This window comes from Caballeronia glathei (genome assembly GCF_000698595.1).
Lineage (GTDB): Bacteria > Pseudomonadota > Gammaproteobacteria > Burkholderiales > Burkholderiaceae > Caballeronia > Caballeronia glathei.
The window spans coordinates 170171-283094 of the sequence record NZ_JFHC01000003.1 but is presented as its reverse complement, the minus strand read 5'-3'; the positions used below and the strand labels follow the sequence as shown (position 1 = coordinate 283094).

108 protein-coding genes, 1 pseudogene and 2 riboswitches (2 of these 111 cut by a window edge) are annotated in these 112924 nt (G+C 65.4%); of the genes and pseudogenes, 50 read left to right on the top strand and 59 right to left on the bottom strand.

What is annotated here, in order from left to right; genetic code table 11:
* The 8 genes from kdpC to BG61_RS04410 all read left to right on the top strand — a co-directional run.
* On the top strand, positions 1-453 hold the 3' portion of the coding sequence (kdpC, locus tag BG61_RS04445) for a potassium-transporting ATPase subunit KdpC (RefSeq protein WP_035935384.1). Its footprint begins 129 nt before the window's first position; the window shows 453 of its 582 coding nt (coding positions 130-582); its start codon lies off the left edge, out of view; it ends in the stop codon at positions 451-453.
* Between the two features lie 181 nt (positions 454-634).
* Positions 635-1333 (top strand): response regulator, encoded by a 699-nt coding sequence (locus tag BG61_RS04440; protein ID WP_035935531.1) that lies wholly within the window; start codon positions 635-637, stop codon positions 1331-1333.
* A gap of 678 nt (positions 1334-2011) precedes the next feature.
* Positions 2012-2647, top strand: coding sequence for a LysE family translocator (locus tag BG61_RS04435; protein ID WP_035935381.1), 636 nt, complete (start codon positions 2012-2014; stop codon positions 2645-2647).
* A gap of 475 nt (positions 2648-3122) precedes the next feature.
* Positions 3123-3560, top strand: coding sequence for a MarR family winged helix-turn-helix transcriptional regulator (locus BG61_RS04430; protein WP_035935528.1), 438 nt, complete (start codon positions 3123-3125; stop codon positions 3558-3560).
* Between the two features lie 57 nt (positions 3561-3617).
* Entirely contained in the window at positions 3618-5099 is a 1482-nt protein-coding gene (locus BG61_RS04425; RefSeq protein ID WP_035935378.1) for an efflux transporter outer membrane subunit, read from the top strand.
* 36 nt (positions 5100-5135) lie between these two features.
* Positions 5136-6383 carry an HlyD/EmrA/EmrK family protein gene (locus BG61_RS04420; protein ID WP_035935375.1) on the top strand — a complete coding sequence of 416 codons (1248 nt, stop codon included), beginning with the start codon at positions 5136-5138 and terminating at the stop codon, positions 6381-6383.
* A gap of 53 nt (positions 6384-6436) precedes the next feature.
* Positions 6437-7990 (top strand): DHA2 family efflux MFS transporter permease subunit, encoded by a 1554-nt coding sequence (locus BG61_RS04415; protein ID WP_035935371.1) that lies wholly within the window; start codon positions 6437-6439, stop codon positions 7988-7990.
* Positions 7991-8328: 338 nt separating this feature from the next.
* On the top strand, positions 8329-9441 hold the full coding sequence (locus tag BG61_RS04410) for an alpha/beta fold hydrolase (RefSeq protein ID WP_035935369.1): 1113 nt from the start codon (positions 8329-8331) through the stop codon (positions 9439-9441).
* Between the two features lie 79 nt (positions 9442-9520).
* Here the strand turns inward: BG61_RS04410 and mctP are convergent, their stop codons facing one another.
* The 3 genes from mctP to BG61_RS04395 all read right to left on the bottom strand — a co-directional run bounded on the left by mctP (position 9521) and on the right by BG61_RS04395 (position 13515).
* On the bottom strand, positions 9521-11014 hold the full coding sequence (gene mctP, locus BG61_RS04405) for a monocarboxylate uptake permease MctP (RefSeq protein WP_035935366.1): 1494 nt from the start codon (positions 11012-11014) through the stop codon (positions 9521-9523).
* Positions 11011-11205, bottom strand: coding sequence for a DUF3311 domain-containing protein (locus tag BG61_RS04400; RefSeq protein ID WP_035935365.1), 195 nt, complete (start codon positions 11203-11205; stop codon positions 11011-11013). Before BG61_RS04400 ends, mctP begins: the two co-directional genes overlap by 4 nt.
* Positions 11206-11598: 393 nt before the next feature.
* Positions 11599-13515, bottom strand: a complete 1917-nt coding sequence (locus tag BG61_RS04395) for an SMP-30/gluconolactonase/LRE family protein (protein WP_035935363.1) — start codon at positions 13513-13515, stop codon at positions 11599-11601.
* A gap of 765 nt (positions 13516-14280) precedes the next feature.
* On the opposite strand from BG61_RS04395, the gene gudD reads away from it, so the two are divergent.
* Complete coding sequence (gudD, locus tag BG61_RS04390) at positions 14281-15630, top strand: glucarate dehydratase (RefSeq protein WP_035935361.1); 1350 nt, start codon at positions 14281-14283, stop codon at positions 15628-15630.
* A gap of 165 nt (positions 15631-15795) precedes the next feature.
* Here the strand turns inward: gudD and BG61_RS39140 are convergent, their stop codons facing one another.
* The 4 genes and pseudogenes from BG61_RS39140 to BG61_RS04370 form a co-directional block, all read right to left on the bottom strand.
* The gene (locus BG61_RS39140; RefSeq protein ID WP_051672258.1) at positions 15796-16365 is read right to left on the bottom strand and encodes a PAAR domain-containing protein; all 570 of its coding nucleotides are present in this window, start codon (positions 16363-16365) and stop codon (positions 15796-15798) included.
* A gap of 3 nt (positions 16366-16368) precedes the next feature.
* Positions 16369-16686: pseudogene (locus BG61_RS44950) on the bottom strand (DUF7079 family protein); the annotation flags it as partial.
* 51 nt (positions 16687-16737) lie between these two features.
* Positions 16738-17535: a hypothetical protein gene (locus BG61_RS04375; RefSeq protein ID WP_035935356.1), complete on the bottom strand. Its 798-nt coding sequence runs from the start codon at positions 17533-17535 to the stop codon at positions 16738-16740.
* A 450-nt stretch (positions 17536-17985) separates the two neighbouring features.
* Complete coding sequence (locus BG61_RS04370; protein ID WP_051672256.1) at positions 17986-19083, bottom strand: AI-2E family transporter; 1098 nt, start codon at positions 19081-19083, stop codon at positions 17986-17988.
* A 227-nt stretch (positions 19084-19310) separates the two neighbouring features.
* On the opposite strand from BG61_RS04370, the gene BG61_RS04365 reads away from it, so the two are divergent.
* The 4 genes from BG61_RS04365 (at position 19311) to BG61_RS04350 (ending at position 23282) form a co-directional block, all read left to right on the top strand.
* The gene (locus BG61_RS04365) at positions 19311-20243 is read left to right on the top strand and encodes a LysR substrate-binding domain-containing protein (RefSeq protein ID WP_035935353.1); all 933 of its coding nucleotides are present in this window, start codon (positions 19311-19313) and stop codon (positions 20241-20243) included.
* 119 nt (positions 20244-20362) lie between these two features.
* A complete protein-coding gene (locus BG61_RS04360; RefSeq protein ID WP_035935350.1) occupies positions 20363-21694 on the top strand; it encodes an MFS transporter in 1332 nt (443 codons plus the stop codon).
* On the top strand, positions 21691-22929 hold the full coding sequence (locus BG61_RS04355; protein WP_035935347.1) for a metal-dependent hydrolase family protein: 1239 nt from the start codon (positions 21691-21693) through the stop codon (positions 22927-22929). The genes BG61_RS04360 and BG61_RS04355 overlap by 4 nt, the downstream gene beginning before the upstream one ends.
* Positions 22930-23069: 140 nt before the next feature.
* The gene (locus BG61_RS04350; RefSeq protein ID WP_035935345.1) at positions 23070-23282 is read left to right on the top strand and encodes a glycine zipper 2TM domain-containing protein; all 213 of its coding nucleotides are present in this window, start codon (positions 23070-23072) and stop codon (positions 23280-23282) included.
* Positions 23283-23352: 70 nt separating this feature from the next.
* On the opposite strand, the gene BG61_RS04345 is transcribed toward BG61_RS04350, so the two are convergent.
* From BG61_RS04345 to nikR, 15 genes are all read right to left on the bottom strand, one after another.
* Positions 23353-24084, bottom strand: coding sequence for a GntR family transcriptional regulator (locus BG61_RS04345; protein ID WP_035935343.1), 732 nt, complete (start codon positions 24082-24084; stop codon positions 23353-23355).
* A 33-nt stretch (positions 24085-24117) separates the two neighbouring features.
* The gene (hpxZ, locus tag BG61_RS04340; protein ID WP_035935340.1) at positions 24118-24504 is read right to left on the bottom strand and encodes an oxalurate catabolism protein HpxZ; all 387 of its coding nucleotides are present in this window, start codon (positions 24502-24504) and stop codon (positions 24118-24120) included.
* Positions 24495-25175: a cysteine hydrolase family protein gene (locus BG61_RS04335; protein WP_035935337.1), complete on the bottom strand. Its 681-nt coding sequence runs from the start codon at positions 25173-25175 to the stop codon at positions 24495-24497. Before BG61_RS04335 ends, hpxZ begins: the two co-directional genes overlap by 10 nt.
* Positions 25176-25181: 6 nt before the next feature.
* Positions 25182-26180 carry a formamidase gene (locus BG61_RS04330; RefSeq protein WP_035935335.1) on the bottom strand — a complete coding sequence of 333 codons (999 nt, stop codon included), beginning with the start codon at positions 26178-26180 and terminating at the stop codon, positions 25182-25184.
* Positions 26177-27787, bottom strand: coding sequence for an ABC transporter ATP-binding protein (locus BG61_RS04325; RefSeq protein WP_035935524.1), 1611 nt, complete (start codon positions 27785-27787; stop codon positions 26177-26179). Before BG61_RS04325 ends, BG61_RS04330 begins: the two co-directional genes overlap by 4 nt.
* 2 nt (positions 27788-27789) lie before the next feature.
* Positions 27790-28482 carry a biuret amidohydrolase gene (gene biuH, locus BG61_RS04320; RefSeq protein WP_035935333.1) on the bottom strand — a complete coding sequence of 231 codons (693 nt, stop codon included), beginning with the start codon at positions 28480-28482 and terminating at the stop codon, positions 27790-27792.
* Positions 28483-28504: 22 nt separating this feature from the next.
* Complete coding sequence (locus tag BG61_RS04315; protein WP_051672255.1) at positions 28505-29431, bottom strand: ABC transporter permease; 927 nt, start codon at positions 29429-29431, stop codon at positions 28505-28507.
* Positions 29424-30539, bottom strand: coding sequence for an ABC transporter permease (locus BG61_RS04310; protein WP_035935327.1), 1116 nt, complete (start codon positions 30537-30539; stop codon positions 29424-29426). The genes BG61_RS04315 and BG61_RS04310 overlap by 8 nt, the downstream gene beginning before the upstream one ends.
* Positions 30540-30572: 33 nt before the next feature.
* Complete coding sequence (locus BG61_RS04305; RefSeq protein ID WP_035935325.1) at positions 30573-31670, bottom strand: BMP family ABC transporter substrate-binding protein; 1098 nt, start codon at positions 31668-31670, stop codon at positions 30573-30575.
* A gap of 475 nt (positions 31671-32145) precedes the next feature.
* Positions 32146-33078: an acetamidase/formamidase family protein gene (locus BG61_RS04300; RefSeq protein WP_035935323.1), complete on the bottom strand. Its 933-nt coding sequence runs from the start codon at positions 33076-33078 to the stop codon at positions 32146-32148.
* Between the two features lie 72 nt (positions 33079-33150).
* The gene (locus tag BG61_RS04295; RefSeq protein ID WP_035935321.1) at positions 33151-33987 is read right to left on the bottom strand and encodes an ABC transporter permease; all 837 of its coding nucleotides are present in this window, start codon (positions 33985-33987) and stop codon (positions 33151-33153) included.
* A gap of 13 nt (positions 33988-34000) precedes the next feature.
* Positions 34001-34846: an ABC transporter ATP-binding protein gene (locus BG61_RS04290; protein WP_035935314.1), complete on the bottom strand. Its 846-nt coding sequence runs from the start codon at positions 34844-34846 to the stop codon at positions 34001-34003.
* Positions 34843-35919: an ABC transporter substrate-binding protein gene (locus tag BG61_RS04285; protein ID WP_052040563.1), complete on the bottom strand. Its 1077-nt coding sequence runs from the start codon at positions 35917-35919 to the stop codon at positions 34843-34845. Before BG61_RS04285 ends, BG61_RS04290 begins: the two co-directional genes overlap by 4 nt.
* Positions 35920-36229: 310 nt before the next feature.
* Positions 36230-36385: a hypothetical protein gene (locus BG61_RS42695; protein ID WP_161783659.1), complete on the bottom strand. Its 156-nt coding sequence runs from the start codon at positions 36383-36385 to the stop codon at positions 36230-36232.
* Between the two features lie 52 nt (positions 36386-36437).
* A complete protein-coding gene (nikR, locus tag BG61_RS04280; RefSeq protein ID WP_035935311.1) occupies positions 36438-36896 on the bottom strand; it encodes a nickel-responsive transcriptional regulator NikR in 459 nt (152 codons plus the stop codon).
* A 107-nt stretch (positions 36897-37003) separates the two neighbouring features.
* Between nikR and BG61_RS04275 the strand changes: the two genes are divergently transcribed.
* A complete protein-coding gene (locus BG61_RS04275; protein ID WP_035935309.1) occupies positions 37004-38068 on the top strand; it encodes a HoxN/HupN/NixA family nickel/cobalt transporter in 1065 nt (354 codons plus the stop codon).
* A 41-nt stretch (positions 38069-38109) separates the two neighbouring features.
* Here BG61_RS04275 and BG61_RS04270 read toward each other — a convergent pair whose 3' ends face one another.
* A complete protein-coding gene (locus BG61_RS04270; RefSeq protein WP_035935306.1) occupies positions 38110-39027 on the bottom strand; it encodes an aromatic alcohol reductase in 918 nt (305 codons plus the stop codon).
* 397 nt (positions 39028-39424) lie between these two features.
* On the opposite strand from BG61_RS04270, the gene BG61_RS04265 reads away from it, so the two are divergent.
* Positions 39425-40453, top strand: a complete 1029-nt coding sequence (locus tag BG61_RS04265) for a LysR family transcriptional regulator (protein ID WP_063740955.1) — start codon at positions 39425-39427, stop codon at positions 40451-40453.
* On the opposite strand, the gene BG61_RS04260 is transcribed toward BG61_RS04265, so the two are convergent.
* On the bottom strand, positions 40381-40788 hold the full coding sequence (locus BG61_RS04260; RefSeq protein WP_129572199.1) for a hypothetical protein: 408 nt from the start codon (positions 40786-40788) through the stop codon (positions 40381-40383). The genes BG61_RS04265 and BG61_RS04260 overlap by 73 nt on opposite strands.
* A 704-nt stretch (positions 40789-41492) precedes the next feature.
* Here BG61_RS04260 and BG61_RS04255 point away from each other — a divergent pair.
* Positions 41493-43310 carry an ATP-binding protein gene (locus tag BG61_RS04255; RefSeq protein WP_161783658.1) on the top strand — a complete coding sequence of 606 codons (1818 nt, stop codon included), beginning with the start codon at positions 41493-41495 and terminating at the stop codon, positions 43308-43310.
* A 10-nt stretch (positions 43311-43320) separates the two neighbouring features.
* On the opposite strand, the gene BG61_RS04250 is transcribed toward BG61_RS04255, so the two are convergent.
* The 3 genes from BG61_RS04250 to BG61_RS04240 form a co-directional block, all read right to left on the bottom strand.
* Positions 43321-44235 (bottom strand): LysR family transcriptional regulator, encoded by a 915-nt coding sequence (locus BG61_RS04250; RefSeq protein ID WP_035935302.1) that lies wholly within the window; start codon positions 44233-44235, stop codon positions 43321-43323.
* Positions 44236-44513: 278 nt separating this feature from the next.
* Complete coding sequence (locus BG61_RS04245) at positions 44514-45155, bottom strand: glutathione S-transferase family protein (RefSeq protein ID WP_035935300.1); 642 nt, start codon at positions 45153-45155, stop codon at positions 44514-44516.
* 120 nt (positions 45156-45275) lie between these two features.
* Entirely contained in the window at positions 45276-47090 is a 1815-nt protein-coding gene (locus tag BG61_RS04240) for an L-lactate permease (RefSeq protein WP_035935299.1), read from the bottom strand.
* Positions 47091-47352: 262 nt separating this feature from the next.
* Here BG61_RS04240 and BG61_RS04235 point away from each other — a divergent pair, with 262 nt between their 5' ends.
* From BG61_RS04235 to BG61_RS04225, 3 genes are all read left to right on the top strand, one after another.
* Entirely contained in the window at positions 47353-47541 is a 189-nt protein-coding gene (locus tag BG61_RS04235; RefSeq protein WP_035935297.1) for a hypothetical protein, read from the top strand.
* 180 nt (positions 47542-47721) lie between these two features.
* Complete coding sequence (locus BG61_RS04230) at positions 47722-48516, top strand: DeoR/GlpR family DNA-binding transcription regulator (RefSeq protein WP_035935295.1); 795 nt, start codon at positions 47722-47724, stop codon at positions 48514-48516.
* Positions 48517-48524: 8 nt separating this feature from the next.
* A complete protein-coding gene (locus BG61_RS04225) occupies positions 48525-49679 on the top strand; it encodes an MFS transporter (protein WP_051672266.1) in 1155 nt (384 codons plus the stop codon).
* Between the two features lie 34 nt (positions 49680-49713).
* On the opposite strand, the gene BG61_RS04220 is transcribed toward BG61_RS04225, so the two are convergent.
* Positions 49714-50352 (bottom strand): ProQ/FinO family protein, encoded by a 639-nt coding sequence (locus tag BG61_RS04220; RefSeq protein WP_035935291.1) that lies wholly within the window; start codon positions 50350-50352, stop codon positions 49714-49716.
* Positions 50353-50704: 352 nt separating this feature from the next.
* Here BG61_RS04220 and BG61_RS04215 point away from each other — a divergent pair, with 352 nt between their 5' ends.
* The 4 genes from BG61_RS04215 to BG61_RS04200 all read left to right on the top strand — a co-directional run bounded on the left by BG61_RS04215 (position 50705) and on the right by BG61_RS04200 (position 54311).
* The gene (locus BG61_RS04215; protein WP_035935289.1) at positions 50705-51907 is read left to right on the top strand and encodes a cytochrome P450; all 1203 of its coding nucleotides are present in this window, start codon (positions 50705-50707) and stop codon (positions 51905-51907) included.
* A 251-nt stretch (positions 51908-52158) separates the two neighbouring features.
* Entirely contained in the window at positions 52159-52485 is a 327-nt protein-coding gene (locus tag BG61_RS04210; RefSeq protein ID WP_035935287.1) for an HdeA/HdeB family chaperone, read from the top strand.
* 141 nt (positions 52486-52626) lie between these two features.
* Entirely contained in the window at positions 52627-53253 is a 627-nt protein-coding gene (locus tag BG61_RS04205; RefSeq protein ID WP_035935284.1) for an MlaC/ttg2D family ABC transporter substrate-binding protein, read from the top strand.
* Between the two features lie 68 nt (positions 53254-53321).
* Complete coding sequence (locus BG61_RS04200) at positions 53322-54311, top strand: transporter (protein WP_232256321.1); 990 nt, start codon at positions 53322-53324, stop codon at positions 54309-54311.
* Positions 54312-54369: 58 nt separating this feature from the next.
* On the opposite strand, the gene BG61_RS43200 is transcribed toward BG61_RS04200, so the two are convergent.
* Entirely contained in the window at positions 54370-54753 is a 384-nt protein-coding gene (locus tag BG61_RS43200) for a hypothetical protein (RefSeq protein ID WP_129572198.1), read from the bottom strand.
* A gap of 310 nt (positions 54754-55063) precedes the next feature.
* On the opposite strand from BG61_RS43200, the gene BG61_RS04195 reads away from it, so the two are divergent.
* Positions 55064-55741 carry an H-NS histone family protein gene (locus BG61_RS04195; RefSeq protein WP_035935511.1) on the top strand — a complete coding sequence of 226 codons (678 nt, stop codon included), beginning with the start codon at positions 55064-55066 and terminating at the stop codon, positions 55739-55741.
* 160 nt (positions 55742-55901) lie between these two features.
* On the opposite strand, the gene BG61_RS04190 is transcribed toward BG61_RS04195, so the two are convergent.
* Positions 55902-56423: a hypothetical protein gene (locus tag BG61_RS04190; RefSeq protein WP_232256320.1), complete on the bottom strand. Its 522-nt coding sequence runs from the start codon at positions 56421-56423 to the stop codon at positions 55902-55904.
* A 50-nt stretch (positions 56424-56473) separates the two neighbouring features.
* Here BG61_RS04190 and BG61_RS04185 point away from each other — a divergent pair, with 50 nt between their 5' ends.
* Positions 56474-56875: an FKBP-type peptidyl-prolyl cis-trans isomerase gene (locus BG61_RS04185; RefSeq protein WP_035935281.1), complete on the top strand. Its 402-nt coding sequence runs from the start codon at positions 56474-56476 to the stop codon at positions 56873-56875.
* A gap of 260 nt (positions 56876-57135) precedes the next feature.
* On the opposite strand, the gene BG61_RS04180 is transcribed toward BG61_RS04185, so the two are convergent.
* Positions 57136-57513, bottom strand: coding sequence for a hypothetical protein (locus BG61_RS04180; RefSeq protein WP_035935278.1), 378 nt, complete (start codon positions 57511-57513; stop codon positions 57136-57138).
* Between the two features lie 230 nt (positions 57514-57743).
* On the opposite strand from BG61_RS04180, the gene BG61_RS45215 reads away from it, so the two are divergent.
* The 5 genes from BG61_RS45215 (at position 57744) to BG61_RS04160 (ending at position 61974) form a co-directional block, all read left to right on the top strand.
* Entirely contained in the window at positions 57744-58052 is a 309-nt protein-coding gene (locus BG61_RS45215; protein ID WP_075584112.1) for a CppA family protein, read from the top strand.
* Positions 58053-58292: 240 nt separating this feature from the next.
* Entirely contained in the window at positions 58293-59867 is a 1575-nt protein-coding gene (locus BG61_RS04175) for a class I adenylate-forming enzyme family protein (protein WP_081867971.1), read from the top strand.
* A gap of 140 nt (positions 59868-60007) precedes the next feature.
* Complete coding sequence (locus BG61_RS04170; RefSeq protein ID WP_051672252.1) at positions 60008-61045, top strand: LysR family transcriptional regulator; 1038 nt, start codon at positions 60008-60010, stop codon at positions 61043-61045.
* Between the two features lie 28 nt (positions 61046-61073).
* On the top strand, positions 61074-61298 hold the full coding sequence (locus BG61_RS04165; protein WP_035935268.1) for a DUF2798 domain-containing protein: 225 nt from the start codon (positions 61074-61076) through the stop codon (positions 61296-61298).
* A gap of 157 nt (positions 61299-61455) precedes the next feature.
* The gene (locus tag BG61_RS04160; protein WP_051672251.1) at positions 61456-61974 is read left to right on the top strand and encodes a MarR family winged helix-turn-helix transcriptional regulator; all 519 of its coding nucleotides are present in this window, start codon (positions 61456-61458) and stop codon (positions 61972-61974) included.
* A gap of 83 nt (positions 61975-62057) precedes the next feature.
* Here BG61_RS04160 and BG61_RS04155 read toward each other — a convergent pair whose 3' ends face one another.
* Positions 62058-62483 (bottom strand): ester cyclase, encoded by a 426-nt coding sequence (locus BG61_RS04155; protein ID WP_035935266.1) that lies wholly within the window; start codon positions 62481-62483, stop codon positions 62058-62060.
* A 166-nt stretch (positions 62484-62649) separates the two neighbouring features.
* On the opposite strand from BG61_RS04155, the gene BG61_RS04150 reads away from it, so the two are divergent.
* Together BG61_RS04150 and BG61_RS04145 are read left to right on the top strand one after the other, a co-directional pair.
* A complete protein-coding gene (locus BG61_RS04150; RefSeq protein WP_035935263.1) occupies positions 62650-63552 on the top strand; it encodes a LysR family transcriptional regulator in 903 nt (300 codons plus the stop codon).
* Positions 63553-63555: 3 nt separating this feature from the next.
* Complete coding sequence (locus BG61_RS04145) at positions 63556-64749, top strand: MFS transporter (RefSeq protein ID WP_035935261.1); 1194 nt, start codon at positions 63556-63558, stop codon at positions 64747-64749.
* Positions 64750-64805: 56 nt separating this feature from the next.
* On the opposite strand, the gene BG61_RS04140 is transcribed toward BG61_RS04145, so the two are convergent.
* Together BG61_RS04140 and bla are read right to left on the bottom strand one after the other, a co-directional pair.
* A complete protein-coding gene (locus BG61_RS04140) occupies positions 64806-66260 on the bottom strand; it encodes an NAD-dependent succinate-semialdehyde dehydrogenase (protein ID WP_035935259.1) in 1455 nt (484 codons plus the stop codon).
* A 164-nt stretch (positions 66261-66424) separates the two neighbouring features.
* Entirely contained in the window at positions 66425-67333 is a 909-nt protein-coding gene (gene bla / locus BG61_RS04135; RefSeq protein WP_035935257.1) for a class A beta-lactamase, read from the bottom strand.
* 128 nt (positions 67334-67461) lie between these two features.
* Here bla and BG61_RS04130 point away from each other — a divergent pair, with 128 nt between their 5' ends.
* A complete protein-coding gene (locus BG61_RS04130) occupies positions 67462-68355 on the top strand; it encodes a LysR family transcriptional regulator (RefSeq protein WP_035935255.1) in 894 nt (297 codons plus the stop codon).
* Between the two features lie 249 nt (positions 68356-68604).
* Here the strand turns inward: BG61_RS04130 and BG61_RS04125 are convergent, their stop codons facing one another.
* Entirely contained in the window at positions 68605-69531 is a 927-nt protein-coding gene (locus BG61_RS04125) for a LysR family transcriptional regulator (RefSeq protein ID WP_035935254.1), read from the bottom strand.
* Positions 69532-69773: 242 nt separating this feature from the next.
* Positions 69774-69867, top strand: a riboswitch (glycine riboswitch).
* Positions 69868-69870: 3 nt separating this feature from the next.
* A riboswitch (glycine riboswitch) is annotated at positions 69871-69969 on the top strand.
* 73 nt (positions 69970-70042) lie between these two features.
* On the opposite strand from BG61_RS04125, the gene BG61_RS04120 reads away from it, so the two are divergent.
* Both BG61_RS04120 and BG61_RS04115 read left to right on the top strand, forming a co-directional pair.
* Positions 70043-71314, top strand: coding sequence for a D-amino acid dehydrogenase (locus BG61_RS04120; protein WP_051672250.1), 1272 nt, complete (start codon positions 70043-70045; stop codon positions 71312-71314).
* Positions 71315-71585: 271 nt separating this feature from the next.
* A complete protein-coding gene (locus tag BG61_RS04115) occupies positions 71586-72098 on the top strand; it encodes a c-type cytochrome (RefSeq protein ID WP_129572197.1) in 513 nt (170 codons plus the stop codon).
* Positions 72099-72227: 129 nt separating this feature from the next.
* Here BG61_RS04115 and BG61_RS04110 read toward each other — a convergent pair whose 3' ends face one another.
* A complete protein-coding gene (locus BG61_RS04110; protein WP_035935249.1) occupies positions 72228-73151 on the bottom strand; it encodes a LysR family transcriptional regulator in 924 nt (307 codons plus the stop codon).
* Between the two features lie 100 nt (positions 73152-73251).
* On the opposite strand from BG61_RS04110, the gene BG61_RS04105 reads away from it, so the two are divergent.
* The 3 genes from BG61_RS04105 to BG61_RS41735 are packed head-to-tail and all read left to right on the top strand — an operon-like array spanning position 73252 to position 74905.
* On the top strand, positions 73252-74277 hold the full coding sequence (locus BG61_RS04105; RefSeq protein ID WP_035935248.1) for an aldo/keto reductase: 1026 nt from the start codon (positions 73252-73254) through the stop codon (positions 74275-74277).
* A 1-nt stretch (position 74278) separates the two neighbouring features.
* A complete protein-coding gene (locus tag BG61_RS04100; protein ID WP_035935247.1) occupies positions 74279-74695 on the top strand; it encodes an SRPBCC family protein in 417 nt (138 codons plus the stop codon).
* Positions 74696-74725: 30 nt separating this feature from the next.
* Complete coding sequence (locus tag BG61_RS41735) at positions 74726-74905, top strand: DUF6632 domain-containing protein (protein ID WP_129572196.1); 180 nt, start codon at positions 74726-74728, stop codon at positions 74903-74905.
* A gap of 33 nt (positions 74906-74938) precedes the next feature.
* On the opposite strand, the gene BG61_RS04090 is transcribed toward BG61_RS41735, so the two are convergent.
* Genes BG61_RS04090 through BG61_RS04080 form a run of 3 tightly spaced genes read right to left on the bottom strand, consistent with a single transcriptional unit; the run spans position 74939 to position 78870 of the window.
* Positions 74939-77167, bottom strand: coding sequence for a xanthine dehydrogenase family protein molybdopterin-binding subunit (locus BG61_RS04090; RefSeq protein WP_035935245.1), 2229 nt, complete (start codon positions 77165-77167; stop codon positions 74939-74941).
* A gap of 39 nt (positions 77168-77206) precedes the next feature.
* Positions 77207-78190, bottom strand: coding sequence for an FAD binding domain-containing protein (locus BG61_RS04085; RefSeq protein ID WP_035935243.1), 984 nt, complete (start codon positions 78188-78190; stop codon positions 77207-77209).
* Positions 78190-78870 (bottom strand): (2Fe-2S)-binding protein, encoded by a 681-nt coding sequence (locus tag BG61_RS04080; RefSeq protein ID WP_063177182.1) that lies wholly within the window; start codon positions 78868-78870, stop codon positions 78190-78192. Before BG61_RS04080 ends, BG61_RS04085 begins: the two co-directional genes overlap by 1 nt.
* A 409-nt stretch (positions 78871-79279) precedes the next feature.
* Here BG61_RS04080 and BG61_RS42690 point away from each other — a divergent pair, with 409 nt between their 5' ends.
* Positions 79280-79483 carry a hypothetical protein gene (locus BG61_RS42690; protein WP_035935241.1) on the top strand — a complete coding sequence of 68 codons (204 nt, stop codon included), beginning with the start codon at positions 79280-79282 and terminating at the stop codon, positions 79481-79483.
* 10 nt (positions 79484-79493) lie between these two features.
* On the top strand, positions 79494-80888 hold the full coding sequence (locus BG61_RS04070) for an FAD-binding protein (protein ID WP_051672248.1): 1395 nt from the start codon (positions 79494-79496) through the stop codon (positions 80886-80888).
* A gap of 36 nt (positions 80889-80924) precedes the next feature.
* Here BG61_RS04070 and BG61_RS04065 read toward each other — a convergent pair whose 3' ends face one another.
* The 4 genes from BG61_RS04065 to BG61_RS04050 form a co-directional block, all read right to left on the bottom strand.
* Positions 80925-81308, bottom strand: coding sequence for a DUF488 domain-containing protein (locus BG61_RS04065; RefSeq protein ID WP_035935239.1), 384 nt, complete (start codon positions 81306-81308; stop codon positions 80925-80927).
* 169 nt (positions 81309-81477) lie between these two features.
* Entirely contained in the window at positions 81478-82254 is a 777-nt protein-coding gene (locus tag BG61_RS04060) for an alpha/beta hydrolase family protein (RefSeq protein ID WP_035935237.1), read from the bottom strand.
* Entirely contained in the window at positions 82241-83365 is a 1125-nt protein-coding gene (locus tag BG61_RS04055; RefSeq protein ID WP_035935235.1) for a DUF3182 family protein, read from the bottom strand. Before BG61_RS04055 ends, BG61_RS04060 begins: the two co-directional genes overlap by 14 nt.
* 259 nt (positions 83366-83624) lie before the next feature.
* Positions 83625-84668 (bottom strand): sulfonate ABC transporter substrate-binding protein, encoded by a 1044-nt coding sequence (locus BG61_RS04050; RefSeq protein ID WP_035935233.1) that lies wholly within the window; start codon positions 84666-84668, stop codon positions 83625-83627.
* A gap of 202 nt (positions 84669-84870) precedes the next feature.
* Here BG61_RS04050 and BG61_RS04045 point away from each other — a divergent pair, with 202 nt between their 5' ends.
* Entirely contained in the window at positions 84871-85743 is an 873-nt protein-coding gene (locus tag BG61_RS04045) for an endonuclease/exonuclease/phosphatase family protein (RefSeq protein ID WP_035935488.1), read from the top strand.
* A 47-nt stretch (positions 85744-85790) separates the two neighbouring features.
* Here BG61_RS04045 and BG61_RS04040 read toward each other — a convergent pair whose 3' ends face one another.
* Together BG61_RS04040 and BG61_RS04035 are read right to left on the bottom strand one after the other, a co-directional pair.
* A complete protein-coding gene (locus BG61_RS04040) occupies positions 85791-86180 on the bottom strand; it encodes a PaaI family thioesterase (RefSeq protein WP_035935231.1) in 390 nt (129 codons plus the stop codon).
* A 31-nt stretch (positions 86181-86211) separates the two neighbouring features.
* Complete coding sequence (locus BG61_RS04035) at positions 86212-88254, bottom strand: CaiB/BaiF CoA-transferase family protein (protein ID WP_063740954.1); 2043 nt, start codon at positions 88252-88254, stop codon at positions 86212-86214.
* A gap of 235 nt (positions 88255-88489) precedes the next feature.
* On the opposite strand from BG61_RS04035, the gene gcvA reads away from it, so the two are divergent.
* Positions 88490-89389, top strand: coding sequence for a transcriptional regulator GcvA (gene gcvA / locus BG61_RS04030; protein ID WP_035935228.1), 900 nt, complete (start codon positions 88490-88492; stop codon positions 89387-89389).
* A gap of 39 nt (positions 89390-89428) precedes the next feature.
* Here gcvA and BG61_RS04025 read toward each other — a convergent pair whose 3' ends face one another.
* From BG61_RS04025 to BG61_RS04000, 6 genes are all read right to left on the bottom strand, one after another.
* Positions 89429-90232, bottom strand: a complete 804-nt coding sequence (locus tag BG61_RS04025) for an enoyl-CoA hydratase/isomerase family protein (protein ID WP_035935225.1) — start codon at positions 90230-90232, stop codon at positions 89429-89431.
* A gap of 9 nt (positions 90233-90241) precedes the next feature.
* Positions 90242-91009 carry an SDR family oxidoreductase gene (locus BG61_RS04020; protein WP_035935482.1) on the bottom strand — a complete coding sequence of 256 codons (768 nt, stop codon included), beginning with the start codon at positions 91007-91009 and terminating at the stop codon, positions 90242-90244.
* Between the two features lie 8 nt (positions 91010-91017).
* A complete protein-coding gene (locus tag BG61_RS04015) occupies positions 91018-92169 on the bottom strand; it encodes a thiolase family protein (RefSeq protein WP_035935480.1) in 1152 nt (383 codons plus the stop codon).
* A 31-nt stretch (positions 92170-92200) separates the two neighbouring features.
* Positions 92201-92581 (bottom strand): Zn-ribbon domain-containing OB-fold protein, encoded by a 381-nt coding sequence (locus BG61_RS04010; RefSeq protein ID WP_063740953.1) that lies wholly within the window; start codon positions 92579-92581, stop codon positions 92201-92203.
* A gap of 54 nt (positions 92582-92635) precedes the next feature.
* Positions 92636-93940, bottom strand: a complete 1305-nt coding sequence (locus tag BG61_RS04005; protein ID WP_035935222.1) for an MFS transporter — start codon at positions 93938-93940, stop codon at positions 92636-92638.
* Between the two features lie 314 nt (positions 93941-94254).
* The gene (locus BG61_RS04000; protein ID WP_035935219.1) at positions 94255-95112 is read right to left on the bottom strand and encodes an oxidoreductase; all 858 of its coding nucleotides are present in this window, start codon (positions 95110-95112) and stop codon (positions 94255-94257) included.
* Between the two features lie 122 nt (positions 95113-95234).
* On the opposite strand from BG61_RS04000, the gene BG61_RS03995 reads away from it, so the two are divergent.
* Positions 95235-96215, top strand: a complete 981-nt coding sequence (locus BG61_RS03995) for a LysR family transcriptional regulator (RefSeq protein WP_035935216.1) — start codon at positions 95235-95237, stop codon at positions 96213-96215.
* 59 nt (positions 96216-96274) lie between these two features.
* On the opposite strand, the gene BG61_RS03990 is transcribed toward BG61_RS03995, so the two are convergent.
* Both BG61_RS03990 and BG61_RS03985 read right to left on the bottom strand, forming a co-directional pair.
* A complete protein-coding gene (locus tag BG61_RS03990; protein WP_035935213.1) occupies positions 96275-97864 on the bottom strand; it encodes an esterase/lipase family protein in 1590 nt (529 codons plus the stop codon).
* Positions 97865-98145: 281 nt separating this feature from the next.
* Positions 98146-100896 carry an MGH1-like glycoside hydrolase domain-containing protein gene (locus BG61_RS03985; protein WP_035935211.1) on the bottom strand — a complete coding sequence of 917 codons (2751 nt, stop codon included), beginning with the start codon at positions 100894-100896 and terminating at the stop codon, positions 98146-98148.
* 212 nt (positions 100897-101108) lie between these two features.
* On the opposite strand from BG61_RS03985, the gene BG61_RS03980 reads away from it, so the two are divergent.
* From BG61_RS03980 to BG61_RS43195, 3 genes are all read left to right on the top strand, one after another.
* A complete protein-coding gene (locus BG61_RS03980) occupies positions 101109-101414 on the top strand; it encodes a hypothetical protein (protein WP_035935209.1) in 306 nt (101 codons plus the stop codon).
* Positions 101415-101665: 251 nt separating this feature from the next.
* Positions 101666-101980 (top strand): hypothetical protein, encoded by a 315-nt coding sequence (locus tag BG61_RS03975; RefSeq protein WP_035935207.1) that lies wholly within the window; start codon positions 101666-101668, stop codon positions 101978-101980.
* 104 nt (positions 101981-102084) lie between these two features.
* Complete coding sequence (locus BG61_RS43195) at positions 102085-102255, top strand: hypothetical protein (protein WP_169743290.1); 171 nt, start codon at positions 102085-102087, stop codon at positions 102253-102255.
* A gap of 32 nt (positions 102256-102287) precedes the next feature.
* On the opposite strand, the gene BG61_RS03970 is transcribed toward BG61_RS43195, so the two are convergent.
* Positions 102288-102533 (bottom strand): hypothetical protein, encoded by a 246-nt coding sequence (locus tag BG61_RS03970; RefSeq protein ID WP_035935205.1) that lies wholly within the window; start codon positions 102531-102533, stop codon positions 102288-102290.
* Between the two features lie 457 nt (positions 102534-102990).
* On the opposite strand from BG61_RS03970, the gene hpnD reads away from it, so the two are divergent.
* Together hpnD and BG61_RS03960 are read left to right on the top strand one after the other, a co-directional pair.
* On the top strand, positions 102991-103839 hold the full coding sequence (gene hpnD, locus BG61_RS03965; protein ID WP_035935203.1) for a presqualene diphosphate synthase HpnD: 849 nt from the start codon (positions 102991-102993) through the stop codon (positions 103837-103839).
* Between the two features lie 231 nt (positions 103840-104070).
* Positions 104071-104658 carry a cation diffusion facilitator family transporter gene (locus BG61_RS03960; protein ID WP_232256319.1) on the top strand — a complete coding sequence of 196 codons (588 nt, stop codon included), beginning with the start codon at positions 104071-104073 and terminating at the stop codon, positions 104656-104658.
* Positions 104659-104697: 39 nt separating this feature from the next.
* On the opposite strand, the gene BG61_RS03955 is transcribed toward BG61_RS03960, so the two are convergent.
* The 5 genes from BG61_RS03955 to xylA form a co-directional block, all read right to left on the bottom strand.
* Entirely contained in the window at positions 104698-105450 is a 753-nt protein-coding gene (locus tag BG61_RS03955; protein WP_051672246.1) for an SDR family oxidoreductase, read from the bottom strand.
* A gap of 125 nt (positions 105451-105575) precedes the next feature.
* Positions 105576-106772, bottom strand: a complete 1197-nt coding sequence (locus tag BG61_RS03950; protein WP_035935202.1) for a sugar ABC transporter permease — start codon at positions 106770-106772, stop codon at positions 105576-105578.
* Positions 106769-108325 carry a D-xylose ABC transporter ATP-binding protein gene (gene xylG / locus BG61_RS03945; protein WP_035935200.1) on the bottom strand — a complete coding sequence of 519 codons (1557 nt, stop codon included), beginning with the start codon at positions 108323-108325 and terminating at the stop codon, positions 106769-106771. Before xylG ends, BG61_RS03950 begins: the two co-directional genes overlap by 4 nt.
* An 83-nt stretch (positions 108326-108408) precedes the next feature.
* Positions 108409-109437, bottom strand: a complete 1029-nt coding sequence (gene xylF / locus BG61_RS03940) for a D-xylose ABC transporter substrate-binding protein (protein ID WP_035935198.1) — start codon at positions 109435-109437, stop codon at positions 108409-108411.
* Positions 109438-109675: 238 nt separating this feature from the next.
* Positions 109676-110992 (bottom strand): xylose isomerase, encoded by a 1317-nt coding sequence (gene xylA, locus BG61_RS03935; RefSeq protein WP_035935196.1) that lies wholly within the window; start codon positions 110990-110992, stop codon positions 109676-109678.
* Positions 110993-111285: 293 nt separating this feature from the next.
* On the opposite strand from xylA, the gene BG61_RS03930 reads away from it, so the two are divergent.
* Positions 111286-112494, top strand: a complete 1209-nt coding sequence (locus tag BG61_RS03930) for a XylR family transcriptional regulator (protein WP_035935195.1) — start codon at positions 111286-111288, stop codon at positions 112492-112494.
* Between the two features lie 23 nt (positions 112495-112517).
* Positions 112518-112924 carry the 5' portion of an aldose epimerase family protein gene (locus BG61_RS03925; RefSeq protein WP_035935192.1) on the top strand. Its footprint extends 685 nt past the window's final position, so only the first 407 of its 1092 coding nucleotides appear in the window; it begins with the start codon at positions 112518-112520; its stop codon lies beyond the right edge, outside the window.

Sequence of the window (112924 nt, the reverse complement as noted above, 5' to 3'; positions counted from 1 at the left end):
ATTGAAAGGAACGGAAAGCTGGTCGGCTCGGAACTGATTGGCCAGCAATTCGATGCTCCTCAGTATTTCTGGGGCCGGCTGTCCGCCACTTCGCCAAACCCGTACAACGCGCAAAGTTCGAGCGGGTCGAATCTCGGCCCGACCAACCCCGCGCTCGCCGATGAGGTGAAGGGACGGATCAGCGCGCTCCACGATGCAGATCCTGCGAACACCATGCCGATCCCCGTCGACCTGGTGACGTCCTCGGGTAGCGGTCTGGATCCGGAAATCAGCCCGGCTGCCGCTGCGTATCAAGCGGCGCGTGTGGCGAAGGCGCGTGGAATTCCGGTGGACCAGGTGAACGAACTCATCGCGCAGAACACGACTGGCCGCCAGTTCGGGGTCTTCGGCGAAGCGCGCGTCAACGTGCTGACCATGAACATCGCCCTTGACGATCTGAAGCCCGCCAAGTGATTGAGGACCGGCCCGTGCGCATCGAATGGGCCGGGACGTGCCAGTGCAACGAGGTTGGGCGACGCGGTCGCGGGAGAGGCTCGTTCGACGCGTCGCCCGGTGGCAGCGTGCCATCGCAACGGATCAGGCCGAGTATCGTCGCCCAAGTGAGGTGCATGTTGCCAGGTCGCGGGGAGACATTTTGATTGAACCGACCACCACCATCATTCTGATCGAGGACGACAAGCAAATCCGCCGCTTCGTCCGTGCAAAGCTTCGGGATCAAGGCATGACGGTCTTCGAAGCGGAGACCGGACAGCAAGGCTTGATCGAGACGACCAACCGGAAGCCGGATCTCCTGGTTGTCGACCTGGGCTTGCCTGACCGGGATGGACTCGATGTCATTCGCGATGTCCGGCGCTGGAGCGAGATGCCGATCATCGTCTTGACGGCGAGGACTGGAGAGCCCGACAAGATTGCCGCGTTCGACGCGGGCGCAGACGATTACCTGACGAAGCCATTCGGCATCCCGGAGCTGCTTGCACGAATCAAGGTGCAATTCAAACGCCGAAACCGCGGCGGCATCGATGATTCGTCAGTTGTTCGCTTCGGCCCGACGACAGTCAATCTTGCTACCCGGATAGTGACCAAAGACGGAAAAAGCGTTCACCTGACGCCGATTGAATATCGGATGCTGGACGTGCTCGTACGACATGCGGGACGAGTGCTGACGCGACGACAGTTGCTAACCGAGGTTTGGGGACCCAAACACTTGAACGACACGCACTATCTCCGAATCTACATGGGAAGCCTCCGACAGAAGCTCGAACGTAACGCGGCTCAACCCGAACACCTCATAACAGAAACCGGTATTGGCTACCGCCTTATCGGAGTGCAGTAGGCAGCGGACGGGCTCGTCATTATGTGTCGAGTCCCGCACGGATATACGGGGCGAGAGGTCGTAGCCATGTGTCCGCGGCAGACGTTCACTCTCCCATCCGCGTCGCAATGACGCGTATCGCGTGGAAGAGTTCTCGCAAAATCACGGGCTGTCGACTGCGGCGTTCGGTGCATGAAAATATCGCGGTCACATGCAAAGCTTCCGCGCGCACTGATCTTTTCGGATCCAGACAAGCGGCGCCAGCACCTCGTTTGCGGTCCACGTCGGACGTCGTGTTCGGCGTGACGCTCGGGCCTTCGAAACACCACGTGATCCGCCCGACGCGTGACACACGCCGCGTGGCCGATGCAGCACGACGCCCAACGGCACTACCCTCTCCTTCCGCAGCCACAAGTCACTGCCACCCGGCGAATTCGGAATGCGGACTAAAGCACCGATAACGCATACGAACCCGGATAGCTCGTAACTATTCATACGGTTCACCACCGACTCGTCAAAAAAATACCTGGAATACGCAACGAAACTCATGTGTTTTGGTTGCGTGATCTCCATTTCGATGCACACGGAAGGCCGATAGTGAGGATGTCAAGGCGCTGACCCCGCTCACGCATGCTCTTAACCTTATTCGGCTCTCATCCATGAGGTTTGATCGGCGCGCGATCTTTTGGAATTAGAAAAATGCATCACGTCTACATCGAACGACTGCTGGCGCTGTCCATCACGTATTCCGTAACGTGTGTCGTTCCTGGTCCCGATTTCGTGAACGTGACGTCTCACGCGCTTGCCGCGCGAAAGAGCGGCATGCTCGCTGCGGCCGGAGTTGCGCTAGGCTGCAGTATCTGGTCCACGGCGGCCGCGTTTGCACTCGACTTTTTGACGACCGGACTGGCTCCGTTCAATCACATCATCAAGATCTGCGGCGCATCGTATCTGGCCTATCTCGGATTGCGAGCAGCGCTCAGGGCCCTCGGGCCCAATGCGGCGCGCCTGAAAACGACTGCGACTGAGGCGGGCCACTGGGCTTCCTTCCGTCGGGGTTTCACCACTGACATGACCAATCCGACGTTGATCGTTTTCTTTGGAAGTCTCTTCGCGACCATTCTGCCGTCCGATGCTCCAGCATGGGTTCGATGCGCGGCCATTTGCATCGTGACCTTGATCGCCGGCATCTGGCACCTCGCCGTTGCCATGCTCTTTTCGGCACAACGGACTCTGAGCGTCTACATGAAAATCAGACGCCCGACGGACATCGCGCTTGGCATAGTCCTCATCGGTCTGGGTCTTCGGCTATCCGGATGCCTGGAAGGTGTTTGAACGTGACTTGCCGGTCGTTCGCTGCGGCCGACTGGGACCGTGCGCGTCCTTGATATCCCGCCTTATCGATGCGGCGGGACATGACGGCGTCGATGCACGTCGCCGCGCACAGGCCGCGTTCAAGTGGCGTCGAGGCGCCGCTTCGATTCTTGTACGTGCGGCCACGGCGGCTTTCCGATCAGACGGAGAGAGCGCGTTCAGAAGCGAGCTTTCATCGAACGGCTTCTGGCAGCGCGGGCAATTGCGGTACCTCTCTCGTCCATCCGCACCGTAACCAGTCGCGGATACGAAGTGTCGGCCGGATCACGCCATTGCGGCGATCCGTCATTCGCATTGAAATCACGGATTTCATCCGACAAGAGCAGACCACTTCCGCTTGCACACCACATCGTCACGGGCAGCTCCGGTGCCGTGAAATCGGCCTTGACAATATCTGACTATGCAGATATTATTCAGCGCATCAATGGAGGCGCACATGGACCACTACACGCGCGACAATTTCAGTCTCACCCAGAGCGTCGGCTTTGCCATCAACAAGGCGCGCAACCTGCTCGTCGCGGAAGTGGATACCGCCCTCAAAGACCTGGGCATCACCAGCCAGCAAATGGGCATTCTGCTATCGATGCGCGGGGGCGTCACGGCAACGCCGTTCGAATTGTCCAAGCTGCTGGGGATCGACACGGGCCTGATGACGCGCATGCTCGACAAGCTGGAAGACAAGGGCTTGCTCGAACGGTCGCGCAGCCTCGAGGATCGACGCGTGGTGAATCTGAATCTGACCGTGCAAGGCGAAGAGCTGGCAGCGCGCCTGCCGGATATCGTGCCGGTCGTGCTCAACGCCCGCCTGAAGAAGTTCACGAAGAGCGAGTTCAAGGAACTGCGCCGCCTGCTGTACAAGTTTCTGGAAGACTGAGCGGAATCGGCATCACGACCGCTCGTTTTTTTATCTAATTATCTGACAGGTCAGAAAATGCAATCACAATTAAACCGACGCGTTTCCGGTTTGCGCATCGCGAAGGCGGGCGTCACGGTGATCTTCGCGGCAGTGTTGTCGGCGTGCGTGAACTATGCCGGCATTCATAGCGACAAGGAAATGGCGCAGCCGCAGTCGTATGCGGCAGAACGGAGCCTGCCGTCCGAAGCGGGCCACTGGCCCGCCGCCGGCTGGGCCAGCCAGTTCGGCGACGCGCAACTCAAGGCGCTGCTCGACGAAGCGCTGGCGGGCAGCCCGACCCTCGAACAGGCGCGCTCGCGCGTCGCCGCGGCGGCGGCCTACAGCGAGACCGCCCGCGCGAACACGTTGCCGCAAGTCGGGGCATCGTATTCGTACTCGCGCCAGCAGTATTCGTCGAATGCGCTCGTGCCGCCGCCTTACGCCGGATCGTGGCAGTCGGAGAACAAGGCGCTCCTGTCGGCTTCCTACGATCTCGACCTGTGGGGAAAGAACCGCGCGGCGCTCGACGCCGCGGTGTCGCAATTGCAGGCGAGCCGGGCCGATGCCGAAGTCGTCAGGCTCACGCTCAACGAAACCATCGCGCGCGCCTACAACCAGCTCGCGCGGCTCTACGCGCTGCGCGACATCGCGCAGCAGGAGATTGCCCAGCGCGAGAAGATCGAACGCATCACGACCGGCCGCATCGCGACCGGACTCGACACCGAAGTCGAACTCAAGACCGCGCAGGCGAATCTCGCGACGAGCCGTGCCACGCTCTCCTCGCTCGACGGCAACATCCTCTCGACGCGCTACCAGATCGCCGCCCTGCTCGGTGCGGGGCCGGACCGGGGGTTGTCGATCGCGCGTCCGGCGCTCGGCATCGGCGACGAAGTGCGTCTACCCGACAACCTCCCCGCCGACCTCGTGAGCCGCCGGCCGGACATCGTTGCCGCCCGCTGGCGAGTCGATTCCATGACACACGGCGTGAAGGAAGCGAAGGCCGAGTTCTATCCGGACATCAACCTGAGCGCATCCCTCGGACTCGATGCGTTCGGCTTCGGCCGATTCCTCACGGCAGGGAGCCGCACGATGTCGGCAGGCCCGGCGATCCATCTCCCGATCTTCGACGGCGGCGCATTGCGCGCGCAATTGAAAGGCCGCTACGCGGATTTCGACTACGCGGTCGCGACGTATAACCAGACGCTCGTCACCGCCCTGTCCGAAGTCGCGACGCAACTCGCGCAAATCCGCTCGACCGATGCGCAGCTCGTCGACGCCGAAGCCGCGCAGGCCGCAGCCCGCCGCGCTAACGAGCTCGCGCTCACGCAGTACAAGGCAGGTCTCACGAACCAGTTGACGGTGCTCAACGCGGAAACGAACGCGCTTGCGACCGATCAGGCAGTCTCGAATCTGAAGATGTACCGCCGCGACCAGCAGATCGCGCTCGCCGCGGCGCTCGGCGGCGGTTACACCGATTCCGCTGACGATCATGCCGAGCCCGTCGTTGCGTCGCGCTGAAGCGGACACATCCACGAATTCATCAGGAGCATTGAAATGAGCGACACGATCACCTCCGCCCGGACGACGGCGGAAAAACCCGAAAACGAGCAGGAGGCCGCATCGAAGAACCCGGCCAGGCGCAAGCTGCTGCTTTCGCTGCTCGCCGTGGCCGTCGTGATAGGGAGCGCAGGCTACGGCACGTACTACTACGCCACCGGCCGCTTTCACCAGGAGACCGACGACGCCTATGTCAGCGGCAATCTCGTTCAGCTGACGCCGCAAGTGAGCGGCACGGTGATTGCGGTGAACGCCGACGACACCCAGATCGTGAAGCAAGGCACACCGCTCGTGACGCTCGACGCCGCCGACGCGAAAGTGGCGCTCTCGAGTGCCGAAGCCACGCTCGGCCAGACGGTGCGTCAGGTGAGCAGCCTGTATGTGAACAACGAGTTCTACGCGGCGACCGTCGCGCAGCGGCAATCCGACCTTGCCCGCGCCATCGACGACCTGAAGCGCCGTCAGGCTGTCGCCGGCACGGGCGCGGTGTCGGGCGAAGACATCGCCCATGCGCGCGACGCCGTGAGTTCCGCGCAAGCCGCGCTCGACGCCGTGCGCCAGCAGTCCGAAGCCAATCACGCGCTCACCGACCGCACCTCGATCGAAGCGCATCCGAACGTGCAGGCGGCATCGTCGAAGGTGCGCGACGCCTATCTCAACTACGCGCGCAACACCCTGCCCGCGCCGGTGACCGGCTACGTGGCGCGCCGTTCGGTGCAGGTCGGCCAGCGCGTCGCGCCCGGCACGCCGCTGATGGCGATCGTGCCGCTCGACGGCGTCTGGGTCGACGCCAACTTCAAGGAAGTGCAGCTCGCGCGCATGCGCATCGGCCAGCCGGTGACGCTCACCGCCGACGTCTACGGTTCGAAGGTCAAGTATCACGGACATGTCGAAGGATTCTCCGCCGGCACCGGCGCCGCGTTCGCCGTCCTGCCCGCGCAGAACGCGACCGGCAACTGGATCAAGGTCGTTCAGCGCCTGCCCGTGCGCATCCGGCTCGACCAGCGTGAGCTCGACGCGCATCCGCTGCGCATCGGCCTCTCGATGCTGGCGGAAGTGGACACGCGCGACGAGTCCGGCACGCAACTCGGCGCCGCGACGACGACGTCCTATCGCACCGACGTATTCAGCCGATACGGCGAAGAAGCCGACGCCGAGATCGCAAGGATCATCGAACAGAACATGCCGGCGCGTGCCGTTGCGTCAGAACCGTCCAGGGCGCCTGCCAGGCGCCGCGCAGGCTGATTTTTTTGGCCCATATATCTGACTCGTCAGACTTAGACAACTCAGGTGATTCGATGAATCAGTCCAATACTCCCGCGCCGCTCACTGGCGGCAAGCTCGTGCTCGGGACCCTCGCGGTGGCGCTCGCCACGTTCATGAACGTGCTGGACTCGTCGATCGCGAATGTCGCGATTCCGACGATCGCCGGCAACCTGGGCGTATCCATCGACGAAGGCACGTGGGTCATCACGCTGTTCGCCGCCGCGAACGCGATCGCGATTCCGCTGACCGGCTGGCTCACGCAACGCGTCGGGCAGGTCAAGTTGTTCGTCTGGGCGATCCTGCTCTTCGTGCTTTCGTCGTGGCTGTGCGGCATCGCGCCGAACCTGCCGGTGCTGCTTGCCGCGCGGATTCTTCAGGGCGCCGTCGCGGGACCGCTGATTCCGCTTTCGCAGGCGCTCCTGCTCGGCTCGTATCCGAAGGAAAAGAGTTCGCACGCGCTCGCGCTGTGGGCGATGACGGCCACCGTCGGTCCGATCGCGGGACCGGCGCTCGGCGGATGGATCACCGACAGCTACTCGTGGTCGTGGATCTTTTACATCAACATCCCGGTGGGACTGTTCGCCGCAGCCGTCACATGGGCCATCTACCGCGACCGCGAAACGCCGGTCAAGCGCATTCCCATCGACAAGGTCGGCCTCGTTTCGCTGATCGCCTGGGTCGGCTCGCTGCAGATCATGCTCGACAAGGGCAAGGACCTCGACTGGTTCAACTCGCCCGTCATCGTAGGGCTCGGCCTGTTTGCGCTCGTGAGCTTCCTTTTTTTCCTGATCTGGGAGCTGACCGAGAAGAACCCGGTGATCGACATCAAGCTCTTCAACGGGCGCAACTTTCTCGCCGGGACGGTGGCGATTTCCGTCGCGTATGCGGTGTTCTTCTCCAATCTCGTTCTGCTGCCGCAATGGATGCAGGGCTATCTCAACTACCGGTCCGTCGATGCGGGGCTCGTCACCGCGCCGCTCGGCATCTTCGCCGTGATCCTCGCGCCGGTGATGGGCAAGATCATGCCGAAGTCGGATGCCCGCGTGCTCGCGACGCTCGCGTTTCTCGGCTTCGCCGCCGTGTTCTTCATGCGCTCGCACTACACCACGGGCGTCGATACCTGGACGCTCGTCGTCCCCACGCTGTTGCAGGGCATTCCGATGGCGCTCTTCTTCGTGCCGCTCACCGCGATCATCCTTTCGGGCTTGCCGTCCGCGAAGATTCCCGCGGCGGCGGGGCTGTCGAACTTTGTGCGCGTGTTCGCAGGCGCGGTGGGAACCTCGCTCGCGAACACGGGATGGAACGACCGGACGATCCTGCATCACTCGCAACTCGCCGATCAGGCGAGCCTGCACAACCCGGCCTTCGTCGATGCGATCGGCTCGCTGCAAGGGGCGCTCGGCGGGGGCACGCCGCAGGCGCTTGCGTTTTTCGAACGCTCGCTCACCACGCAGGCCGCGATGCTCGGGCTCAACGACATCTTCTGGCTGTCGGCGGTGATCTTTATCGCGATCATTCCGCTCATCTGGCTCACGAAGCCGGACAAGGGCACGGGAGCCGGAGCGGCGGGCGCGGGCGGGCATTGACCGGATGGTGCACAGCTGCAACGCGCGACGCTTGATTTCCCTTTGTGCGCACAGGACTGGCAGCGGTGCTCACGAGGCTCAGGCACGGGAAGCCAGCCGAAGCGATTCGTTCTTGCCGCCGTCACGTCGTCCATGAAGTCTGTTTCGACGAGCCCGCATTCATCCGGGCCGCGACGACCCCGGGATGAATGCTCGCCAATCGTGTGCGATTACTACGGCCAAGGATCGAACCCGGCATGCAAATGCGGTTGATGGGACAATCGTCCAGGCGTTGATGCCACGGCTTTCGACTGCCTGACTCCTGCTCAAATCAACCGTTGGTAAGTGGAGATTCACGAATGCATTTTGTCAGCAAGCTGCTTGCCGTCGCCACGGCAATGGGCTTCGTCGTTGCCGCGTATGCGCAGGTACCGGAACCGGCCGGCGGCCGCGTCGGTGCCTATCCCGAAGGCGACCTGCCGCTCGAAAGCGGCCAGGTGATCAAGGACTTTTCCCTCTCCTACGAAACCTACGGAACGCTAAACGCCGCGAAATCGAATGCGATCCTGATGGTGACTGCGATCGGCGGCAATCATCACCGGCTCGACTATTTGATCGGACCGGGCAAGGCGCTCGATACCAACCGCTACTTCATCATCACGACCGATGCGATCGGCAACGGTCTCAGCACGTCGCCGTCGAACAGCACCGCGCAGCCGGGCATGGCGTTTCCGCGCTTCGTTATCCGCGACATGGTCGAATCGCAATATCGGCTCGTCACGGCCAAGTTCGGCATCGAGCACCTGTTTGCGGTGGTGGGCGCGTCGATGGGCGGCATGCAGACCCTGCAATGGGGTGTGAGCCATCCGGGCATGATGGACGCGCTCGTTCCCATCGTGCCGCTTGGCCGCACGCCCCCGTGGACGAAGACGGTGCTCGAACTCACGCGCCAGGAAATCATGGGCGACCCGGCGTGGGACGGCGGGAACTACCGGCAGCCACCGGAGAAGGGAATGCGCATGTGGGCCGGGACGATGGCGCTGATCACGCGCACGCCCGAGCTCATGAAGAACACGGTGACGAACAGCGACGACGCGGCGCCGTGGCTGCGCAAGACCGAGGACAGCGCATGGAAGAATTTCGACGCGCGCAACTGGATCTATCAGACCTGGGCCTACGACGCGCACGATCTCGGCACGACCCCGGGCTTCGGCGGCGACTACTACAAGGCGCTGCGCTCGATCCGCGCGCGCATGCTGGTGCTCGCGGGTGTGGGTGACCTGCTCAATCCGGAGCCGGAAGCGCTCGAGGTGGCGAGCTACGTGCACGGCGCGCAGTTCGAATCGATCGAACCGCGCTGGCCGTCGGGACACTTTTCGGCCGCGGGCACGACGCAGCCGGAAGTCGACTTCCAGAACCGCGAGATCGGTACGTTCCTGACGAAGATCGCGGCCGAAAAGCACATCGAGTGACCGGTCAGCGCCGCGACATGCGGTAAGCAAAGGCATGCCGCGACTCGCGAGCGAGTCGCGGCTCGTATTACCGCAAGGATCAGCCGCGCGTCGGCTCGATCGCCCTGTTGCCCACCGGCATGAACGCCGACAGCACAAAGGTAACGACGATATTCGCCGCAAGCGCGATCAGCCCGATATAGACGGGATACGTCGCGTCGCCCAGATGCAGTGCGACCACGGGCTTCAGACCCTCCGCGGCGGCAAGTGCCGTACCGGTCACGATGCCGACCAGCCAGCCGCAGAAGAGACCCTGCCGCGAAAGCCGCCGGGTATAGAGCGTGAAGACGATCGACGGAAAGACCTGCAGTATCCACACGCCGCCGAGCAGTTGCAGATCGATCGCGTATTGGGTCGGCAGGAACACGATGAACAGCAGCGCGCCGAACTTGACGATCAGCGAAATGAACTTCGCGGTCGACGCTTCGCCCGCCGGCGTGATGTTCGGATTGACCAGAGGACGCCACAGATTGCGCGTGAACAGGTTCGCCGCGCCAATCGACATGATCGCCGCAGGCACCAGCGCGCTGATCGCAATCGCAGCCGCCGCGAACCCGACGAACCACGACGGGAACAACCTGCCGAAGAGCGCAGGCACCACATCGGACGCGGACTGAACCCTGATGCCCGCCGCGATCGCCATGTAGCCCAGCAACGCGATCAGGCCGAGGAGCAGCGTATAGGCGGGCAGGAAGATCGCGTTCTTCCTGACCGTCTTGGCCGACGACGAGGACAGCACGGCCGTCATCGTGTGCGGATACATGAACGCGGCCAGCGCGGAGCCGAGCGCGAGCGATGCGTAGGCCGTGAATTGCGACGGCTTCAGGATGATGCCGGTCGCCCCGCCCTTCGCAGTGAAGAACTTGTCTGCCGCGTCGAATACCGTTGCATAGCCGCCGAGCTTCGTGGGAATCAGCCAGACCGCGGCGATCACCACGATGTAGATCATGATGTCCTTGACGAACGCGATCATGGCCGGCGCGCGCAGGCCGCTTGCATAGGTGTACAGCGCGAGGATCACGAATGCGGCGACGAGCGGCAGCTCGCCCGTCACGCCGAGCCCCTTGATGACGACCTGCATCCCGACGAGCTGCAAGGCGATATACGGCATCGTCGCGACGATACCCGTCAGCGCGATGGCAGCGGGCAGGAGCTTGCCGCCATATTCGCCGTGCACGTAGTCCGCGGCGGTGATGTGATTCTTCGCATGCGCGATTTGCCAGAGCTTGGGCATCACCGCGAATACGAACGGGTAGACGATGATCGTATAAGGCAGCGCGAAGAAGCCGTACGCGCCGACCGAATAGACGAGCGCCGGTACCGCGATCACCGTATAGGCCGTATAGAAATCGCCGCCAACGAGGAACCACGAGATCACCGTGCCGAACTGCCGTCCGCCGAGACCCCATTCATGCAGTTGCGTCAGGTCGCCACGCTTCCATCGTGCGGCGACGAATCCGAGGACCGTGACCAGCGCGAAGAATCCGATGAAGACTGCCATCGCCGTGCTGTCGATCGAATGCGCGCCGTTCATTTGAAACTCCTGTAAGCAATGCAGAGCAGGAGCGAAGTGAGCGGCACCCACAGCAGTTGATACCAGTAGAAGAACGGAAACCCGAGAAGTGCAGGCTTGAGGTCGTTGTAGAACGGCAGCCAGAGCAGCCCGATGTAGGGAAGAAGCAGCAGGACCCGGAACCAGGGACGCCGCGCGTGGTTGGTTGTCATGTCGTTTGTAATCTATTTGAAAAACTCCCGGCTTCAAGGCATAACGACTGCGCCGTGGCGCGGTGTTGCGCACGCTGCCAGGAAACGTAAACGGAAAGTCCGCGAGCCGTCGAACGTCTTCCAATTCGGCGGCGTTCGGGATTATCGGCAAATTTCAGAATGGCTGCAGAGACAAGGCATCCGCACATCGCCAAGTGCCGTTGCAGCGTCCGTCAAGTCGATGCGGAGAGGCCTCTCGCAGACGTGCGAGCCATGCTGGAAGCATTCCGAAAGGACAGCGTCCCTTGTCGTTCGGTTCTGTTCGAAAGGCTTTCCCAAGGGTCAAGCTCGCATGTGCGCACGAGCGCTTGCTTGCAAGTTGATATCGGCTGCCTGACACGCTGCAATGCCCGATCACGGCGTCCATCGGTAAACCACGATGCTGGAGCCGTTGTAGTTGTCTTTGGTGATCACGTACTCGCCGGTCGATCTGAGGAACGCTCTCAGGCCGTACATCGAATCTACGTCGTTGCCGACGTCCACGGTACCGGGACTCGAGTTGATCAGCGTGGTGTCGAGGTTGCCCGTGGTGAGATTGAAGACGTCGATGTTGGGCACGGTGTGCACGTAGCCGAGGAAGAGATAGTTGCCGGCCGCCGTCATCGACTTGGGGTTGGCGCTCGTGATGTTGATCACCGGGTCGGGCCTGCTGATGTTGCCCGCGCTCCAGCCGTGATACACCTCGATCCTCGTTTGTATCGCCGTCCAGTCCCAGCTTCCCGCGATGCCCTGCGCGAGGATCATGGTGTCGCTTTCCGGAAGGTAGATGATGCGCGTCAATGGCCGGATGCTCTCCGGCGTGGAGATCGTGACCGCGGGTCCCCATGTCGGTTTGCCGTTGCCGTCGAACCCGGTCAGCGGGTAATGGTAGATGTGGTTCGTCCGGTCCAGGCCGGCCCACACGTCTCCCCTGCTGTCGATGCAGAATCCGCCCGTGACCTGCAGGTTCGTATTGAACACGGGGCCCGGAATCGATGCGTCCGGTATGGCGATGTAGCCATTCGCTGCGTTGAAGTGGTAGAAGTAGAAGATGCCGGGGTTCTGGCCCGACGCCACGAGAATCCGGTTGCCGCCGACCGTGACGAGCTGACCGAAGTGCTCGTCGCGCTGGGTGTCGTTCATGTTGAGGCGCGGGTCGGACGGGTAGGTAAACGGATCGACGGTGTTCGCGACGAAAGTCCCTCCCGCGGTGCCGGTGTAGATGTTGGTGCCGCCATAGAAGTACGCGCCGTCCGTGGCCGGGTCCGGGGCGGCGACGCCCTCGAAGTTCAGGGACTGGAGTTTCCATCGCAGGTTGCCGGCACTGTCGTACGCGTGAAGGTCGGTGGCGCCGTTGCGGCCCAGGTCCCAGCCGCCGCCCCACGGATTGTTGAGCACATACAGGTTGCCGGCGGCATCCCTGCCGATGCCGGCAACGCGCGTGAAGCGCTTGTCGCCGACCTGGCCTTTGATACCGGTAGTCGTGTCGAGATAGCCGCCCTGAACGCCGAACGTGCCGGTCTGCGCCGGCGTACCCGAGATGTTGTACAGCTTGATGTTCATGTCGGGGCCTTCGTCGCCGACCATGAGCTGCCCGGACCACGCGTCGAAATAGAGCGCGGACGGCCGCGAAGCCGCGGGCATCTGAATGGTATTCAGCAGGGCGCCGGCCGGGCTGAATTCGAGGATTGCGCCCGCGCTCTTGCGGGCCACCCAGAGATTGCCTGTACCATCCACGGCGAGCGCGCCGGGACTCGCGACGCTGATGTCCCGCTGCCAGGCGCCGTCGGTGGTGAAGACCCGGACGCGGTTGCTGAAAGTATCGCTTGCATAGAGGAGCGAGCCCGAGGTTGCGAGACCGGTGATGACATCGCCGCGGCTGACGGCATTCCACACGCTGACGTTGATGACGAGATCGCGCTTGCCGGTGACGCGGTCGTATCGCCCCACCGCCCCAGTGCCGGCCGGTGTGCCGAACTGCAGCGCCGCGAAGATCGAAGTGGCATTGCCCGTGATGGCACCACCCTGGAACTCGCTGTTGATTCCGATGGAGCCGATGCTCTTGCCGTCCTGGTATATCGCGACTCCGCCCTCGTTTTCGTCCCACAGGGACGCCGTGTAGATGACCCCTTCCGGCGCGACCCACATCGAGCGCGCGGTGTTGCCCACGTGAGCGGCAAGCGTTCCGTATGTGTTCGCCAGCCAGTCGGTGGTGTATTGCGCCTGACAGCCCGGCGCAATCATCGCGATCAATACACAGAACAATACGGCACGAATTCGTTTCTTCACCATGGGTGATGCGGTCCTGACGGTGGCGCCTCGATAACCTGAATCGCAGGGCGGAGCAACGAGTATCGAAGAAAAATAACCAATCGTCAGACAATAAATAATCAATGCCTCGGGGGACTTCGGACGCGGATGGGATTCGAAAAGCCTTCGTTACTGCGGGATAGGCGCGACCGGCCGCACCATTTTTTTTATGTATTTTTCCGGCGGCGCGACTGAAAGGGTCCGGTGCTGGTGGCCGCTGCGCGTGGCTGTTAATGGAAGCCGTGGGCGATCCGTGCTCGGGAAGATCGCCAATGCTCCGGCCGGACAGGCGCACATGATCGGCGCGTTGCAGCAGGAGACCGCAACGCCGGCGAGCCCGACGTGTTATACGATGTCTTATAATTGACACCTCCACAAGCCACATAGGCAATGGTGCGATAAGGAGCTGAAGCGATGGGCCTCTCGGCCGTATTTAGGGGTAAACTCCATTGGCCTGCGCCGAACACCTATGTAGACTGTCATCGTACAACATATCCGTCGCATTGGAGAAATGGCAACTGGCCCTGCGCGGTCCTGCCCGAACCAACAGGAGACATCCTTGAGAGCCGGTATCGCCAGGCGACGCGCGCATTTTGATCGCGTTCACCTCGAACGACTCGACAGCGTGAACACCGGCTCCGTCAGTTCGCGCATTCGACCTCTTCGGCCCTTCCCTCTGAATCACCTCGACACTTAAGATCACGACACCGCCCGCCCTCGACCCATCCACACATCGAAACGACCGCCATGTCCACCAACACGAGCCAGTCTCACGCCACTCCCACCGTCACCGAACTGCGGGTGATCCCGGTCGCCGGCCGCGACAGCATGCTGCTCAACCTGAGCGGCGCGCACGGCCCCTTCTTCACGCGCAACATCGTGCTGCTGCGCGACAGCGCGGGCAACACGGGCGTGGGCGAAGTGCCGGGCGGCGAGAGCATCCGCAAGACCATCGATGACGCGCGCCCGTTCGTCGTCGGCCAGTCGATCGGCAACCTGCAGGCGATTCTCAACAAGGCGCGCACGCAGTTCGCCGACCGCGACGCAGGCGGGCGCGGCCTGCAGACCTTCGACCTGCGCACGGCGATCCACGCCGTCACCGCGCTCGAAGCCGCCCTGCTCGATCTGCTCGGCCAGCACCTCGGCGTGCCCGTCGCGGCGCTGCTCGGTGAAGGCCAGCAGCGCGACGAAGTCGAGATGCTCGGGTATCTGTTCTACATCGGCGACCGCAACAAGACCGACCTGCCGTATGCGAGCGGCGCGGACGGCACCGACGACTGGTCGCGCCTGCGCACCGAACAGGCGCTGACCCCGGAGGCAGTCGTGCGCCTGGCGGAAGCCGCGCAGGCGCGCTACGGCTTCAACGACTTCAAGCTGAAGGGCGGCGTGCTGCCCGGCGATGCGGAAATCGAGGCGGTTACCGCGCTCGCCGAGCGCTTTCCCGACGCACGCATCACGCTCGATCCGAACGGCGCGTGGTCGCTTGCGGAGGCCATTCGTCTCTGCCGCGACCAGCACGACGTGCTCGCCTACGCAGAAGACCCGTGCGGCGCGGAGAACGGCTACTCCGGCCGCGAGGTCATGGCCGAATTCCGCCGAGCGACGGGCCTGCCCACCGCGACCAACATGATCGCCACGGACTGGCGTCAGATGGGTCACGCCATACAGCTGCAATCGGTCGATATCCCGCTCGCGGACCCGCACTTCTGGACGATGCAGGGTTCGGTGCGCGTCGCGCAGATGTGCAACGACTGGGGCCTCACGTGGGGTTCGCACTCGAACAACCACTTCGACATCTCGCTTGCAATGTTCACGCAGGTTGCCGCGGCTGCGCCCGGGAAGATCACCGCCATCGATACGCACTGGATCTGGCAAGACGGCCAGCGCCTCACGCGCGAGCCGCTGCAGATCGTGGGCGGCAAGGTGAAGGTGCCGCAAAAGGCGGGGCTCGGTGTCGAGCTCGACATGGATGAACTGGAGAAGGCGCACGCGCTCTATCAACAGCACGGCCTCGGCGCACGCGACGACGGCATCGCCATGCAGTATCTGATCCCCAACTGGAAGTTCGACAACAAGCGGCCCTGTCTCGTGCGCTGAGCCCGGGGCAGCGCGGCGAACCCTCGGCGGACGATTCGTGAAGGCGCGGCGGAGTCCGGTGTGTTGCCGGGGCTCGCGGCACCATCCGCCGGCGGGCGACGCCAAGACGATTTGGGCATACGTTCGTGACGCAGGGCGCGCACGGCGGTCGCGTGAAACTCGGTGCTAATAACGCAGTGCGGCCAGAAGCGCATCAGATACCGCGGCGCGGGACGTCACTTCTTTGTTCAACACGAACTCGACGTGCCGACATACGCTGTTTCTCGATCTTGCAAAGCGGACGCGGTTCCTGCTGTCGACAACGCCGCGCTCGCTCGAACCGTCCGCGAAATGAGCGACGCACGACAGTCCTTCACAGCTTCCGCGTTCGCTCAAGGTGAAGCTGATCCAGTGCGCCTTCTCACTCGAGGAGGCCGCTTGTCCGCTCACGAGCGTTGAAGGAGGTCTCGCGCCCACATTGACTTCGAGGAAGATTCCGGAGTTCACGCCCACGATTACGTGATTCTTTCCGCAAGGACAAAGTACGCGATCGCCGTCTACGACGACCGACCTGTTCTTCTCTGTCATTCCCTCGCCCGTTCCGAGAATCTTGTATGTGCCTTTGCATTCGCCGCATGTCGCTTCGTCGCCGCTAAGGGCGACCTGTTGGCCGTTATCGAAAATCGTCGATGAACAGGCCAACACGAAGCCGCGGGTCGTGGTGGGATCTCCGTGCCGTACTGCCACCTTACGCATTGCTCAATCTTCCTTTCCTGGATGCCTCTGACGCTTGATTGCTTGCTCAACGTTCGACCACACGTGCCTCAGAGTGGCGCGATAGTACAGAACCTTGAGTTCGTGACCGACCTTGTATAAAGCGGATTCTCTGTGCATCTGAAGGTTTCCGATCTCGCTGACAACCCATTCAGCATCGAAGGAGAGCCATACAGGAGGCATCGGCGTCAGCATATTGGGACCGCATACCGGGGCGACCTCACGAAAGAATATTTCCTTCAGTGCTTGTATCGGATATGCGGATACCTTTGCGGCGTGACGGTCATAGTCGATCTCGTTGTCGACAAAAAAATTCTGCTAGCGCTAGCCATACATAGTCCTTTTCTTTCTCGGCTATCTGATTCCCCATGTGCGAAATTCCTCCAGTTCATCGAGATAGGCATCGTAGGCCATCTGTGTCACGGTCGCGCCAACCGACGAGCCTATCAATAGCACTCCGATTGCGCAGATCGGTGCACCTGGTCCGCAGATAGACGAGGCAACCATGCCAGCAAGGGTACCGCCCAACATGCCGCCTTCGATTCCGGCGACTTGTCGTTCCGCTTCGCGCATCTTGTCATTTGCCTCCACGATTTCGTATCCCGCGATCGCTCCGGTTATCAACAGGCCGACCTTCCCCTGCACTCTCAGTCGGGCGGTTTTGGCGCTAACTTCCGCGTTGCTTCTCCCCGAGGACTCGATAATGGCGTAGCAAGCACGGTCCCTTTCGGCTTCGGTCAAGGCTCGAAAGGGCTTAGAGAAGTTCTTGGTCGAATATCTATCGAGAAGATATCCCAGGGAGGGCGGTTCAGCTTTTTGCGCTTGCGCCCTCGCCAAGCTTACCGGCGAAGTAATCTTTCTGGCTTCTTCCATGATCCGATTGCGCATGTCATGACAAAAGGCTGCACCCTCGACAGCCGACATGCGGCCAGCGTCGACTTCGGTCGGCACGCTTTCGCTCATTCGCTTGATTCCGAAAGCGTAGCGCGTTCTGACATTTGCATCACTGATCGCGTTTCGAGAGAAATAGGCTGCGGCCCCTTCCAGAGCGGCTCGTGCTTCCGCCAGAATCCGCGTGTCGATCTGATGTTCCGCGTCCGCTTCAAATGGTCCGCGAACAGAGTTCTTAACTGGTGCTTCGGTAGGCGGCATTACTGTGAGTGACCGCTAAGAGTACTTGAGAAACGGACGCGCCATCTCCGGCAATATCGTTCGATACGAATTCGAGCCACGAACCGACACTAACGTTGATCCCTGGAAAGCGAACGTGGTTATACCAATCGATGATTCCGCGCTCGCTCGAATCGCCAGCGAGGTGAGCAATGCACGACAGACGCTCGCAGCTTCCGCGCTCGTTCAGTGACGCGAATGATTCGCCTGATGGATTAAGACCGTGACACGAACTCGATTCGTGGCACCGCTACAGGATCGAGCACATGAGGTGGAGCAGCATGGAGCGGCGTAAGAGTTCTAACACGCCGCGCGGCAGCACGATGAAAAATAGTGTCAAATCTTGTTTGACTCGTCGACCAATTGCCAATCGGCAATCATGCGTCCTGTGGAGCGGCCTGCATTGCGTGCGTGTGCGATCTCGATGCGACCTTAGAGCCGCGTGGGGTCCCGTGTGGCGGCCGGAACCGCTACCTGTTCCGCCTGCCATTCGCGCCAGAGCGCCATCAGCACGGCCACGATGACGGGCCCGAGAAAAAGCCCGATGAGGCCGAACGCCGCGAGGCCGCCCAGCACGCCGAACATCACGAGCAGAAACGGGATGCGGGCCGCGCTGCTGATGACGAGCGGGCGAATCAGGTTGTCCACCCAGCTCACGACGAGCGTCCCCCAGAGCAGCAGGCCGACCCCGGCGACGGTATTGCCCATGACGAGCAGCCACGCACCGACTGATCCCCAGACGAATGGTGTGCCGAACGGAATCAGCGCGACCAGCGCAGTAACGGCCGCCAGGAGGAGTGGCGCATCGACGCCCGCGGCCCAGTAGCCGAGCCCGGCGAGCGCGCCCTGCGCGAGGGCGGTCAGCACGAGCCCGTACACGACCGAGCGGGTCATGCCGCCGATCGCCAGCAGATAGATGTCCAGCCGGTCGCCCAGAAAAGGCCATAGCGCCGCACGCAACTGGTTCAGCATCATTTCGCCGTCGCGGTATATGAAGAACAGCGTGACGAGGGCGAAGCCGAGCTTCGTCGCGTTTCGCCCCACCCCGCCCACAAACTGGCCGACCTCGCTCTTCCACTGTTCCGCCCAATCCGCCACCTGCACGCGCACGGACGCGGGATCGCTCGCCATCTGGTTCAGGAGGTCCTGCAGCCATGTCCCAACCCAGGGAATCTTCGCGACGAACTCAGGCAATTGATGATGGCTGTTCGCGAGGTAATTGGCGACGCCCTGATAGAGGCCCGTCAGTTCGCGCGTCATCGGCACGATGAGTGAAAGCATCGGGACCACGAAGGCGCCCGTCAGGAGCACCGTCATCAGGAGCGCGCTCGCGACCGCGCTGCCGCGCAGCATCGCGCGCAGCCGCCGGTAGGTCGGCCACGTCACATAGGCGACGATGACCGCCCACGCGACGGGAACCAGAAAGAGATGCAGTACCGCATACCCGAGCGCGGCGAGGCCCGCCAGCAGCAGCAGGAGCACGATCCGCCGCGCGGATGGGGCGAAGCCGTTTCCATCCTTCAGATTCATGTTCGTGTACCCGCAGTGATGCCCCCGCCGCGAACGCAAACCGCCCGCAGCCTTTGTGTGCGGTGCGGCAACGCGCCGACGACCCGTTGGTTTGCGCGTCGATTGCTCTTGCGATTGCCCGCTGAAAACAGAAGATACCGGAAAATGCCCTGTCGACGGGAACGCTGCAACGCGCCGCGAGGCAGCGTTTATGATAGTTGCGATCCGATCGAATGCGAGCACCCGTCATGCGCATCACGCCCCTTCCGCCCCTGCAGTGCCTCGTCGCCTTCGAGGCGGCCGTGAGGCACGCGAGCTTCACGAAAGCCGCGAACGAACTTCATCTGACGCAAAGCGCGATCAGCCGGCAGATCCAGCAGCTGGAAGAATTTCTCGGCCGTTCGCTGTTCGTTCGCGAGCACCGGTCGCTGCGCCTCACGATCGCGGGAGAGCGCTATGCGGTCGACGTGCAGCGCCTGCTTGCGAACTGCGCCGAATCGACGCTCGAAGTCATGAAACGCTACGGCGATCTCGAACTGACGGTCGCGTGTTCCTCGGGCGTCGCCGTGTTGTGGCTCACGCCGCGCCTGCCGCACTTTCGTGCGGCGTACCCGAACATCAAGCTGCGCATGATCGTGCGCGACGGGCTCGCGTCGCTTTCGCCGGCCGAGTTCGATGTCGGCTTCTACTATGCGCGGCAGCGCGTCGCGGCGCACTTCACCGCGCGCCGCATCTTCGACGAGGAAGTCTTTCCGGTCTGCTCGCCGGCGTATCTGCGCGGCCGCGTGCTGAGCCCCGCCGATCTCGCGAACGAAACGCTGCTGATGCAGGAGGACGGCCAGCGTCAGTGGATGTCGTGGCCCGAATGGCTCGCGCTCAATCACGTGCAGATGCTCAAGACGCCGCAGGCCGTGACGATCAACCACTATCCTCAGCTCGTGCAGATGGCGATCCTCGGGCAGGGGGTCGTGCTCGGCTGGCGGCACATGATCGATGCATGCCTGGACGAAGGCCTCCTCGTGCGTGCGACACACGAATCGGCGAGCCACGGCGGCGGCTACTACATCGTGTCGCCGAACGACCGCGCGCAAAATCAGGCTGCGCGCCTCTTCACGCGCTGGGCGTTCGAGCAGGCCGACCAGGCCGGGCATGCGGAACAGGCGGGACAACAGGCAGCCTGAAGCATTTCGCATGCGCGTAGCGCATGCAGGCATGCGAATCTTTCGTTTCAGAAAAAAGCCGCTACCCCTCTAGTATGGGAGTCACACGCACAAGCCATCTTCTGACAAGGAAAGAGACCATGCAAGGAACGCTATCGCCGCACGTCGCCCTGTCCGTCGACGCGCTCGCGCAGCAACGCCGGCGCGCCATCATTGCCACGGTGCTCGGCAACGGGCTCGAATGGTTCGACTTCACCGTCTACAGCTTTTTCGCGGTGATCATCGCGAAGCTGTTCTTCCCGACGGGCAACGACTTGAGCTCGCTTCTGCTCGCGGTCGCCACCTTCGGCGTGGGCTTTTTCATGCGGCCGGTGGGCGGCATCGTGCTCGGCATCTACTCTGACCGGGTCGGCCGCAAGGCGGCGCTCTCGCTCACCATCCTGCTGATGGCGCTGGGCACCGCGATGATCGGCCTGGCACCCACCTACGACCAGATCGGCATCGCGGCACCCTTGCTGATCGTCGTCGCGCGGCTCTTGCAGGGCTTTTCCGCTGGCGGTGAAATGGGCGGGGCCACGGCGTTCCTCACTGAGTACGCGCCGCCCGAAAGGCGCGCGTATTACTCCAGCTGGATTCAGGCGAGCATCGGCTTCGCGGTGCTGCTCGGCGCGGCCGTCGGCACGTTCGTGACCTCGTCGCTCGATACGCAATCGCTCAACAGCTGGGGCTGGAGACTGCCGTTCCTGCTCGGCATCCTGATCGGACCGGTCGGCTACTACATCCGCAGCCGCATGGACGAAACCCCGGCGTTCAGCGCCGTCGCCGAAGAAGCGAAGGCCAGGTCGCCCCTGAAGGAAGTGCTCTCCACGTTTCCGCGCGAAACGTTCGCGAGCTTCTCGATGGTCATTCTCTGGACGGTCTGCACCTACGTGCTGCTCTTCTACATGCCGACGTATTCCGTGCGCACGCTGCACCTGCCGCAGTCGACGGGCTTCATCGCCGGCATGATGGGCGGGCTCATGATCATGTGCGTCTCGCCCTGCGTCGGCAAGCTCGCGGACGCGTACGGCCGCCGCATCTTCCTCTCTGGCGCGGCGCTCGCCATCCTGCTCCTCGCCTACCCGATGTTCGCGTGGATCAACCATGCGCCGGGACTCGTCTCGCTGCTCGTGTTCCAGGCCGTGTTCGGCGTGCTGATCGCAGCCTACACCGGCCCCATTCTCGCCGCGTTCGCCGAACTCTTCCCGACCCGGGTGCTCTCCACCGGCCTGTCCGTCGCATACAACTTCGCGGTGACGATCTTCGGCGGCTTCGCGCCCTTCTTCATCACCTGGCTCATCGCGAAAACAGGCAGCAACATGGCGCCCGCCATCTACGTGATGATCGCCGCCGCCATCAGTCTGACCGGCACGTTCTACATACGGGACGCGCGACGCACGGCTACTTCGCTTCGACAAGGAAACATGCAATGACCATTACCGTGATTCAGGGCGGCAACGTACTCGACCTCGGGCAAGGCGTCCTGCTCGATCATCATCATGTCGTCATCGAAGACGGCAGTATCGTGGAAGTGACGGAGCGCGGCGTGGACTTTCCCGGCGCGCGCGTGATCGACGCGCGCGGCAAGACCGTGATGCCGGGCTTCATCGACTGCCACGTGCACGTGCTCGCGTCGAACGCGAACCTGGGCACGAACGCGACGCAGCCGAATATCCTCGCGGCGATCCGCGCGCTGCCGATTCTCGACGCCATGCTTTCGCGCGGCTTCACGAGCGTGCGCGACGCGGGCGGCGCCGACTGGGGCCTGATGCAGGCCGTCGAAACCGGCCTCGTGCCGGGGCCGCGTATCTTCCCTTCGGGCAAGGCACTGTCGCAGACGGGCGGCCACGGCGACTTTCGTCCGCGCGGCGACGTGCTTGAGCCGTGCTCGTGCTGCTTCCGGGCGGGTGCGATCGCGCGCGTGGTCGATGGCGTGGATGCCGTGCGGCTCGCCGTGCGCGAGGAAATCCAGAAGGGCGCGACGCAGATCAAGATCATGGCCTCGGGCGGCGTCGCCTCGCCCACCGACCCGATCTCCAACACGCAATACTCGGAGGACGAGATTCGCGCGATCGTCGCCGAAGCCGAAGCGGCCAATACCTACGTGATGGCGCATGCGTACACGGGACGCTCGATCGCGCGCGCGGTGCGCTGCGGCGTGCGCACGATCGAGCACGGCAATCTCGTCGACGAGGCGGCGGCGCAAGTCATGCGCGAGTACGGCGCGTTCGTGGTGCCGACGCTCGTCACCTACGACGCGCTCGCGAAGCACGGTGCGCAATACGGCATGCCCGCGGACTCGATCGCAAAGGTCGCATCCGTGCAGCAGGCGGGCCGCGAGTCGCTCGAAATCTACGCGCGCGCCGGCGTGCCGATGGGCTTCGGCTCGGACCTGCTCGGCGAGATGCACGCATTCCAGAGCGGCGAGTTCCGCATTCGCGCGGAAGTGCTCGGCAACCTCGAAGCGCTGCGCAGCGCGACGACGGTCGCCGCCGACATCCTCGACATGCGTGGCAAGCTTGGCACCGTCGCCGCAGGGGCCATCGCAGACCTGATCGTGGTAGACGGCAATCCCCTTGCCGATATCGGTGTGGTGTCGGGCCAGGGCGAGCGGATCCAATACGTGCTTCAGCGTGGCGAAATCGTCAAGTCGCAAAGCCGCGCATAGCCCGTGCGACAGCATTGGCAACAACCGAAACATCTGATTACATAAGTGACGATCTCACGCCAAATGTGCAAGGTTTTGATACCGGGTCTTCGCGTAGGATTCTTGTACCCGGAAAGACCCTTCGCATACAGGAGCGTGATATGAATACATTCAAACGAGCGGGCGTAATCGCCATCATTGCGGGCATATTGGCCGGTCTCACCGCATGCGACGGCATGACGCGCCGTCAGCGCGATACCGCGATCGGCGCCGGAGTCGGCGGCGTCGCGGGCGCGGCGATCGGCGGCAATGCGCTGTCCACACTGGGCGGCGCGGCCGTCGGAGGCATCATCGGCAATCAGGTGGGCAAGTAAGCCATGCGTGAATGAGCTACGCGGCGCGGCGTTTCATCGCCGCGCCGCGTAGCTGTAATCCCCCTCTTCCTCACGAAACAAACGGCAGCTTGCTGTCGCGCGCTTCCGCAAGCATCGAAAGCGTGATCTTGCGCACCTCGAGCTTGCTTTGCGTCACGTGCGCGCGCAACAGGATGTTCGCTTCGGTGAGCCGGCCGCGCTCGATCAGGTGAAGCATCGTTGCGTGTTCGTCGTAGGTCGCGTCCGTGCGATGCGGCTTGAGAAAATCCAGCCGACGCACGATGCGGATGCGCTCCGTCACTTCGTTATGCACGCGCAGCATCTCTGCGTTGCTCGTCGCCGCGACGAGCTGGCGATGAAAGTCCTCGTCCATGCCGAACATCGCCACCGGATCGCACTCGCGCAATGCCGGCGGCACACACCATGTCGCCTTGAGCGCCTCGAGCACGGCATGCGACCTGTCGCCGCCCGTCGCGAGCCGTTCGACCGCCGCTGCTTCGAGCACGATGCGCAGGTCGTACAGCTGGTCGAGCTGGTCGAAGTTGATCTGCGCGACTTTCCAGCCGCGGCGAAAGCCGACTTCGAGATAGCCCTCGCGTTGCAGGCGAAAGAGCCCGTCGCGCATCGGGGTGCGCGACACGCCATAGTGATGCGCGATGCCGCTCTCCGAAAAGCGGTCGCCCGGAAAGAGGCGAAAGCTGAAAATGTCGCTCTTGAGCTTCTGGTAGACCTGCTCGGCGAGCGGATTGGCGACGCCCGGTGACGCCGGTGCAACAACGGGATCGGTCAGCGTGTCATTCATGTTGCCAGCCCCTGTATTCTCGTTGTCGGCGTATCAGGGCATCGCGATCAGGCTGACGTGTGCGGCGACCACCTTCCACCCCTGCGTGGGCCCGAGTCTCGCCCACGTCTGCATCTGGCGTCCGCGCAACGGGGTCTCGTCGCTGGTGAACTCCGTGCTCACCGTGGCGAAATCCGTGCCGAAGGTCGTCACGACCGTGCGATGCAGCTTCCGCGATGCCGGCACGGGCACGCACGTCTCGCGCCATGCGCTGATCGCCTCGCCCCCGTGCTGGATCTCCGCGATGCCGTAGCGCACCGTCTGCGGCGCATGCCAGAAGAACGCGTTCATTGCCGCGACATCGTGATCGACCAGCGCGCGCTCGTAGGCGTCAAATGCGGCCGATACTTCCGCCACGACTTCGGGCCGGTTCAGTTCCATCCTCGTTTCTCCCCGTGTGATTGAGCGAGCGAAGCGAACGGCGCCGTCCATCCGACGATGCCGCCCTGCGAACGCACCATCTCGAGTGTCGCCTGCCTGAAGGCGGGGATATAGCTGGCCGTCGCATCCTCGACGAGAAGGCACTCGTAGCCGCGATCGTTCGCTTCGCGCATCGACGTCTGCACGCACACTTCCGTCGTCACGCCGGCAAACACCAGATGCGTGATGCCGCGCGCGGCGAGTTCGCCGCCAAGCGGCGTGGCATAGAACGCGCCCTTGCCGGGCTTGTCGATGACGAGTTCCGAGCCGAGCGGCGCAAGTTCGTCGACGATCGCATTGCCCGGCTCGCCGCGAATCAGGATGCGCCCCATCCTGCCGGGGTCGCCGATCCGCGCGTTCGGTGCGCCCCGTGCGCGTTTCGCGGGCGGGCAGTCGGACAGATCCGCCGCATGCGACTCGCGCGTGTGCACGACGAGCCACCCCTCGCGCCGCGCGAGCGCGAGCAGGGACGCGACGGTCGGCACGATCGCCGCAAGCAGCGACACGTCGTTGCCGAGCGATTCGCCGAAGCCGCCCGGCTCGATGAAATCGCGCTGCATGTCGATCACGACGAGCGCCGTCTTCGAGGGCTCGAAGGTGAAGGGTCCGGGTTGCGCGTCGATAGTGAGCATCGCCGGTCAGCCCTTGTAGCGGCGCTCGGGCGCGGGAAAGCCGCAGGACGTGCCGTCGGTTACGCGCACCTCGCGCTCCCACGGCAGGCGATACTCGCCACGCACCATGTCCTGCATGAACGTGTACGGGCAATCCTGCGCGCCGCCCTTCACCGCCACATAGCCGCGATGCCCGAACTGGTAGATGTTGTTCTCCACGCCCCAGTGGACGCGCGCTTCGCGCACCAGATCCGGACGCATCTCGCAGGCGATGATCTCGTCCGGCCGGTGGCTGCCTTCCACCATCACGGTGCCGTCGAAATCGCAGAACATGCCTTCGCCCATCGAATCGAACGTGCCGTCGCTGCCGCACAGGCAGACGCTCGCCGTCTGCGCGAGATTCTGGAACGCATTGGACTGGTTCGTGATCTTCCACGCATGACGAATCGGCGCCGTGTAACCGGCGGTGCGCAGGATCACTTCGGCGCCCTTGTAGGCGGCCTCGCGTGCCATCTCCGGAAACATGCCGTCATGACAGATGATGAGCGAGAGCATCGCGCCCTTCGGCCCGACGCACACCGGCACGCCGAGATTGCCGGGCTCCCACGGCTCGACGGGCACCCACGGATGCAGCTTGCGATAGTAGAGGCGAATCTCGCCGGTATCGTCGATGATGAGGCCCGTGTTGTACGGATTGCCCTGCGGATTGAGCTCCATGATGGAGAAGCAGCCCCAGATCGCATGCTCGATGCATGCTGCCTTGAATGCGGCGACCTCGGGGCCGTCGAGGGTGCACATGATCGCGTCGTCGGTCCTCATCGACAGGCCGTGCAGCGCGTATTCCGGGAACACGACGAGGTCCATCGCCGGGTTGCCGCGCCGCGCCTTGGCGACCATGTCGACGATCTTCCCGGTTTGCGCCGCCAGTTCCGCAGGCGTCGATACATCGGGGTTCTGCAACTGCACGAGTCCGATCACGATACCGTTCGGTGACTTGTTCAAGCCGCCAAGCCCGCTCGAGCTCATTGGACAACCTCCTTCATGGGATTGGATTGGGGAATGGCGTGCGCGGGCGTATCGCCGTGTCCGGCCATGTGCCGGCCGAGCACCGTGCGCTCCGCGTTCGCCGCATCTGTTTCGTAGACAAGCTCGCCCTGCGCGATCACCGCGATGCGGTCGGCGAGTTCGAGCAGCTCGTCGAGATCCTCGCTCACCAGCAGCACCGCCGCGCCCGCTTCGCGCGCGGCCATGAGGCGCGCATGGATATCCGCGACCGACGCGAAATCGAGCCCGAACACCGGGTTCGCGACGATCAGCACGTTCACCGGCTGCCCGAGTTCGCGGGCAAGCACCGCGCGCTGCACGTTGCCGCCGGAGAGCGTGCCGATCGCGCGCTCCGGCACGGGCGGCCGCACGTTGAACTCCTGAATCAGATGTCCGGCGCGTTCGCGCATCGCGCGGCGGCCGAGCCGCCAGCCGCCGCGCCGCAGCGGCGCGCGGTCGAAATCGCGCAACGCGAGATTCTGCGCGACGCTCATGCTCGCGACGCATGCGTTCTTCAGCGGCTCCTCGGGAATCGCGAAGACCCGGCGGCTCGTCATTTCCTCGCGGGTCGCGTGGTAGGCAGAACCGGCAACACGCATCTCGCCGGTCCTGATGCTCCGCTGTCCCACGAGCGCTTCCACGAGTTCCTTCTGCCCGTTGCCCGAAACGCCCGCGAGCCCGAAGATCTCGCCCGAGCGCACGGCAAGCGATGCACTTCTCACCGCCATGTGCCCGCGATCGTCGGCCACCGACACGTCGCGCAACTCGAGCCCGACCTGCGCCGCTTCGGGAACCGGCGTGCGCGCCGCGCGCTCGACCTTGACGGCGGCCATCAGCGGCGCGTCGCTGGTATCGGCGGTGCCCATCATCCAGGCGGCGAGCCTGTCGCGGCTCGTCTCGCGCACCGCGCACGTGCCGACCAGCCTGCCCTTGCGCAGGACGGTGACGTTGTCGGCGTACGCCATCACTTCGCGGAACTTGTGCGTGATCATCAGCACGGTGAGCTCGCCGCGCGAGGTCAGCTCGCGCATCAGGCCGAGCACTTCGTCCGCTTCCTGCGGCGTGAGCACCGAAGTCGGTTCGTCGAGAATCAGGAAACGCTGGCGCAAATACAGCTGCTTGAGGATTTCGAGCTTCTGCTTCTCGCCCGCCGCGAGCGTCGAGACGGGCGCGTCGAGCGGCAGCCGAAACGGCATGCCTTGCATGAACGCCGTCAGCGCAGCCCGCTCGCGCTTCCAGTCGATCTTCCATGGCAATGCGCCGCGCGCGAGCAGCAGGTTCTCCTCCACGGAAAGGCCGGCCGCGAGCGTGAAGTGCTGATAGACCATGCCGATGCCGAGCGCCTGCGCGTCGCGCGGCGAGGCGATCAGCACTTCGCGGTCATCGGCGACGATCTGCCCGTCGTCGAGCAGCCCGTATCCCACCAGTCCCTTCACCAGCGTGCTCTTGCCCGCGCCGTTCTCGCCGAGCAGCGCGTGGATCGTGCCGGGCTGCACCTTCATCGACACGGCGTCGAGCGCGCGAAACGCGCCGAACGACTTGGTCGCGTTCAGCACCTCAACGCCGAGAGCCTTCGAGACGGCGGGCATGATCATGCCTCGAGCGTCGCGAGGAGCGATCGCGAATCGGACACCGCGCCGAACACCCCGCCCTGCATCGTGATCATGTGCAGCGCCGCGTCGTGATTGCCCTTGTCGGTCGCGCCGCAGCAGTCCGCGAGCACCGTGCATTCGAAACCGCGGTCGTTTGCCTCGCGCATCGTCGTGTGGACGCATACGTCTGTGGTGATGCCGGTCAGCACCAGATTGACGATGCCGCGCGTGCGCAGGATCAGTTCGAGATCGGTGGAGCAGAACGAGCCCTTGCCCGGCTTGTCGATCACGACTTCCCCCGGCAGCGGCGCGAGTTCGTCGATGATCTCCCAGCCCGGCTCGCCGCGCACGAGAATCCGGCCGCACGGGCCCGCGTCACCGATGCCCACGCCGTCCGTGCCCGCGCGACGGCTGCGCCAGCGCTTGTTGGCCGGCAGGTCCGACAGATCGGGCCGGTGCCCTTCGCGCGTGTGGATGATCGTGAAGCCCTGTTCGCGCATCGTCGCGAGCACGCGCCTGATCGGCTCGATCGGCGCCCGCGTGAGCGACAGGTCGTAGCCCATCTTGTCGACATAGCCGCCATAGCCGCAGAAGTCCGTCTGCATGTCGATGATGACGAGCGCCGTATTGTCCGGGCGGAGATTGCCGTCGTACGGCCACGGATAGGGCCTGGCTTCGATGAATCGGTTCATGGTTTTCTGGTCCTTCTAGTCATCAGCGTGTGAGGCTCAGTTCGCCGGGTGCGCCCGCGAGCGTGCGGTCGGGGCGGCAGTTGATGATCATGATGACGAGGGTCAGCACGTACGGTGCCGCGTTGTACAGGTAATAGCCGCTCGTCACGCCGATCGCCTGAAGCGCCGGCCCCAGCGCGCCGGCAGCGCCGAAGAGGAGCGCCGCCCACAGGCAGCGCACCGGCTGCCAGCGCGCGAAGATCACGAGCGCGACGGCCATGAGGCCCTGCCCGCTCGAAAGACCCTCGTTCCAGCTGCCCGGATAGACGAGCGAAAGATATGCGCCGCCGACGCCCGCGAACATGCCGCCGACCGCCGTCGCGGCGATGCGGATGCGCATCAGCGGATAGCCCATCGCGCGCGCCGTCTCGGCGTGGTCGCCGACGAGCCTGAGCGTCATGCCCCAGCGCGTGCTGCGCAGTCCCCAATGCAGCACGAACGACAGCACGACGCCGATCACGAACAGCAGGTTGATGTGCAGCGCGTTGTGCAGTTGCGGCGAGGCGCTCCATGCGCCGAGATCGATCGACGGCAACATCGGCGCCTGCGGTTCGATGAACGGCTTGCCGAGATAGAACGCGAGGCCGGTGCCGAGCAGCATCAGCACGATGCCGAACGCGATGTCCGAGACGCGCGGAAGCGAGCAGACGAGACCGTGCACGCAACCGAGCAGCACGCCCGCGAGACCTGCGGCAACGACGCCCGCCCACGGCGACCCGGTGAGGTACGAGACCGCATAGGCGCTCATCGCGCCGGACACGAGTATCCCTTCAAGCCCGAGATTGACGCGGCCACCCTTCTCGGTCAGGCATTCGCCGAGACTCACGAAGAGATACGGCGTGCTCACGCGGATCGCGCCCGCGAACAGCGACAGCAACAGGATCACTACCGGCGAGTGCATGTCAGGCATGGGTCTCTCCCAGTTGCACGGGGACATCCGCCAGGGCGGCCGCCTGCAACCGGATGCGCCACGCGGCGATCCGGCCGCCCAGCGCCTCCCAGGCGAGCAGGTTGGCAAAGAGCAGGCCCTGAAACACGAGCGTTGTCGCGTCAGGCAGATCGAGCCTTCGTTGCAGCAGGCTGCCGCTTGCCTGGATGCCGCCGATCATGAGCGCGCACACGATGATCGCGAGCGGGTTCTGGCGCGCCGCGAACGCGACGAGAATGCCCGCGTAGCCGTAGCCCGCCAGCAGCGACGCGTTCGCGCTGCCCTGCACCGCCGCGACCTCGAACATGCCGGCGAGTCCCGCCGCGGCGCCGCCGAGCACGCACGCAGCGAGCGCCAGCTGGTTGACCGGCAGCCCGACGAGGCGCGCGGCGCGATCGCTTCCACCCACCACGCGCATGGCGAAGCCCTTCGTGCTGAACCGGACGAACACCCACGCCGCGATGCATGCCAGCACGCCGAAGACGAGTCCCCAGTGCATGTCGAGACCGGGTATCGGACCGATCATCAGCGCATCGGGGATGGGCGGCGTCGACGGCTTGTTGAGGCTCGCCGGATCGCGCAGCGGTCCTTCGACGAGATGTTTGAAGAGCGCGATCGCGATATACGACATCAGCAGGCTGCTGATGGTCTCGTTCACGCCGCGCCACTGGCGCAGCGCGCCGACCCCGCCGATCCATGCACCGCCCGCGAGCATGCCGGCGAGCGCCATCAGCGGCGTCGCGACGAGCCACGACGTACCGGGCGGCAGCATCTGCGGCACGATGGCCGCGCACATGCCGCCGAGCGCAAGCGCGCCTTCCCCGCCGATCACGACCAGCCCGACCTGCGCCGGCAGCGCGACGCAGAGCGCGGTGAGCATCAGCGGCGACGCGCGCAGCAGCGTGTTTTGCCATGCAAACGACGAGCCGAACGCACCCTGGAAGATGAGCCCGAGCGCGTCGAGCGCGGGCTGCCCCTGCACCAGCAGGAACAGCGCGAAGAGCGCGAGCGCGCTGAGCAGCGCGAGCACGGTCGGCACCGCAGGCAGGACGCTGAGAATCAGCCTCGCGGCGGGGGCGTTAAGACGCATCGAACGACTCCTTCATGTACCCGAATGCATGAATCAGATCTGGCCCACGACGCCGGCCACCAGATAGTTCATGCTCTCGAGCGAGTAGTCCGTCTGCGCGTGGCTCGTGCCGGCCGCAACAGCCATGCCGCCCTTGTTGTCCTTCAGCGGCCCCTTGAAGATCACGAACTGGCCGGCCGTCATGCTCGTCTTGATCTGGTCGGCGTTCTGCTTCGCCTGCTGCGTGACCTTCGCGCCGTAGGGCGACATCTTCACGAAACCTTCCTTCAGGCCGCCGCGCAGCACGTTGGCCGTCGGCTTGCCGGTCTGCGCCGCGGTGACAAGCTCCCCGTAGGGCGTCGCCCAGTCCCATTCCGCCCCGGTCAGGTAGCCCTTGGGCGCGAGCGCCGCCTGGCTCGCGTGGTAGCCGCAACTCATCGCGCCGCGCTTCTCCGCGGTCTCGATCACGACCTTCGGTCCGTCGACATGGCACGACAGCACGTCGCAGCCCTGATCGACGAGGCTGTTGGTGGCTTCCGCCTCCTTGACGGGCATCGACCAGTCGCCCGTGAAGATCACCTGCGTGGTGATGGCGGGATCGACGGACTGGGCGCCGAGCGTGAATGCGTTGATGTTGCGCAGCACCTGCGGGATCGGTTTCGCGGCGACGAAGCCGAGCTTCTTGCTCTTCGTCATGTGGCCCGCGACGACACCGTTCAGGTACATGCACTCGTCGATATAGCCGAAGTAGCTCGTGATGTTCGGCGGGTTGCCCGGCTTCCACACGCCGCCGCAATGCGCGAAACGCACCTTCGGATATTTCGCGGCCACCTTGAGCACGTGCGGATCGAAATAGCCGTACGACGTCGCGAAGATCAGCGTCGCGCCGTCCTGCTCGATCATCGCTTCCATCGTCTTCTGCACGGCGATCGTCTCGGGCACGTTCTCCTGTTCGACCACCTTCACGTCCGGCAGCTTCTTGATCACGTTCGCCGCGATCGCCTGCGCCTGGTTGTAGCCATAGTCGCCGCGCGCGCCGACGTAGATCACGCCGACCGTCAGCTTGCTCGCCGCGGACGCCGTTTCGAAAGGCAGCATGCTGCCGAGCGCAAGCATGCCGGCGCCCTGGATGAAGTTGCGACGACTCGTCATAGTGTCGAATTCCTGGTTGAGATGTTGTCGGGTGCGCCTGCGAGTTCGCGCACGATGCACGGACGGCGGCGAGGCGAATCGAATGGGAATGCGCGAGCGGCATTGGCCACGAAGCAACGTGGCGCAGCACGCCGGCCGGCGCAGGCGCCCTGAAGGGCCTGCGCCGCGAGCAAAGGGCTGCGAGGCGTGGTCGGATGCATGCGTTCAATCTTGAATACAAGTTTGAACGCACCTAATGCACGAGACATGCCAAGCGTGAGCATCGGCGCGTCCCCGGTCCGCAATGCCTTGCGGGCCGGGCGCCGCGCGGATCGCGCGCAGCCCGGGGACTTCATGGGGCATGCGGACGACGAGCCGGTTCGTGGTGCAGCGATCACTAACGCGGAGCGCACATGCCCCTCATTTGCACGTCATGCATCCGCAATCAGGATGATTACGGCGTTAAACGTCCGGCATGCCGGGGAAGCGCAAGTCCTCAGCGCCTCGGCAGATACTTCTTCGCCACCTTGCAGATGTAAGTGAACTTCGGATTCACCATCTGCGTGCAGCGTGCCTCGGCGATCTGGCCCAGCAGCATGTACGCCTCGGGGCCGGGAATGCCGTAGCCCTCTTCGAGCCAGTAGATCATCTCCTCGAACGCGATGCGCAGCGCGTCGTCGAGCGGACGGGCGCACCCGACGGTGCAGATGTGCGTCGGCGTTTCGATGCGCGGCCAGGTCATCCGGCTCGGCGCGCGGGCGAGATCGACCCTGAGCTTCAGATGCCCCCGTATCTCGATCGCGCCCATGCCGTTGCATTCGGCGTCACCCTGCAGCGCGTGCACGTCGCCGAAGTACAGGTACGCGCCTTCATGAAACACCGGGAAGCAGATGCGGTTGCCGTTCGTGACTTCCTGAATGTCGAGGTTGCCGCCGTGCGTGCCGTTGTCCACGGTCAGCGTGCCGCCCGCGACCGGCGCCACGCCGATCACGCCGATCATCGGGCGGGCTTCGAGCTTGAGCGTGTCGCTCCAGTGAACGATGCCGTCCTCCACCACGACATTGCGGTTCTGGATGCCGAACTCCTTCTTGCGCACCCAGTCCGGGAAGATGCCGATGCCCGGCCACAGCGCGGTATAGCCCAGTCCGTGCACGCCCACCTCGATGACGTCGATCACGACCATGTCGCCCGGTTTCGCGCCGCGCACGCGCACGGGGCCTGTCGCCGGATTGACGAACGGCAGCGTCACCTTCGATTCGTCGAGTTTCTCGTGGAGATGCGTGATCAGGTGTCCGCCGATGTTGAGCTCGGTCTCGACTTCGAACGTCTCGCCGGGTTCGACTTCGGCGATGAAACCGTCCGTGGCCGCCAGCGCGTATTTCAGTTCGCTCTTGCGGATGATCTGGTGATTCGGGTGCTGGATGCTCATGGATTGCGGTGTGCTCCTCGGACGGGTTGCAGCGGTGCCACGCGCCGCCCATGCGGCGGCACGCGGCGGCTTTCAATCGAACTTGTGCCAGGGCATGAGCAGGCGCTCGAGCCTGCCGACCAGAAAGGAAAGCAGCAGCGCGAGCGCGATGGTCACGACCACGCCGGCGAACACCTTGGGAATGATGTACAGGCTGCCCGCCTTGAAGATCGCATGGCCGAGGCCGTCGGACGACGACATGAACTCGCCCAGAATGGCGCCGATCAGCGCGAAGCCCGCCGTGAGCCTGAAGCCCGCGAAGATATCGCGCAGCGACGCGGGAATGACGAGCTTGAAGAAGGTCTGCCGTTTCGCTGCGCCGAGCGTGCGCATCAGGTTGATCTGATCGTCGTCCACGCCGGTCGCGCCCTTGTACGCGATCACGAGCGCCACCACCACGACCGACAGCGTCGACATCGCAAGCTTCGACGCGAGCCCCGTGCCGAACCAGATGATCACGATGGGCGCGAGCGCGACGATCGGAATCGAGCCGAGCGCAACGATGAACGGCTGCATCACCTTCGATATGAAGCGCGAGTACCACAGAGACAGCCCCAGCACCGTGCCGATGACGTTGCCGAGCAGGAAGCCGAGCAGCGTCTCCATGCCGGTCACGGTGGCGTCGCGCACCAGGCTGCCGTCCTGCTGCATCTTCACGAGGAACTCCCAGATCTCGCTCGGCGAACCGAACAGGAACGCGTTGAGCGCCTGCCGCGAGGTCGCGAACTGCCATAGCCCGAGCAGCGCAACGAGGAGCGCGATCTGGCAGCCGACGACCATCAGCCTGCCGCGCAGGCGGCGCAGCACGCCTCGCCGCCTGCGCGCGACGGGGATGACGAGCGGCGTTCGTGAATGAGTCTCTTCGAGCACGTGTGACTCCTTGTCAGCGCTCGCCCATGCGCACGTCGAGTTGCGACCAGATCTCGCGCACGTGAGCGGTAAAGCCCGCGGCATCGCGGGCGGCCATCATGTCGTTGCGATCGCCTGCGAGACGGATGTCGTGAATAGCCTTGATGCGCGACGGACGATGCGTGAGCACGATCACCCGGTCCGACAGCGACACCGCCTCTTCCACGTCATGCGTGATCAGCAGCACGGAGCGCCCCTCGCTCCTGACGAGGCGCGCCATGTCGCTTTCCAGCACCACCTTCGTCTGAAAGTCGAGTGCGGCGAACGGTTCGTCGAGCAGGATCACTTCGGGGTCGGTCACGAGCGTACGGGCAAGCGCCACGCGCTGGCGCATGCCGCCCGACAGCGCGGAGGGGTAATAGTCGTAGAACGGCCCGAGCCCGACCTTCGCGAGCATCGTGTGCGCCTTCTTCTCGCGACGCGCGCGCGGCATGCCGGCCAGTTCCAGCCCAAGGGTCACGTTGCCGAGCGCGGTGCGCCATGCCATCAGCATGTCCTTCTGGAGCATGTAGCCGATGCCCTTGGGCACGTCCAGAAGCGGGCGGCCGTGCCAGAACACCGCCCCGCGCGTCGGCCGCACGAGACCGCTCATCAGGTTCAGCAGGGTCGTCTTGCCGCAGCCGGACGGACCGACCAGGCTCACGATCTCGCCCGCACGCAGCGTGAAGGAGATGTCCTCGATGACCTGATTGAGTTCGCCGTCGCCGTCGTCCGCGCCGTACGCTTTGCCGACGCCGCGCGCGGCGAGCGGCGCATGCGCCTCGGGGCTCGGCGTCTGCGCCCGCGCCGCCGCCGCTGCGGTCGTTCCGGCGATGCTCATTTGGCCGCTACTGCGACGCCTGCTCCCGCGGCCGCGGTTTTCGCGGCTTTCGACGAGAAGCTGTTGTCGATGACATCGTTGAACGTGAGCGATCCCTTGATGTTGCCGAGATACTTCTGCATCGCCATCAGGTTGTCCCACTGCTTCGCCTCGACGGGAATCGTCTGCGCCGGAATCTTGTACTGCAGTTCCATGTCGATCGCGCGATCCACCACGTCCGCGGGCACGTCGGGGAACTCGGCGCGCGCCACCTGCTTGGCATAGTCGGGCTTGGCGTAGGTGAGGCGCGCGGCTTCCTCCAGTGCGCTGACGAGTGCCTGCACGACATCGGGGTGCGCCTTCGCATAGTCCGGCAACACCATGATCCCGGTGTTGCAGAAGGGGCCGATATAGCTCGAGAAGTCGAACACCACCTTCGCCCCTTGCGCGACGGCCGCCGCGACGTTCGGCTGATACGCGACCGCGATGTCGGCGCGGCCCGCGAGCATTGCGCCGATTTCCGTGCCGGGATTGACCTCGATGATCTTCGCATCGGTGCCGAGCTTCAGGCCGTGGTCCTGCAGCAGCTTCTTCGTCACGCTGTAGTTGGTGTTCGGGTCAGGCGACGTGACGAAGGTCAGCCCCTTGAACTGCGATGGGTCGGTGACGGGCGCCGCCACCGTCTTCGACACGCCGAAGTAATGCGCGCGCTGCACCAGCGTTCCGACGACCATGCCGGGTCCGCCACGCTCGCGCGACATCTCGACCATCGTCGGATCGCCAACCGCGAACTGCGCCGTCTTGCCGAGCACGGCGGCGAACGCCTGCGTGTCTCCGCCGGCCGCCGTCACATGCACGGACAGACCATGCTTCTCGAAGAGCTTCGCGTGCTGCGCCACGTACAGATCGATGTAGCCGAGGTTGTGAACGGCTTCGGAAAACTCGACGGGCTGCAACGGCGCAGCCGTTGCCGGCTGGACGAAGCCGAATGCGCATGCCGCAAGCGTGGCGGCGACGGCACGTGCGAGACCGCGCAGCGGGAAGGTCGAAAGCGTCGGGGAATTCATCTCGATGAAGCTCCAGGTGGCATTCATGGAAAGCGCGTGGGAACGGCTGATGCACGGCATAACGGACGCACCGCAGATCCTTCGTGCACGGCTGCGGTGCACGCTGCGTCCGAGGGGAACGGAACAGATCGTACGAACGCCAAATTAGAGGGACTTGATCCACGGCGCCCGAAATCTTGCTCGAAAGCGCATGGCGCGACGCACGGCCTGGCGCGCGGACGTCTCGGCGACTCGCGATGAATCGCTTGTTCCGTCGACGGATGCGCCTCGGGATTCGGGACACGTGGGGATCTGCCGGATCAGGGGACACGCGATGCGGCGCACGGGCCGCACCGGTTCAGGAGCGCACGCTCTCGCCGCAGAAGTCGCCGGGCGCGGGAACGCGGCCAGGCGTCAGCGGGATCTCCGCGAGCGGCACCGTCGCCGTGTAGCCGGCGTATTTGAAGCGGAAGGCCCATCGGCATGAGACGCATACGAACTGACGAGCGCTCATTGCATGCTGCAGGAAATGCGACGCGCCTTACTCGCCGGCGTGCCGCTTCGCATCAGACATGCAGATGCTCGTGCTGCGCCGAGTCGTCGCCGTGATGATGCCGGGCGCGCTCGATCGTCACCGGGATCGTGTGCAGATGCGCATACCGCACGCCGCGCTGGCTGACGAGGCTGTTGGCGAACGCGGTCACGTCGTTCGCGCGGCCGCGCAGCACCGACGACTCCAGCAGGCTCTCGTGATCCAGATGGACCCTCATGCTCGCCACCGCCAGATCGTGCCGGTCGTGATGCGCCTGCGTGATGCGCCGGGCGAGATCGCGCGTCGCGTGGTCGTAGACATAGGTGAGCGTCGCCACGCACTGCCGGCCCGAATCGCCGCCTTGCTCGCGCGCGCGGCTCTCGCGGACGATGTCGCGCAACGCCTCGGAACGGCTCGAATAGCCGCGCTGTTCCATCAATGAGTCGACGACGGCGAGCAACTCGTCGTCGATCGTGATCGTGATTCTCTGCATAGGGCCTCCTGATTGCCTCGCCGACCGGCCCCATCGTAACCGGACGATTTTCAGTATGATCTTTTTTGAAAAAAGTATTATGCGGCTGAGAGCAACCGGGAAAATCGATGAATGTCCTTGTAAACACGTTGTTGAGCGGCCAGCGCGGCGGCCTGCGTCGAAAGATCGCCGTCCTTTATGCGCTTCTGATCGCGTTCAACGTCGGCGCATGGGTGTGGGCCTTCGCCGCCTTTCACGACTATCCGCTGCTGATGGGAACGAGCCTGCTGGCCTACTCGTTCGGGCTTCGGCACGCCGTGGACGCCGACCACATCGCCGCGATCGACAACGTGACCCGCAAGCTGATGCAGGTGGGCAAGCGGCCCGTCACGGTCGGCCTCATGTTCTCGCTCGGCCATTCGACGATCGTCGTGCTCGCCTCGGCCGGTATCGCCGCCGCGTCGATGGCGCTGCAGGCACGGCTCGACGGCTTTCGGGAAATCGGCGGACTGATCGGCACGCTCGTGTCGACGTTCTTTCTGTTCGCCATCGCGGTGATGAATCTCGTGATCCTGCGTTCCGTGCTGCGCGCCTTCGGCCGCGTGCGGCGAGGCGAACCCTACGTCGAGGAAGACTTCGACATGCTGCTCGCCGACCGCGGCTTTCTTGCGCGCATCTTCAGGCCGCTCTTTCGGCTCGTGACGAAAAGCTGGCACATGTACTTTCTCGGCTTCCTGTTCGGCCTCGGCTTCGACACCGCAACGGAGGTCGCATTGCTCGGACTGTCCGCGGCGAGCGCGACGCAGGGCCTGCCGATCTGGTCGATACTCGTCTTTCCCGTGCTCTTCACGGCCGGCATGACGCTGATCGACACAACGGACAGCATCCTCATGCTCGGCGCGTATGGCTGGGCCTTCGTGAAGCCGGTGCGCAAGCTCTACTACAACATCATCATCACGTCGGTTTCGGTGGTCGTCGCGCTCCTGATCGCGAGCATCGAGGGCCTCGGCCTGCTTGCGGAGAAGCTGCATCTGAGCGGCGCCTTCTGGGACGCGATGGGCAAGCTCAACGACAACTTCGGCACGATCGGCTATCTGGTGGTCGGCGTGTTCGTCGTGAGCTGGCTGCTTTCCGTGGCCGTATACAAATGGAAGCGGTTCGAGGAACTGGACGTCACGTCGAAATCGCTGTGATCGCAAACGTGGCGCCATGAACGCAACGAATGCGCCTGCATTCAAAGAAGATGCTGGCGCATCCAGTCTTCAACCCCGGCGACGTCGAGACCGCGACGTGCGTTGAAGGTCTTGTCCTGCTCCCACGCGACACCCCGGCCCGCGCCGAACACCACCCTGTACTTCCTGATCGGATCGCCGGGCTCCTCGCTTAATTCTTCTTCCAGCGTGGGCATGCGCCATTCCACCCGGCTGACCTTGCGGCCGAGCACGGCATCCACCGTGTCCGCAAGACGCTCGTAGGTGAGCGTATCGCCTGCGGTGTACACCACCTCGTTGACGATGCGCGGCTCGGCGAGCAGGATCTGCGCGGTAAGCGCGCCGATGTCTTCGGCCGTCGTCACGGTCACGGCGTTGTCCCACGCGCCGAGCGCGTGCACCGTGTTGCGCGCGAGGTCCACCACGCCGAAGGAAGGCTCGAAGAGAAAGCTCGTGAACATGCCCGTCGACACGATGACCCATTCGGTCCGGTCCTGCCCGCGCAGGAGATTGCGCACGTCGAGCTGTTCATCGAACAGGTCCTGCGCGCTGCCTTTGCCGATCACGTCATAGTCGACACCGAACTGCCACGGAAAATAGCGCTTCACGCCGGCATCGAGCACGGCTTGCGCGAGCTTCAACTGCACGCCCGTTCCGGCGACGAAGCCCGTACAGCTGATCACGGTGTCGAAGCGGGCAAAGCGCGCGGCGAGGCCGGCCGCCGATTCCGCCACGAGATCCCCCGCAAGGAGATCGACGCCGAGCGAGCGCAGTTCGGCGATATCCTTCTGCTTGTCCGGATCGGCGGAATGAATCGTCGATGGACGAAGGAGAACCGTGACGGCAAGGCCGGACGAAGGCGCGCGTTTGGCCAGATTGCGCAGGACGGACATGCCGAGTTCGCCGGCGCCGAGAACGAGAATCGAGTTGCTGTGCGACATGGGTGTGACCTTTCTGAACGATAGGGTGAACGAGGGAAGCGGGCGGTTTGCCGGCAGTGCGTGTTTGCATGTCACAGGAAAGACGGGTGATGCCGGACGCATTGCCGGCGCCGCTTGCAGGGCAGCGCGGCGTTGAACGCCACGACACCTCGCCCGGACGGATCAAAGCTTAGTTCACGGCACGCGCGGCATTGTTCGGCGTGGCGGAACATGGTGCGCGCACGGATCGAACGATGCGTGCGGTCCGCAGGGCATGTTCCGGAGCAGGCCGCCGGTTCATGCGATTCGCGCCTGCGCTATATTCCGGCTGGACCAGGGCCGCTTTTTCCGTGACCGGCGCCTTCATGCACGACGCTTCCCCCAAACGCGCCAACACGCACTTCCCGAAAAAATCACCATGAACAAGTTGCAGGCGATGGCGACCTTCGTACGCATCGTGGAAACGCGCAGCTTCACGCGGGCGGCGGAATCGCTCGGCGTGCCGCGATCGTCGGTGACGACCACGCTCAAGCAGCTCGAGGCCCATCTCGGCACGCCGCTCCTGCGCCGCAGCACGCGCAGCCTCAATCTCACCGAGCCGGGGGCGCTCTACTACGAGCGCTGCCGCTCGATCCTCGCCGACATCGCGGCAACGGAAGGGGAGATCGCATCGAGCGCCGCGGCGCCGAAGGGGCGCGTGCGCGTGGACATGCCCGGCGCACTCGCGCGCGCGGTGCTCGTGCCGCGGCTGACCGAATTCGAGCGGCAGTACCCCGATATCGAACTGATCCTGGGCCTGAGCGACCGTCCCGCCGATCTCATCTACGACGGCATCGACTGCGCGATCCGCTCGGGCGAACTGTCGGATTCGGCGCTCGTCGCCCGCCGCATCGGCTTGCTGCAATGGATCACGTGCGCCTCTCCGCTCTATCTGAAGACGCATGGCGAGCCGCGCTCCGTGCAGGATCTCTCCGCTCATCTCGCGGTGAACTATCTGTCAGGCACGACGGGCCGCCCGCTCGACTGGCGGTTCAACGTCGACGGCGAGGCGGTCTGCGTGCCGATGGCGAGCCGCTTTTCCGTCAACGAGACCGAAGCCTACATTCACTGCGCGCTCGAAGGACTGGGCATGGTGCAGCTGTCCGAGCTGATCGTGAAGCCCTATCTCGCGACCGGGCGGCTCAAGGAAGTGCTCGCGCATCAGCGCACGAAGCCGATGCCCGTATCGATCGTGTATCCCTATAGCCGGCAGACCTCGGCGGCGGTGCAGTGCTTCGTCGGCTGGGTTGCGGATATCTTCGGCGACAGCGGCGGCACCGCACAGGCCGCGTCGCCCCGCTCTCGCAATACAGGCTCGCGCCAGCAACCCGGCGATCAGTCGTCCAGCAGCGGCGCATCCAAGAGCAGCGACGCATTCAGCGCGCGAATCCGGCGATCGACGAAATAGCCACCGCCCTCCGTATAGCGCAGGAAGCAGCGCGTGCAGACGGTGCATTCCCAGACGGTGCAGCGGTTGTAGGGAAAGTAGCGCGGTGCGATCGGCGCATCGGGGGACCAGTATCGCGTGCCGCCGGGATGGTATTCGCTGAAAGTCGCCTCCTCGTCGTGCGCTTCGATCAGCGTGCCTATTTCACGCAGTTGTGCTTCGGGCAGCGAGAGCGGCTGGCTTTGCCATCCGTCGGCTTGCTCGGTGGCCGTGCATGCGCACGTTTCGGTCACTGCCTGAGAGCGGGATGCGTGTGCGGCAAGTGTCGTGTGGTCGAGGCGAGGGACGATGCTCATGGTTGCAGGCGGCAGGAGAAAGGGGTGAAGCGCAACGGGGCGCATGCGGCGCTGACAGTCCGTGCGATCCATCTCGCCGGCGCCGACGCATCGCCGCGATCATAACCCGCGGACGCATTGTGAAGCCGGGACCGGCCCGGGCGACAGCCAATGTTGCGGACACCCGTTCGTTTTCTCACGAAAGACCGGGTGCGCCCGCTTTCCTGCGCCACCCCGAAGTGGCACGTCCGTGCGGCTCGCGCCGTCAGGCCGATGTATAAAACGGCCATTGGCCTGATCATCAAAAACACTAACTATCAATTGCGCCCGTCGGCTATATGCTATGGCCGTGGGGTCGCCCGCCGTGCCGCGGAACATCACGCCGCACGAGCCGGGCAACGGGAGCCGCACGCTTTCGTGCAATGCCGCATCATGCTTCGCTCTCCACGCCATCCCGCGCCGGCCGTTCTGCCGAAAACAAAATGATCACGTAGACTATGCGCGAGTAGTCACCGCTTGCATGCCTCAGCGAATCCGGCGTCCCGCAGGAGCGCGGTAAAGTAACATGTCAGCAAGACAGCCCCTGCCCCCTCGGAACCGAAGCACACGGAGATCCGAATTATTCAGCCACCGCAATCGTTCGAAACATCATGAGTTCTCTCTTCGGCCAAGCAAATGGCGACGATCCGAAGGTTCCGCCGGCACGCCGCATGCCGCGCTCAAACATGAAGGACCGTATCGCACGATTGCGGTATGTCACCCTGGTTTTTCTCTCCGGCTGCGTCGCCCTCGGGCTGGTTACCTGGCTGTGCCTTGAACTCGGGCTCGAGGCAGTGGGCGCCGAATCGCTGTATCTGATCGTGATCGTACTGGTGTCGCTGCTGGACAGCTTCGCCGTCTCGGCCCTCCTGTCCCTGATCTCCGTTTTCTGCCTCGATTTCTTTTTCATCAAGCCGATCTTCAAGTTCCAGATGCAGTTCAAGGACGACATGCCGGCCTTGATCACCTTCCTGATCGCATCGCTTGCCGTCACCGCGCTCGTCAGACATATCCGCAAGCTCGGGGAAGCGCAGAGCGAACAGGACCTGCTGCTCGACCTCACGCACGATACCGTGATCGTTCGCGACATGATCGGCGAAATCACCTACTGGAACCGCGGCGCCGAAGAGCTGTACGGCTGGACCAAGCGCGACGCCGTCGGCAAGAACATCCACGACTTCCTGCGCACGCGCTTTCCGCTTCCTCTCGTGGACATTACCGACACGCTGGTGCGTACGGGCCGCTGGGACGGCGAGCTGATTCACACCAAGCGCGACGGCACGGAAGTGATCGTCGCGAGCCGGTGGTCGCTGCAACGCGATGCGAACGGCAAACCGCACGCAACGCTCGAGAGCGGCAATGACATCACGGCGCGCAGGCGCGCCGAGGAGCTGCTCAAGCAAAGCCAGGCGACCTCGCTCGCCGAGGCGCAAAAGCTGAGCCGCACCGGCAGTTTCGGATGGGACGTTGCGAGCGGCGAAGTCTTTTGGTCAGAGGAAAGCTTCCGGATCTTCGAATACGATCCGGGCGTCCACGCAACCGTCGATCTCATCATTCAGCGTGTGCATCCGGACGACCGGGCGCGGATGCGCCGGCTCATCGACTTCGTGACGGACACGCGGCAGGATTTCGACGTCGAGCACCGGCTGCTGATGCCCGACGGGTCCACCAAGCACCTTCATGTCGTCGCGCGTGCGGCGTCTGACGAATCGGGCGACCTCCGTTTCGTGGGCGCGATCATGGACGTGACCGCAACCAAGCAGGCGGAGCAACAGCTGCATGAAGCGCAGACGGAACTCGCGCGCGTGACGCGCGTGACGACGCTCGGAGAGCTGAGCGCATCCATCGCGCACGAAGTCGGCCAGCCGCTTTCCGCCATCGTGACCAACGGCGAAGCATGTCTGCGATGGCTCGGCCGCGAGACGCCGCAACTGGATGAAGTGCAGAGCTGCGTGACCAGCATCATCAGTGAAGGCAGGCGCGCGGGCGAGATCGTCCATCGCATCCGCACGCTCGCCAAGCGTGACACGCCGGCGAAGATGCCGCTCGACCTCAGCGATGTCATCAACGATGTCGTGATCCTCACGCAGCGCGAGGTGCTCAACCATCAGGTCGCGCTGCGGCTGAAGCTCGCGACGGGACTCCCGCCGCTGCTCGGCGACCGCGTTCAGCTTCAGCAGGTCATCATCAATCTGGTGATGAACGGCCTCCAGTCGATGAACGCCAACGGCAATGCGCCGCGCGAACTGACGATCGAGTCGCGCCAGGACGACGACGGCCATCTCGTCGTCGAGGTGCAGGATACCGGCACCGGAATCGAACCCGAGAATTCAAAGCGGCTTTTCGATGCCTTCTTCAGCACGAAGCCCAACGGAATGGGTATCGGCCTCTCGATCTGCCGCTCGATCATCGAAGCCCATGGAGGGCGCATGCGCGCGTCCAACAATGCCGGGCGCGGCGCGACGTTTCAGTGCAGCCTGCCGCCTCTGCAGGACGCTGCGTGATCCGGGACACTCACTCGCGCTGAATGCGCAAGTCCGGGTTGCGCTGCGCGAGGGCGTAGACCCAGTCGGCGAAGATGCGAAGCTTCGCAGTCAGGTTCCGATGCGGATAGACAATCGAAACCGTCGTCGACGGACTCTCGTGCTCGGTCAGAATCTCCTGCAGCCTGCCCTGCTCGATCAGCTTCGCCGCCATGAAGCGCGAGGGCTGGATGATGCCGTACCCCAGCTCGGCCGCCGTGATGTAGGTGGAGCCGTCGTTCACGGCCAGCATGCTCTTCATGGGTATTCTGACGGTCTCGCCTTCCACGCTGTACTCGAACGGAAACGTTCTGCCGCTGCGCGCCGAGACGTAGTTGATCGCCCAGTGATTCGAGAGCTCGTCGAGCGTGGACGGTACGCCATAGCGCTCGAGATACGCAGGCGACGCGCAGGTGACGATGCGCGCATCTCCGATGCGCCTCGCAACGAGGCTCGATTCTTCCAGTCCCCCCATGCGAATGACGCAGTCGGCGCCGTCCTGAATCAGGTCGATGACGCGGTCGGCGAGCCCCAGGCGAACGTCGATTTCCGGGTGCTCCTCGTAGAACTGATGCAATGACGGCAGCAGCAGCGCACGTGCAATGGTCCCCGACGTATCGACGCGAATCGTGCCCGCCGGACTTTCGCGCTTGTTCGACAGCGAAGACTCCGCGTCCAGCACGTCGGCGAGAATCTGCACGCAACGCTCGTAAAAAAGCGCTCCGTCCTCGGTCACGCTGACGCGCCGCGTCGAGCGATTCAGAAGCCGCACGCCCACGTGCTGCTCGAGTATCTGAATCGCCCGGGTTATCTTCGGCCGTGGCAGGTCGAGCAGTTCGGAAGCCTTGGAGAAGCTGTTGGTCTCGACCACTCGCTTGAATATCTCCATCGTTTCCAGCCGATCCATGCGTGGGTCCTCGTGGTAATGGGTAAAGAAGCCGTTCCTGTAGCCGGCCGCGGGTTGCTTGCCGGGGCGCAGAGCGGGTTCCGTCCACTGCCTTGCCGGAACCCTGCATCGCCGCGATTGCGTAGTCTATCCGTAACCGGGGTGATCCGGTGCGACGGGCCCCGTTGCCTTGCGGCGCATGGCGGCACGAACGAGCCGCCGCCCGGGTGCGAATCCGTCCGGGCGGTGCTGCTGCGAAGAGGAGAGGAGAGGAGAGGAGAGGAGAAGAACCGGATCGTTCAGGCCGTCACGGCCTTGCGATATGCCGCGCGATCCATCGCCCGCGTCAGCCAGGCGCTCAATGCCGGCATCTCGGGATAGGCGCCGAGCAGATCGGAGAATGTTCCTGCCAGGTCGAACCAGCGAGTCGCCGCCAGCGCGACGCAAATGTCCGCGGCCGTGAAGCCCGCGCCCGCAAGATACGGCTGCTTGCCGAGCACGCCATCCGCGATACGAAGCAGGCGCGCCCCTTCTCGATGCGAAGTCTTGATCGCCGCGTAGTTGCGCTCGGCCTCGGGCGTTCGCGTGAGACCCAGAAACGCGACACGCAGGATCGGCCAGAGCGTGCCCAGTTGCCAGTCCATCCAGCGCTCGACGTCGGCGCGGGCCGCGGGCGCGGGCGGCAGCAATGCGTCGTTGCCGCGCGACGCCGCGAGATAGCGCACGATCGTATTCGATTCCCACAGCACCAGTTCGCCGTCGACGAGCGTCGGCACCTGCCCGTTCGGATTGAGGGCGAGAAACTCGGGCGTGTCGACCACGCCGTACTGCAAGCCCGCTTCGATGCGCTCGAAATCGCGTCCTTCGTCGAAGCCGAGTTCGGCGAGACACCACAGTACCTTCTGGACGTTGATCGAACTGCGCCGACCGTAAATCTGCATGAATATCCCCGTTATGAATTGGCCCGGGCCGAATGCGGGCTGCTTGCGCCGGAACGGCACCCTGCTGTTCCGGCCGTGACATCGGCGCCTTCGTGCGCCTGTCCGGGGTTTCGAGCGTGCTCAGTTGCCGGCAGGCGGTATCGGAATCATCCACGGGAACACGTAGGCCTGCAACATCGCGATCACGCCGATCACCGCGGCGCCCGCAAGCGAATGCCAGAAGACCGTCCGGAAGATCGGTCCCATGGCGAACGACCGCTCCTTCGGATCGTCGTAGCAGGCCGCGCACGCCACCATGATGGATTGCGCGTCGATCATCTTGCCCATCACGCCGCCGGTCGAATTGGTCGCGACGATCAGGATCGGATTCAGATTGAGCTGCTGCGCGGTGATGCGCTGCAGGCTGCCGAAGAGCGCGTTCGACGCCGTATCGGAGCCGGTCAGGAATACGCCGAGCCAGCCCAGGTAGGCCGCGAAGAACGGGTAAAAGAAGCCGGCGCCGGTGAACGCGATGCCGAGCACGGCATCCGTGCCCGAATAGCGCGTCAGGAACCCGAGACCCAGCACCTGAGCGATGACCAGCACCGGAATCTTCATCCGCTGCATGGTCTGCGTGAAGGCCTCCTTCCATTGCCGCGCGCTCAGCCTGAGCACGAGGCCGGACAGGATCGCCGCCGCGAAAACGCCCGTGCCCGCAGCCGACAGCCAGTTGATCATGAAGCGTGCGGCCTCCGGTTTCGCATTGACGGCCGCCACCGGCGGCATGCGCTGAACGAGGTTGTGCAGCGCCGGCATGTCCCAGACGGGCAGCGAGAGCGTCCCGCTGAACTTGGAGCCGAGCAGCGTCGTGCTGAACGACACCCCGGCGAACAGACCGTTGAGGAACTTCTTGAATTCCGGCACGCCCCACAGCGCGCAGCAGGCGATCAGGATCACCCACGGCATCCATGCATAGGCGGTCTGTCCGGCGGTGTAGCCGTATTTCCACTCGCTCCTGTCCGTCGTCGCCGTGGCCGTGTCCTTGCCCGCCTGCGCGAGCGCCTCACGCTCCGAACGAAGCAGGAAGCGCGTCTTCGGATGCCAGACGAAGCGCAGGAAAAGCGCCGTGCAGACCACGGAGAAGACGCCCGACACCACGTCGGTCATCAGATGCAGCGCGTGCGTCCCGGAAGCGAAGAACTGCATCAACGCGAACGATGCGCCCGCACACAGCATCGCGGGCCAGACCTCGAAGACCTCCTTCCATGTGCCGCCTTCCATCTTCACGAACGTCGCGACGAGCCAGAACGGCACGAGCAGCGAGACGATCGGCAACTGATGGCCCGCCATCGCGGAGAGCGTGACCTGATCGAGTCCGCTCACGGCCGCGAGCGTGACGATCGGCGTGCCGATTGCGCCCCACGCAACGGGCGCCGTGTTCGCGAGCAGGTTCAGCACGGCGGACTGGAATGGCTTGAAGCCGAGGCCCACCATCACGGCGCCCGCGATCGCGACCGGCGTTCCGAATCCCGATGTGCCCTCGATGATCGCCCCGAACGAAAACGCGATCAGCACGCATTGCAGCCGCCGGTCGAACGAGATGTGGACGATCGACTCCTTCACGATCTCGAACCTGCCGGTGACGACGCTCATCGTGTAAAGGAACATCGCGCCGAGCACGATCCAGATGATCCCCAGAAATCCGGACAGCGAACCGAGCGCGAATGCCGAGATGGCCGACGCGACAGGCATCCTGAAGACGAGGCACGAGACGATGAACGCGGCGATCACGCCGAAGAAAGCCGCATAGGGCGCCGAGATGCCGAGATGCACGTTGCCATGCGTGTCGCGATGCCGGTGCAGCGCGATGAAGTAGAGGAGCGTGAGGATCGGGACGGCGGCAACCAGGGTGGAAAGGAACACATTGCCCAACGGATTATAGGTCTGCTGATACATGGTTTTTCCTTTTCGGTGTCAGGATCAGAGACTGCAACTGCATGGATTCTGCTTCGTCTGACCTTCCTGTCCGGGTGGATCGCGCGGCGGCTTGGCAGCACCGGTTCGTCGCCATCGAACGGTGAAAGCACGGCCGTGCCCGGACCATTGAGGTATAGAGGGGGCGGCCGTCGATTTCAAGTTTTGCGGCCAGTGCTGCTCGCTTGCCGCGACCCGCGATGTGGCTCAAGATGAACCGGACTCACGACATGCAGGCTGACCCATGGCAGACAAGCCCGATCCCGACAAGCTCACAGGTCCCGGCGGCCTGACGATGCGCGAGATCCACGAACAGGTGCGAAAGAGCGTCGAGCGCGACCGGGAAGCGCAGGCGGCACGCGAGCCCTCCCCGCCAAAAAGCCGGTGGCAGCGCTGGGTGCGCTATGTGTGGGGTCGCAGCGGCCGTCGCTGACGCGAGGTCGATCTCTGCAATCAGACACGCTCCGCGCGATCGATCAGGCCGCTCCCACCCCCCGGTCATTGACGCTCCCACGCCCGAACGCCGTTCCCCAAAAGCTGACTTGCACCTTCCGATCGTTTACGATACTTTATGCTCGTTTATGAACGATTATCCAGCGAGCAAAAACGAGCCATGCAACGAACGCGACAGGATGCGATGGACGGGCTTCTGCCCGAGGAACGCGAACGGCTGATTCTCGAGCGGCTGCGCACGCACGGCCGCGTGCTGGCGTCTGAGCTGGCGGCCCAGTTCGATACGTCCGAGCACACCATCCGCCGGCACTTGCGCGAGCTGGCGAGCGCGGGGCACTGCAAGCGCGTCTACGGCGGCGCCGTGCTCGTGTCGCCCGCCGGGACGCCCGCCTCGACGCGCATGCGCGAAGCGATCGACCGCAAGGCGCGCCTTGCGCGCGCCGCGGCGTCGATCGTGCGGCCGTCGCAGGTCGTGCTGCTCGACGCCGGCTCGACCAACGCCGCGATCGCAGAGGCGCTGCCGGACAACGCCGATCTGACGGTCGTCACGAACTCGCCCGAAGCGTGCGTCCGGCTGCTCGACCGGCCGGGATTCGACGTCATCCTCATTGGCGGGCGCGTCGGCGCTCGCGTGGCCGGCTCGGTCGGCGCAACCGCGTTGCTGCAAATCCAGCAGATCAGGGCCGACCTGTGCTTCCTCGGCGCCTGCGCGTTCGATCCCGCGGAAGGAGTCGCCGCCTTCGACGCCGACGACGCCGAACTCAAGCGGGCGATGGTGCGGGCAAGCGGCCAGGTCGCCATCGCGATGACCTCCGAGAAGCTGATGACCGCGGCGCCGTTCGTGGTCGCGCAGGCGGCGGCGGTGGACTGCCTGATCATCGAAGCCGGACTGCCCGCCGACCGGCTGGCGCAACTCGAAGCGGCGTGCGGCTCCGTCATGGTCGTGCCGTCATGAAGCCGCTCATGAAGCCCCTCAAGGAACGTATTGCGACCCTCGCGGTGTTTCTCGCCAACGGCTTCGGGATCGGCGCCTGGGCCGTCGAGGTGCCGCGGATCAAGGAGAGCCTGTCGCTCAGCGATACCGCGCTCGGCATCGCGCTGTTCGCGTTCGCGCTCGGCGCCATCATCGCGATGCCGCTGGCCGGACGGCTCGCGCCCCGCTTCGGAAGCGGCCGGACCACCGCGCTGCTCGGGGCGGCGTTCGCCATTGCGCTGCCGCTGCCCGCGTTCGTGCCGGATCTGTTCTCGCTATGCCTCGTGCTGCTCGCGCTCGGGGCGGCGAACGGCGCGCTCGACGTATCGATGAACGGGCATGCGAGCACCATCGAAGCGAAATGGCACTCGCCGATCATGTCCTCGTTTCATGCCGCCTGGAGCGCGGGCGGCCTGCTCGGCGCGGCAACCGGCGCGATGATCCAGAAATGGGGCGGCGGCGTCGCGGCGGGGCTCGTGCTGCCCGATGTCTTCATCGGCGCAATCGTGCTTGCAGCCGCCCTCCTCGCGTTGCGGGACCTCGGCGCGCGCCACAGCGAGCCCGCCGGCGGCCTCGCGCTGCCGGGCGCGGGCGTGATGAAGCTCGCCGCGCTCGCGTTCCTGTGCATGATGGTCGAAGGCGCGGTGGCCGACTGGAGCGCCGTCTTCCTGCGCTCGGCCTTGAACGGAGAAGCGAGCGCGGCCGCGCTCGGCTACTCGGCGTTTGCGTTTTCGATGGCGGCGTGCCGAATCGTCGGCGACGTGTCGGTCCGGCGGTTCGGTCCGAGCACGGTGGTGGCACTGGGCGGGCTGGTCGCGGCGATCGGGCTCGCGCTGGTGCTCGGCTTTCCGAGCGTTCTGACGGCGTGCGCGGGATTCGCTCTCGTCGGCGTCGGCCTCGCGAACATCGTTCCCGTCATTTTCAGCGCGGCCGGCCGCTCGACGGTGACGCCGGCGGTCGGTGTATCGATGGCGGCGACGGCAGGCTATGCGGGCTTTCTGGTCGGCCCGCCATTGATCGGACTTGGCGCGGGTTTCATCGGCTTGCGCCTTGCGTTGTTCGTGCTGGTCGCGGCGGCGGTGATCGTGTGTCTCGTCGGCGGGAAGGCCGTGCGCAGTCCCGGACTCGCAACGGCGGCCGACTAACTGGCGCGCCGCGCACGCCCTTCGCACCGGGCCGCTATTCCTGTGCCGTCGCGGCCGCGGGTGTGGCCGCGGGTGTGGCCGTGGCTGCGGGTGCAGCTGGTGTGGCCGGGGCCGCCGGTTTGGCCGTGGCCACCGGTGCAACCGGTGCCGCCGGTGCAACCGGTGCCGCCGGTGCAGCCGTGGCCGCCGGTGTCTTCGCAACGGCTTGTGCCTTCGACCCCGACCTCGCGGCGCGCTTCTTCTCCAGATGCCGCGCGCGGGCCGCGTCGACGGACGACACGCGCCCCGCCTCGTCACCCGCCAGGTTCACGCGGACAGCGTCTTCGACCAGGCTCGTCCAGTAGCGGCTGCCCCGGCACCAGGTCTTGATCGCTTCGCGCAGTTCCGCTTCGCTGAGCGCGAGTTCCGGCGCAACGGCCATCAGGTCCTCGAAGATACCGACCTTGAGCGGCACCTTGGGCGACGGATTCTTCGGAAACGCGTGCGGGAAACGCTTCTGCAGCTTGCCGATCGTATGCACGACCGGGTCCACTGGCTCTGCCTTGACCGGTCGCGCGGGCCGGGGGGCGGGCCGTGCGGGCCGAGGTGCGCGCGGCGGCTTGCTCTTCGCCTTGGCTTCCTCCGCCTGTTTGGCGAGTTGCTCTTTCAGTCCAGCCAGTTGTTCGAAACCCATGACGCGATACCCGTTAACAAGAGCGTCGATTTTAACAGCCATGAATCGACAACGTCTTCGCGCGCCGACTTTGGTCCGCGCATGGAGCGAATCACACCGGAATCCATTGACAAACCGCCCGCACGAAGGATCGGCCCGCGCGGCGCGTATGCGCAAACGTCGGCCGGTCGTCGTTCACCTGTAACGCCTGAGCGGCGGCATTCATTCCTGCCACATCGCCAAAATGCCGAAATACCGGATGGCGGAAATACCAAATCGCGGGAATACCGAAAGACGGAATAAGCGCCGCCTGCCCGCTGTTTCCATGAGCGTAGCCGATGAATCTCCTCTACACGACACATGAGGCCAGCGCATGAAACTCAGCGATCTCTCGTCGCCCGCATTTATCGCCAATCCCTATCCGATGTATGAGGAACTCCGCGCGGCCGGTCCGTTCGTGCAGATGGGACCCCGGACGATGCTCACCGGACGCTACGCCGTAACGGAAGCCATGTTGCTCGACCGGCGGCTGGGCAAGGACTTCAACAAGAGCATTCGCGCCCGCTACGGCGAGGCCGCAACGAACGAGCGCTCGTTTCAGGCGATGGCGCGCACGTTCCTGATGCTCAATCCACCCTCGCACACGCGCCTGCGCGACCCGCTCACGCAAGCGTTCAACGCGCGGCAGATCGAAAAGCTTCGCGACCTCTCGGTCGACTCCGCGCACCGTCTGATCGATGCGTTCCCTTCCGGCGGGAACATCGATCTGATCCGCGATTTCGCCGCGCCGTTGCCGGTCAGGATCATCTGCGGTCTCCTCGACATTCCCCTCGAAAACGCGGACATGCTCCGCCGGGCGACCGGCCCGCTCACGAGCACCCTCGATATCGCGCCGCTCGACGCCGATCGCCTGCACGCCGCAAAGGAAGCCACGCGCGTCCTTCAGGACTATTTTTCGGCAATGGTGAACGAGCGCCGCGCGAACCCGGGCGACGACCTGATTTCGAAACTGGCTACGCTCAGCGACGAAAGCGAACCCCTGACGAACGACGAAATAGTGTCCAACGTCATCCTGCTCTTCGCGGCCGGCCACGAGACCACGTCGAACATGATCGGCAACGCGCTTGTTTCGCTGCACCGCAATCCCGCGCAACTGGAGAAACTGAAAAACAATCCGTCGCTGATGCCCAAGGCCGTCGCAGAATGCATCCGCTATGACGGCTCGGTGCAGATGGTGACCCGGGTCGTCTCGGAGGACGTGGAAATCGCGGGTGTGAAGCTTGCCCGCGATACCGCGCTTTTTGCATCGATCGGTGCGGCCAACCGGGACCCGGCGCGTTTCGATGATCCCGACACGCTCGACATCGAGCGGGACGACCACGGCCGCCTGCTGTCGTTCGGCGGCGGCATCCACTATTGCCTCGGCGCCCGGCTCGCGCTGCTCGAACTCGAAACGTCGCTTGCCGCGCTGTTCGAGCGTGCGCCGAACCTGCGGCTCAGAAATCTCGACGATCTGCACTGGAACAACCGCAGCAGCATTCGCGGCGTGCAATCGCTCGTGGCATCGCGCGAGTAATGCCGCTCGGGCGGCATGTCCGTCTTGTACTGCGTCGCGTACAGGCTCGTTGCCGATGCCCGCGATGCGCGAATCGGGGCTGCGCGCACCGCTTCGATTCCTTATGACGATTCCACGATTGCGGATCTTCCGAGGGCCGGCACAAGCCGCGCGCATATTGGACCAAGGTCCAATTGTTCTTTGCGGTTGCCGTGGCAATACTCCTCGGGGTGGTCGACGCACGCTCAGCATCCATCCCCAAGGAGAGCAACATGAGACGCACCCTTATCGGCACCCTCATCGCGGGCCTTAGCCTCGCGCTGCCCGCCTGGGCGCAAACGTCCGCGCCGATGAAGCCATCGAAAATGACCTGCGAGGATTTCGTCGCGGTCGCATCGGAATACCAGCCGACGCTCGTCTACTGGGCAGCCGGCGTCGACAAGCTCGGAGTCAAGGAAACCGATACCATGGTGGTCGATACCGCGCAGCCGATCGGCGTCATCGTGGGCGAGTGCAAGAAGACGCCCAAGACCTTGTTCAAGACCAAGGTTCATGACTTGTCGAAGAGCGGCCAGATCAAACTTTTCGAGCATCACTGAAGCCGGATGCAACCAGCGCGCGGGTGTCCGGCCGAGCACCGCCGGGCTCCCGGGCATCCCGCGCGCTGCTCGTCTGGCCGGGATCAACCGGCGAGCGGTCGATGCGCAACGCCCTGATCCGCCATTCTTCCGGCAGGTGACATGCTAAGCAATCTGTTAAGACTTTGGGTTTTCGCACTATTGGTGGGCTTTGTCGAAGGGGCAGCGGGTCAGTCGCAAGACATGAGCACGCCGGACGGCATGGTCAGGACGGTCACGCAGGACGTGCTCGACCGGATCAAGGGCGACAAGGAAATTCAGTCCGGCAATCTGGTCCGCATCACCGAGCTCGTCAACGAGAAGATTCTTCCGTATATCGATTTCAATCGCACGACGCGCCTCGTCATGGGCCGGTACTGGAATTCGGCGACGCCAAAGCAGCGAGAGGAGATCACCGCGCAATTCAAGCTGCTTCTGATACGCACGTATTCGGGCGCGCTCGCGCAAGTGCGCGATCAGGAGGTCACCTATCAGCCGTTCCGCGCATCGCCCGCCGATACGGACGTCGTCGTACGCTCGACGATCATCAACAACGGATCGCCGGTGGAACTCGACTATCGCCTGTACAAGACGCCGCAGGGGTGGCGCGTCTACGACATCAACATACTCGGCGCGTGGCTCGTTCAAGTGTACAAGCAGCAATTTGCTGATCTGATCGCGCAGCAAGGAATCGACGGTCTGCTCACGTTCCTGACCCAGCGAAATCAGCAGCTTGCCAACGGAGGGTAGCCAGGCGCCGCGATCGCCGGCGCAGGCGCGCTCCCGCCGCACGATGCATACGATCGGGGGTCTAGGCCATGGCAATAGCGGCAGCGTCGATCGGCCCGAAGCCCGCCGACCGGCTCCGCTCCTTGCCGAAGCGCGGCCCGGCAGCGCACGCCATCGTGCGCGTGCGGCGCTGCGGCGCCGGCATGCTGCTTGTCGCGGCCGCATCGGCGGGCGCGCAGGAAATGGAACCGCGTGCCTATTCGGCCGTTCCCATCGGTACGAATTTCATCGTGGCAGGCTATGCCCGCTCCAGCGGGCAGGTGCTGCTCGACCCGTCGCTGCCGATTACTGATCTCGAAGCGAAGATCAACGTCTATTCGCTAGGCTATTCGCACAGCTTCGGCATAGCGGGACACACGGCCAGCCTCGCGATGCTGGCGCCTTTTGCGGAAGCCAACCTGACGGGGAACGTCGAGGGGACGCCCGGGAGCGCCCACCGCGCAGGACTCGGCGACCTGCGGTTCAGGTTTGCCGTGATGCTTCTGGGCGGCCCGGCGCTCACACCCGACCAATTCTCCCGGTACGACCAGGGCACGACCCTCGGGGCCAGTTTGAGCGTAGTGGCGCCCACCGGCCAGTACGTGCCGACCCGGCTCATCAATGTGGGCGCGAACCGCTGGTCGTTCAAACCCGAAATTGGGTTGTCACAGCCGCTCGGCAACTGGTTTTTCGAAGGCGCCGCGGGCGTATGGTTCTTCACCGACAACGACAACTTCTTCGGCGGCCGGCAGCGCAGCCAGAGCCCGCTGCCCGTGTTGCAGGGACACGCGGGCTATAGCTGGAAGCCCGGGCTCTGGCTCGCCGGGGACGTGACCTACTACACGGGCGGCAGGACGAGCGTCAATGGCGTGGAGGGCCAGGACCTGCAGCGCACGGTCCGCTACGGCGTCACGCTATCCGTTCCGCTCGCCACGCAATGGTCCGCGAAGTTCGCCTGGTCGACCGGACTCACGACGCGAGTCGGCGGAAACTTTCAGACGTTTTCGGTCGCGCTGCAATACCGATGGTTCAATCACTAAGCCGCTTCGATGTGCGCAATGACACCGGTTGATTGTGCAGAGCGCTTGCGCGCGCCGCTTACGGCCTGCGATGCACCCAGTCCCGCATCGGATGCGTGTCCAGCCAACGGAGTTGCCGATTCCTGCGATGTTCGCGTCTGTAATGCTCGACCACCAGTATTGCAGCAAGAACAAGCACAACCAGACCCAGCAGCGCGATCGTCATTGACTCAGCCATGACAGACTCCTTGGGTGCATTTCGATGATCGTTACATTGTAGGCCATGCGCTCGGCGAAGTCGCCGCATTTGCGAAATGCCGGAATGAAGGGCGTTGTTCGAAGTAACCGGTTCACGAAAAGCCACGCGAAGGCCGTCAAAGAGGCGTTTTTTGCGATTCAGGTTGCCATGCAGCATTTTTAGATCGGCGCACCTGCTTGAGCAAAACGACTGCGCGAGGGACATGCCAAGCGCGTACGTTGCCGGACATAAAGATCGATAGAGCATAAACGTGCGGCGAGAAGCGTGGATCGATTCTCTAAATGCATTTCCAGTTCTTTGCGATCAGGCAAGGCTCGCCGTGTTAAAGCATTCAGATGCGAAGGGCCGGAAATCAATGCAACTCTTATCCGCGCTTTAAACCGGTTTTGTCGAGGCTTGTCTTCAGGTTCAAGCAAGCTTTAAGCAACGGAATGTAGTGGCCTGCAATGGCTAAAGCTTCGCGCATGCCGCAAATGATGGCATAGTGCGAACAAATCCCTTTATGGAGGACGAAATGGCCACGCTTGAACAAATCCAACGCAAGTTGAAGCAACTTCAGGCGCAAGCCGATGCACTCATTGCAAAACGCATGCAAGGCGCCATCGCTGACATTCGTAAGCTGATGGACGACCATGGCCTGACCATTGCCGATATCGACGCTCATTTTGCTTCCGGCAAGCGCCGCGGCCGCAGGGCAAGCGCGCTGTCTTCAGGCACCCGCAAGAGCGGTGTCAGATCGAAGGCCTCGGCGAAAGGCAAACTGCCGCCCAAGTATCGCGATCCCGTAACGGGCGCGACATGGAGCGGGCACGCGCGGCCGCCGGCATGGATCAAGGACGCCAAGGACCGCAGCAAATTCCTGATTGCGCCCGCGGGGAACGCCAGCGCGGATGATGCAGGCAAGGCCAAAGGCGCAAAAGGGAAGTCCGCGGCCGTCAAGACGAAAGCAACCGCCAAGCGTGCCATCGCCGTCAAGACGCGGGCGAAAAAAGTAGCGTCGAAGAAATCAGCCGCCAGAAAGGTATCGACTGCAAAGCCCCCCCTTGCGAGCAAGGGCGTCGCCGCGAAAAAGAGTCGCGGCCCGGCCGCAAAGAAAGCGGTGGCCAAAAAGGCGGCCGCGAGCAAGAAGGCGGTTGCAAGCACGAGCGAATCCAGTTCGCCGGTGAACGGGTTCGCCGAAGCTACGGCTTAACCATTCAAGGCATCACACTCCGCTAAAGCGCTAAAGTGCTAAAGGGCACTCGACGAAGCACTCCGCATGCTTGAGCGTGACCCTGGTCGAGTTCCCGGCGCAACGAACATTCGTCTCGCGCATGCGATGAATATGGACGGCTTTGCCCGCAAGCCGTCGTTCAGGACGTCGATCCTGGCTGAGGCCAGGGCCATCCCCTCTTTTCGTCGGACGCACCCCATTCGACGGACGTCGCAGCTTGCGCCAACGCCTTCTCCCGGTTCGCGTCCGGTTCGGCGGAGGCACGCTCGCCTTTCACTTTGGGCAGATCGGCCGCAAACCATTTCACCTGCTTGCGAAGCTCGGCTGCATAGGTATTCCAGCCACGCGCGTTGTCTTCGAACAGATGGCGCTGAACCGCCACGGCCAGCGCGCGCTGGTCCAGCCTTTCTTCGAGCAACGCCGCCGGCCACGAGCAGAACGCGCTCGCGACCTGCCCCGCGAACTCGGCCGCGGTCATCGTGGGCGTGAAACTTTGCAGGAACGCGAACTGCTGCAGCGTCGCTTCATCTCTGGCCAACTGGGCGATAGATGCATTGGGGCGCCCGAAACCGGTCACGCGGCTTGCCGCTTCGAGCACGTCTCCAAGATGAAGCAGGAGTGCGCGTCTGTCAAAACGATCATCCACAAAAGCCTCCTTCATTGGTTTCTGCCAGCCGATATAATGGCCCACCTTACGACAAGGAGATATGAGTGAAATCCGTTACCGCTTTGCTCGTTGCCTTAGCCACCGCGTCGAGCGCATTCGCAGCCTCGCCGGCGACCGAAAAGCTGCCCTCGGGCGTCATCGTGGAGCACGTCACGCCGGGCTCGGGTCCGCAGCCCACGGCAAGCGACGTCGTGCGTGTCAACTACCGGGGCACGCTTGCGAATGGCACCGAGTTCGACAGTTCGGACAAGCACGGCGGTCCGGCCACGTTTCCTCTTGGCCGCGTGATCCCCTGCTGGACGCAGGGGGTGCAGAAGATGAAAGTCGGCGAGAAAGCCAAGCTCACCTGTCCGGCCGCAACCGCTTACGGCGAACGGGGTGTGGGCACGATTCCGCCCAACAGCGACCTGACATTCGAAGTCGAGCTTCTGGGCATCGGCAAGTAGCCGTCGTTCCCGTTTGCCCTTCCAGACGGAACAAGTATCTGAAATGCCCGGCCGGAATGACGCTCAGTGCTCGTTTCGAAAACCGGCCCTGCGGTCCGGATGCGACGCCCAGGGGCTTCGCCAGTCGAAGGGCGCATCCTTTGATATCTCCCGCCTCGCGTCGCGAACGACGCAGCCGCTCGAATCAGGCGGCAAGGCGGGTATCAAGTGCAGGTAGCGTGATCGCGGATCACGACGCAGAGCCGAGGCCCGGCCCCTCCTCAGACCGCGGCGGACCCCAGGTCAGCCGCGCCGGCCGATTTCACCGCGGGCGCCCGCCACACGGCTCGCAAGCCGAAGGCTAACCGCAGCAGCGAGGGTTTCGCCACCGTCACCGGCTCGGAAGCTGACGCGGCCGCAAGCGATGCCGCGACTTGCGCAGTCGCGCACGCCTGCGCGGACGCGCAACGGTCATTCAGCAGCGCACGCATCTTCCCGTCGTCGATCAATGCGCGCGCCTCGATCCAGCCGTGCTCGAAACGGAGTGCGTAATCGATGTCGGTGAAGTCGTGGTAACGGCCGCTGTCGGCGAGTGCGATGGCGGAAGTGATCACACGCTGCAGTGCCCATGTTTCCAGCTGGTTGGTGTCCGTCGACACGCGCGCCTCGCTCGCGAATGAGGTGCTCGATCATAGCGCGCAATCCCGCGTGGGCTCGTCGCCTCGGTGCAACACGCGCCAAAAATCCAGACGAACCGTGAGTTCGCGACCGGATGTCCTCTCTCTACACATTCAGACTCGCGTCGACGCTACACACGGCGTGTCTTGAATCGCCTTAATTACTGTATATATTCACAGTACTGTTTTTATGCACAGTATGGAGGTCCGGAATGGAACACCTGGTACGTGTGTACAACGAACGTGATCGGGCCACGCTCGCCTGGTTGCGGCGGCAGGTCGGCGACGCGGAACTGACGGCGGCGGCATGCGCCTGCACCGGTGCCTCCAAGCCATATCTCTCCAGAGTCTGCCGGCGGCTGGGTGTCACGCCGCCCCCCTTTGCAGCGTCGGCCGGTTTCGCACCGACCGCCGTCGGCGAGGACTCACTTGCCGCGATTCGCCTGTTGCTGGCTGAGAGAACCGGGGCGCCCCGCCCGGGGCGCACATCGGCAGCGCCAAGAGTCGATGGCCGGGTGTAACTAGCCGATGCAGCAGGCGCGGCAACAGCGCTCATTGCCCGAATATCGGGTGATACCGGAACCGGCACCTCGAATGCGCCAGGTCTCGTCCTGCCGCGGGCGTGTGGTTTCTGCATACGTTTGACAAAGTCCGCATAATCGACCGGGCGATGCCTCCGCTCGTCGCCCGGTCTCCAAGCGCACTCCCCCGCGCTGGCTTTCTTTAGCTCCCGTGCAGGCGCCCGCAAGGGATGCCAAGCCATGATCGATTTACCCTCTTCCCATCAGCCCATCACGTCCAGGGGCAACCCGAGCCTCGTCGAATGCATGCTCGCCAATGCCATGGCGCACCCGGAGGTTCTGGCCGCCGTCCAGGGCGAGCACACCTGGACTTTCGGCCGTTTCGCATCCGACGTGCGGCGTCTGAGCGCGGGCATGCTCGCTCAGGGCATCCGGCCGGGCGATCGAATCGTCCTGCAACTCGGCAATTGCGTCCCGGCGCTGCTCGCCTGCTATGCGGGCCTGGCGATCGGCGCGATCGTCGTGCCGCTCGATCCCGCCTTCAAGATCGCGGAAATGAAACGGTTGCTCGACGTTCTGCAGCCCTCTTTGTACCTGGCCGCACCGGAACTCGACCGGCTGCTCGAAGACAGCATTCCGTCCTTTCTGCCTGCCGGCAGGCGCTTCACGGTGGAAGCCGCGCACAAGGACGGCCGCTCCGGGACATGGCAGACGCTGCTCGCGAACGACGATCCGGACGTCTTCTCCTTCACGCACGATCCCGACGCCCACGCCATCCTGATCGCGACATCCGGCGCCACCGGCGATCCGAAGCTCGTCACGCATACGCAAAAGACCCTGCTGCATACGGTCGAACTCGCGATTGCCTTCGGATGGAACCGCAATGTGAAGGCCGTGTGTCATGCGCCGCTTTATCGGCCGCTCGGCGCGTATGCGCTTGTCATGTGCATGTCGCTCGGCGTGCCGTGCATCTTGGCGGAGTGCAGCCAGTTCGAGCCCGGCCCGGTGCTCGATGCGATCGAGCGCCATCGCTGCACCCGGGTGGCGGCGCCGCCGCTCGAGATTGCGAAGTTGATCAGGGCACAGCGCGAGGCGCCCCGCAAGGTCGATTGCCTGTCTTCGTGCATGGTCTTCGGCGATTCGGCGGCGCCCGAGTTGTTCGACGACTTCGAGCGCGTGTTCGGCACGCCGCTGCACAACCTCGTCGCAATGAGCGAGGCGATCGGCTGTCTCTATCTCGGCACGAATAACCGGTCCGTGCGCGCCGTGCCGGGTCTCGCGAAACTCGTCGACGAACATGGCGCGCCGACGCCCGAGGGCGATGCCGGCGAGCTGGTCGTTCGTGGCGAGAACCTGTTCAAGGGCTACTGGAAGAGCCCGGGTGTCGTCGACGATCCGAAGCGTGACGGCTGGTACCACACCGGCGACATGATGCGGCAGACCGAGGACGGGGAATGGTCTTACGAAATACGCAGGTCGGACGTGATCGTGCGGGCCGGCCAGCGCCTTTCGCCGGTCGAGATCGCCCGCGTGCTGATGACGCATCCTGCCGTGGCCGATGCCGCCGTCGCGGGCGTGACCGACCCGTTCCTGGGCCAGCGTGTCGTGGGCTTCATCGAACTCGTCGATCCGTCACGACCCTGCGATACCAACGACATCCTCGGTCACGCCGCCCATCAGCTCGCTGACTACAAGGTGCCCGAAGTGCTCGCTGTCGTCGACATGATTCCCCGCAACGGCGTGGGAAAGGTGAGCCGCCGCGTGCTGGCCGCGATGGCTGCTCAATTCGAAATTCGTGTCGGCGATCTGGAGTAGACAGCCTCGACCGCGACCCTAGAACCGGGACCCGGCCAGCCGCACCGAACACCACGGACGCCCAGTGTTTGACACACGTGTCAAACACTGGGAGAATACGGCGTATTCCGTCGCAGGCGGAACATGCAGGGGAATCGACTATGGTTGACATGATTCATAACATGCGGGCATTCGTGCGCGTCGTGGAGGCCGGTACGTTCACGGCCGTTGCAAAGGAGAGCGACTTGACGACGGCGCAGGTGTCGCGTGCGGTTTCGATGCTCGAAAATGAGCTTCAGGCCGTCCTCATCCGGCGCTCGACGCGGCACCTGTCCGTCACCGACGCAGGCGCGAAGTATTACGAGCGCGCCAAGTCGATCCTCGCTGATCTGGACAACGCGAAGGCGGAAGCACGCAATGTCACCGCGCACGCCGAGGGGCACCTGCGCGTGCACTCTTCTCCCGGACTCGCGCAAAGCCTCGTGACGGATGCTCTGGTCGCATACCAGGCCGCTCACCCGGACGTGTCGGTCGAACTCGTGATCGAGCACAGCATGCCGAATCTGGTCGAGGGCGGTTTCGACATTTCGTTGCTCGGCGCGTCGCAATTGCCCGATTCCGGCTATATCACGCAGACGCTCGGGTCGAATCACGCGGTGCTCGCCGCATCGCCTGCGTACCTGAAACAGCATGGCATTCCGAAGGACCCGGCCGATCTCGCCGCCCATTCGCTGCTGCGCCTCGAGAGCCCGGTCTCTCCGTCCGACGAATGGCATCTGGAAAGCGCCACCGGCGCGTTCGTCGTTCCCGTGACAGCGTATCCGTTCCAGACCAATTCCCCCGACGCGATGCGCCATGCGCTGCGCGCCGGCGCGGGCATCGGCATGCTCGCCGCCTACAGCGCCATCGACGATCTGCGCAATGGAACGCTCGTGCGGGTCTTGCCAGAACTGCGGCTGCGGCCTTTCAACGTGTATGCCGTCTACGTGTCGCGCCGATATCTCGATGCGAAGACCCGCACGCTGATCGAGCATCTGCGCGCGACGATCTCGCCTGCGCTTGCCAGGGTGCAACGTGATGTCGAATTGCTCACGGGCCCTTCTGCCGCACGGATCGCGAAGGGCCGTTCCGGGAAGGCCGTCGATGTGCAGCATCTCGTGCCCGATGGCGTGAGCACCGTCTTTGCGGCCGCCCACTAAGACATCGCGCGACACCCGGAACAGCACCATGTGGAAGATACCGAAACGATTCGGCCACTTCGTCTTCAGTGTCATCCAGTCGGGGATCACCTGCGCGATTGCGGCCGCCGTCGCAAGCACGCCCTTCTACGCGGACGGCACGTTCGCGACGCACTGGCTGCGTGCCTATCTGTACTCGTGGACCATCATGCTCCCCGTGGTGCTGAGCGCGGCGCCGCTCATTCGCAAGGTGGTCGCGGTGATCACGCGCTGAAAGCAGCTTGACCGTCGGGGAAGGTGCACGGACGTCCGCGAGCGTTCGCCCGATTGCCTGGCGACGCGGAATAAATCGCGATTTCAGCTGTTGTATCCCTATAGCGGGAACGGTCTGTGCCGCCCCGCTTCCCTGAAATTGCCAGCGTTCACTATCGATGAGAGACAAGAACGAGCCGCCGCGCGAAAACGGCGACACGATGATCGCCGAAAATCTCGGCCATCTGCTGAACCACGCCCGCACCAACACGTGGAATCTGATCAATCAGCGCACGCGCGATGAACTCGACGTAAGCGGCACGGAAGCCAGCATCATCTCCATGCTGGCGCGCGACTGCGAACTCGTCGCGGTCGACCTCGCGCGTGAATACGGCATCGACGCGAGCGCGGTGACGCGGATCGTCGACCGCATGGAAAAGCGTGGTCTGGTGGTGCGCGTGCGCAGCAAGGAAGACCGCCGCGTCGTCAAGCTCGCACTGACCGCAGTGGGTACGGGCATCGCTGAAAGAATTCCGGCAATCTTTGCGCGCGTCCAGGACGACCTGCTCGCCGGCATGACCTCAGAGGAAACGGGCTTCCTGCTCAGCATCCTTGGCCGGGTGCTGAGAAATGGCCGTCACGTGCAGGAACACGCGGACAAGGCGTCGTCCAGGGTGGCGAACCGGCTCGTGGTGTGAGCGGGCCGCAGGGAACCCGCCCCCTTTCGGCCTGCCCGCTCGTCTGCCTGCTTGCCGAAAGACACGGCACCCACCGTCCTCCGTCAAACGGTGCTCATCTTCTCCGTCAACGCGCGTTGAACTTCCAGCGCGTTGCGCTCGACCCAGTTGTGCTGCAACAAGCCGTCTTCACGCACGTGCAGCACAGCCGTGCCGAACATCTCGATCGGCGTATGGCACGGCTCGAAGCCCATGAATCCGTTGTTCCTGCCGGTGACACGCCAGCGCGACACCACACGGTCGCCCGTCTCGTTCTGGAAAGTCTCGATTACGTCGAACCTGAAATCGTCGATGCTCGACAGAAACGCCGCCACCCATTTCTTGAACTCCGCGCGCGAGCTGATCTCGACCCCGCCCGATGTGATTCCGAAATCCTCCGCGACCAGACGGTCCGCTGCATCCGGGTTGCGCGCCTGCCACACCTCGCGCCAGAAGTTTTCGACGATTTCTACTGAACTGCGCCTTGCCATGTTTCAAGCTCCCTGCGCATCGACGATGCGCAATTATCCGATGTCACACCGGCTCCAGCCCACACTCATCCATTGAGATCCTGTCCGGTCAGTCCATTATTGGAACTTGTCAGCCAGAAGACAAACGAATAATATTGCTGACACCTAGTCGTCAATCTAATTGAACATGAGCGCGTCGGACCTGGATCTGGATTTGCTGCGCGCCTTCGTCGCGGTGGCCGAGACCGGCAGCTTCACGGCCGCGGCGGACGTGATCGGGCGCTCGCAATCGGCTGTCAGTCAGAAGATCCTGCGTCTCGAAGACACGCTGCAACTGCGCGTATTCGAGCGCACGAGCCGTTCACTGACCCTGACGGCGGATGGCGAGCGGCTGCTTTCGTCCGGCCGGCGCCTGCTCTCGCAGTACGAGGCATTCATGCACGAACTGCGTGACCCGCCGCAAGTGACGACCCTGCGGCTCGGCATCTCCGAGAATCTCGTACACACTCAGCTGCCTCAGTTGCTCTCGCGCTTCAGCCATGCCTATCCGGACGTGCAACTCGAACTGATGACCGGATCGAGCGAGGAGCTTCTCGACAGCCACGAAGCAGGGCTTCTAGACATCGTCATCGCGAAGCGAAAGAAGGCAGGGTCGGCTCAACGCGGCCGCGTGATATGGCGCGAACCGCTCGTATGGATCGCGGCGTCGAACTACCGCAACGACAGCCGCCGCCCCGCGCGTCTCGTGATGATGCGTCCGCCTTGCGGCTATCGCGAAGTCATGACCGAAGCGCTCGATTCGATTCGCCGCGAGTGGGTCACGGCCTGCACCGCGAGCAACCTGATCGGCGTGCAGGCCGCGGTGGCGGGCGGGCTCGGCGTCACCGTGCTCGGCAAGTCGTTCGTGCAGAACAGCATGAAGATCCTGCCGGCGTCGGAGCAATGGCCCGCGCTGCCCGCCACCGAAGTCGCGGTGATCGCCGAGGCCGCGGCGATGCAGCATGCCGTGCAGCCGCTCGTCTCGCTGCTTTCAGACGCGCTGATGGCGAGCGCGAGCCCGACGCTCGACGACATCGCCCAGGGGCTCTGAGCCATGAACCGGTCGATCTACTGGATCATGGCGCTCGCGGCCGGCCTCGTCGTTGCGAACAACTACTACAACCAGCCTTTGCTGGTCGACTTCGCCCGGACCTTTCACGCGACGGAGCGGCAAACCGGCGCCGTGTCGGTGGCGGCGCAGCTCGGCTACGCGCTTGGCCTGCTGCTTTTCGTTCCGCTCGGCGACAAGCTCGAGCGCCGCGCGCTGATCGGCACGCTGCTCGGCATCGCCGCCGTATCGCTTGGCGCCACGGCCCTTTCGCTCTCGCTGCCGTGGCTCATCGCGGCGAGCTTCGTGACGGGTCTCGTGAGCGTCGCGCCGCAGCTTCTCACACCCTTCGCCGCGCACCTCGCGGGGCCCAACCGGCGCGGCAAGGCGGTCGGCATCGTGATGTTCGGCCTGCTGTGCGGCATCCTGGTCTCGCGCACGGTTTCAGGCACGGTCGCCGCGCATTTCGGCTGGCGCTCCGTCTACTGGATCGCGGCAGCCGCGATGATCCTGGTCGCCGCGATGCTGTGGCGCGCGCTGCCCGTCGCCGAGCCCACGTTCGACGGCTCGTACCGCGCGCTGATGCGCTCGCTCTGGACCTTGCTGCGCGACGAGCCGCTCGTGCGGCAGACCTCGGGCATCGCCGCGCTCCAGTTCGCGGCGTTCAGCGCTTTCTGGACCACGCTCGCGTTTCATCTGCACAGCTTCGACGCGCACTACGGCTCGGAAGTGGCGGGCATGTTCGGGCTCGTGGGCGTGGTCGGCGCCGGCGCGTCGACGATGGCGGGCAAGTGGACCGATGCGGGCAACCCTCGCCTCGTCGTGCTCGTGAGCAGTCTCGTCTTCGTGGCGGCCTATACGGTGTTCGCGTTCGCCGGATCGACGATCGCGGGGCTCGTCGTCGGCGTGATCCTGCTCGATCTCGGCATGCAGACCGGACACGTCTCCAACCTCGCCCGCAACATGAGCGTGCGGGCCGGCGCGATGAGCCGCACCAACACGCTCTACATGACCATCCGTTTCGGGGGCGGCGCGCTCGGCTCCGCTGTCGGCAACTACGCCTGGAGCCTGTGGCGCTGGCCCGGTGTCTGCGGGGTCGGGCTCATGTTCGCCGTCGCGTCGCTTGCGCTGCAGGCCTGCCCCGAAGGGGCGGGAAAAGCGCGAATGGGCCGCGAGCGGGCCGAACCCGCAGACGAATAAGCGAGGCGAACCGGCAACACGAGCAAGCGGCCGCACGGCGCATGCGGCGCCACGCATCAGTTCATGTTGCCGAAGCACACGTACTTCGTTTCCAGGTATTCCTCCACGCCATAGTGCGAGCCTTCCTTGCCGATGCCCGATTCCTTGATGCCGCCGAACGGCGCAACCTCGTTGAACACCAGGCTCTCATTCACGCCCACCACGCCGCACTCCAGCGCCTCCATCACGCGAAACGAGCGGTTCAGGTCGGCGGTGTAGAAGTAGGCGGCAAGTCCCGTGCGGGTCTGGTTGGCGAGGGCGAGCGCCTCGTCCTCGTCCCTGAACCGCAGCACGCTCGCGACCGGGCCGAGGATCTCGTCGCCGCAGATCGCCATGCCGGGGTCGACATGCGTCAGCACGGTCGGCTGAAAGAAGTTCGGTCCGGCCGAATGGCGCTTGCCGCCGATCGCCACTTGCGCGCCGGCCTCCACCGCCTGCGCGACGAGCGATTCGATGCGGGCCACCGCGGCGCCGTCGATGAGCGGGCCCACCTGCGTGTCGTCGAGCATGCCGTTGCCCGTCTTCAGCGCTCTGACCTTCTCGACGAGCCCGCGCACGAACTCGCCGTATCGCTTCTCGTGAACGAAGAAACGGTTGGCGCACATCGCGGCCTGGCCGGTGTGCCGGAAACGCGCCGCGAGCGCGCCTTTCACCGCGAGATCGAGATCGGCGTCGTCGAAGACGATGAATGGCGAATTCGCCCCGAGCTCGAGCGACACCTTCTTCACGGTTCCCGCACACTGCGCCATCAGCTTCTTGCCGGCGTCGATCGCGCCCGTGAACGACACCTTCTTCACGATGGGGCTGTCGAGCATCGTTCGGGTGATCGTTTCGTCGTCGCCCGTGAGCACCGACAACACGCCGCGCGGCAAGCCCGCGTTCTCCGCGAGCACGCACAGCGCGAGCGCCGAAAACGGCGTCTTCGAGGACGGCTTCAGCACGACCGTGCAGCCGGCGGCGAGCGCCGCGCCGATCCTGCGCGCGACCATCGACGAAGGAAACGTCCATGACGTGATCGCCGCGCACACGCCGATGGGCTGCCTGATGACGTGAATCCGCTGGCTGCGCCGGGGCGCGGGGATATTGTCGCCGTAGGCACGCCGCGCCTCTTCGGAAAACCACTCGAGATAGTTCGCCGCCTGGGCAATCTCGGCGCGCGCCTCGTGGATCGGCTTGCCCTGCTCGGCGCTGAGAATGACGGACAGATCCTCGCGGTGCGTATTGACGAGTTGCGCCCACTCCCGCATCACGCAGGCGCGTTCGCGGCCGCTCCACTCGCGCCAGTCGCGCAGGGCCGTTGCGGCATGATCGATCGCCTCGACGACCTGTCCCTCGTTCAGCCGCGGCACGCAGCCGACCGGCTTTTCGTCGGCGGGATTCACGATCGTGTCGCATGCCTCCGACGCCGCTTCCACCCATGTTCCGCCGACATAGGCGGACTGCTCGAACAAATTGCTGCACCGTAATTGCATCGCCCTTGCTCCGTGCTCGTTGGCGGGACCTGCTTCGGATTGCCTGCGGCTTATGCTAAACCAACGAAGCCCGGATTTGCGATGAAAGCGGCGATCCGTCGGGTGCTGCCAGAATCCTGACGCATGGGGACAACCGGTGCCCTTTGCGAAAGCGCCGCGCTGCGTCAGCCGAATGCACGCATGACGACGCGGGTCGCGGCCGCGATGATTGCGTCGTTCGGCTGCGCGTGCACCACCTGCTGCGTGTGATACACCGCGAGCACCACCGGCTTGCGCGCAGCAAGCCACAGCACACCGACGTCGTTGGCCGTGCCGCGCTCGCCGGTGCCCGTCTTGTCGCCGACCTGCCAGCCGGGCGGCACCCCGGCGCGGATGCGCTTCGCGCCCGTGGTGTTGCCGCGCAGCCAGTCCTGGAGCTGCGCGCGCTGCGGCGCCGGCAGCGCGTCGCCCACGCAGAGCGCGCGCACGCTCTGCGCCATCGCGGCAGGCGTGGACGTGTCGCGCGCATCGCCGGGAATCGCCGTGTTCAGTTCCGTCTCCCGGCGGTCGAGGCGGAATTCGGCGTCGCCGATCGAGCGCGCGAACGCGGTCACCGCGGCGGGGCCGCCGAGCATGTTCATCAGCAGGTTCGCGGACGTGTTGTCGCTGTACTGGATCGCGGCGGCGCACAGTTCTTCCACCGTCATGCCGCTCTCGACGTGCCGCGAGCTGACCGGCGAATACGTGACGAGGTCGCGCCGCGCGTAGCGCACGCGCTGCTGCATGAACCCGGCGACCAGCGTGCCGTGCGCGAGCGCCGCCGCCGCGAGCATCAGCTTGAACGTGCTGCAGAAGGGAAAGCGCTCGTCGCTGCGATAGCTGATCTGCGCGCCGTTCGCGGTATCGATCGCGCATACCCCCAGGCGGCCGCCCGACGCGCGCTCGAGGTCGGCGAAGCGCGCGTCGACGGAATTCGGGGACGGGGCGCCTGATGCACCGAGCGCATCGAGCGCATCGAGCGCATCGAGCGCAAGCATCAGCGGCAAGGCGGCGCCGGCAATCAGCAGCGTGCGGCGATGAGGAGAGTGAGTCATGGACGGTTGTCTCGTTTGAGTGAATTCGATGAGGGATGAGGCCGGCGAGACAGGACTATCGGCCCTTTGCGCCCAGTCCGCAAACGAGGATAATTGTCGCCCGGCACAAGAAAAACTTATGGCTCACGATGCGTCCTCATCTACCGCTGAATGCGCTGCGAGCGTTTGAATCGTCGGCGCGGCACCTGAGCTTCACGCGCGCGGCCCATGAGCTGAACGTCACGCAGGCCGCGGTCAGCCAGCAGGTGCGGATGCTCGAAGACCGCCTCGGATGCGTGCTGTTCAAGCGCCTGCCGCGCGGCCTCGGCATCACCGACGAGGGCCGCGCCCTGCTGCCCGTGCTGAGCGACGCGTTCAACCGCATCGAAACGGTCCTCAAGCAGTTCGAGGGCGGGCACTTCCACGAGGTGCTCACAATCGGTGTCGTGGGCACGTTCGCAATAGGCTGGCTAATGCCGCGTCTCAAGCGCTTCCGGCAGACGCATCCGTTCGTGGAACTGCGGCTGCTCACGCACAACAACATGGTGGACCTCGCCGCAGAAGGGCTGGAGTTTGCCGTGCGCTTCGGCGACGGCACGTGGCCCGGCACCCGCAGCACGTTCCTGCTCGATGCGCCGCTCGCCGTGTTGTGCGCGCCGGATATCGCGGAACGCCTCGCCACGCCCGCCGATCTGGTGCGCGAGACGCTCCTGCGCTCCTATCGCGCGGACGAGTGGCTCAGGTGGTTCGCCGCCGCCGGGCTCGACCCGTGGCCGCTGAGCGGTCCGGTCTTCGATTCGTCGCGGCTGATGGTGGAAGCCGCCATGCAGGGCGCGGGAATCGCCCTCGCGCCGCCGCGCATGTTCGCGCGCGAACTGCAGACGGGCTTGCTCGCGCAGCCTTTCGACATCAAGGTCGAGACGGGCGGGTACTGGCTCATCTGGCTGAAGTCGCGGCCCCTGTCCCCGGCGATGCAGCTCTTTCGCGACTGGATTGCCGGCGAAGCGGCGCAGGAGCACGCCCGGCTGTCCTCGGACGCGTGAACGCAAGCGCGAAAGCCCGGTGCGCTTGCGTCGGCAAACGCCGAAGTATGTTTCTTCAAGTCGGCATTTTTCCGGTTCGTCCGTTTGCGTAGACTCGGTTCGGATTCACCGCGGTGCCTATGGGGCGCAAGTGCGGCGCAATCGCTGCTCGACACGATCGGCTGCGCGATGCGATGCGATGCGCGGCGCAAGCTCAGGCGCGCCCTGCCCCCGCGCCGCGCCGAAGCGTGCTGCGCAGCGAACGAGGCGTCATTTGCCGCCGGCCGCCGAGCCCTTTTTCACTTCTTTCGCCGCGGCCCCCAGATGCTCGCAGAACGACTGCACGACGCGCGACGATTCGCCGCTTTTGCGCGTGATGATATGAAAGTCGAGATGCGTCGCGTAGTGCGCGGGATCGATGCGCGCAAGCAGCCCCTCTCCGACCCACGGTTGCGCATAGTGCGGCGGCAGGAAGCCGATGTAGTTGCCCGAGAGAATCAGCATCGCGCGGCCTTCGACGTTATCGACGGAGGCCGCCGCCTGCGGCATCTGCAGCAGCTTCAGCTCCTCCGCGGCGAGATACGCGCGCGACGCGAGCCGTTGCTTCGCGAGCGTCGCGGCCGGCACGCGGCCGCCGGCCCTGGCGAACAGCGGATGCGTGGACGCGCAATAGAGCCCCTGCTCCTCGCGATAGAGCGGCGCATAGTCGAGGCCGGGAATACGCGAGGGAAACGGACCGACCGCGAGATGCAGGCGAGCGTCGAGCACGTTCTGCTCCATGCTGCCGGGCGTTTCTATCTGCACCTGCAGACGCACGTCGGGCGCGACCTTGCCGAAGGTGCGGATGGCGAGCGGCAGCGGCGAATGCCGGTCGGTGAGCGTGGCCTCGATCATGCCGAAGCGCAGCACGCCCGACAGCTGATGGCGCAGCGCGCCCGCTTCCATATGAAACGTATCGACCGCGCTCAGCAGGCGCTGAGCCGCCGCATGCAGTTGCGCGCCGTCTTCCGTGAGCCGGAACCCCGCGCGGCCGCGCTCGCACAGGCGCAGCCCGAGCCTCGTCTCCAGCTGGGACATGTACTCGCTGATGCTCGATGCGCCGATGTTCAGCACCGGCTGCGCGGCGGCGAACCCTCCGCAACGCACGATCGTCTCGAAGATGCGCAAGAGCTTGAGGTCGGTGTCCTGGATCTGCATCGCGCGGGCTGTACGGGTGGATGGGAACGCACGCCCGTTACCTCGGGCACGTGCGAAACGGATTGCTGCACGCAGGAATCTTATTGGAGATTCCGGGCGGTCAGAATCATTTTGAGCCAGGGAACAGCAGATTCAACGCAAGCAAATGCGCGCAAGACCGCTTTGGCGACGCACCCATTCGAAGCCCTTCGCAAAAAACACTTGCGGCCAAAATTCGCTGACGCTATCGTGAACGCGTTCTCAAACGCAGCGCGGGAGAGATCGTCATGCCAGCATGACGACGCCGACGGAGCAACCGCCCCGGAAACTCTCAGGCACAAGGACCGCGCTGCTGGAACGATCTGGAGAGCGGCGCTACGCGCCCACCGAAGGGGATTTCCCGCCAGCGGCCAGCAGTTGCCGCGCGCGGGATCGAAACTCTCAGGTACATGGACAGATGGGGCATCGACGCCGGAACCGACACGAAGTCGGAGCAGCACCCGGCGATGCTCAACTCAATCTGGACCATGTCATGTCACGAATCGCCATCATCGGCGCCGGCATCACCGGCGTCACGACCGCCTACGCCCTCGCCCGCCGCGGCTTTCACGTCACCGTCTTCGAACGTCATCGCTATGCGGCGATGGAGACGTCGTTCGCCAACGGCGGCCAGCTGTCGGTCAGCAACGCGGAAGTCTGGAACCGCACCGCCACGGTGCTCAAGGGCCTGCGCTGGATGCTCACGCGCGACGCGCCGCTGCTGCTCAATCCGTCGCCGTCGTGGCACAAGTACTCGTGGATGGGCGAGTTCCTGCGCCAGATCCCGAACTACCGCGCGAACACCGTCGAAACCGTGCGGCTCGCGCTCGCGGCGCGCGAGCATCTGTTCTCGATCGCAGAGCGGGAAGGCATCGACTTCGATCTGGAACGCCGCGGCATCCTGCACATCTACCGGCACCGCAAGGACTACGACGCCGCCGCGAAGGTGAACGAACTGCTGCGGGAAGGCGGACTGGACCGGCATGCGGTCGGCGCGGGCGAGATCGGCCGCATCGAGCCTGCGCTTCAGGGCGAGTTTCATGGCGGCTTCTTCACGCCATCGGATTGCACCGGCGACATCCACAAGTTCACGCGTGGCCTGGCGCTTGCCTGCGTGCGGCATGGCGTCGAGTTTCGCTACGACACCGAGATCGCTTCCATCCGTCAGGAAGCCGATGCGCGCTTCAGCATCGCCGCGCGCAGTGCGAACGAAACGCGCGCCGACGTGTTCGACCGCCTCGTGGTGTGCGCGGGCGCGAGGAGCCGCGAGTTCGCGCGCATGCTCGGCGACCACGTGAACGTGTACCCGGTAAAGGGCTATTCGATCACGGTGTGCCTCGACGACGAAGCGAGCCGCCAGGCGGCGCCGTGGGTGAGCCTGCTCGACGACAACGCGAAGATCGTGACGAGCCGGCTCGGCGAGGACCGGTTCCGCGTCGCGGGCACGGCGGAAATCAACGGCTTCAATCGCGACATCCGCGCGGATCGCATCGCGCCGCTCGTCGAGTGGACGCGCAAGCTCTTCCCGGCGGTATCGACTGCACGCGTCATTCCGTGGGCGGGCCTGCGCCCGATGATGCCGGGCATGCTGCCGCGCGTCGGCGAGGGCAGGCGCGCGGGCGTGTACTACAACACGGGTCACGGGCACCTCGGATGGACGCTGTCTGCGGCGACGGCGGAGTCGATCGCCGACACCATCCTGTCCGGCTCGATACGGCGCGCGGGCACCGCGCGTGCGCCGCAAGACGCGTCGTGCGTCTCGTAGACGGACGACTTTCGCACCACGCGATGCAATGCTCGCCATTGCATCGGCGCGTGCCCGAATGACGTCGCGCATGGCGGGGCTCGCGCAGCAATCGCCGTACGCAATCATGGAATAAACCAGGCAACGGATTGTTGTGCTTGGTGGACGACTTCACGCACGGAGTCGTCCGCCGCAATGGCCGGGAAACGCGCCGTGTCCTCGACTCAGGCGTCGCGGTCTACGGCCCGACGGCCTTCCCCACAAGCACTCGTATCCCTGGAGCTGGTAAGCCATGTTAGAAGGTGTCAAAAAGAACGCGTCAGGTGGTGTATCGCCTTCGAAGTCCAGTCGACGGGAAAGCTTCGCCGCGCGCGCGACGAGGCCCCTGCTCGCGACGGTGGCGGCAGTGTCGGCGGTAGCGGCGCTCGCGCCCGCGGTTGCCTTCGCGGCGCCGCCCGCCGACAAGCAGATACAGCTTCTCGCTCATGGGAAATACATCGTGGAGCGCGTCGGCATGTGCGCCGATTGTCACTCGCCGAAGGGTCCGGACGGCAAGCCGATCGCGGGCGAGGAGCTGCACGGCGGGCCACTGCCGATGTCGCCGCTGCACCCCGTTCCCGGCTGGGCGGATCGTTCGGTGAAGATCGCCGGGTTGCCGGACGGCTACACCGAGGCGCAGCTCGCGACGTTCCTGGAAACGGGCCGCACGCCGAGCGGCGGCACCGCCAGTCCGCCGATGCCGTCGTACCGCCTGAACGCCAGCGACGCACGTGCGGCCGCGGCGTATCTCCATTCGCTCAACTAGAACTAGAACTAGAACTGGAACCGGAACGCGCGCGCGAGGGCCGCGCCGCCGTGGCGCGGTTGTTCGATCACGCGTGCGCGCAGCGCGTGATGCTGCATCGCGGACGAACGCCGCGCCGCCGATTCATCTCTAGTGCGCCGTGGCAGCCTGACGCAGATCGGGCCGCGCGCCTTCCAGCAGCACCTCGCGAAAGATCTCCACCAGTGGCCGCAGATTGACCCTGTGCCAGGCAGCCCAAAGCGGCGTCCGGTAAGTGAACCAGGGCAGTTCGCGCAGCACCACGCCCGCCGGCGCATGGTGGCGCAGGCTGTTCTGGATCATCGCCATGCCGAGCCCCGCGGCGACCAGCCCGAGCGCCGTCAGCGGCTCGCTCGCCTCCATCGAGACGCGCGGCGTGAAGCCCGCTCGCGCGCAGGCCGCGACGAAGTTGTCGTGCTTGAGCTCCGTTTCCTTGTGCAGCACCGCGATCCATTCCTGATTCCCGAGCGCGGCCGGCGTCAGCGCCGCCGCCGATGCGAGCGGGTGCGACTCGGGCAGCGCGAGCAGCATCGGGTCGCTCAGCAATTGCGCGCACGCGAGATCGGGATCGTCGGCAAGCGGCGGCTCGCACACCAGCGCGATATCCAGGCTGCGCTGGCGCAGCCCTTCCAGCTGATCCGCCGAGTGCAGGTTGTAAAGCGCGATATGCACGGCGGGCCGCGTGCCGCGCAAGCTCCGCAGCGCATCGGACAGCACGCCCGAATGCATCGCGTTCTCGATATAGCCGATGCACAGGCCCCCCTCGTCCCCGCGTCCGAGCCGCTGCGCGAGCGATTCCAGCCGGTTGGCGTGCGTGAGCAGCGCACGCGTCTCGGCGAGGAACGTGCGGCCGTCGGCGGTCAGGCGGATGCGCTGCTGGCTGCGCTCGAAGAGCGTGAGCCCGAGCCGTTCCTCCAGCTGGGCGATCTGGCGGCTGAGCGGCGACTGCGAGATGTGCAGCCGCTCCGCGGCGCGGCCGACGTGCTCCTCCTCGGCGACCGCGACGAAATAGTGGAGTTGGCGGATATCCAGCATGCTAGACCTTTAAGGACTTAATCTTGTCGAATTATGTCTTGGACGGACTCAAACTCGCAACCTAAACTGCATATCACTGTCACCAACCAGGGATTCGACGATGAGTATCAAAGACAAGCTGCCGGGCGCGCTCGGCTTCGGCACGGCGCCGCTCGGCAACATGTTCCGCAATATCCCCGACGCCGAGGCGCAAGCCACGGTCGACGCCGCCTGGAATCACGGCATCCGCTACTTCGACACGGCGCCGTTCTACGGCGCCGGGCTGGCCGAGATCCGGCTCGGCGAGGCGCTGTCGCGGCACCGGCGCGACGACTACGTGCTGAGCACGAAGGTCGGCCGTCTGGTGCTCGACGAAATCGAGGAGCCGGCTGCGCGCGATCTCGGCGAAAAAGGTGGCCTGTTCGAATTCGGCCGGCCGAACAAGCTCGTGAACGATTACACGGCGGATGCGGCGCTGCGCTCGATCGAGGACAGCCTCAAGCGGCTGAAGACGGACCGGCTGGATATCGTGTGGGTGCACGACATCGCGCAGGACTTCTACGGCGACGAATGGCTCGCGCAGTTCGACATCGCCCGAAAAGGCGCGTTTCGCGCGCTGACGCGGCTGCGTGAAGAAGGCGTGATCAAGGCATGGGGCCTCGGCGTGAACCGCGTGGAGCCGTGCGAACTGACCCTCGATCTCGAAGAAGCCTCGCCTGACGGCTTCCTGCTGGCGGGACGCTATACCCTGCTCGACCACGGGCGCGCGCTGCAGCGCCTGATGCCCGCAGCGGCGCGGCAGCACGTCGATATCGTCGTGGGCGGGCCGTACAGTTCCGGCGTGCTCGCGGGCGGCACGCACTTCGAATATCAGAAGGCGTCGCCCGCGATCATCGCGAAGGTCGAGCGCATCAGGAATATCGCGCAACGCCATCAGGTGAGCGTGAAGGCCGCCGCGCTGCAGTTCTCGCTCGCCAATCCGGCTGTCGCGGCCGTGATTCCCGGCGCGAGCCGCCCGGAACGCATCGCGGAAGATCAGGCCGCGCTGACGGCCGCGATTCCGGCGGACTTCTGGCGCGAGATGCGCGAGGAGCGTCTCGTCGCCGCCGACGCCCCGCTTCCCATCGACGTCAAGGAGGAAAAATAACATGGCCCGCGCGATGGCCTCGATCGAGGTTCCGGTCTCCGCCGACCGGGTGTGGCAACTGATCGGCGGGTTCGATTCGCTGCCGGACTGGCTGCCCTACATTCCGCGCAGCGAACTGTCCGAAGGCGGCCGCGTGCGCCGCCTGCAAAGCTCGGCGGGAGAGGTGATCGTCGAGCGGCTCGAGGTGTTCGACAACAGGGAGCGCTTCTACAGCTATTCGTTCGTGCAGGCGCCGTTCCCGGCAACCGGCTATCTCGCGACGATCCGCGTGCGCGAGCTGGCCGACGGGCGGGCATCGCTCGTCGAGTGGTCGGGACGCTTCGAGCCGAACGGCGTGAGCGACGAAGAGGTCACGCAGCTCTTTCGCGGCATCTACGAGGCCGGGCTGAAGGCACTCGAGGAGTCGCTCGCGGCGTGAAAGCGGGGCTGTGTCCACGCGCGCCGCTGATTGGCGCGAGTATGGTCGAGCGTGGTGCACGGCGCGATCATGGCGGCCGAGGCGCTGGCCGAACCGCGCCATCTCGGCCACCTCTTCGGCGACGTGCCCCTGCTGTTCCTCGTGGCACTCGTGCTCGCGTTCCTCACCCCTCGCCGCAGGCAGGCAGAATCGATGCGGCGAGCGGCCTGAATCGCCCTATCGGCGGCGAGCGTTTCGCCGCGCTCACGCCTTCACTGGCGGGATGCCGGTCATCAGCTTGTCGAGCGTGATCGGCAGTTCGCGGATGCGCTTGCCGGTCGCGTGATACACGGCGTTGCCGACCGCCGCCGCGAGACCCGTGATGCCGATTTCCCCGATTCCCCTCGCGCCGAATTCGTTCAGCTGCAGGTCCGGATAGTCGAGCAGGATCACCTTCATCTCGGGCTGGTCGGCGTGCACCGGCACCGCATATTCCGCATAGTTGTTGTTCGATGGCCTCCCGGTGCGCTCGTCGTATTCGGTGGCCTCGAAGAGCGACATGCCGATGCCCATCACCACCGCGCCGCGCACCTGGTTCTCCGCGGTCAGCGGATTGATCACGCGGCCGACGTCGATCGCGCTCACCACGCGCGCGACGCGCAGCCGCGAGATGCCCGGGTCCCAGCGCACCTCCACGAAATGCACCCCGAACGAGCTGAACGAATACGTGCCCGCCGGCGCGCCCGGCGTATGCGCCGCGCCTTCGGCGCTCGCATAGCGCTCGCTTTTCAGCACGTCGGTATAGGCGACCGCTCGGCTGCCCTGCACGAGCTTGCCGTCCTTAAACTGCAATTGCTTCGCGTCCGCGCCCGGGAACAGCCTGCTCGCCGCCGCGTAGGTCTTGAGCTGCGCGATGGCCGCGCGCGTCGCCTCGGCGACGGCCGGCATCACGCTCGCCGTCGCCCACGAGCCGCCCGACACCGGCGCGGCGGGAAACGCCGAATCGCCCAGCCGCACGTCGATCCTGTCGAGCGGCAGGCCGGTCAGTTCGCTGACCGTCTGCGCGACGATCGTGTACGTGCCTGTGCCGATATCCTGCACGGCGCAGTTCACGCGGGCGGTGCCGTCGGCGTTCAGCGCGACGCGCGCTTCGGCCGGCGTGCGATACGCGTCCCAGTTGCACGCGCCCATTCCGTAGCCGATGAGCTCGGTGCCCTCGCGCATCGATCCGACCCGCGGATCGCGCCGGCTCCAGCCGAATGCGGCGCTGCCCTTGTCCATCGCTTCGAGCAGATGGTTGCTCGACCACGGGAGGTTGGCGCTCTCGTCGCGCGGCGACACGTTGAGCTTGCGAAACGCGAGCGGGTCCTGGCCCATCGAGAGCGCGAGTTCGTCGATCGCCGACTCCAGCGCGAAGAGTCCGGGCGCCGCGCCGGGCGCGCGCATCGACGTGGGCGTGCCCCGGTTCACCTGCGTCGTGCGATGGCTTACGAGCACGTTGGGACACGAGTACAGGCTCGCCGTCACGCCGCCGCAGTTCTCGACGTACTGGTCCGTGAACGACGTCGTCGAGATCGACTCGTGCCGGATCGATACGAGCTTGCCCGACGCACCCGCGGCGAGCCGCACGCGCTGCTCGGTCTCCGGCCGGTGCCCGGTCGTCGTGAACATCTCGCTGCGCGGCACGACGAGCTTCACCGGCCGTCCGACCTGCCGCGCGGCGGCGGCGGCGGCGATCGAATGCGGCCACATCCACAGCTTGCTGCCGAACCCCGAGCCGACGAACGGCGCCTGCACGGTCACCTGGCTCGGCGACAGATTGAACACGCGCGCAATCGAATTGCGATGCACGGTCACGCCTTGCGTAGCTTCGAACAGATGCAGTTCGCCGTTCTCCCATTGCGCGACCGTCGCGTGCAGCTCCATCGGATTGTGCGTTTCGACCGGCGTGCGATAGACCACGTCGACCTTGTGCGCGGCGCTCTCGAATGCGGGCTCGGGCGTGCCGCGCGCGTGGCCGCGGCCGCCGTCGCGCGTGCCGTTCGCCTTCACGCCCTGCGCGAGATTCGCGACCGCCTTCGCGGGGGCATAGCTCACCTTGACCTTGTAGGCCGCTTCGCGCGCATGCTCGAAGGTGTCGGCCACCACCAGCGCCACGAACTGGCCCGAGTAGTAGACGGTGTCGTTCTCGAACGGCAGGCGCGTTTCGTCCACGATCGAGGCGGTCAGGATACCCGTCGTCGTGATCGGCGAATTCGGCACGCGATAAAGCTGCTCGAAATGCGCGTGATGAAAGATATCGATGACGCCCGGCGTGGCCTTCGCCTCGCGCACGTCGATGCTCGAAACGCGCCCGCTCGCGACCGTGCTGAAGACGCCGTAGGCGTACACCATGCCGGGAGGATGCTGGTCGGCGGCGTAGAGCGCGGCGCCCGTCACTTTCAGCTTGCCGTCGATGCGCCGCACCGGCGCGCCGATGATCGGATCAGTCATGTCGTTCTCCGTATCCCACGGTTTGGTTCGACGCGCCGCTCAGGCGGTGACGGTCATCAGATCGCGCACGATCGCCTGCATGCCGAGCGGGATCTTGTACGCGTTCTGCGAGTACGGAACCGCGCCCTGAAACGCGACTTGCGCGGCGCGCTGAAAGGCTGCCTCGTTCGCGGGCTGACCGATCAGCGCGGCTTCCGCTTCCTTCGCACGCCACGGCTTCGTGGCGACGCCGCCCATCGCGATGCGCGCGTCGCTCACCGCGCCCTTGTCCACCGCCACGATCACCGCCGCCGACGCCAGCGCGAACTGGTACGACGCCCGGTCGCGCAGCTTCAGATACGCGGACCGGCTGTTGCGCATGGGCGGGTCGAGCGTCACATGCGTGATGAGTTCGTCTTTCTCGAGCGCATGTTCTTTCCACGGCGTGTCGCCGGGCAGCAGATGGAAGTCGAGAAACGCGATCTCGCGCTGACCGTTCGGCCCCTGCACCTGAATGGTCGCGCCGATCGCGGCCATCGCGACGCACATGTCCGAAGGATGCGCCGCGATGCACTGCCTGCTCGTGCCGAGCACCGCGTGGACATTGCGGTTGTGCCCGTCTATCGCGGCGCACCCCGAGCCGGGCGCGCGCTTGTTGCACGGCGACACGCCGTCGCGGAAATAGCCGCAGCGCACGCGCTGCATCACGTTGCCCGCGGTCGTCGCCTTGTTGCGCAACTGCGTCGTGGCGCCGGACAGCAGCGCCTCGGAAAGCACGCGATAGCGCGACTGAATGGTCTCGTCGAAGGCGAGCGTGGTGTTGGTGACCATCGCGCCGATCCTCACGCGGCCGTCGGGGAGCGTTTCGATGCGATCGAGCGGCAGGCGATGAATGTCCACGACGCCCGTCGGCTGCATCACGTCGAGCTTCACCAGATCGAGCAGCGTCGTGCCGCCCGCGAGATAGACCGCGCCTTCACGCTGCGCATGCGACGCCACTGCCTGCGCCGCATCCTGCGCGCGCACATAGTCGAACGCTCTCATCACGCGCTCCTTTTCGTGCGGGCACGGGTGGACTGCATCGCCGCGAGAATGTTTTCATAGGCGCCGCAGCGGCAGATGTTGCCGCTCATCGCTTCGCGCACGGCGTGGTCGTCGGCGGCGATGCGCTTGTCCTTCAGCACGGCGACGCCGCTCATCAGCTGCCCCGCCGTGCAGTAGCCGCACTGATAGGCGTCGTGGTCCCAGAACGCTTCCTGCAGCGGATGCAGCTTGCCGCCGGTCGCGAGGCCTTCGACGGTCGTGATCTCGTCGCCGTCGTGCATGAGCGCAAGCGACAGGCACGAGTTGATCGGCGTGCCGTTGACATGAAGCGTGCACGCCCCGCACTGTCCGTGATCGCAGCCTTTCTTGGTGCCGGTGAGGCCAAGCTGGTCGCGCAGCACGTCGAGCAGGATCGCATTGGGCGCGACGTCCAGCTTGCGCCGCGCGCCGTTCACCACGAATTCGACGGTCATCACGCCGGCCGCCGGCTGCGGCCCCGCCTTGCCCTGCTGGCTGCCTTCCCGGGCGTCTGCCTGCGCGGCCGCGGCGCCGGCCCACGCGCCGGTGGTCGCGGCAATGCCGGAGGCGCTTATCGATTGCAGAAAGCGTCGTCGCGCGGGTTTGGGTGCGACCGGGTCCATGCGATTGATGGTCGGCTTGTCATCCTCGAACTTTGCCATGAGTGCATACTCCAGAGGGACAGAAACGGTTCATCGACGGCGGAAAGCATAATGTAATGTCTTCTTTTGCTTCCGGGCAAACGTTTTCCCTGTGCCGTGCAGCAGCGCGCGCGCTGCACCCGGCAAGCTGCCCGAAGCATTCGCGCCGCGCGCATCGATCTCCTCGCGCCGCACTCATTATTCGCAGCGCGTGCCGCAATCTCAACTGACGAAATATCAATCGACGCGGCACAAATCCTCAATCGGGCGGATCAGGGCGTAACGCGCCATGACGCAGTCCCTCGTCTTCCCGGAACGACCGGCGCGTCGCGACACGGAATAATGCGCACCCGCCGATGTTCTCGATAAGGAAGGCTCGCGCAGCATTCCCGCGCAGAGGCTCCCGATAATCCCCGCGTTTGAATGAATCATGACCCTCGTCGCCCCGTTGGTTCTGCTTTGTGGCGCCATCGCCGCAGGGCTGGTTCTCGCGCTCAGGTTTCCGCACCGGGCGGACTTCTGTCTGTCCCAGATCGCAATGGTCGGCTATGTGCCGCCGGAACTCGTCGCGCATTTGTTCCCGCCGCCTCCCGCACACGGCGACGAAGCCGACGAGAGCGGCCAGCAGACCTAGCGGCCACGCGATGACCCCGGCACCCGGCTGGTACGACCCCTACCGCGCGCGCTGGCTCGCAGCGCCCGATGCCGGCAGCGTTCGCGTGCCCGCGCTCGAAGGCCGCCTGTGCGCGGACCTGCCGAGCCGCGAAGCCGCGTCCTCCGATTGGGGACAGGTCGTGCGCGGGTTGCCTTCGGCGGTGCTGCACCCGGCGTCGGCAAGCGATATCGCGAGCATGGTGCGTTTTTGCCGCTCCCTCGGCATCAGGATCGGCGCGCGCGGACAGGCGCATACGATGCACGGCCACGCGCAGGTGGCAGGCGGCGTGGCGATCGACATGCGCTCGCTCAACCGGATTCATTCGATCACGCCCGGTCACGCGAGCGTCGATGCCGGCGTGATCTGGCGCGACCTGCTTCGCGTGACCGTCGCGCAAGGTTTCACTCCGCCGGTGCTCACGGACTATCTGGCACTGTCGGTGGGCGGAACGCTGTCGGTCGGTGGACTGAACGGCACCACATTCCGGCACGGCATGCAGGTCGATCATGTTCGCGAACTGGAGGTGATAACGGGCGAAGGCGACGTGCTCACCTGTTCGATGTCGCAGCACCGCGACCTGTTCGAAGCCGTGCTCGGCGGGCTGGGCCAGTGCGCGATCATCGCGAGGGCGAGCGTGGCGCTGATGCCGGCGCCCGCCCGTGCGCGCGTCTTCGACATGGCCTACCCCGACCTCGGCGCGCTCCTCGCGGACTTCCGGACCTTGCTCTTCGATGCGCGCTTCGGCTATGTCCAGGCCCTGCTGCCCGCGCTTCCGGCAGGCGGCTTCAACTACATCCTGCAAGGCGTGTCTTTCGACGATGCGGGCACACGCGGCGATGCCGCCCTGCTCCACGAACTCGATTTCGTGCCGGGTGGCGTGGAAAAGCGAGAGACCGGCTATTTCGATTTCTGCGACCGCGTGACGGCCACACAGATCGAGATCGGCGCGGCGGGGCACTGGAATCTGCCGCATCCGTGGATCGACGTGTTCGTGCCGGAGCGCCACGCAAGGCGTTACATCGACGGCGTCCTGAGCGAGTTGACGTTCAGCGACGTACCGGATTTTCCGTGCCTGATCTATGGCTTTCGCAAGAGCCGCCTGACGCGGCCGCTGCCGCGCACGCCCGGCGACGAAGTATTCTTCCTCTTCGACGTGCTGCGCACCACCGATCCCGCGCGAATCGCGCAAGCGGTGGCCGGCAACCGCCGCTTCTACGAGGATGCGGTCTCGCTCGGCGGCGGGTTCTATCCGGTCAGCGCAGTGCCGCTCACCCAAGAGGACTGGCAGCGCCACTTCGGTGCCGCATACGAACCGCTCGCGCGAGCGAAGTCGCGCTACGACCCGGCGGGCATCCTCACGCCCGGCCCCGGCATTTTCGGCTGAGCGCCATCGAGATACGGCATGCGTTGCGAGCGTCCATCACCTTACGTCGGCGCCGCGCTCGTTCAGGAGCTGGCGAAGGACGCCCCGGTGGCACCGGTTTTCGTCCTCGCAATAGCAGCCGACGGAAAAGTGCGTCGTCTTCGACAATGCCGCCAGCAGGTCGAGCACGCGGCTCGCGTCGTGCTCATTCATCTCCGCGCGGAACTTGCGCGCGAACGCATCCCACTGCGCCGGGGTCGCGGCCTTGGCCTGCGCCATCAACTCCACGCTCGGCGCGAGGTTGGGAAGCCAGACATCGTAGTAGTCGCGGGTGGCGAACTCCGCCTTCAGCACGCCGCGCGGCGGACGCCGTACCGTGCCGATGCGCAGCCCCTCGTCATCCGCTCGCGGCGTGCCGAGTCTGACGACACTGATGCTCATGTGCTGTTCCTCTTGTGGCGGGCTTCGTTGCGGGCACGGCGGATCGCTGTCGCCGTGCCGCGTCGATTCAGACAGGCAGTGTTGCGCATCCGGGGCCCGAAGTCCATATCGGGCGGGCGCTCGGGCGGGCATCCGGAAGCCGGGCAGAACGTGCCATGCGACACGCGCGCTAGCGCGCGCCTTGCGCGAGCGCCGCGCCGCCGCTGCCCGTCCGGTATCCGGCGATCATCTCGCCCAGCCAGCCGACGAGCAGCGCCGTATACGCGCGCTGGCTCGCTTCGTCCGAGAGGCCATGGTCGGCGCCGTCGATGATCCGGTAAGTGAGGGAATGCGCCTGCAGAAAGGCCTGCAGATAGCTCGCGAGCACGGTATGCGGCACGATCTGGTCACACTCGGACTCGACGAGCAGCACGTCGCCGCGAAAGTCCGCCGCCGCGCGCAGCGCGCGGTTCTCGCTCGCAGGCACGATCTGCTGCCGATACGCCACGAGATCGTGCTGCCGGTGCAGCTCGCGCTTGGCCATCTCCCAGCCTTCGTCGAGATAGAGCGCCGGCACGCGCATCGCGAGCCATCTGACCGGGCGCAGCGTCGTGAGAATCGACGCGAGATAGCCGCCGTAACTGCTGCCCACGACCGCGATCGAATGGCGGTCGATCAGCGGATGCTGCGCGAGCGTGTCGTAGGCGGCGAGCAGGTCGCTCAGGTTCGTTTCGCGCGTCACGGTTTCCAGTTCGCTCTTCGTCCTCGCGTGGCCCGTCAGATCGAACGTCAGGCAGACGCAACCGAGCGCCGCGGCCTGCCGCGCGCGCTCGATGTACTGCTCCTGGCTGCCGCCCCAGCCGTGAACGAACAGCACCCCCGGTATGGTGGTCTGCGGCGCGACGATCGTTCCTTCGATGTAGCCGTGCCCGACCGGAATTTCCACGACGCATCTATTGTCCGCCATGAGCCTGCACCCTGTAGTACTTGGTGAGTTCGCCTGCGCGTGCATCGACGCCGTGATAGCAGACGCACGCGCCGGCGGGCACGACCGGATCGGGGCCGTAGGTTTCCCAGGTCGACGCGTGCACGACCCGATCGCCGGGGCACGCCTTGAAAATCTTCAGCGCCGCAATTTCCGCGCCGCTCGCGCCGCCGATGCGCCACGACTGTTCCAGCACGCCCGCATGCGCCCGGCCGTTCGCATCGATGCCGCGTGCGATGTCGTAGTTGCGCCGCGAGGCGAAGAAACCGGGGTAAGCGGCCGCAACCGCGGCATCGAAGCGGCGCGCCTGCGCGATCGCCGTGCGGGCGGCGTCCGGCATGTCGATCCGTTCGAGATCGTCGAACGTGCCGCGCACGACGATCAGGTCCGAGCCGCCATACACCTTGTGGCCGTGATTGTTGGTGGTGAGCCGCTGCGTGCCGTAATAGCAGGCTTCGAGATCGCCGACGCGCACGCGCCCCACGCTCAGCGTCTCGATCCGGGAAAGGTCGTGCTCGATCACGATGCCCTCGGCGTTCAGCGCATCGTCGCCGATACCGGCCAGTTCCGCTTCGAGTTGCGCAATGTGCTTCACGACCGACTGCCCCGCGCCGCCGATGCCGTATGGCCGCTTCACGCGCACCGGGCCATTGCCGAGGAGCGCGGAGGCGGCGGCGAGCGCGTCGTCGCGCGTGAAGGCGGAGTAGCCGGGCAGCACGATGTCGCGCACCTGCTCGCCAAGGGCATGCGACCAGCCGGGCGGCGCCTGGCGGGTGCCGCCCGGCAGGCCGTGCACGATGACTTTGGTCGCCACGAAGGCAAACGGCACGACGCCGCCGAAGAGGTCGCACTCGTCACGAATGCCGAGTTGCCGGGCGTCGCCGGTGGTGAGCGTGTCGTCGGGGATCAGGTAGCGGCCGGGCGGATACGCGGACGACGGATCGAATTCGCCCGCGAGCCGCGCATCCCTGAGTTCGGCGATCTGCCGTGCAAGCTCGCAGTGCGTCGCGACCTCGTGGCTTCCGCCGGCCGCCTTGCGTCCCTGCAGATAGACGAGCACGACCGACCCTGCTTGTGAAGATGACGCATCCATTTGGGCGCTCCGGCACGGGTTGCGCCGCCGTCGGCCGCCTTGGCCTGTCGCACGGGCGCAACGCCTGGGCGCTGCGTCATGACGGCACGTCGTCCGGATTGCTGCGCAGGCGCCGCGACCGGGCGTTCTGCAGGCGTTGATTACAAGCGCGGCTGCGTGGCGATGCGCAACCGTAAGCCGGCACGACCGTGCCGTGCTATGAGCAACCGGCGTGCCGGGTCGAAGGCAGTCTGTCGGTTTATGGAAGGGAAAGTGAAAATTACGCCGCGTTCCAGCGTGCGTCCGTCACCGTGAGTTTCTTCGGAATCAGCTTCAGTTCGTTGAATGTATCCGCGATCTGCTGCTGGTAGGCGAGCGTCTCGGCGGTGATCGGCTGCACGCCGTACGCCGTGCGCTTCAGCGCGACTTCGAGCGTGGCCGCGTCGAGTCCGACGAGCGGCGACAACTGGCGCGAGACCTCGGGAATGTTGTCGCGGCCCCATTTGTCGACGGCGTCCAGCTCTTCCAGCAGCGCGTGCACGATCTGCGGCCTGCTCGAAGCGAACGTGCGCGTCGCGAGGTAATACTGCGTGTTGCGCACGAGCCCCTCGCCGTTCGCGATCACGCGCGCATTGGCCTGCCGCTCGATCGCGGCGAGATACGGGTCCCAGATCACCCACGCGTCCACGCTGCCCTGCACGAACGCCGCGCGCGCGTCGGCGGGTGCGAGGTAGACGGGGTGAATGTCGGAGTATGCGAGCTTCGCCTTTTGCAGCGCCTTCACGAGCAGGAAATGCACGTTCGATCCCTTGTTCAGCGCCACCTTCTTGCCGCGCAGGTCCGCAACGGAGCGGATCGGCGAATCGTGCGGCACCACGATCGCCTCGCCCTGCGGCGCGGGCGGCTCGTTGCCGATGTAGACGAAATCGACGCCGCCCGCCTGCGCGAAAATCGGCGGCGTCTCGCCGACGCTGCCAGCGTCGATCGCGCCCGCATTCAGCCCTTCGAGCAGCTGTGGACCGGCGGGAAACTCAAGCCACTTCACGCTGACGCCCTGCTGCGCGAGGCGCTTTTCGAGCGTGCCGCGCGCCTTCAATACGACGAAATTGCCGTACTTCTGATAGCCGATGCGCAGCGTCTTCGCGTCGTCCTGCGCGAGCGCGCCGGCCGCCGTGAAGAGCGCCCCCGCACCGCCCAGCAGCGACGCGCCGCGCGCTCCCGCGAGCGCCGCAGCGGCGGCCGCCGTGCCTTTCAGCAGCGTGCGGCGGCTGCGGTTCGCCGGGTGTTCGTGAGCGTGTTCAAGGTCGAATGTGTTACGAGGCATGAGAGAGTCCGGCAGGTTCGATGAGTCGCATCGCGCATGCAGCAGGATGCGATGCGGCATCAGATTCTATGAAGAACCCGCGCACGGGCGAACCAAGTATTTCAGCTTTGCTTGTCGCGTTCCGCGATTTGAGCCGGAAAGCACGCGCAACGAACCGCAGGCCGCGGCGTTAGACTGGCATCAGGTTCGCAAGGAGAACGTCATGCGACTCGTCGACTGGAACATTCAGTGGGGACGCGGCGTGGATGGCCGCGTCGATCTCGGCCGCATCGTGAGCGAAGCCCGCGCGCTGCACGATTTCGACATCCTCTGCCTGCAGGAAGTCACCCGCGGCTTTCACGAAGGCCCGGAGTCGGGCGGCCTGGCGGGCGGTCCGTCCGCCGACCAGTTCGCCGAACTTGGCGCGCTGCTGCCGGGCTTCACCGTCATCGACGCCATTGGCTCCGATCTGCCGCCGGCCGGCGCGGGCCTCGCGCGCCGCCAGTTCGGCAATGCGATCGTGACTCGCCTGCCAGTGCGGCAGGTGCTGCGTCATTCGCTGCCGTGGCCCGCGGACCCCGTGAAGCCGTCGATGCTGCGCGTCGCGCTCGAAGCGGTGATCGAAACGGATGTCGGGCCGTTGCGCGTCATCAGCACGCATCTCGAGTTCTATTCGGAAGCGCAGCGGCTCGCGCAGGTGGCGCAATTGCGCGAGCTGCATCACGAGGCATGCGATCACGCCCGGCGGCCGGCGAAAGCGGAAAAGACCGACAGCCCGTTCGCGGACACCGGCCGCCCGATGAGCGCGATCGTGTGCGGCGATTTCAACAGCGCGTACGAAAGCGCCGCGTATCGCTCGATGATCGCGCTCGTCGACGATGCCCCTTCCTTCGTCGACGCCTGGAACTGCGCGCATCCGGACGAGCGGCGCGCCGCGACCGTCGGCCTGTACGATCGCGAGCAGTGGCCCGACGGCGCGTTCGCCTGCGATTTCATCTTCGTCACCGACGACCTGAAGGCACGCATCGCCGGCTGCGAGGTGGATGCGGCGAGCCGCAGTTCGGATCATCAGCCGCTGTGGCTGGAACTGCGCTGAGCGGCGCATCGACGGCCTCGCCGCTTCATTGACGCGAGTCCCGCCCGCTAGCCGCGCGCGTACTTGAACGTGCCCTGCGCGCTCGCAATGAGGAGCGTGCCATCGACCCACGCCTCACCGCGCGAGAAAAAGATCGAACGCCCTTGCCGTTCGAGAAAGCCCTTCGCGACGACCTTTTCGCCGAGCCCGCGGTCGAGATAGTTCACCGTCAGCGACAGCGTGAAGCCGTGGACCGGCGTGTCGGCCGTCGTGGAGACACCCGCATAGCCGCATGCGGCGTCGAGCAGCGTCGCGATCGCGCCGCCCTGCAGCACGCGCTGCCGGTTCAGGTGGCCGGGTTGAATCGGCATGGTGAATTCGGCGTAGCCCGCGCGCCATTCCGTGAGCGTCGCGCCGAGCGCTTCGAGAAACGGGTTGTCCAGTTCGAGTTTTGCCACTGCGGCTCCAGTTGTTGTTGCGAGCGTCCGGTCAATCGACGACATCCCGCGCGGCCGCACGAAAGGAAGGCGCCGGGTCGCCTGCCTCCCCATGCGACGGTTTTCCCGGCACGGTGCGCACGACGGCCGGCGTGCGCGCGAGGCGATACGGCACCTTGAGCACCGGCCAGAACGCGCCGTCCGCGCCACGCCCGACGCTCAGAATGTCAGTCACGAAGTCAGCATCTTCCATCAGTTCGTCGACACGTGCCACCGCCACCGCGCGAACGCCCAGCCGCCCGAGCGATTCGACCGCACGCGCACGCGTGCTGAGCGCGCATCGTGCGCGCCGCGCGAGCTGGCGTGTCTCGCCGGGCGCCGCTCGCGGATCTTCCAGCCACACGTGGCCGTCCGCGCAGGCGATCACGGCGCCCGGCGCCGGCGGGTTGCCCGCCGCATAGAGCGCGCACCACGCGGCGACGTCCTGCATCGAGATCTCGATGAAGACGCCCGCGCGGCGTTCGTGCACGCCAGTCAGCGCGCCCGTCAGCGAAACGAGGATCGCGAACAGCGCGGCCTGGCCGCCGAGGATGTCGGCCGCCGATGCGCCTATCTTCACCGGCGCATCGCCGCTGCGCGTCAGGTCCATGAGACCGCCCATCGCCTGGATGACGGTGTCGAACGCGGGCCGCGACGGGTACGCCGAATCCAGCCCGAAGCCCGAGATCGAACAGTACGCGAGATGCGGATTGAGCGCGGCGAGCGCGGCGCGGTCGAAGCCGAGCTTGCCGAGCGCGCCGGGACGCAGGTTCTCGACGAGCACATCGGCCGTGCGCACCAGTTCCTCGAAGCGGGCGCGGTCGGCGGGACGCTTCAGGTCGAGGGCGATCGTGCGCTTGTCCGTATTGTTCAGCGCAAAGAAATAGCTCAGTCCGCCCTGGCCCGGCGTCCACGTGCGCGCGACCTCGCCGCCCGGCGGCTCGATCTTGATCACTTCGGCGCCGAGCGCCGCGAGATGCTTGCCCGCAAGCGGCGCCGTCGTGTACTGGCCGATCTCGATCACGCGCATGCCCGCAAGCGGACCCGCGCCCGGTTCGACGGCCCCGGATGGCGCTGCGCGCTTTGGCGCTTCCACGCCCGATGCGAGCGGAAACACGCGAAACGGCGCCATCGTCCGGTACGTGCCGGGCGCAGGCGGCGCATCTTCCAGCGCCCTGGCCGTGCCCGCGTGGCGCAGCCGGAAGTTCGGCTCGTCGGCCAAGCCGCGAAGCGACACGATGGGCCCCGCAGCGATGCCGCCCCGCTCGCACGTCGCGGAACACGCCGCCGTGGACAGGCTGCCGGACCACGCGGCGATGTGCGCGTCGAGTTCGTCGACGTGTTGCAGCCGGCTCGCCAGCGAGTCGAAGCGCGGGTCGAGCAGCGCGTCGCCGCCGATCGCATCGCGCAGCTTGCGCCACTGCTCCTCGGTGCTCGTGCAGATCAGCACCCAGCCGTCGCGCGTCGGATACGCGTTCCACGGCGCGCAGGCAGGATGCCGGTTGCCGACACGCCCGGCGCCCGCCGGCCTCGCCCCGTCGCGCTGCGCGAAGGCCTTCGGCAGGAATGTGGTCAGCGCGCCCGCGGCGCAGCCGAAAAGCGTCACGTCGACCGCCTGGACGAGCCCGCGCGTGCGCCGCACGCCGAGCGCCGCGACCAGGGCCGACGCCGCGTACATGCCCGCCGAGATTTCCGCGAACGGCACGCCGATCTTCACCGGCGGACCGTCGGCGAAACCGGTCGTGTCCATGAGGCCCGTCATCGCCTGGATCTGCGCATCCGAGTAGGCGACGCCCACGCGCGAGGCGTTCGGCCCTGTCGCCGTGATGTCGCAGACGATGGTGCCGGCCGTCGCCTTCACGTGCGCGAGAGCGTCGGCCAAGGCGCGCGGCGCGGTGTCGGACGATGCGATCACGGCATCGTATGCGTGAAACGGCGGGATCCCGCCGCTGTCATCGGCCGTCGCCACCCGCGCGCCCGCGCGCTCAAGCAGCGCCGCGCACATGTTCACGGCGCCGCGCGTGCCGCACGCCAGAATCCGCACTCCGTCGAGCATGTCAGTCTCCGTATTCGCCATGCATCCGTGCGGCGGGCGAAGAGGTCGCCTCCACATTCACGGTGCTCTTTCATAAAAGATACGAGCGCGGGGGCCGGGTCTCAACCGACTTTTCCTGCGCCCTCGCCTGAGTTTTCATCAACGGGGTTCCATCGACCCCGCGCCGCGCGGCGGGCACGCTCCCGGGCATCGTTCACCGCGTGCGTCCCGGCCGCGTCGCGTGCTAGCATTTCGCATGCGAACGCTACCTTCACTCAATGCCCTGCGCGCTTTCGAAGCATCCGGCAGACTGCTGAGCATCCAGCTCGCCGCCGACGAGCTGAATGTCACGCCCGCTGCCGTGAGCCGCCAGATCAAGGGGCTGGAAGACCAGCTCGGGCTCATGCTGTTCGAGCGCACGCACCGCGCGATCACGCTCACGGCGTATGGAGAACGCTATCTCGTCGATGTCGTGAGGGCGTTCGAGATGCTGCGCACGGCGACCGTCAACCTCACCGAAAGCCGCCGACGGCGCACGCTGAAAATCCGCGCCTACACCACGTTTTCGATGAAGTGGCTGATCCCGCGGCTCTCCTCGTTTCATGCGCAGCATCCGGACATCGACGTGAGCCTCACCACCTCGCTGCAGCCCGTCGATTTCGCCGCCGAAGACGTCGACGCGGCGATCCGGCTGTCGCATGCACCGTCGTCGGAGCTCGGCTTCGACCGCCTCGTGCCCAACGAACTCGTGCCCGTGTGCAGCCCCGCTTTCCTCGAAGCGCATCCGGGCCTGTGCGACGCCACGCCCGAAGCGCTACGCGATCTCACGCTGCTGCATTCGCTCGCGCGCCGCGAGGACTGGGCCAAGTGGCTCACGGCGGCGGGCGTGCGCGGCGTGAATCCGCTCGGCGGGCTGAGCTACGAAAGCTCGATCCTTGCCTATCTCGCCGCGTCGCAGGGCAACGGCGTCGCGATCGCGCAGCGCGTGCTCGTGATGGACGACCTGGAAGCCGGCCGTCTCGTCATGCCCTTCTCCTTCGTCCTCGATGAAGGCAGCTTCACGTACTACCTCGTCTATCCGAAGAACCGCGAGTCGTCGCCGGAATTCTCGGAGTTCCGCGACTGGCTCGTGTCGAGCGGCCGCGAGGAACCCTGAGCCCGCGCGCACGACACGCGGGCGACTGGCTGTGTCGGACTAACGGCCCTTGTAGCCCGGCTTGCGCTTCTCCGCGAAAGCCCTGCGGCCTTCGACGCGATCTTCCGATTCCCGCATCGCGCCCCACGCCAGTTCCGTGAATTCGATCGCCTGCGCGAGCGGCACGTTGCTGCTCGTCTCGGCGACCTTCTTGATCATCTGCACCGCGAGCGGGCCGTTCGCCGCGATCGTCGCGGCCAGTTCACGCGCCTTGTCGAGCAGGCTTTCGGGCGGCACGACATCGGACACGAGGCCGACGCGCTCCGCATAGGCCGCGTCGATCTTGCAGCCGGTGAGGAGCATCTTCATCGCGATGGCGCTCGGCACCGCGCGTTGCAGCGCCTGAATGCCGCACACGGCCGGAATGCTCGCGACCACGGCTTCCGGCAGGCCGAACACCGCGTTGCCGGCCGCGACGCGCAGGTCGCATTGCAGCGCGAGCTCCAGCCCTCCGCCGAGACAGTAGCCGTTGATCGCCGCGATGAGCGGCTTGAAGATGCGCAGCGTGCTCAGGTCGATCAGGCGCACGTACACGCCTTCCGCCGCCGCCCGGTCGATCGACTTGACGAACGACGCGCCGAAGTTCGTCGACGGCGGCAGCGTGTTCTTCAGGTCGGCGCCGACGCAGAAAGACTTCGTGCCCGCACCGGTCAGCACGATCACACGCACGTCGTCATCGTCGCGTGCGTCGGCGAGCACCGCGCGCAGCTCGCGCAGGCTGCCGAGATCGAGCGCGTTGAGCGCTTCGGGACGATCGAGCGTGACCGTCGCCACATGGTTCGAAACCGCGTAATGAATCGCCATGATGCCTCCTCAAACGCTCGGCGACGCGAGCGAGCGGCCGCCGCACACATAGAGCGTCTGCCCCGTGATGTACGACGCCTCGCGCTGCGCGAAGAACAGTACCGCTTGCGCGATGTCCTCGGGCGTGCCGATGCGCTGCACCGGAACCGACTTCTTCAGCCGTGCCTGAAGGTCTTCGTCGAAGGTGCGAAAGAGCGGCGTATCGACGATGCCGGGCGCCACCGCATTGACCGTCACGTTCGCGCTCGCCCACTCGAGCGCGAGACTGCGCGTGAGACTCACCACGCCGCCCTTCGCCGCCGAGTAGTTCGACTGGCCCACGCCGCCCAGCCACGCGCGCGACGAGATGTTCACGATGCGTCCGTACTGCGCCGCCGACATGTGCCTGAGCACCGCGCGGCAGCAGAGGAACTGCGACTTCAGGTTCACGTCGATGACCGCGTCCCAGTCTTCGTCGCTCATCTTCGTGATGCGCTTGTCACGCACGATGCCCGCATTGTTCACGAGCACGTCGATACGGCCGAAGCGCTCGATGACGGCTTCGACACCTTGCGCCACCGATTCGCTCTTCGTCACGTCGACGGAAAGCGCGAGCACTTCGCGGCCTTCCTTCGAAAGCGCCGCCTGCGCTTCTTCGAGGCTCGCGCGATCGAGATCGAAGATCGCGACATGGCGTCCCGAGCGGGCGAGCTCTGCCGCGATGCCGAAGCCGATCCCCTTCGCGCCGCCGGTGACGATGGCGACTTCGCCTGCGCCGTTTGATTGAACTGTTTGCATGATCAGACTCACAGGGAAAGGATATGAACCGACGACGCCGCGTGATCGACGCCCGCAATGCCGCCGCCCGTGCATTGCGCCAGGCCGATGCGGGCGTGCTTCGTGATCTGCCGGTCACCCGCGCGGCGCTGAAGCTGCCAGACGATCTCGGTCATCTGCGCGACGCCGGTCGCGCCGAGCGGGTGACCCTTCGCGAGCAGGCCGCCGCTCGGGCTCACGGGAATGCGGCCGGAAAGCGAGGTCTCGCCGGATTCGAGCAGCGCCGCGCCTTCGCCCGGTGCGCACAGGCCGAGCGCTTCGTAGTAGATGAGCTCGGCGATCGTGAAGGCGTCGTGCAACTCCACGACATCCACCTCCGACGGCCCGATGCCCGCCTGCCGGTAGGCGAGGCGCGCGGCGCGCGCGGTGATCTCGGCATCGAGAATGTCGTCGTCGTGCTGCTCGCGAATGCCCGACTGCACGACCGAGCCGATGATCCGCACCGGCGCGTGGCGTCCCTGCGGCTTGCGCGTGGTGAGGACGAGGGCCGCGGAGCCATCGACCGCCGACGGGCAGCATTGCAGCAGCGTCAGCGGATCGGCGATCATGCGCGAGCCGAGCACTTCGTCCACCGTGGTTTCCTTGCGCGTCTGCGCATAAGGGTTGAGGCTCCCGTTGTAGCGGTTCTTCACCGCGACCTTGGCAAGCACCTCGCTCGTCACGCCGTGCTCGTGCAGATAGCGCGTGCCGCGCATCGCGTAGACGGCCGGGAGCACCATGCCCTGCTCCGCGTAAAGCCCCGTCTTGTAGTCGTTCAGCTGCAGCGGGATCGTGCCGCCGCCGAGCTTCGTCAACTGCTCGACGCCGAACACGACCACCGTCTCGTAGACACCGGCACGGAGTGCGTGCATCGCGAGATGCACGGCGCTCGCGCCGCTCGCGCAGGCATTTTCGATGTTGTAGACGGGCACTCCCGCAAGCGCGAGATCGCGCAGCAGCACCTGCCCGAGGATCATGCCGCCGAACACGTTGCCGCAGTAGAACGCCTCGACGTTGTCGAGCGTCTCCGATGCATCCGCCACCGCGCCGAGCACGGCTTCCTGCGCGAGGTCCTGCATCGACGCCTGGTCGTGCTTGCCGAATCGCGTCATCGCGACGCCTGAAATATAGATGTCTTTCATCATGCTTCTCGATCTGTGATGGGAGGCGCGCTCAACGCGCGGCGGTGAACGTGTAGCGCGGCGCGCCGCTTTCGGCCGCGCCGATGACGACGCGCACGCGTTCTCCGATGGACGGCCGCCCGTCGCCCTCGTAGATCCCGAACACCCTGACCTTCTCGGGGAAATCCGCATACACCAGCGCGAACGGCGCCTTGCCGCTTTTCGGGTGCGGATGGATCACGGTGAAGCTGTAGATGCGCGCTTCGTCGCCGAGCGTGATGCTCTCGTAGCGCGCGTGAAGCGGCGAGCCCTGCGGGATCGGCGGAAAGAAGCGCTCGCGGCTCGCGCGTTCCTCGCATGCGGCGAGGTGTTTGCCGTCGGGCGTCTGCCAGTACGGACGTCCGGTTGCGGTCGTGTCAGCGTTGTCGGTCATGATGGTTTTCCTGTCAGGCGAATGATGAGGAGAAGAAGGACGCGCGAACGGTGCTCAGTCCAGCTCCTTGCCCTTCGTTTCGGGCATCGTCGCGTAGACCACGAAGCCCACGAGCGAGATGCCGGCCACGTAGACCCAGATCAGGCCGGAGTGGCCCGCGTTGGTCATCGCGGTCATGATGTAGGGCGCCGTGCCGCCAAAGAGCGTCACGGAGATCGCGTAGGGCAGCGCCACGCCCGTCACGCGCACCTTGGCCGGAAACTGCTCGGCCATGACGGCTGCGCAGGTGGCCGAGAAGCCCGTCACGAGCGCCATGCCGATCGTGACGAGCAGCGTGTCCGTCCAGAAGTCGTTGCTGAGCAGGTTCAGACCCGGATACGCGAAGAGCGCGGAGCCGCCGGCGAACATCATCAGCACGGGCTTGCGGCCGATGCGGTCGGCAAGCATCCCCACGAGCGGGATCAGCACGAGCGACACCACGATGGAGATGCCGCTCGCCGTGAAGGCTTCGCGCAGCGGCAGGCCCGTCTTCAGGTGCACGTAGGTCGGGAAGTGGACGAGCCAGAGATAGTTCAGCAGGTTGCCCGCCATCGCGATGCAGATCACGCGCAGCGCGGCCTTCGGATGCTCCTTGAGCATCGAGCGCAGCGGGTTGTGGTGCTCGCGTTCACGTGCAGCCGAACGCTTGAACGCCTGTGTCTCGTCGACGGCGAGCCGCACCCACAGCGCGACAAACCCCATCAGCCCCGCGACCGCGAAGCCGACGCGCCAGCCCCAGGCGGCCATCGTGGCGTCGTCGAACACCGAGGTCAGCAGGAAGCCGATCATCGCCGCGACGAGCACGCCCGCGTTCACCGCGAAGTGCTGCCACGAGCCCGCGAACGCACGGCGGCGCGGCGAGGCGGTCTCGATCAGGAAGGTCGACGCGGAGCCGAACTCGCCGCCCGCCGAGAAGCCCTGCAAGAGCCGCGCGATGATCAGGATCACGGGCGCCGCGAGACCGATCGACGCGTATCCGGGGCAGAAGGCGATGATGAACGAGCCGAGCGCCATCAGCGTGATCGACAGCGTGAGGCCCTTCTTGCGTCCGTGCCGGTCGCCGTAAGCGCCGAGCACCGCACCGCCGATCGGGCGCATCAGGAAGCCGACCGCGAATACCGCGAACGATGAAAGCAGGCTGACCGCGGGGTCGCTCGACGGAAAGAACTGCCGCGAGAACACCGACGAGAGCGTGGCGTAGATGAGCCAGTCGGCCCATTCGACCATTGTGCCGAGCGTCGCGGCGAACATCGCCTTGCGTTGCGCAGGCGTGAGGGCGTCGGACTTCGCGTCCGGATGGGTGGTCAGGATAGTGTTCATGTCTCCGTCTCTATGGATAGCCTGCGAGGTGGGTCCTGTCATTCGGGCCTTGTGATGCGCCGTGCGGACCGTTTCGCATAAACACGGAACCGCATGGCGTGAATGAATGCTAGGGCGCTCGACGGGGGCGCCTCAAACGACATTTTCGGAAGGGATGGTTGACTTCTCGTCAATCGAGAGCGGCGCGGCAGGCTGCGCGGGGGATGGGGTGGCGTCACGCAAAAGCGCCCGCCGCTTTCGAAAAGCGGCGGGCGCGCGGCACGGCTCAGTGGTTGGCCTTCAGCGCATCGGTTGCGGCGAAGGGCGTCTGACGCTTACGCGGAAAAGTCCGTCGATGCCGACAGTTCTCTCCACGTCTGCGTTTCCTGCTCGACATACGCGTTCTTCCGGGCGATGGCCGCAAGCGTGTCGGTGCCGAGCGGCAGGCGCAGCGGCGGCGTCTTCGCGTCGACCAGCGTGACCATCGCGGCGGCGAGCTTCTTCGGGTCGCCCGGCTGGCTGTGATTCAGGCGGGCCGCGACGCGGCGCACTTCGCCCGAAGTGGCGTCGTAGTCTTCGATCACGTCGGGCGCCACGACGAGCGAGGAGGCATCGAGAAAGTCGGTGCGGAAGTAGCCCGGTTCGACCACCGTGGCATGAATGCCGAGCGGCTTCAGTTCGTCATGCAGCGCTTCGGTGATGCCTTCGACCGCGAACTTCGTCGACGAGTACACACCGAACCCCGCCGCCCCGCGATAGCCGCCGATCGAGGAGATGTTGATCACATGGCCGGAACGGTTGGCGCGCATCGTCGGCAGCACGGCGCGGGTGATGTTCAGCAAGCCGAACACGTTCGTGTCGTACATGCGGCGCGTGTCGGCGTCGGAGGATTCCTCGACCGCGCCGAGCAGACCGAATCCCGCGTTGTTGACCAGCACGTCGATGCGGCCGAACTTCGCGACGGCGGCCTTGACCGCGGCGTGCGCCTGCGCTTCGTCCGTCACGTCGAGCGCCACCGGCAGGAGCGCGGCCGACTCGCCCAGACGCTCGACGATCGCCTTGACGTTGCGGCCCGCCGCCACCACGGCGTTGCCGTCGGCGATCGCCGCTTCGGCGATCAGTGCGCCGATGCCGCGCGAGGCGCCGGTGATGAGCCATACACGCTTGAAACCGTTCTGTTTGACTTCAGCCATGATGTATCTCCTTCGGGTGTGTAGTGAAAGTGACGCCATGTTAGGGCCGGCGAGTCACGCAAACTAGCCGCACATTGATAGACTGATAATCAACTTCCATTTGCTAATCCGGGGCGGCCACGATGAACGAGATTCGTGCGATCACCATCTTCATGCGCGCGGCGACGCTCGGCAGCCTGCGCAAGGCGGCCGTCGACCAGGGCATCTCGCCGCAGGCCGCGAGCCACGCGGTGATGCAGCTCGAAAAGGAACTGGGCGTGCGGCTTTTCTTTCGCACCACGCGCAAGCTGAGCCTGACGGCGGAAGGGCAGCGCTTCTTCGAGAGCGTGCAGCCCGCGCTCACCATCCTGTCCTCCGCGCTCGACGAAGCCCGGCGTTCGACGGAGGAAGTCGGCGGCCCGTTGCGCGTGAGCGCGCCGCGCGCGCTCGGGCTGTCCGTCCTCTGGCCGTTCTTCGAGGAGTTCGTCGCGCGCTACCCGAACGTGCAGCTGGAAGTGCAGTTCGACGACCACTTCACCGACCTCGTGACCGAACGTTCGGACGTGGGTTTTCGCGGCGGCCCGCCGCCGGCGGGCGGCTCGATTGCGCGCCGGCTCGTGCCGATTCAGCTGATCATTTGCGCGTCGCCTGCGTACATTGAGGTGCATGGCGCGCCCGAGTCCATCGACGATCTGGCCCGTCACCGGTGCACGGGGTATCGGCGGGCGAACACCGGCAAGATGGCACCGTGGGCGTTTCAGGTCGGCGAGGAGATCGTCTATCGTGACGTGCCCGCGACGGTCTGCGTGAACGACACCGACATGGAGACCCAGGCGGTGCTTTCAGGCCTCGGCGTCGGCCAGCTGGGAAGTTTTACCGCGACCGAGCATATCCGCAGCGGCCGGCTCGTGCCGCTGCTCCTGCAGCACGTGAGCCAGCACGGAATGATCTACATCTACTACGGGCATCGAAAGGAGCAGCCGCTGCGCGTGAGGACCTTCATCGACTTCATGGTGGCGCGCATGGCCGACAACAGCCGGTTTTTCCTCGCGCCGTCCGAGTTGCAGCCGGTCCGCCCGGCGCGCCCCGCGCGGCGCACGCGCGCCGCGGCCGGACGCTCGTAGCGTTTCGCGCGATCCCCGGCCGGGAACGCACATGAAGGCCGGTGAGCACGATCGCACGCTCACGACCACGGCCTCACCACGAGCCGGATCTTGCCCGAGATCCCGGGCTTGTTGGGGTTCGCGAAGTCGATCGACAGTTCCACCTTGCCGTCGGCGGCGGCCGTGAAGTCGATGGGCCGGGTCATCGGCGCATCCGGGTTGCTGGCCCAGCTGTACTTCACGTCCCATGCGGATTTTCCGTCGTCGGGCGGCGTCAGCTCGATGACGGCGGTGTCCCTGAACAGGTCGGCGCCTTCGTAGTGCCCGTCGGCCCAGAAGCGCCGCTCGATCTCGTAGTCGGGCACCTTCACGGCGACGGTCATCGCATAGGCAAGCGACTTGCGGTCCTGGTCCACCTTGCCGCGCTTCGAGAGGAACACGGTCGACAGATAGATCCTGCGCTGCTGGGCGTCCGCGCCGCTCAACTGCGAGTGGGTCCTGCAGGCGGGCGAATCCTCCACCGCCGTCCTGCGCGTGAGGAACCAGCGCTTGCCGCGCGGCGCCGCGCGAATCTCGAACTGATAGAGCGCCTCGACGCCCGCTTTCTGCTCCAGGTCGGCGGGCAGCCGCACGCTCTCGACATCGAGCCAGATGTCCACGCGCACGTCCCCGAACAGGAAGCGCACGAGGTTCTGATACGCCTCCTCCGAATTGACGATGCCGAAGTAGCCCGAATGCGAGCGGTAGGCGTACGCGGTGGCGGCGGGCTGCGTCGCCTTCTGGCCCTCGACGCCCCACAGGGACGCGTTCTCGATGCGCACCAGTCCGTCGCTGCCGTGGCCGACGAAGGCGCGGGCGAGCCCTTCGCCCACTTCGTAGTCGCCCCGGTTCGTGCCGACCATGCAGAAGATGCGCTCCGACGGCAGCGCGCTTTCCGGAATCAGGTCGACGCGGCCGTTGAACGCCGCGGAAACCGCCTTCATGTCGAGAAACTCCGCCATCTTCTCGCGGTTGAACGTGTTCATCTCGTCCTTCGTCAGCCAGTGCGGCACGTTCAGGCCGAGCAGCTCGATGCCGTTGTGCGGCGTGGCGAAGGTAAAGAACTTGCCGACGCACTTGCGCGCCTCGCTGCCGCCGAGCCGCGCGTTCTGCAGGAACGCCCGCGCGACGAGCCCTCCCATCGAGTGCGCGACGAGATGGCAGCGGAAATCCGCTTCCTTCATCTGCTGCCCGCCCTTCGGCACATGCGAACAGACGAGCGAACGGATCTTGAGGATCAGGTCATTGAGACCCTTCGCGTAGGCCTCGATGTCGCGGGCCTTGCCCTCGCCGAAGAATGTCGAGCCGTCGTCGTAATAGCGGTAGATGACGAGCGAGCCGGACGGAATGCCGACGGTCGGGTTGCCGTCCTCGTCGCGGGGCGGCTGCCAGTCGGGGTCCATGATGTCGGCGCCGTTCTGGTAGACGTGCTGGTACTGGTATTCCGTCACGAGACGCACAAGCGGCGACTCGAAGATGAAGCGCGCGGGCTTCGCGGTCTTGTCCGGCACCGCGCGATAGAGCGTGGAGCCGACGTTGAAACCGCAGAACGGGTCGGCGGCGGTTTCGTTGCGCTCCGACTCGGTCATCGCGTAGCCGCGGATATAGATGATGGGATATCGGGCTGCCATCCTGCACCTCGTCACGGTTGCGCCACGCGAATCGCGCATCGGGAGCGCCTCGTTTCGATGAGGCGGCGGGCCGCCGGTCGCGTTGCTGGCGATGAGTTTCTGTAAGGTACGACGAAAGATATGTGCGCAGCCGCACAGAGCGCGGCTTTGGTTCGCCGCGCGCAGCAGCGAGCCGCGCCATTTCGCCCGCGTGCACGGCCATCGTTTCATGACGCTTCAGCCCGCGTCATGGGCCGATCCCCGGCGCAATGCGCCCACGTCACGCGCACATCACGCGCACATCACGCGACCGGTTCCCGCGCCGCGTTCTGCCACAGCGGGTCTTTCATGAAGTAGGCCGTCTTGCCCAGCTCGAGCATATGCTCGGCGGAGGTGGTCGAAAACAGATGCATCGCCCGCGCGACGATCGCGGTCCATCCGGTCTGGTGGCTCGCGCCGAGACCGGCGCCGTTGTCGCCGTGGAAATATTCGTAGAAGAGCACGTAGTCGCGCCAGAGCGGGTCCTCCTGGAACGTGTCGCTGCCGCCGTAGACGGGGCGGCGCCCGTCCCCGTCGCGCAGGAAGATGCTGGAGAGGCGCCGGGTGAGCTCCTGCGCCACTTCGTACAGCGTCATCTGGCGGCCGGAACCGGTCGGACACTCGATCGTGAAATCGTTGCCGTAGTAGGTGTAATACTGCAGGAGGGCGCGGATGATCAGCGCGTTGACCGGCATCCAGATCGGCCCGCGCCAGTTCGAATTGCCGCCGAACATGCCCGTGTCGGACTCGGCGGGCAGATACGGCACGCGGTATTCCTGCTCCCCCACGCGATGCACATAAGGATGATCCGCGTGATGGCGCGAGAGCGACCGGATGCCGTACGGGCTCAGGAATTCGCTTTCGTCGAGCATTCTCGCGAGCACGCGGCGCAGCCTGGTTTCGTCCAGCACCGCGGCGAGCTTGCGGCCCGCGTAGCCGCTCCGGTTCGGATCATGGATGAACGCCGTCAGTTCGGGGCGCGCCTCCATGAAGCGGCGCAGGCCGCGCCGCACCTCCGGCGCCTTCTGCAGCAGATCGCCCCTGAACGTCGTGACCGCGCACAGCGGCAGCAGCCCCACCATCGAGCGCACTTTCAGGCGCTGCGCACGGCCGTCGGGAAGCCGCAGCACGTCGTAGAAGAAGCCGTCTTCCTCGTCCCACATGCCGGTGTCGTCGCCCGTGCGGAGCATCGACGACGCGATCCACAAAAAGTGCGCGACGAACTTGGCGCACATCTCCACGTAGGCGGGCCGCGCGAGCGCCAGCTCGATCGTGATTTCGAGCATGTTCTGGCAATAGAGCGCCATCCACGCGGTGCCGTCGGCCTGCTCCAGATAGCCGCCCGTGGGCAGCGGCGCGCTGCGGTCGAACACGCCGATGTTGTCGAGCCCGAGAAAACCGCCCTCAAAGACGTTGTTGCCCGAGCGGTCCTTGCGGTTCACCCACCAGGTAAAGTTGAGCAGCAGTTTCTGGAAGGAACGTTCGAGCCATTCGATATCGCCCTGCCCGTGCCGCGCCTGATCCAGCCGGTACGTGAAGATCGTGGCCCACGCATGCACCGGCGGATTGACGTCGCCGAAATTCCACTCGTACGCGGGGACCTGGCCGCTCGGGTGCAGATAGCGCTCCCTGAACATCAGGTCCAGCTGCTCCTTGCCGAAGTCGTCGTCGACGAGCGTCAGCGCGATCACGTGGAACGCCAGATCCCAGGCCGCGTACCACGGGTATTCCCACTTGTCTGGCATCGAGAGAATGTCGGCGTTGTACATGTGGTGCCAGCGCTCGTTGCGGGGCGCCTGGCGTTGCTTCCCGGACCGGTCGGGATTGCGCTCGCCGAGCCATTTGTCGACGTCGTAGTAGTAGAACTGCTTCGACCACAGCATGCCGGCAAGCGCCTGGCGCATCACGCTGGCGGCATCGGCGCCGAGCGCCGGCGGAATCACGCTCGCATAGAACTCGTCCGCCTCGCGGTGCCGCGCGGCCATCACGGCATCGAAGGCGGCTCCGAACGGACCCGGGCCCGGGGCGTCCGCGGGGGCTTCGCCGGTCAGCCGCAGCCGCAGCCTGCGCGACTCGTGCGCGCCCAGCATGAGCGCGTAGTGCGCCGCCGCCTTCGTGCCGGTCTTCGCCGGATTGACCGCGTCCCCGCGGCCGTGGACGACGTAGCTGTCGAATGCGTCCTTCACGTACGGCGTGCGGTTGGGCACGCCGGCAAGACGTTCGGTGTTGGTTTCGTTCTCGGTGAAGATGAGCGACGCGGCGCCTTCGCAATGAAGGAAGCGCTCGCCCAGCGCCTCATCCGACGCCGCGATCACGGCGCCGCCCTCGCCGCCGCCCCGGCTTTCCGCGCGCTGCCGCAGCCCGGGCCGCGCGGTCTCGTTGCCCCACGACCAGACGTTGCGAAACCAGAGCGTCGGCAGGACGTGCAGCGCGGCCGGTTCGGGACCCCGGTTGCACACGGTGATCTCGACGAGGATGTCTTCCGCCGACGCCTTCGCATATTCGACGAACACGTCGAAATAGCGATCGCCGTCGAACACGCCCGTGTCGAGCAGTTCGTACTCGTAGTCGTTGCGCGTCCGCCGCCCGTTCGTGACGACGAGGTCTTCATAGGGAAACGCCGACTGCGGATACTTGTACAGGTACTTCATGTACGAGTGCGTCGGCGTGGAGTCGAGGTAGAAGTAATACTCCTTGACGTCCTCGCCGTGGTTCCCTTCGCTGTTGGTCAGCCCGAAAAGCCGTTCCTTCAGGATGGGGTCCCTGCCGTTCCACAGCGCAAGCGCGAAACAGAGATGCTGATGATCGTCGGAGATGCCCGCGAGCCCGTCCTCGCCCCAGCGATACGCGCGCGAGCGCGCCTGATCGTGGCTGAAGTAATTCCACGCGTCGCCGGACTCGCTGTAGTCCTCGCGCACCGTGCCCCACTGGCGCTCCGAGAGATAGGGGCCCCACTTCTTCCAGCCGGCCCGTTGCTTGCGCGCTTCCACCAGTCGAATGTGCTCAGCGGTCACGTTGACACCCCATGATCATTGTTGGAAGAGCGCTAGCGGCCGGCGGCACGGCATTCGGTTCCGTTTTGGGAACAGGACAGGCCGATTCGACTATAGGTTAAAAACGGGCGGCCCGGACCACCAGACATTCCCGCAACCGCCCGGTCGATTTTTCCTATACTTTTCTTTTCGTGAGCCGCCGTCCGGCGGCCGCGCTGATACGGGGGAGAACCATGCGCTCGTCGAAGTCCGGATGGATATGCACGGTCCTGGGTCTGAGTCTCGCCGTCTCGGCGTGCGTGAGCGCGCCGCCCCCGCCCGCCGCACAGAAAAAGCCGCCCGAGGGCGTCGCCCGGGTCCGCGCGGCGACGGAGGCCGCGGTCGTGTCGTCGCAATCCGAGATTTCGAACGCCAACCCGGCGGCGGTTCCCCGGCGGCAGACGAGCGTTCAGTGCGACACCATCGGCAACATGTTCATCTGCACCGACGGCGAAGCGATCTGCTGGTGGAACGCTCGCACCGGCTACGGCTGCAATTGACACGCGCGTCCGCCGCGGGCACGCGTCGATAAGCAACACGCGCCTCTACCATCAAAACGAACGATCGTGCGCATCGAGCACCGGCCCGCAACGGACCGGACGCATGTCGTTTCCGCACGGCCGCATCTGAACGGCCCTCCTTGCCCCGAGTGCCTCCGCTGAAATAGACCTGAAATCCCGTGCTAATCGGCAAATCGGATTTCGGCGCGCGGCTGCACACTCCAATCACGCACTCGACAAGGAACACGGACATGCAGCCGAACGCCCGCCTCGCCCTCGACGACACCGCCGCTCACGCCCGCGGCATCGCGCATGGACTGCCGGTGCCGTCGGCGCCGCGATCCGCTTGCGGACACGCCGATATGCCCGGCGAAACCGCCGCGCTCATGCGTGCGCTCGGGAATGCTTCGGAGAGTGTCTTTCGCCTTGCGGGGGAAACGCTTGCGGCTGCGGGCCGCCTGGAAGATGCGCATCTGCGCGCGGTTCGGGAGTCGCTCGAAGCGCAGCAGGCAATCGCTGAAGAACTGATCGGCCGCCTGCTGGGCTTTCCGGCAGCGCGCGCCTGAAGTCGGACGGGCTGGACTGGCTGTACAAACCGGGCGGCTCCTGCCCGACGATGCCGGAGCCGCCCACACACTCAACCCGCTTTCGGGGATTTCGGGGAATCTGGATGAACGCCTTGACGATGTTTCTTTCCATCTGGGTCATGTCCGCGCTCGGTGCGGTTCTGCTGATTCGCGGCGCGTGCCATCGGGTGGAGCACGCAACCAGCCGCACACAGGATGACGTGTCGCTCGCAGCCCGCGAACTGGCCCGGGCGAGCAACCGCGTCCGCCACTGACAGAGCGCCTCCGTCAGCCGGCACGCTGCAGGTCATGCGCGCCGTCCGGCGGCTTCATGCGCCGGGCCTGGCGCCGGCTGGCCGTCGACCGTGGCCTTGCCGTACTCGATCGCGAATGAACAGGCCGCATCCGCGGATTTGAATCGTCCAAGCGGCCCCATCGCCTGGCGAATTCCATTGGGCTTCTCGACCAGCAGGACCACCGCATGGTCGGTCGGCGTACGAGACACAATGGGTGTGAGCACCCAGCCCTTGTACTCAATCGGAGTTCCGTGCATCTCTCATCTCCTCGCAGTCCGGTTGGAAACCGGGAGCCACAAATGTAGAGCAGCACGGCGCGGCGCATAACCCTCCTTCCGAGGGAAGAACCACCCCCGATAGTGATTGCCGCCAGCGTCCGCCGGTCCGGGCATGCCCCGGCCCCGTGCCCGCGCAACGATTGAATCGCATCGATCGAGGATGGCCCGGCGGATTCGACCGCTGATCGGATGCGCCGCCGATGCTGCCGAAATTACGCCAACTTGACAAATAAAAAACGAATCGAAGGAATAAACGCGGACCCGAAAGCGTTATCCCGGGTGTGAACGCACGGCCGCGCCCCAGTCATTCGCTCGCGCATGCCGCCGCCGGGGTTTCCTTACAGCCGGGGGGCGCACGCATCGTCGCGAAAGTGCGGACGTTCAGGCCATCGCCTTGTTCCAGAACCGCCCTCGGGGCACCCTAGCGGAGTCCGTTTTGACCGTGTCCGATCTGATCGCCGAAGAACCTGCCGCCGACGCCGCGAAGCTCTCGTCCGGCAGTTCGTTCTATCTCGCCATGCGCATTCTGCCGGCGCTCCAGCGCGACGCGATGTACCAGGTGTATGCGTTCTGCCGCGCCGTCGACGATATCGCCGACAACGGCGTACTGTCCCGCCCCGAACGCATGGCGGCCCTCGAGCGCTGGCGCGAGGACATCGGCAACTGCTATGGCGGATCGCCGCGGCGCTCGCTGCGGGCGCTCACGCGCCACATCCACACGTTCCATCTGGTGCGCGAGGACTTCATGGCCGTGATTGACGGCATGGCGATGGACGCGGCCGAAGACATCGTCGCGCCCGACGAGGCCACGCTCGACCTCTTTTGCGATCGCGTGGCGAGCGCGGTCGGGCGGCTCTCGGTGAGGATATTCGGCATCGAGGACGAAGCGGGCTGGTGGCTCGCGCACTATCTCGGCCGCGCGCTGCAGCTCACCAACATCCTGCGCGACATCGACGAAGACGCCGCCATCGGCCGCGTGTATCTGCCGCGCGAGCTGCTGGCGAGCGAAGGCATATCCGCAACCGACGTCGCCGCCATCGTCGCCGATCCGCGCCTGCCGGGCGTGTGCGCCGTGCTCGCCGCCCGCGCGCGCGAGTACTTCGTCGAGGCCAACGCGATCATGGCCGCCGCGCCCCGGGCACAGGTGCGCGCGCCGCGCATCATGTCGGCCGCGTATCGCGCGGTGCTGGACGCCAACGTCAGGCGCGGCTTCGACCTGCCGCGCGAGCGCGTGCGCACGCCGCGCTCGCGGCTCCTGTGGATCGTCGCCCGCTACATGCTCTGACGCGCGATTCGCACAACGCGCACGAGATGCACGACATGCGCCCGTGCCGCCGCGCATCGCGCGCCGGCCGGGCAATCCCTTCTTGTCACGGCCGCGCAATTTTTCCGGGTTACGGTCTCGAAAAGACCAACGAATACCCACACGATGTCGCCGCCGTCCGAACATGTCACAGCAAGACGCAGCAATCCCCGCAAGGCAGCCTGGGCAAGCGCAGCACTGAATGTCGCCCTGATGACAATGCAGATCGCGGTCGGCTGGATAGCCGGGTCCGATGCGCTGCTCGCCGACGGCATCCATACGCTCGCCGATCTCGCGGCCGACTGCGTGGTGCTCGCCGTGCTGCATGTCGTCGCCACGGCGGGTAACACAAACCGCATGCGCGAAGCGCGCCGCATGGAGATGCTGGCGTCGCTGCTCATCAGCGCGCTCCTCGTCTCGACCGGGGCCGAAATGCTGTGGCACAGCGCCGCGTATTTCGCCGATGCGACCGGCGCGCCGTCCATTCACGCGAGCGCGCTCGCCGTGGCCCTCTTCGTCATCGTGGCGAAGGAAGCGCTCTTTCGCTACATGATCGCCGAAGCAGAGCGCAGCCAGTCCGACGTCCTGCTCGCAAGCGCATGGCACGCGCGTTCGGATGCGGTGTCGGCCGTGATCGCCGCGGTCGGCATCGCGGGGAGCTTCGCCGGCATTCCGATGCTCGACCGCGTGGCCGCGATGGTGATCGGCCTGATGATCATCGGCATGGGCTTCAATCTGAGCCGCGCTGCGGTGAGGCGCGCGGGCCGGCAGCAGGTCGAGTTGCAGGGCGGCGGCCTGTAGCGCGTGTAGCGCACGCTCGCGGTGGCCGCCCTCGCGCTTCTACGCGATGAGCGCACCGCCATCCACGACATGGATCTGGCCCGTCGCGAACGCGCTCTTCATCAGGAAGAGGTACGCGGCGGCGACATCGCCCGCATGACCCACGTGCCCCGCGGGCAGCGCCTTCGCCGCGCTTTCATACATGCCGCGCCGGTCCTGCTCGCTCATGGTCTGCCATAGATTGGTCGCGACAAGACCCGGCGACACCGCGTTGACGCGCAGCGGCGCGAACTCGATTGCGAGCGCGCGCGTGAGCGCATCGACGGCCCCGCATACGCTCGCCCCGAGCACCCAGCCCTTCGCCGGGCGATGCGCGGAGATGCCGCTCGTCAGCACCATCGATCCGCCTTCGCGCAGATGCGGCGCCGCGTAGCGGGCGGCGGCGAGCGTCGCCCAGTAGCGCACGTCGAACGCCTGCCGCGCCTTTTGCAGATCGGCCGTGCGCAAGTCAGTCAGATGCAGCGTGTCGCCCGCGGTGAACGCCAGATGATCGAATGCGCCGGTCTCTCCGAAGAATGCTTCGATCGCACGTTCGTCGAAAAGGTCGAGCGTTCGGCCTTCCACGCGGCCGCCCAGTTCGCTCGCGGCACGCGCCACGCGCTCCGCGCTCTTCGATGCGATCACGACGTCCGCGCCCTCCTCCACCGCCTGCGCGGCGACCGCGTAGCCGATCCCCGACGAGCCGCCCAGCACGATCACGCGCTTGCCGCGCAAGCGCTCGCGCATGCGTGCGCTGCCTTCGCTTCCATTCATGTGCCACTCCTCTTCAGTCAAAAGATCCGGGGAGCATTCTGGAAGACGCGGCATCGGCTGGCGATAGCCCCGGCGTCATATGACCGATGACGAAGGAGCATGAACCTGCGCGCACGAGGCACAGGCTAGCGCTGGTTCGACCCCGAGACCACGTCGATCCACACGGCAAGCACGAGGATCGCGCCCTTCACGATCATCTGCCAGTACGAGTCGACGTCGAGCATCGACATGCCGTTGTCGAGGCTCGCCATCACGAGCGCGCCGATCAGCGCGCCGTAGACGGTGCCCGAGCCGCCGCGCATCGACGTGCCGCCGATGAAGCAGGCCGCGATCGCATCGAGTTCGCCCATCGATCCCGCCGAGGGCGACCCCGCCGCGAGACGCGCGGTGTTGATCAGTCCGCCGAATGCGCACATGAGGCCCATCAGCGCGAAGATCGCGAGCTTCACGCGGTTGGTGTTCACGCCCGAGAGCCGCGTCGCTTCGAGATTGGAGCCCACCGCGTAGATGCGCCGCCCGAACACGGTCTGTGTCGCGATGTAGGTGAACACGCCGAGCAGCGCGAGCAGCAGGAGCACCGGCACCGGTATGCCGCCGTAGCGGTTGAGCGTCGCCACGAACGCGAGCAGGATCAGCCCCGCCGCGGCGATCTTGACGCCGTCCTGCCACATCGGCACGACGGGCAGGCTGTAGCGCTGGCGGTTCTGGCGCTGCCGCACGGTGAGCACGGCGAGCAGCAGGAACAGCACGACGGCGAGCGCATTGCCGGCGATGCGCGGCAGATAGCCCTGTCCGATGAAGACGAGGTTGTCGGATACCGGCGCGACCGTCGAGCCGCCGGTGATGCCGAGCAGCACGCCGCGATACGCGAGCATGCCGCCGAGCCCGACGATGAACGACGGCACGCGCAGGTACGTGGACCACCAGCCGTTGAAGAAGCCGATCGCCACGCCGAGCAGCATGACCGCCGGCAACGTGAGGCCGAGCGGCCAGTGATAGGTGACGTCGAGAATCGCGGCCACGCCGCCGAGCAGCCCGAGCAGCGAGCCGACCGACAGGTCGATCTCCCCCGCGATGATCACGAACACCATGCCGCATGCGAGCATGCCGGTGATCGACATCTGCCTAAGCAGGTTCGACAGGTTGCGAGGCGTGACGAATGCGCCGTCGGTGAGAAACGAGAAGAAGATCCAGATGACGGCGACGGCAAGCAGCAGCGCGAGCAGCTTGTAGCGCGTGAACAGCTGCTTGAAGCGCTGGCCAGACGAATGGGTCGCGCCGCTCTGTGCGCGCTTTGGCAGAGATGTGAGATCAGGCGTCATGCGGCACTCGCTGGGTTGAATGGGTCACTGGGTTCGGCGCTGATCGCGGCGGTCAGGATGTGTTCCTGCGTGAGGCCGTCGTTGACGAAGTCGCCGCGCAGCTGCCCTTCGCCGATCACGAGCACGCGATCGCTCACGCCGAGCACTTCAGCCAGTTCCGACGACACCATGATGATCGACACCCCGCGCCGCGCGAGCGCGAACATGAGCTTGTAGATTTCGAACTTCGCGCCGACATCGACGCCGCGCGTGGGCTCGTCGAGGATCAGCACGGCGGGATCGGTCAGCAGCATGCGCGTGAGCACGGCCTTCTGCTGGTTGCCGCCGGAGAGGCTCGCGATGGACAGCATCGGATGCGCCGCGCGCACGGAGAGGCGCTTCATCTCGGCGTGGATGGTGTCGAGTTCCGCCGCCGAATCGATGCGCCCGCCTTTCGCGAAACGGGCGAGCACGGCAAGCGTGATGTTCTGCCCGACGCCCAGTTGCGGCACGATGCCGTGGCGCTTGCGGTCTTCGGGCACCATGCCGATGCCCGCCGCGATCGCATCCGCGGGCGTGGCGGTCTTCACCTGCCGGCCGTTCATCCAGACCTGCGCCTCGCTCACGCCCGGATACGCGCCGAATATCGCCTGCATGAGTTCCGTGCGTCCCGCTCCGACGAGCCCCGCCACGCCGAGAATCTCGCCCTTTCGCAAAGTGAAGGAGACGTTGTCCACGCGCTTTCTGCGCGGGTTGGTCACGTCGAAACACGTGACGTTGCGCGCTTCGAAGATCACCTCGCCGATCTCGTGCGGCTCGCGCGGAAAGAGGTTCCTGATCTCGCGTCCGACCATCATCGCGATGATGCGGTCCGTGCTCAGCTCCTTCATCGGCTGCGTGCCGACGTGCCTGCCGTCCCGTATCACCGTAATGGTGTCGCACACCGCCTCGACTTCGTCGAGCTTGTGCGAGATGTACACGCACGCCACGCCGCGCGCCTTCAGGTCGCGCACGATGTCGAGCAGGATCCGGATTTCCGCCGCCGTGAGCGACGAAGAAGGTTCGTCGAGAATCAGCAGCTTCGCGCGCTTGTTCAGCGCCTTCGCGATCTCGATCAGCTGCTGATGCCCGCCGCCGTAGTTCATGACCGGCTGCGCGACGTTGATGCCCTCGATCTTCAGCTCTCTCAGCAGTTCGGCCGCGCGCTGATACATCGCCGCGTAGTTCATGCGCCCGCCGGGCAGCGTGATCTCGTTGCCGAGAAAGATGTTCTCCGCCACCGACAGCTGCGGCACGAGCATCAGTTCCTGGTGAATGATGACGATGCCCGCGCGCTCGGTGTCGCGGATGCTCGCGGCGCGCAACGGCGCGCCGTCCCAGAGGATTTCGCCGTCCCACGTGCCGTGCGGATAGACGCCCGAAAGCACCTTCATCAGCGTCGACTTGCCCGCGCCGTTCTCGCCGCACAGCCCTACGCACTCGCCCGGCGCGACCACGAGATCGATGCCGTCGAGCGCCTTCACGCCGCCAAACGATTTGACGATGCCACGCATCTCCAGAAGCGCATGTGCCATGCTCTCGTGTCCTGGCTGAATGAGAGGTGCGCGGGCGCCTCGCCGCGAGGCGCCCGCGTGCAGTCGTCCTGCTGCGCCGCCGCTCAATTGCCGGCCAGTTGCGCCTGCGTGTAGAAGCCGTCCTTGATGACGATGTCGACATTGCCCTTCGTGAGGAGCGTCGGCTGGAGCAGCACGGTGTCGACCTGCTTCTTGCCGTTGTCGTATTTCGCGTTGAACTTCGGCGGCTGGCCCTTCGCGAGATCGACGGCAAGCTGCGCCGCCTCGCCCGCGATCAGCTTGAGCGGCTTGTAGACGGTCATCGTCTGCGTGCCCGCGACGAGGCGCTTGACCGCCGCGAGATCGGCGTCCTGTCCGGAGACGGGCACCTTGCCCGCCATCTTCTGCGCGGCGAGCGCCTGGATCGCGCCGCCCGCGGTGCCGTCGTTCGACGCGACGATCGCATCGATCTTGTTGTTGTTCGCGGTGAGCGCGTCCTCGGTGATGCGCAGCGCGGTCGCCGCGCTCCACTCGGGCACCCACTGCTGGCCGACGACCTTCACGTCGCCGCGGTCGATCGCGGGCTTCAGTATCTTCATCTGGCCTTCGCGCAGCATCTTCGCGTTGTTGTCGGTGGGCGCGCCGCCCAGCAGGAAGTAGTTGCCCTTCGGCTGCGCGTTGAAGACGCCCTGCGCCTGCAGTTCGCCGACCTTCTCGTTATCGAAGGAGATATAGGCATCCACGTCCGCATCGAGGATCAGGCGGTCGTACGACACGACCTTGATGCCCGCCTTGTGCGCTTCGGCCACCACGTTGCCGAGCGTCTTCGAATTGAACGGCACGATCACGATCACGTCGACGCCGCGCGAAATGAGGTTCTCGATCTGCGAGATCTGCCGCGCTTCGCTCGCATCGGCCGATTGCACCGAGACCTTCGCGCCGAGCTTCGTCGCGGCGGCGACGAAGTAGTCGCGGTCGCGCGACCAGCGCTCGACGCGCAGATCGTCGATACAGAAGCCGATCTCGGGCTTATCCTTGCTCGCGTGAGCAAGCGGCGACATCATCGTCAGGCTGGCGAGCGTCGCTGCGCACACGAGCGAACTCAATACCGTACGGCGCATTGCAGATTTCATGTCTCACTCCTTTTTATGGTTGGCTGCCGGCGCGGTCCCAATATGCGAGAGAGATGGACCGCCGGCGGAACCTACGGGTGCGCCGCGAATCCGTGTTCGCGGTCGTCGGTTTTAAAAGCTGGGGCTCCTGCGATTTGGTCAAGAGCGTGTGCTGCGAACGCCCGCGCCGCAATTGCGAAATTGACGGCTTCACGTGATGTTTTTTGCGGGCCGGGCGGCGCAGCACGAAACCGGAGCGCTATCCGTAGATGGCCCGGTTGACGATGTTCTCCAGCCGCTCCTGCTGCCCGCTCACGTGACGCGGGGCGATCTCGCGGGCGGCGGCATCGGCGGCGAGCGACTCCAGCGAGTAACCGCCCGCGAGCACCTTGCGCCCGAAGTCCGACTCCCAGCCCGCATAGCGCGCCGCCTTGAGCTTCGCGAGCTGGTCATTTTCGACGAGCTTCGCCGCGCGTTCGAGCGCGACCGCGATCACGTCGATCGCGCCGATATGGCCGTGCAGCAGGTCTTCCGGATCGATGCTCTGGCGGCGCACCTTCGCGTCGAAGTTCATCCCGCCCGTCGTGAAGCCGCCGTGCCGGAGAATCTCGTAGAACGCGAGCGTCAGTTCCTCCACGCTGTTCGGGAACTGGTCCGTGTCCCAGCCGTTCTGCGGGTCGCCGCGATTCGCGTCGATGCTGCCGAACACGCCGAGCGCGATGGCGCTCGCGATCTCATGATGAAACGAATGCCCCGCGAGCGTCGCGTGATTCGCTTCGATGTTCACGCGAATCTCGTCCTGCAGCCCGAATTGCGTGAGAAAGCCGTGGACGGTCGCGACATCGTAGTCGTACTGGTGCTTGGTCGGCTCCTGCGGCTTGGGCTCGATGAGAAGCGCGCCCTTGAAGCCGATCTTGTGCTTGTGCTCGACCACCATCGCAAGGAAGCGGCCGAGCTGCTCGCGCTCGCGCTTCAGGTCCGTGTTGAGCAGCGTGTCGTACCCTTCGCGTCCGCCCCACAGCACGTAGTTGTCGCCCTTCAGGCGCTGGGTGGCTTCGAGCGCTTCGCGCACCTGCGTCGCCGCGAACGCGAACACGTCCGGATTCGGGTTGGTGGCCGCGCCCGCCGCATAGCGCGGATGGGAAAACAGGTTCGCCGTGCCCCACAGGAGCTTCACGCCCGTCCCCTCCTGCTTGCGCGCGAGGTAGTCGCTCATCTTCCTGAAATTGCTCACATAGTGGCGAATGCCGTCGCCTTCGGGTGCGACGTCCGTGTCGTGGAAGGTATAGAACGGCGTGCCGAGCTTCGCGAACAGTTCGAACGCGGCGTCAGCCTTGAGATGTGCGAGTTCGAGCGCATCGCCCGCTCCTTGCCACGGCCGTTCGAACGTGCCCGCGCCGAACATGTCGCCGCCCGGCCAGACGAGCGTGTGCCAGTAGCAGACGGCGAGGCGCAGGTGATCCTCCATGCGCTTGCCGAGCACGAGCTTGTCGCGGTCGTAGTGCCGGTAGGCGAACGGGCTGTCCGCCTGCGGACCTTCGTAGCGGACAGCGGGCAAATGTTCGATGCAGGACATGCGCGTCTCCTTTTGTTTGTGCTGATGTGTACCGGCCCGGCGCACGCCGGTTCGGCCATGAAGTGACGCCATGCTGCCAGCTTGCGGCGGGCGGCGGCAATTGCGAAATCCGCCAGCGCCGATGGTGATTCTTGCCGTCGGCGAAAATCGGCTGGCGGGGCACGGCGCGCCCGGCCTAGAATAGGCCGGACGCTTAAAACAGGGCCCGGCTGCGAGAAGCACGCAGCGGCCGCATACGGAGACGACGGAGCCTCGCGGCCTTTCGCGGCGCGGCGCATCGTTCAGACGAGTCGATGACAAGACATCAAGCCGCTCAACGCACGCACCGGATCGCGCTGCTCTTCAACGCGAACAAGGTGTACGACCGCGAGATCATTACCGGCATCGGAAAGTACCTGCTGTCCACGCGCGTGGCATGGGACCTCTTTCTCGAAGAGGACTTTCGCGCCCGCCTCAACGGCATCGAGCGCTTCGAGGGCGACGGCATCATCGCCGACTTCGACGACCCCGCCGTGAGCGATGCGCTCAGCGACTGCCCGCTGCCGGTGGTCGCCGTGGGTTCGTCGTACGAGGACGAGTCGCGCTATCCCGCGAGCCTGCCGTACATCGCCACCGATAACCCCAAGCTCGTCACGCTGGCGTACACGCATCTGATCGGCGCGGGGCTGCAGCGCTTCGCGCTCTACAGCCTGCCCGAATCGCCCGAGAACCGCTGGGCGCAGGAACGCGAGCAGGCGTTCAAAACGATCCTCGCCGCCGACGGGCTCGAAGCCGACATCCATCGCGGCCTGCCGACGAGCGCGCCCGTCTGGAACCAGGCGAGCGCGCAGCTCACGTCGTGGCTCCAGAGCCTGCCGAAGCCGGTCGGCGTGATCGCGGTCACGGATGCCCGCGCGCGCCACCTGCTGCAGGCGTGCCTCATTTCAGGCATCGCCGTGCCGGAGGAAGTCGCGATCATCGGCATCGACAACGATCCGCTCACGCGCTCGCTCACCCGCATTCCGCTGTCGTCGGTGATCCAGGGCACGGAGGAAATGGGGCGCACGGCCGCCCACCTGCTGCACCAGATGCTGGGAGGCGCGCGCTTCGCCGGGCGGCGCATCCTCGTGCCGCCTGTCGGCATCAACGTGCTGGAATCGACGCGGCATCAGCCCGTGTCGAGCCCGTACGTGATGCGCGCGCGCCACTACATCCGGCAATACGGCTGCCAGGGCATCAAGACGGAACAGGTGGCGGATTACGTGGGCGTTTCGCGCTCGTCGCTGGAGGAGCACTTCAGGCGCGAACTCGGCTACACCGTGCATCAGGAAATCCTCAATCACAAACTCGATATCGCCAAGCAACTGCTCGCGCGGCATGACATGTCGAGCGCCGAAGTCGCGGTGCGCTGCGGCTTCACGTCGCTGCAATACATGTACGCCGTATTTCGCCGCGAGCTCGACTGCACGCCGCGCGAGTTCCAGGAGCGCCTGCATCGCACGCAGGCGCAGCAACCCGGCTGAAGCCACGCAACCCGATCACGTCCATGAATCTAGCCGACTCGCGGAGCACCGACCTTCCCACCCGCGCACGCGTCACCGCCGAGCGCTGGGGCCACCTGCCGGGCGGCGACGCCGTGCAGCTTTTCACGCTGCGCAACGCGCACGGCATGCGCGTCGCGATCAGCGACCTCGGCGCCACGCTCGTGTCGTGGCATGCGCCCGACCGCGCGGGCCGCATTGCGGACGTATTGCTCGGCCACGACACGCCAGCCGAATACCTGGCGGGCCGCGCGTACTTCGGCGGGACGATCGGACGCTGGGCGAACCGGATCGCCGATGCGCGCTTCACGCTCGACGGCGTCACGTACGCGCTCGACCGCAACGAGGGCGCGAACCATCTGCACGGCGGCGCGGCGGGCTTTCACCGGGCGCTCTGGAGCGCGCGGGAAGC

Excerpts from the sequence above, each read along its gene's own strand:
- BG61_RS39140 (WP_051672258.1), bottom strand. The coding sequence starts at position 16,365 with ATGCGTAAGGTGGCAGTACGGCACGGAGATCCCACCACGACCCGCGGC.
- BG61_RS04400 (WP_035935365.1), bottom strand. The coding sequence starts at position 11,205 with ATGACAACCAACCACGCGCGGCGTCCCTGGTTCCGGGTCCTGCTGCTT.
- gudD (WP_035935361.1), top strand. The coding sequence starts at position 14,281 with ATGTCCACCAACACGAGCCAGTCTCACGCCACTCCCACCGTCACCGAA.
- BG61_RS45215 (WP_075584112.1), top strand. The coding sequence starts at position 57,744 with ATGGAACACCTGGTACGTGTGTACAACGAACGTGATCGGGCCACGCTC.
- BG61_RS04210 (WP_035935287.1), top strand. The coding sequence starts at position 52,159 with ATGAGACGCACCCTTATCGGCACCCTCATCGCGGGCCTTAGCCTCGCG.
- BG61_RS03995 (WP_035935216.1), top strand. The coding sequence starts at position 95,235 with ATGAACGAGATTCGTGCGATCACCATCTTCATGCGCGCGGCGACGCTC.
- mctP (WP_035935366.1), bottom strand. The coding sequence starts at position 11,014 with ATGAACGGCGCGCATTCGATCGACAGCACGGCGATGGCAGTCTTCATC.
- BG61_RS04165 (WP_035935268.1), top strand. The coding sequence starts at position 61,074 with ATGTGGAAGATACCGAAACGATTCGGCCACTTCGTCTTCAGTGTCATC.
- BG61_RS04300 (WP_035935323.1), bottom strand. The coding sequence starts at position 33,078 with ATGAGCATCCAGCACCCGAATCACCAGATCATCCGCAAGAGCGAACTG.
- BG61_RS04410 (WP_035935369.1), top strand. The coding sequence starts at position 8,329 with ATGCATTTTGTCAGCAAGCTGCTTGCCGTCGCCACGGCAATGGGCTTC.
- BG61_RS04230 (WP_035935295.1), top strand. The coding sequence starts at position 47,722 with ATGCAACGAACGCGACAGGATGCGATGGACGGGCTTCTGCCCGAGGAA.
- BG61_RS04085 (WP_035935243.1), bottom strand. The coding sequence starts at position 78,190 with ATGAGAGCGTTCGACTATGTGCGCGCGCAGGATGCGGCGCAGGCAGTG.
- BG61_RS04115 (WP_129572197.1), top strand. The coding sequence starts at position 71,586 with ATGTTAGAAGGTGTCAAAAAGAACGCGTCAGGTGGTGTATCGCCTTCG.
- BG61_RS03980 (WP_035935209.1), top strand. The coding sequence starts at position 101,109 with ATGCGCTCGTCGAAGTCCGGATGGATATGCACGGTCCTGGGTCTGAGT.
- BG61_RS04125 (WP_035935254.1), bottom strand. The coding sequence starts at position 69,531 with ATGCAGATCCAGGACACCGACCTCAAGCTCTTGCGCATCTTCGAGACG.
- BG61_RS04245 (WP_035935300.1), bottom strand. The coding sequence starts at position 45,155 with ATGCAGATTTACGGTCGGCGCAGTTCGATCAACGTCCAGAAGGTACTG.
- BG61_RS04065 (WP_035935239.1), bottom strand. The coding sequence starts at position 81,308 with ATGAGCATCAGTGTCGTCAGACTCGGCACGCCGCGAGCGGATGACGAG.
- BG61_RS04335 (WP_035935337.1), bottom strand. The coding sequence starts at position 25,175 with ATGCTCACTATCGACGCGCAACCCGGACCCTTCACCTTCGAGCCCTCG.
- BG61_RS04190 (WP_232256320.1), bottom strand. The coding sequence starts at position 56,423 with ATGAAGGAGGCTTTTGTGGATGATCGTTTTGACAGACGCGCACTCCTG.
- BG61_RS04000 (WP_035935219.1), bottom strand. The coding sequence starts at position 95,112 with ATGGCTGAAGTCAAACAGAACGGTTTCAAGCGTGTATGGCTCATCACC.
- BG61_RS04070 (WP_051672248.1), top strand. The coding sequence starts at position 79,494 with ATGACCCCGGCACCCGGCTGGTACGACCCCTACCGCGCGCGCTGGCTC.
- BG61_RS04195 (WP_035935511.1), top strand. The coding sequence starts at position 55,064 with ATGGCCACGCTTGAACAAATCCAACGCAAGTTGAAGCAACTTCAGGCG.
- hpxZ (WP_035935340.1), bottom strand. The coding sequence starts at position 24,504 with ATGGAACTGAACCGGCCCGAAGTCGTGGCGGAAGTATCGGCCGCATTT.
- BG61_RS04360 (WP_035935350.1), top strand. The coding sequence starts at position 20,363 with ATGCAAGGAACGCTATCGCCGCACGTCGCCCTGTCCGTCGACGCGCTC.
- BG61_RS04275 (WP_035935309.1), top strand. The coding sequence starts at position 37,004 with ATGAATGTCCTTGTAAACACGTTGTTGAGCGGCCAGCGCGGCGGCCTG.
- BG61_RS03970 (WP_035935205.1), bottom strand. The coding sequence starts at position 102,533 with ATGCACGGAACTCCGATTGAGTACAAGGGCTGGGTGCTCACACCCATT.
- BG61_RS04145 (WP_035935261.1), top strand. The coding sequence starts at position 63,556 with ATGAACCGGTCGATCTACTGGATCATGGCGCTCGCGGCCGGCCTCGTC.
- nikR (WP_035935311.1), bottom strand. The coding sequence starts at position 36,896 with ATGCAGAGAATCACGATCACGATCGACGACGAGTTGCTCGCCGTCGTC.
- BG61_RS04110 (WP_035935249.1), bottom strand. The coding sequence starts at position 73,151 with ATGCTGGATATCCGCCAACTCCACTATTTCGTCGCGGTCGCCGAGGAG.
- BG61_RS04015 (WP_035935480.1), bottom strand. The coding sequence starts at position 92,169 with ATGAAAGACATCTATATTTCAGGCGTCGCGATGACGCGATTCGGCAAG.
- BG61_RS04375 (WP_035935356.1), bottom strand. The coding sequence starts at position 17,535 with ATGCCGCCTACCGAAGCACCAGTTAAGAACTCTGTTCGCGGACCATTT.
- BG61_RS04150 (WP_035935263.1), top strand. The coding sequence starts at position 62,650 with ATGAGCGCGTCGGACCTGGATCTGGATTTGCTGCGCGCCTTCGTCGCG.
- BG61_RS04010 (WP_063740953.1), bottom strand. The coding sequence starts at position 92,581 with ATGACCGACAACGCTGACACGACCGCAACCGGACGTCCGTACTGGCAG.
- BG61_RS04220 (WP_035935291.1), bottom strand. The coding sequence starts at position 50,352 with ATGGGTTTCGAACAACTGGCTGGACTGAAAGAGCAACTCGCCAAACAG.
- BG61_RS04345 (WP_035935343.1), bottom strand. The coding sequence starts at position 24,084 with ATGAATGACACGCTGACCGATCCCGTTGTTGCACCGGCGTCACCGGGC.
- BG61_RS04025 (WP_035935225.1), bottom strand. The coding sequence starts at position 90,232 with ATGGCGATTCATTACGCGGTTTCGAACCATGTGGCGACGGTCACGCTC.
- BG61_RS04305 (WP_035935325.1), bottom strand. The coding sequence starts at position 31,670 with ATGACGAGTCGTCGCAACTTCATCCAGGGCGCCGGCATGCTTGCGCTC.
- BG61_RS04250 (WP_035935302.1), bottom strand. The coding sequence starts at position 44,235 with ATGGATCGGCTGGAAACGATGGAGATATTCAAGCGAGTGGTCGAGACC.
- BG61_RS04020 (WP_035935482.1), bottom strand. The coding sequence starts at position 91,009 with ATGCAAACAGTTCAATCAAACGGCGCAGGCGAAGTCGCCATCGTCACC.
- BG61_RS03955 (WP_051672246.1), bottom strand. The coding sequence starts at position 105,450 with ATGAATGGAAGCGAAGGCAGCGCACGCATGCGCGAGCGCTTGCGCGGC.
- BG61_RS04365 (WP_035935353.1), top strand. The coding sequence starts at position 19,311 with ATGCGCATCACGCCCCTTCCGCCCCTGCAGTGCCTCGTCGCCTTCGAG.
- BG61_RS04130 (WP_035935255.1), top strand. The coding sequence starts at position 67,462 with ATGCGTCCTCATCTACCGCTGAATGCGCTGCGAGCGTTTGAATCGTCG.
- BG61_RS04290 (WP_035935314.1), bottom strand. The coding sequence starts at position 34,846 with ATGAGCATCGCCGGAACGACCGCAGCGGCGGCGGCGCGGGCGCAGACG.
- BG61_RS04205 (WP_035935284.1), top strand. The coding sequence starts at position 52,627 with ATGCTAAGCAATCTGTTAAGACTTTGGGTTTTCGCACTATTGGTGGGC.
- BG61_RS04090 (WP_035935245.1), bottom strand. The coding sequence starts at position 77,167 with ATGACTGATCCGATCATCGGCGCGCCGGTGCGGCGCATCGACGGCAAG.
- BG61_RS04260 (WP_129572199.1), bottom strand. The coding sequence starts at position 40,788 with ATGAGCATCGTCCCTCGCCTCGACCACACGACACTTGCCGCACACGCA.
- BG61_RS43200 (WP_129572198.1), bottom strand. The coding sequence starts at position 54,753 with ATGTCCCTCGCGCAGTCGTTTTGCTCAAGCAGGTGCGCCGATCTAAAA.
- gcvA (WP_035935228.1), top strand. The coding sequence starts at position 88,490 with ATGCGAACGCTACCTTCACTCAATGCCCTGCGCGCTTTCGAAGCATCC.
- BG61_RS04270 (WP_035935306.1), bottom strand. The coding sequence starts at position 39,027 with ATGTCGCACAGCAACTCGATTCTCGTTCTCGGCGCCGGCGAACTCGGC.
- BG61_RS03960 (WP_232256319.1), top strand. The coding sequence starts at position 104,071 with ATGACAATGCAGATCGCGGTCGGCTGGATAGCCGGGTCCGATGCGCTG.
- biuH (WP_035935333.1), bottom strand. The coding sequence starts at position 28,482 with ATGAACCGATTCATCGAAGCCAGGCCCTATCCGTGGCCGTACGACGGC.
- BG61_RS04170 (WP_051672252.1), top strand. The coding sequence starts at position 60,008 with ATGGTTGACATGATTCATAACATGCGGGCATTCGTGCGCGTCGTGGAG.
- BG61_RS42695 (WP_161783659.1), bottom strand. The coding sequence starts at position 36,385 with ATGAGCGCTCGTCAGTTCGTATGCGTCTCATGCCGATGGGCCTTCCGC.
- BG61_RS04430 (WP_035935528.1), top strand. The coding sequence starts at position 3,123 with ATGGACCACTACACGCGCGACAATTTCAGTCTCACCCAGAGCGTCGGC.
- BG61_RS04105 (WP_035935248.1), top strand. The coding sequence starts at position 73,252 with ATGAGTATCAAAGACAAGCTGCCGGGCGCGCTCGGCTTCGGCACGGCG.
- xylG (WP_035935200.1), bottom strand. The coding sequence starts at position 108,325 with ATGGCACATGCGCTTCTGGAGATGCGTGGCATCGTCAAATCGTTTGGC.
- BG61_RS04370 (WP_051672256.1), bottom strand. The coding sequence starts at position 19,083 with ATGAATCTGAAGGATGGAAACGGCTTCGCCCCATCCGCGCGGCGGATC.
- BG61_RS03990 (WP_035935213.1), bottom strand. The coding sequence starts at position 97,864 with ATGGCAGCCCGATATCCCATCATCTATATCCGCGGCTACGCGATGACC.
- BG61_RS43195 (WP_169743290.1), top strand. The coding sequence starts at position 102,085 with ATGAACGCCTTGACGATGTTTCTTTCCATCTGGGTCATGTCCGCGCTC.
- BG61_RS04415 (WP_035935371.1), top strand. The coding sequence starts at position 6,437 with ATGAATCAGTCCAATACTCCCGCGCCGCTCACTGGCGGCAAGCTCGTG.
- BG61_RS04155 (WP_035935266.1), bottom strand. The coding sequence starts at position 62,483 with ATGGCAAGGCGCAGTTCAGTAGAAATCGTCGAAAACTTCTGGCGCGAG.
- BG61_RS04140 (WP_035935259.1), bottom strand. The coding sequence starts at position 66,260 with ATGCAATTACGGTGCAGCAATTTGTTCGAGCAGTCCGCCTATGTCGGC.
- BG61_RS04350 (WP_035935345.1), top strand. The coding sequence starts at position 23,070 with ATGAATACATTCAAACGAGCGGGCGTAATCGCCATCATTGCGGGCATA.
- BG61_RS04120 (WP_051672250.1), top strand. The coding sequence starts at position 70,043 with ATGTCACGAATCGCCATCATCGGCGCCGGCATCACCGGCGTCACGACC.
- BG61_RS04325 (WP_035935524.1), bottom strand. The coding sequence starts at position 27,787 with ATGCCCGCCGTCTCGAAGGCTCTCGGCGTTGAGGTGCTGAACGCGACC.
- BG61_RS04330 (WP_035935335.1), bottom strand. The coding sequence starts at position 26,180 with ATGAGCTCGAGCGGGCTTGGCGGCTTGAACAAGTCACCGAACGGTATC.
- BG61_RS04425 (WP_035935378.1), top strand. The coding sequence starts at position 3,618 with ATGCAATCACAATTAAACCGACGCGTTTCCGGTTTGCGCATCGCGAAG.
- BG61_RS04080 (WP_063177182.1), bottom strand. The coding sequence starts at position 78,870 with ATGGCAAAGTTCGAGGATGACAAGCCGACCATCAATCGCATGGACCCG.
- BG61_RS04435 (WP_035935381.1), top strand. The coding sequence starts at position 2,012 with ATGCATCACGTCTACATCGAACGACTGCTGGCGCTGTCCATCACGTAT.
- BG61_RS04355 (WP_035935347.1), top strand. The coding sequence starts at position 21,691 with ATGACCATTACCGTGATTCAGGGCGGCAACGTACTCGACCTCGGGCAA.
- BG61_RS03950 (WP_035935202.1), bottom strand. The coding sequence starts at position 106,772 with ATGACGCCTGATCTCACATCTCTGCCAAAGCGCGCACAGAGCGGCGCG.
- xylF (WP_035935198.1), bottom strand. The coding sequence starts at position 109,437 with ATGAAATCTGCAATGCGCCGTACGGTATTGAGTTCGCTCGTGTGCGCA.
- BG61_RS04060 (WP_035935237.1), bottom strand. The coding sequence starts at position 82,254 with ATGGCGGACAATAGATGCGTCGTGGAAATTCCGGTCGGGCACGGCTAC.
- BG61_RS04035 (WP_063740954.1), bottom strand. The coding sequence starts at position 88,254 with ATGCTCGACGGAGTGCGGATTCTGGCGTGCGGCACGCGCGGCGCCGTG.
- BG61_RS04310 (WP_035935327.1), bottom strand. The coding sequence starts at position 30,539 with ATGCGTCTTAACGCCCCCGCCGCGAGGCTGATTCTCAGCGTCCTGCCT.
- bla (WP_035935257.1), bottom strand. The coding sequence starts at position 67,333 with ATGACTCACTCTCCTCATCGCCGCACGCTGCTGATTGCCGGCGCCGCC.
- BG61_RS04215 (WP_035935289.1), top strand. The coding sequence starts at position 50,705 with ATGAAACTCAGCGATCTCTCGTCGCCCGCATTTATCGCCAATCCCTAT.
- BG61_RS03975 (WP_035935207.1), top strand. The coding sequence starts at position 101,666 with ATGCAGCCGAACGCCCGCCTCGCCCTCGACGACACCGCCGCTCACGCC.
- BG61_RS04420 (WP_035935375.1), top strand. The coding sequence starts at position 5,136 with ATGAGCGACACGATCACCTCCGCCCGGACGACGGCGGAAAAACCCGAA.
- BG61_RS04255 (WP_161783658.1), top strand. The coding sequence starts at position 41,493 with ATGAAGGACCGTATCGCACGATTGCGGTATGTCACCCTGGTTTTTCTC.
- BG61_RS04175 (WP_081867971.1), top strand. The coding sequence starts at position 58,293 with ATGATCGATTTACCCTCTTCCCATCAGCCCATCACGTCCAGGGGCAAC.
- BG61_RS04100 (WP_035935247.1), top strand. The coding sequence starts at position 74,279 with ATGGCCCGCGCGATGGCCTCGATCGAGGTTCCGGTCTCCGCCGACCGG.
- BG61_RS04265 (WP_063740955.1), top strand. The coding sequence starts at position 39,425 with ATGAACAAGTTGCAGGCGATGGCGACCTTCGTACGCATCGTGGAAACG.
- BG61_RS04055 (WP_035935235.1), bottom strand. The coding sequence starts at position 83,365 with ATGGATGCGTCATCTTCACAAGCAGGGTCGGTCGTGCTCGTCTATCTG.
- BG61_RS04285 (WP_052040563.1), bottom strand. The coding sequence starts at position 35,919 with ATGAATGCCACCTGGAGCTTCATCGAGATGAATTCCCCGACGCTTTCG.
- BG61_RS04315 (WP_051672255.1), bottom strand. The coding sequence starts at position 29,431 with ATGCCTGACATGCACTCGCCGGTAGTGATCCTGTTGCTGTCGCTGTTC.
- xylA (WP_035935196.1), bottom strand. The coding sequence starts at position 110,992 with ATGTCCTGCATCGAACATTTGCCCGCTGTCCGCTACGAAGGTCCGCAG.
- BG61_RS42690 (WP_035935241.1), top strand. The coding sequence starts at position 79,280 with ATGACCCTCGTCGCCCCGTTGGTTCTGCTTTGTGGCGCCATCGCCGCA.
- BG61_RS04045 (WP_035935488.1), top strand. The coding sequence starts at position 84,871 with ATGCGACTCGTCGACTGGAACATTCAGTGGGGACGCGGCGTGGATGGC.
- BG61_RS04225 (WP_051672266.1), top strand. The coding sequence starts at position 48,525 with ATGAAGCCCCTCAAGGAACGTATTGCGACCCTCGCGGTGTTTCTCGCC.
- BG61_RS04050 (WP_035935233.1), bottom strand. The coding sequence starts at position 84,668 with ATGCCTCGTAACACATTCGACCTTGAACACGCTCACGAACACCCGGCG.
- BG61_RS03930 (WP_035935195.1), top strand. The coding sequence starts at position 111,286 with ATGACAAGACATCAAGCCGCTCAACGCACGCACCGGATCGCGCTGCTC.
- BG61_RS04200 (WP_232256321.1), top strand. The coding sequence starts at position 53,322 with ATGGCAATAGCGGCAGCGTCGATCGGCCCGAAGCCCGCCGACCGGCTC.
- BG61_RS04240 (WP_035935299.1), bottom strand. The coding sequence starts at position 47,090 with ATGTATCAGCAGACCTATAATCCGTTGGGCAATGTGTTCCTTTCCACC.
- BG61_RS04005 (WP_035935222.1), bottom strand. The coding sequence starts at position 93,940 with ATGAACACTATCCTGACCACCCATCCGGACGCGAAGTCCGACGCCCTC.
- BG61_RS04160 (WP_051672251.1), top strand. The coding sequence starts at position 61,456 with ATGAGAGACAAGAACGAGCCGCCGCGCGAAAACGGCGACACGATGATC.
- BG61_RS04235 (WP_035935297.1), top strand. The coding sequence starts at position 47,353 with ATGGCAGACAAGCCCGATCCCGACAAGCTCACAGGTCCCGGCGGCCTG.
- BG61_RS04395 (WP_035935363.1), bottom strand. The coding sequence starts at position 13,515 with ATGGTGAAGAAACGAATTCGTGCCGTATTGTTCTGTGTATTGATCGCG.